Annotated in this window: 90 protein-coding genes, 4 tRNA genes and 1 pseudogene (1 of these 95 running past the window's edge); 39 read left to right on the top strand and 56 right to left on the bottom strand. The window is 41.2% G+C overall.

The window, feature by feature from the left end; all coding sequences use genetic code 11:
* The 3 genes from O6P32_RS08050 to O6P32_RS08040 all read right to left on the bottom strand — a co-directional run.
* Positions 1–1107, bottom strand: the 5' portion of a protein-coding gene (locus O6P32_RS08050; RefSeq protein WP_178265571.1) for a biotin/lipoyl-containing protein. 750 nt of this gene lie to the left of the window's left edge; 1107 of the gene's 1857 nt are visible here — the first part of the coding sequence; its start codon is at positions 1105–1107; the stop codon falls past the left edge of the window.
* A gap of 29 nt (positions 1108–1136) precedes the next feature.
* Positions 1137–1394 (bottom strand): OadG family protein, encoded by a 258-nt coding sequence (locus O6P32_RS08045; protein ID WP_178265572.1) that lies wholly within the window; start codon positions 1392–1394, stop codon positions 1137–1139.
* A 123-nt stretch (positions 1395–1517) separates the two neighbouring features.
* Positions 1518–2021, bottom strand: coding sequence for a nitroreductase family protein (locus tag O6P32_RS08040; RefSeq protein ID WP_269877836.1), 504 nt, complete (start codon positions 2019–2021; stop codon positions 1518–1520).
* Positions 2022–2087: 66 nt separating this feature from the next.
* Here O6P32_RS08040 and O6P32_RS08035 point away from each other — a divergent pair, with 66 nt between their 5' ends.
* Positions 2088–2741, top strand: a complete 654-nt coding sequence (locus O6P32_RS08035) for an HAD family hydrolase (protein WP_269877835.1) — start codon at positions 2088–2090, stop codon at positions 2739–2741.
* Positions 2742–2922: 181 nt separating this feature from the next.
* Here O6P32_RS08035 and O6P32_RS08030 read toward each other — a convergent pair whose 3' ends face one another.
* From O6P32_RS08030 to O6P32_RS08015, 4 genes are all read right to left on the bottom strand, one after another.
* Positions 2923–4047 carry a porin gene (locus O6P32_RS08030; protein ID WP_269877834.1) on the bottom strand — a complete coding sequence of 375 codons (1125 nt, stop codon included), beginning with the start codon at positions 4045–4047 and terminating at the stop codon, positions 2923–2925.
* 99 nt (positions 4048–4146) lie between these two features.
* A complete protein-coding gene (phnW, locus tag O6P32_RS08025) occupies positions 4147–5232 on the bottom strand; it encodes a 2-aminoethylphosphonate--pyruvate transaminase (RefSeq protein WP_178265575.1) in 1086 nt (361 codons plus the stop codon).
* 46 nt (positions 5233–5278) lie between these two features.
* A complete protein-coding gene (gene phnX / locus O6P32_RS08020; protein WP_178265576.1) occupies positions 5279–6073 on the bottom strand; it encodes a phosphonoacetaldehyde hydrolase in 795 nt (264 codons plus the stop codon).
* The gene (locus O6P32_RS08015) at positions 6070–7440 is read right to left on the bottom strand and encodes a DUF5690 family protein (RefSeq protein ID WP_178265577.1); all 1371 of its coding nucleotides are present in this window, start codon (positions 7438–7440) and stop codon (positions 6070–6072) included. The genes phnX and O6P32_RS08015 overlap by 4 nt, the downstream gene beginning before the upstream one ends.
* Before the next feature lie 210 nt (positions 7441–7650).
* On the opposite strand from O6P32_RS08015, the gene O6P32_RS08010 reads away from it, so the two are divergent.
* Entirely contained in the window at positions 7651–8538 is an 888-nt protein-coding gene (locus O6P32_RS08010) for a hypothetical protein (RefSeq protein WP_178265578.1), read from the top strand.
* Between the two features lie 119 nt (positions 8539–8657).
* Here O6P32_RS08010 and O6P32_RS08005 read toward each other — a convergent pair whose 3' ends face one another.
* From O6P32_RS08005 to O6P32_RS07995, 3 genes are all read right to left on the bottom strand, one after another.
* Complete coding sequence (locus O6P32_RS08005) at positions 8658–9113, bottom strand: GNAT family N-acetyltransferase (RefSeq protein WP_269877833.1); 456 nt, start codon at positions 9111–9113, stop codon at positions 8658–8660.
* Between the two features lie 330 nt (positions 9114–9443).
* Positions 9444–10229: a DUF6624 domain-containing protein gene (locus O6P32_RS08000; RefSeq protein ID WP_269877831.1), complete on the bottom strand. Its 786-nt coding sequence runs from the start codon at positions 10227–10229 to the stop codon at positions 9444–9446.
* 456 nt (positions 10230–10685) lie between these two features.
* Positions 10686–10770: transfer RNA gene (locus tag O6P32_RS07995), tRNA-Ser, on the bottom strand.
* Between the two features lie 153 nt (positions 10771–10923).
* Here O6P32_RS07995 and O6P32_RS07990 point away from each other — a divergent pair.
* Complete coding sequence (locus O6P32_RS07990; protein ID WP_269877830.1) at positions 10924–13434, top strand: endonuclease MutS2; 2511 nt, start codon at positions 10924–10926, stop codon at positions 13432–13434.
* A gap of 142 nt (positions 13435–13576) precedes the next feature.
* Here O6P32_RS07990 and O6P32_RS07985 read toward each other — a convergent pair whose 3' ends face one another.
* Positions 13577–15292 carry a bifunctional metallophosphatase/5'-nucleotidase gene (locus tag O6P32_RS07985; protein ID WP_269877829.1) on the bottom strand — a complete coding sequence of 572 codons (1716 nt, stop codon included), beginning with the start codon at positions 15290–15292 and terminating at the stop codon, positions 13577–13579.
* 202 nt (positions 15293–15494) lie between these two features.
* Here O6P32_RS07985 and O6P32_RS07980 point away from each other — a divergent pair, with 202 nt between their 5' ends.
* Together O6P32_RS07980 and O6P32_RS07975 are read left to right on the top strand one after the other, a co-directional pair.
* Positions 15495–17123 (top strand): sialidase family protein, encoded by a 1629-nt coding sequence (locus tag O6P32_RS07980; RefSeq protein WP_269877828.1) that lies wholly within the window; start codon positions 15495–15497, stop codon positions 17121–17123.
* A 5-nt stretch (positions 17124–17128) separates the two neighbouring features.
* The gene (locus O6P32_RS07975; RefSeq protein ID WP_269877827.1) at positions 17129–19264 is read left to right on the top strand and encodes a Tex family protein; all 2136 of its coding nucleotides are present in this window, start codon (positions 17129–17131) and stop codon (positions 19262–19264) included.
* A gap of 113 nt (positions 19265–19377) precedes the next feature.
* Here O6P32_RS07975 and O6P32_RS07970 read toward each other — a convergent pair whose 3' ends face one another.
* A complete protein-coding gene (locus tag O6P32_RS07970) occupies positions 19378–20187 on the bottom strand; it encodes an MBL fold metallo-hydrolase (protein ID WP_269877826.1) in 810 nt (269 codons plus the stop codon).
* Between the two features lie 17 nt (positions 20188–20204).
* Positions 20205–20879 (bottom strand): SGNH/GDSL hydrolase family protein, encoded by a 675-nt coding sequence (locus O6P32_RS07965; protein WP_269877825.1) that lies wholly within the window; start codon positions 20877–20879, stop codon positions 20205–20207.
* A 230-nt stretch (positions 20880–21109) separates the two neighbouring features.
* Between O6P32_RS07965 and nudC the strand changes: the two genes are divergently transcribed.
* On the top strand, positions 21110–21907 hold the full coding sequence (gene nudC / locus O6P32_RS07960; protein ID WP_269877824.1) for an NAD(+) diphosphatase: 798 nt from the start codon (positions 21110–21112) through the stop codon (positions 21905–21907).
* A gap of 103 nt (positions 21908–22010) precedes the next feature.
* On the opposite strand, the gene O6P32_RS07955 is transcribed toward nudC, so the two are convergent.
* The gene (locus O6P32_RS07955; RefSeq protein WP_178266125.1) at positions 22011–23030 is read right to left on the bottom strand and encodes a branched-chain amino acid aminotransferase; all 1020 of its coding nucleotides are present in this window, start codon (positions 23028–23030) and stop codon (positions 22011–22013) included.
* 186 nt (positions 23031–23216) lie between these two features.
* Positions 23217–24353 carry an OmpA family protein gene (locus O6P32_RS07950; protein ID WP_269877823.1) on the bottom strand — a complete coding sequence of 379 codons (1137 nt, stop codon included), beginning with the start codon at positions 24351–24353 and terminating at the stop codon, positions 23217–23219.
* A gap of 232 nt (positions 24354–24585) precedes the next feature.
* Here O6P32_RS07950 and mltG point away from each other — a divergent pair, with 232 nt between their 5' ends.
* Positions 24586–25611, top strand: a complete 1026-nt coding sequence (mltG, locus tag O6P32_RS07945; RefSeq protein ID WP_269877822.1) for an endolytic transglycosylase MltG — start codon at positions 24586–24588, stop codon at positions 25609–25611.
* A 290-nt stretch (positions 25612–25901) separates the two neighbouring features.
* On the opposite strand, the pseudogene O6P32_RS07940 reads toward mltG, so the two are convergent.
* From O6P32_RS07940 to O6P32_RS07895, 10 genes and pseudogenes are all read right to left on the bottom strand, one after another.
* A pseudogene (locus tag O6P32_RS07940) lies at positions 25902–27886 on the bottom strand (glucosamine-6-phosphate deaminase).
* Between the two features lie 106 nt (positions 27887–27992).
* Complete coding sequence (gene nagB / locus O6P32_RS07935) at positions 27993–28784, bottom strand: glucosamine-6-phosphate deaminase (protein WP_178266129.1); 792 nt, start codon at positions 28782–28784, stop codon at positions 27993–27995.
* Between the two features lie 208 nt (positions 28785–28992).
* Positions 28993–29775, bottom strand: coding sequence for a LytR/AlgR family response regulator transcription factor (locus O6P32_RS07930; RefSeq protein WP_269877893.1), 783 nt, complete (start codon positions 29773–29775; stop codon positions 28993–28995).
* Position 29776: 1 nt separating this feature from the next.
* On the bottom strand, positions 29777–30835 hold the full coding sequence (locus tag O6P32_RS07925) for a sensor histidine kinase (RefSeq protein ID WP_269877821.1): 1059 nt from the start codon (positions 30833–30835) through the stop codon (positions 29777–29779).
* Positions 30836–30850: 15 nt separating this feature from the next.
* Positions 30851–32173, bottom strand: coding sequence for a TolC family protein (locus O6P32_RS07920; protein ID WP_269877820.1), 1323 nt, complete (start codon positions 32171–32173; stop codon positions 30851–30853).
* 10 nt (positions 32174–32183) lie between these two features.
* A complete protein-coding gene (locus tag O6P32_RS07915) occupies positions 32184–35228 on the bottom strand; it encodes an efflux RND transporter permease subunit (RefSeq protein WP_269877819.1) in 3045 nt (1014 codons plus the stop codon).
* Between the two features lie 10 nt (positions 35229–35238).
* Positions 35239–36252, bottom strand: coding sequence for an efflux RND transporter periplasmic adaptor subunit (locus O6P32_RS07910; RefSeq protein ID WP_269877818.1), 1014 nt, complete (start codon positions 36250–36252; stop codon positions 35239–35241).
* A gap of 351 nt (positions 36253–36603) precedes the next feature.
* The gene (locus O6P32_RS07905) at positions 36604–37944 is read right to left on the bottom strand and encodes a PepSY-like domain-containing protein (protein WP_269877817.1); all 1341 of its coding nucleotides are present in this window, start codon (positions 37942–37944) and stop codon (positions 36604–36606) included.
* 364 nt (positions 37945–38308) lie between these two features.
* A tRNA-Thr gene (locus O6P32_RS07900) sits at positions 38309–38382 on the bottom strand.
* Positions 38383–38438: 56 nt separating this feature from the next.
* Positions 38439–38512 (bottom strand) — tRNA-Thr (locus tag O6P32_RS07895).
* Positions 38513–38936: 424 nt separating this feature from the next.
* Between O6P32_RS07895 and O6P32_RS07890 the strand changes: the two genes are divergently transcribed.
* From O6P32_RS07890 to O6P32_RS07850, 9 genes are all read left to right on the top strand, one after another.
* Positions 38937–39467 carry a DUF4199 domain-containing protein gene (locus O6P32_RS07890; protein ID WP_269877816.1) on the top strand — a complete coding sequence of 177 codons (531 nt, stop codon included), beginning with the start codon at positions 38937–38939 and terminating at the stop codon, positions 39465–39467.
* A gap of 11 nt (positions 39468–39478) precedes the next feature.
* On the top strand, positions 39479–40429 hold the full coding sequence (locus O6P32_RS07885; RefSeq protein ID WP_269877814.1) for a glycosyltransferase family 2 protein: 951 nt from the start codon (positions 39479–39481) through the stop codon (positions 40427–40429).
* A gap of 5 nt (positions 40430–40434) precedes the next feature.
* On the top strand, positions 40435–40983 hold the full coding sequence (locus tag O6P32_RS07880) for a DUF6452 family protein (RefSeq protein ID WP_178265670.1): 549 nt from the start codon (positions 40435–40437) through the stop codon (positions 40981–40983).
* Entirely contained in the window at positions 40934–41644 is a 711-nt protein-coding gene (locus O6P32_RS07875) for a DUF6048 family protein (protein WP_178265669.1), read from the top strand. Before O6P32_RS07880 ends, O6P32_RS07875 begins: the two co-directional genes overlap by 50 nt.
* Before the next feature lie 2 nt (positions 41645–41646).
* Positions 41647–42213, top strand: a complete 567-nt coding sequence (locus O6P32_RS07870) for a manganese efflux pump MntP (RefSeq protein ID WP_178265668.1) — start codon at positions 41647–41649, stop codon at positions 42211–42213.
* 19 nt (positions 42214–42232) lie between these two features.
* A complete protein-coding gene (locus O6P32_RS07865) occupies positions 42233–43243 on the top strand; it encodes an FAD:protein FMN transferase (protein ID WP_269877812.1) in 1011 nt (336 codons plus the stop codon).
* Positions 43244–43335: 92 nt separating this feature from the next.
* Entirely contained in the window at positions 43336–45684 is a 2349-nt protein-coding gene (locus O6P32_RS07860; protein WP_269877811.1) for a family 20 glycosylhydrolase, read from the top strand.
* Positions 45685–45838: 154 nt separating this feature from the next.
* Complete coding sequence (locus tag O6P32_RS07855; RefSeq protein WP_269877810.1) at positions 45839–47827, top strand: OPT family oligopeptide transporter; 1989 nt, start codon at positions 45839–45841, stop codon at positions 47825–47827.
* A 120-nt stretch (positions 47828–47947) separates the two neighbouring features.
* On the top strand, positions 47948–48496 hold the full coding sequence (locus O6P32_RS07850; RefSeq protein ID WP_269877808.1) for a 30S ribosomal protein S16: 549 nt from the start codon (positions 47948–47950) through the stop codon (positions 48494–48496).
* Between the two features lie 369 nt (positions 48497–48865).
* On the opposite strand, the gene O6P32_RS07845 is transcribed toward O6P32_RS07850, so the two are convergent.
* A complete protein-coding gene (locus O6P32_RS07845; protein ID WP_269877806.1) occupies positions 48866–49603 on the bottom strand; it encodes a hypothetical protein in 738 nt (245 codons plus the stop codon).
* Between the two features lie 335 nt (positions 49604–49938).
* Here O6P32_RS07845 and O6P32_RS07840 point away from each other — a divergent pair, with 335 nt between their 5' ends.
* Entirely contained in the window at positions 49939–52170 is a 2232-nt protein-coding gene (locus tag O6P32_RS07840) for a GH92 family glycosyl hydrolase (protein WP_269877805.1), read from the top strand.
* A gap of 84 nt (positions 52171–52254) precedes the next feature.
* On the opposite strand, the gene O6P32_RS07835 is transcribed toward O6P32_RS07840, so the two are convergent.
* Both O6P32_RS07835 and O6P32_RS07830 read right to left on the bottom strand, forming a co-directional pair.
* Positions 52255–52950 carry a LytR/AlgR family response regulator transcription factor gene (locus O6P32_RS07835; protein ID WP_269877804.1) on the bottom strand — a complete coding sequence of 232 codons (696 nt, stop codon included), beginning with the start codon at positions 52948–52950 and terminating at the stop codon, positions 52255–52257.
* A gap of 20 nt (positions 52951–52970) precedes the next feature.
* Positions 52971–53981, bottom strand: coding sequence for a sensor histidine kinase (locus tag O6P32_RS07830; protein ID WP_269877803.1), 1011 nt, complete (start codon positions 53979–53981; stop codon positions 52971–52973).
* A 170-nt stretch (positions 53982–54151) separates the two neighbouring features.
* Here O6P32_RS07830 and O6P32_RS07825 point away from each other — a divergent pair, with 170 nt between their 5' ends.
* From O6P32_RS07825 to O6P32_RS07815, 3 genes are read left to right on the top strand one after another with little or no spacing between them, the layout of a single operon-like run.
* Positions 54152–55273 (top strand): efflux RND transporter periplasmic adaptor subunit, encoded by a 1122-nt coding sequence (locus O6P32_RS07825; RefSeq protein ID WP_269877802.1) that lies wholly within the window; start codon positions 54152–54154, stop codon positions 55271–55273.
* A gap of 9 nt (positions 55274–55282) precedes the next feature.
* Positions 55283–58423, top strand: a complete 3141-nt coding sequence (locus O6P32_RS07820; protein WP_269877801.1) for an efflux RND transporter permease subunit — start codon at positions 55283–55285, stop codon at positions 58421–58423.
* Positions 58424–58447: 24 nt separating this feature from the next.
* Positions 58448–59815, top strand: a complete 1368-nt coding sequence (locus O6P32_RS07815) for an efflux transporter outer membrane subunit (RefSeq protein WP_269877800.1) — start codon at positions 58448–58450, stop codon at positions 59813–59815.
* 223 nt (positions 59816–60038) lie between these two features.
* Here O6P32_RS07815 and xseB read toward each other — a convergent pair whose 3' ends face one another.
* Genes xseB through O6P32_RS07800 form a run of 3 tightly spaced genes read right to left on the bottom strand, consistent with a single transcriptional unit; the run spans position 60039 to position 62906 of the window.
* Positions 60039–60245: an exodeoxyribonuclease VII small subunit gene (gene xseB / locus O6P32_RS07810; RefSeq protein WP_178265661.1), complete on the bottom strand. Its 207-nt coding sequence runs from the start codon at positions 60243–60245 to the stop codon at positions 60039–60041.
* 13 nt (positions 60246–60258) lie between these two features.
* The gene (xseA, locus tag O6P32_RS07805; protein WP_269877892.1) at positions 60259–61566 is read right to left on the bottom strand and encodes an exodeoxyribonuclease VII large subunit; all 1308 of its coding nucleotides are present in this window, start codon (positions 61564–61566) and stop codon (positions 60259–60261) included.
* Positions 61563–62906: a S8 family peptidase gene (locus O6P32_RS07800; protein WP_408636056.1), complete on the bottom strand. Its 1344-nt coding sequence runs from the start codon at positions 62904–62906 to the stop codon at positions 61563–61565. The genes xseA and O6P32_RS07800 overlap by 4 nt, the downstream gene beginning before the upstream one ends.
* 221 nt (positions 62907–63127) lie before the next feature.
* On the opposite strand from O6P32_RS07800, the gene O6P32_RS07795 reads away from it, so the two are divergent.
* The 4 genes from O6P32_RS07795 to O6P32_RS07780 all read left to right on the top strand — a co-directional run bounded on the left by O6P32_RS07795 (position 63128) and on the right by O6P32_RS07780 (position 68625).
* On the top strand, positions 63128–64498 hold the full coding sequence (locus tag O6P32_RS07795; protein ID WP_269877799.1) for an MATE family efflux transporter: 1371 nt from the start codon (positions 63128–63130) through the stop codon (positions 64496–64498).
* A gap of 140 nt (positions 64499–64638) precedes the next feature.
* The gene (gene rplU, locus O6P32_RS07790) at positions 64639–64956 is read left to right on the top strand and encodes a 50S ribosomal protein L21 (RefSeq protein WP_007566748.1); all 318 of its coding nucleotides are present in this window, start codon (positions 64639–64641) and stop codon (positions 64954–64956) included.
* 21 nt (positions 64957–64977) lie between these two features.
* Positions 64978–65241, top strand: a complete 264-nt coding sequence (rpmA, locus tag O6P32_RS07785; protein ID WP_178265658.1) for a 50S ribosomal protein L27 — start codon at positions 64978–64980, stop codon at positions 65239–65241.
* Between the two features lie 258 nt (positions 65242–65499).
* Entirely contained in the window at positions 65500–68625 is a 3126-nt protein-coding gene (locus O6P32_RS07780) for a GH92 family glycosyl hydrolase (protein ID WP_269877798.1), read from the top strand.
* Between the two features lie 226 nt (positions 68626–68851).
* Here the strand turns inward: O6P32_RS07780 and O6P32_RS07775 are convergent, their stop codons facing one another.
* From O6P32_RS07775 to nusB, 5 genes are all read right to left on the bottom strand, one after another.
* Complete coding sequence (locus O6P32_RS07775; protein WP_178265656.1) at positions 68852–69268, bottom strand: DUF5606 family protein; 417 nt, start codon at positions 69266–69268, stop codon at positions 68852–68854.
* 76 nt (positions 69269–69344) lie between these two features.
* Positions 69345–69938 carry a dephospho-CoA kinase gene (gene coaE, locus O6P32_RS07770; protein WP_178265655.1) on the bottom strand — a complete coding sequence of 198 codons (594 nt, stop codon included), beginning with the start codon at positions 69936–69938 and terminating at the stop codon, positions 69345–69347.
* On the bottom strand, positions 69935–70960 hold the full coding sequence (locus O6P32_RS07765) for a YbbR-like domain-containing protein (RefSeq protein ID WP_178265654.1): 1026 nt from the start codon (positions 70958–70960) through the stop codon (positions 69935–69937). The genes coaE and O6P32_RS07765 overlap by 4 nt, the downstream gene beginning before the upstream one ends.
* A 12-nt stretch (positions 70961–70972) precedes the next feature.
* On the bottom strand, positions 70973–71281 hold the full coding sequence (gene yajC / locus O6P32_RS07760; RefSeq protein ID WP_178265653.1) for a preprotein translocase subunit YajC: 309 nt from the start codon (positions 71279–71281) through the stop codon (positions 70973–70975).
* 43 nt (positions 71282–71324) lie between these two features.
* Positions 71325–72251 carry a transcription antitermination factor NusB gene (nusB, locus tag O6P32_RS07755; RefSeq protein WP_178265652.1) on the bottom strand — a complete coding sequence of 309 codons (927 nt, stop codon included), beginning with the start codon at positions 72249–72251 and terminating at the stop codon, positions 71325–71327.
* Between the two features lie 175 nt (positions 72252–72426).
* Here nusB and O6P32_RS07750 point away from each other — a divergent pair, with 175 nt between their 5' ends.
* The 4 genes from O6P32_RS07750 to O6P32_RS07735 all read left to right on the top strand — a co-directional run bounded on the left by O6P32_RS07750 (position 72427) and on the right by O6P32_RS07735 (position 74602).
* Positions 72427–72801 carry a DUF3276 family protein gene (locus tag O6P32_RS07750; protein ID WP_178265651.1) on the top strand — a complete coding sequence of 125 codons (375 nt, stop codon included), beginning with the start codon at positions 72427–72429 and terminating at the stop codon, positions 72799–72801.
* 175 nt (positions 72802–72976) lie between these two features.
* The gene (locus O6P32_RS07745) at positions 72977–73573 is read left to right on the top strand and encodes a 50S ribosomal protein L25/general stress protein Ctc (protein ID WP_178265650.1); all 597 of its coding nucleotides are present in this window, start codon (positions 72977–72979) and stop codon (positions 73571–73573) included.
* 36 nt (positions 73574–73609) lie between these two features.
* Positions 73610–74173: an aminoacyl-tRNA hydrolase gene (gene pth / locus O6P32_RS07740; protein ID WP_178265649.1), complete on the top strand. Its 564-nt coding sequence runs from the start codon at positions 73610–73612 to the stop codon at positions 74171–74173.
* A 9-nt stretch (positions 74174–74182) separates the two neighbouring features.
* Positions 74183–74602, top strand: coding sequence for an RNA-binding S4 domain-containing protein (locus tag O6P32_RS07735; RefSeq protein WP_178265648.1), 420 nt, complete (start codon positions 74183–74185; stop codon positions 74600–74602).
* Between the two features lie 81 nt (positions 74603–74683).
* Here the strand turns inward: O6P32_RS07735 and O6P32_RS07730 are convergent, their stop codons facing one another.
* From O6P32_RS07730 to O6P32_RS07720, 3 genes are all read right to left on the bottom strand, one after another.
* A complete protein-coding gene (locus tag O6P32_RS07730) occupies positions 74684–75085 on the bottom strand; it encodes a DUF6232 family protein (protein ID WP_178265647.1) in 402 nt (133 codons plus the stop codon).
* 10 nt (positions 75086–75095) lie between these two features.
* Positions 75096–75362 (bottom strand): hypothetical protein, encoded by a 267-nt coding sequence (locus O6P32_RS07725; protein WP_178265646.1) that lies wholly within the window; start codon positions 75360–75362, stop codon positions 75096–75098.
* Between the two features lie 119 nt (positions 75363–75481).
* Complete coding sequence (locus tag O6P32_RS07720; RefSeq protein ID WP_269877796.1) at positions 75482–77743, bottom strand: cation:proton antiporter; 2262 nt, start codon at positions 77741–77743, stop codon at positions 75482–75484.
* Between the two features lie 142 nt (positions 77744–77885).
* On the opposite strand from O6P32_RS07720, the gene lysS reads away from it, so the two are divergent.
* From lysS to O6P32_RS07700, 4 genes are all read left to right on the top strand, one after another.
* Entirely contained in the window at positions 77886–79616 is a 1731-nt protein-coding gene (gene lysS / locus O6P32_RS07715) for a lysine--tRNA ligase (protein WP_178265644.1), read from the top strand.
* A gap of 92 nt (positions 79617–79708) precedes the next feature.
* On the top strand, positions 79709–80704 hold the full coding sequence (locus O6P32_RS07710) for an NAD(P)H-dependent glycerol-3-phosphate dehydrogenase (RefSeq protein WP_178265643.1): 996 nt from the start codon (positions 79709–79711) through the stop codon (positions 80702–80704).
* Positions 80705–80716: 12 nt separating this feature from the next.
* Positions 80717–82066, top strand: a complete 1350-nt coding sequence (locus tag O6P32_RS07705; protein ID WP_178265642.1) for a glucose-6-phosphate isomerase — start codon at positions 80717–80719, stop codon at positions 82064–82066.
* Between the two features lie 106 nt (positions 82067–82172).
* Positions 82173–82904 (top strand): HAD-IA family hydrolase, encoded by a 732-nt coding sequence (locus O6P32_RS07700; protein WP_269877794.1) that lies wholly within the window; start codon positions 82173–82175, stop codon positions 82902–82904.
* Between the two features lie 237 nt (positions 82905–83141).
* Here O6P32_RS07700 and O6P32_RS07695 read toward each other — a convergent pair whose 3' ends face one another.
* The gene (locus O6P32_RS07695) at positions 83142–83894 is read right to left on the bottom strand and encodes a copper homeostasis protein CutC (protein ID WP_269877793.1); all 753 of its coding nucleotides are present in this window, start codon (positions 83892–83894) and stop codon (positions 83142–83144) included.
* A 71-nt stretch (positions 83895–83965) separates the two neighbouring features.
* Positions 83966–84037, bottom strand: a tRNA-Arg gene (locus tag O6P32_RS07690).
* Between the two features lie 225 nt (positions 84038–84262).
* Between O6P32_RS07690 and asnA the strand changes: the two genes are divergently transcribed.
* Positions 84263–85303, top strand: coding sequence for an aspartate--ammonia ligase (gene asnA, locus O6P32_RS07685; RefSeq protein WP_269877792.1), 1041 nt, complete (start codon positions 84263–84265; stop codon positions 85301–85303).
* Positions 85304–85357: 54 nt separating this feature from the next.
* Positions 85358–86020 (top strand): uracil-DNA glycosylase, encoded by a 663-nt coding sequence (locus O6P32_RS07680; RefSeq protein ID WP_269877791.1) that lies wholly within the window; start codon positions 85358–85360, stop codon positions 86018–86020.
* Between the two features lie 90 nt (positions 86021–86110).
* Here the strand turns inward: O6P32_RS07680 and O6P32_RS07675 are convergent, their stop codons facing one another.
* Positions 86111–88891, bottom strand: a complete 2781-nt coding sequence (locus O6P32_RS07675) for a putative LPS assembly protein LptD (RefSeq protein WP_405370846.1) — start codon at positions 88889–88891, stop codon at positions 86111–86113.
* A gap of 85 nt (positions 88892–88976) precedes the next feature.
* On the bottom strand, positions 88977–89513 hold the full coding sequence (locus O6P32_RS07670) for an HD domain-containing protein (RefSeq protein WP_178265636.1): 537 nt from the start codon (positions 89511–89513) through the stop codon (positions 88977–88979).
* Positions 89514–89573: 60 nt separating this feature from the next.
* On the opposite strand from O6P32_RS07670, the gene O6P32_RS07665 reads away from it, so the two are divergent.
* Positions 89574–90788, top strand: coding sequence for an exo-beta-N-acetylmuramidase NamZ family protein (locus O6P32_RS07665; protein ID WP_269877789.1), 1215 nt, complete (start codon positions 89574–89576; stop codon positions 90786–90788).
* A 172-nt stretch (positions 90789–90960) separates the two neighbouring features.
* Here O6P32_RS07665 and ffh read toward each other — a convergent pair whose 3' ends face one another.
* On the bottom strand, positions 90961–92286 hold the full coding sequence (ffh, locus tag O6P32_RS07660; protein ID WP_178265634.1) for a signal recognition particle protein: 1326 nt from the start codon (positions 92284–92286) through the stop codon (positions 90961–90963).
* A 65-nt stretch (positions 92287–92351) separates the two neighbouring features.
* A complete protein-coding gene (locus O6P32_RS07655; RefSeq protein ID WP_178265674.1) occupies positions 92352–93674 on the bottom strand; it encodes an MATE family efflux transporter in 1323 nt (440 codons plus the stop codon).
* Positions 93675–94019: 345 nt separating this feature from the next.
* On the opposite strand from O6P32_RS07655, the gene O6P32_RS07650 reads away from it, so the two are divergent.
* Positions 94020–95372: an OmpP1/FadL family transporter gene (locus O6P32_RS07650; RefSeq protein WP_269877787.1), complete on the top strand. Its 1353-nt coding sequence runs from the start codon at positions 94020–94022 to the stop codon at positions 95370–95372.
* Between the two features lie 89 nt (positions 95373–95461).
* Here O6P32_RS07650 and ettA read toward each other — a convergent pair whose 3' ends face one another.
* The 5 genes from ettA to O6P32_RS07625 form a co-directional block, all read right to left on the bottom strand.
* Positions 95462–97150: an energy-dependent translational throttle protein EttA gene (gene ettA, locus O6P32_RS07645; RefSeq protein WP_178265632.1), complete on the bottom strand. Its 1689-nt coding sequence runs from the start codon at positions 97148–97150 to the stop codon at positions 95462–95464.
* Positions 97151–97171: 21 nt separating this feature from the next.
* Positions 97172–98335, bottom strand: a complete 1164-nt coding sequence (locus O6P32_RS07640; protein ID WP_269877786.1) for an MFS transporter — start codon at positions 98333–98335, stop codon at positions 97172–97174.
* 83 nt (positions 98336–98418) lie between these two features.
* The gene (gene panB / locus O6P32_RS07635) at positions 98419–99240 is read right to left on the bottom strand and encodes a 3-methyl-2-oxobutanoate hydroxymethyltransferase (protein WP_178265631.1); all 822 of its coding nucleotides are present in this window, start codon (positions 99238–99240) and stop codon (positions 98419–98421) included.
* A 68-nt stretch (positions 99241–99308) separates the two neighbouring features.
* Positions 99309–100562: an Nramp family divalent metal transporter gene (locus O6P32_RS07630; protein WP_269877784.1), complete on the bottom strand. Its 1254-nt coding sequence runs from the start codon at positions 100560–100562 to the stop codon at positions 99309–99311.
* A gap of 179 nt (positions 100563–100741) precedes the next feature.
* Positions 100742–102004: a putative DNA modification/repair radical SAM protein gene (locus tag O6P32_RS07625; RefSeq protein ID WP_269877783.1), complete on the bottom strand. Its 1263-nt coding sequence runs from the start codon at positions 102002–102004 to the stop codon at positions 100742–100744.
* A 112-nt stretch (positions 102005–102116) separates the two neighbouring features.
* On the opposite strand from O6P32_RS07625, the gene O6P32_RS07620 reads away from it, so the two are divergent.
* The gene (locus tag O6P32_RS07620; RefSeq protein WP_269877782.1) at positions 102117–103016 is read left to right on the top strand and encodes a DMT family transporter; all 900 of its coding nucleotides are present in this window, start codon (positions 102117–102119) and stop codon (positions 103014–103016) included.
* A gap of 749 nt (positions 103017–103765) precedes the next feature.
* Here O6P32_RS07620 and O6P32_RS07615 read toward each other — a convergent pair.
* Positions 103766–105409 carry a fumarate hydratase gene (locus O6P32_RS07615; protein ID WP_178265627.1) on the bottom strand — a complete coding sequence of 548 codons (1644 nt, stop codon included), beginning with the start codon at positions 105407–105409 and terminating at the stop codon, positions 103766–103768.
* Between the two features lie 199 nt (positions 105410–105608).
* Here O6P32_RS07615 and nagA (O6P32_RS07610) point away from each other — a divergent pair, with 199 nt between their 5' ends.
* The gene (nagA, locus tag O6P32_RS07610; RefSeq protein ID WP_269877781.1) at positions 105609–106775 is read left to right on the top strand and encodes an N-acetylglucosamine-6-phosphate deacetylase; all 1167 of its coding nucleotides are present in this window, start codon (positions 105609–105611) and stop codon (positions 106773–106775) included.
* Between the two features lie 24 nt (positions 106776–106799).
* A complete protein-coding gene (nagA, locus tag O6P32_RS07605; protein ID WP_269877780.1) occupies positions 106800–107969 on the top strand; it encodes an N-acetylglucosamine-6-phosphate deacetylase in 1170 nt (389 codons plus the stop codon).
* A 106-nt stretch (positions 107970–108075) separates the two neighbouring features.
* On the opposite strand, the gene O6P32_RS07600 is transcribed toward nagA (O6P32_RS07605), so the two are convergent.
* The 5 genes from O6P32_RS07600 to O6P32_RS07580 all read right to left on the bottom strand — a co-directional run bounded on the left by O6P32_RS07600 (position 108076) and on the right by O6P32_RS07580 (position 114602).
* Complete coding sequence (locus O6P32_RS07600) at positions 108076–108282, bottom strand: Sec-independent protein translocase subunit TatA/TatB (RefSeq protein ID WP_269877778.1); 207 nt, start codon at positions 108280–108282, stop codon at positions 108076–108078.
* Between the two features lie 190 nt (positions 108283–108472).
* Positions 108473–109681: an ROK family transcriptional regulator gene (locus O6P32_RS07595; RefSeq protein ID WP_178265623.1), complete on the bottom strand. Its 1209-nt coding sequence runs from the start codon at positions 109679–109681 to the stop codon at positions 108473–108475.
* Between the two features lie 458 nt (positions 109682–110139).
* The gene (locus O6P32_RS07590) at positions 110140–111579 is read right to left on the bottom strand and encodes a sugar porter family MFS transporter (protein ID WP_269877777.1); all 1440 of its coding nucleotides are present in this window, start codon (positions 111577–111579) and stop codon (positions 110140–110142) included.
* A 14-nt stretch (positions 111580–111593) separates the two neighbouring features.
* Positions 111594–112706 carry a DUF4434 domain-containing protein gene (locus O6P32_RS07585; RefSeq protein ID WP_178265621.1) on the bottom strand — a complete coding sequence of 371 codons (1113 nt, stop codon included), beginning with the start codon at positions 112704–112706 and terminating at the stop codon, positions 111594–111596.
* A 24-nt stretch (positions 112707–112730) separates the two neighbouring features.
* Positions 112731–114602, bottom strand: a complete 1872-nt coding sequence (locus O6P32_RS07580) for an FAD-dependent oxidoreductase (protein WP_408636055.1) — start codon at positions 114600–114602, stop codon at positions 112731–112733.
* Positions 114603–115343: the final 741 nt, after the last annotated feature.

Raw genomic sequence — 115343 nt, 5'->3', positions numbered from 1 at the left:
CAGGTTCTTGACATACTGACTGAAAGGAGTTACCAGACACGGATAACCTACACGAGGCCATACATAAGCTACTTCATCGAACAGCTTGATGAGCAACTCGTCTTGTGTCATAAACGGCAGATTGCGTTTTGCCTTATATTTGTTGATAGATTCAAGATTGGTTTCCAGGTCGGCCATCAAACTTCCCATCATACCACCGGGCAATCCGGGAGCAATAAGCAACGAGTTCATCAAACGGTTCTTCGGACTGATGTAAAGTCCCAGGAAGTCGTCCATAAATTCCTGAATCATGGAACGGACTTTCATGTAAGCCTGCATATTGATTTCCGGAACCTTGAAACCGGCATCTTTCAACATAGCCTGTACACTGATGACATCGGCATGTCCTGTACCCCAGGACAGCGGTTCCATACCTACATCTACATAATCGCAACCGGCCTTACATACCTCAAGAATAGAAGCCATATTAAAGCCCGGACCTGCATGAGAGTGATACTGAATCACGATATCCTTTTTAATCTGCTTGATACCGGCTACTACTTTTCCCAGGAACACCGGACGACCGATTCCGGCCATATCCTTGATACAGATTTCATCGCAACCAGCCTCAATCAGCTTCTTGGCCATATCGAGGTAATATTCTACGGTATGTACAGGAGAATAAGTGATACAAAGACAGCATTGTGAAATCATTCCGGCATCGTGAGCATAGCCGATAGAAGGGATAATGTTGCGGACATCGTTCAATCCGCAGAAAGTACGGGTAATATCAGTACCCTGTGCTTTTTTGACTTTATAGAACAATTTGCGGACATCGGCTGGAACCGGACTCATACGTAATCCGTTCAGCGCACGGTCGAGCATGTGTGTCTGAATACCGGCTTCGTGAAAAGGTTTTGTCCACTCCCGGACAGCTTTATTCGGATTTTCACCAAACAGCAAATTAACTTGTTCGAAACCACCCCCGTTTGTTTCTACACGGGCAAAACACCCCATTTCAATAATGGCTGGGGCCACCTTTGTCAACTGGTCTACACGCGGTACATATTTTCCGGCACTCTGCCACATATCGCGAAAGACCAAACTAAATTTTACTTCTCTTTCCATGATAGATACATGTGTTTTTCTTTTCCTGATTAATGCAATTTTTCAATTTTGATGACCTGACCTTTTCCGGCAGTCAGAATATCTACAGCAGCCTTAATGGCATCCATAGTACCTGCATCCGAAGAGGCTCCTGATGTAGCAGGTTTCTTCTTGGGTTCTTCTTCGGGAGCCACTTTGTTGACTACCGTAATCAAGAACTGACTGATCCAGATCACAATAAGAAGAATTAAAAAGACTGTAGCCATACCAACTACCATCAGCATTAATCCTGTTCCAATGTTTTCCATGTTTGTATTAATTAATATATAACAACGCGCCCTTCAGTTTCACAGCAAACTGAAGGACGCGCCAAAAGTACGGAATTTTAATTATAATCTATAACTAAATCTCGTTAAAAATATAACAGAATATTATAGCATAATCTCTTCCAAGGTTTTACGTTTCTTTTCCGGTATGGCCTGTTCCGAAGGATAACCGATTGGAATCAGTGCTATCGGCTCGATATGGGATGGTAACTGCATGACCTTTCTACAGGTATCTACATCGAAGTTGCACACCCAGCAAGTTCCTAATCCCTGTTCTGCGGCAGCCAGACACAAATGCTCTATAGCTATAGACAAGTCAACATCAGCATGGTCTTTATTATCTACTTTACGATGCCACGACTGTGTATGGTCTGCACATGCTACAATAATGCAGGGAGCAGTCTGTATCCATTCGCGGGAATAAGCTGTTTTCAGAGCAGCCAGACGTTCCGGTTCGGTAATTATCGCAAACTTCCAGGGCTGATAATTGACAGCAGAAGGAGCCAGACGTACGCACTCCATGATGTAATCCAACTTGGAAGATTCAATTTCCTTTTGCTCGTAGCTGCGAACAGAATAGCGTGTTTTTACTAAATCGAGAAAATCCATATCAATAATAATTTGAGGTTATTGATGCAAATATCGTACCTTTGCAACAACTAAACAAGATAAGATATGAAGAAATTGGTTATTTTCGATTTGGACGGTACCTTGCTCAATACTATCGCCGACCTGGCTGCCGCTACTAATTATGCTCTACAAGCATGCGGATATCCCACACACGATACAGATGCTTATCGTTTCTTTGTAGGAAACGGCATCAACAAACTTTTCGAACGTGCTTTACCCGAAGGGACCCGGAGCAAAGAGAATGTACTGAAGATACGTTCGCTGTTCGTACCTTATTACAACGAACATAATGCCGATTTAAGTCGCCCTTATCCGGGCATTGAAAATTTACTGGAAACACTTCAAAAAAAAGGATATATGCTGGCTGTTGCCTCGAACAAATACCACGAAGCAACTCAGAAACTGATTAAACAATACTTTCCACGTATCAATTTCCTTGCAATATTGGGGCAGCGGGAAAACATTCCAGCTAAGCCGGACCCACAGGTTGTATACGAAATCATGGAAAAAGCAGGAGTTGAAAGAAATGAAGTTGTCTACATTGGCGACTCTTCGGTAGATATGCAGACCGGAGCCAATGCTGGGGTTACTACCATCGGCGTATGCTGGGGCTTCCGCCCACGCACCGAACTGGAGGCCTATAACCCAAGCCTCATCGCCGAACAGGCTGAAGATATTCTGCACTTTCTGGAGAAATAAAAAGAAAAACACAAAATATACAGATTCCGGTATACAGCTATTTGACTATAAAGGTTTACTAAATGTATCTGTTTTACCGACCTGAAAAATAACGGCGATATCATTTTCACAAACGATATCGCCGTTATTATAACCACCCTCTTATAGGGTGAATATATCTATAATAGAGTCAGAGGAGGCCTTAAAAGATATACTGTAAACGCAATTGAGTCAGAAAAAAATTCTTCTTATAAAATGCATTACAATGATCTCCTACCCAAACATAACTTCCATTCAATTTTACACCCAGATACTGATTCAAATAAAAATTAACTCCAAGAGACAAATCTTTCTCTTCTCCCCCTTTTATCTCACTGTTCTTATCATTTAAATTTGAATAATTAAAACGGGCAACCAACTCTATTGCCTGAGACGTAGACGGACGTCCAGGAATCCCATACATCATATCATAATCAAATCCTGTACCTTTTATCAGAAAACCTCCCTGTACATATCCTCCATGTGAACGATATGCCTTTTGTCCGTTTGTCCGATTCATTCTGTTATAAAAATACTCTGTCTGAATCATAAAGCGAGAGGTTGTGTAAAGAAATTCCAGTATTCCTTTCCATTGGGTATTCATATCCGGAATTTCAGCTTCCAACAATGGGATTTGAAACATCGAAGTAACTCCATCACTACTGATACTGCCTGCCGGAGAAGAGATTTGATTTACATCCTTTGTACGAAAAGAAAAAGCTCCTCCCAAATGTATCAAATGACAATCAGAGTTCTTTCTGCGCCATACCGCACGGGAAGTAGAAACAAAAGAGTTTTTCTGCTCACTCCCTAATTTATTGATATCATTGTTTGTGTATATACCTGTGGCCAGATAACAAGCATCTGTATAATAATGCCAGGTAGCTCCTAATTTTCTGCTATCTGTAAAAGCTAAAACAGAAGTTGCCGACTGATGGAAACGAAGATCTGCTGTACTGATCAACATATCCATAGAGAATGGCTCGTATGTATTTCCCAAAGACAATACGCTGTGCGGAAAATGATAATTAAACAGCAAATCTTTAATAGCTACCTTTCCACCCCCTAAGCCCACATCTGCCTTTAATTCATATTTTCCATACAGGGCCTTAAATCCAAGTCTGAAATCTTCAACACGATAATACCCCTGCACGTCTTCTTTTCCATAACCAGAAACTGTAGCATCAAGCAAAGCCCGCGAACGGAATTTTATCTCCATCTTATCTTGGGCATACACAGCCCATTCTCCAGCCAAAAGACAAATCAGACCAATCAACCATTTCTTCATATTCTATAATTCTCAGCAGCAAGTTGTGAAAGAGCCTCTTCTGCCGAACATACCCATCCGTAATCGGCAATGTTGAATCTGTCCACTAGGTATCAATAATCAGCAAAGAGTTTTTATAGCCTCTATTAAGCGGACAAAATCTTCAGGAAAGACATCACCGATATTTCCAATACGGAATGTATCTGCCTGGGAAATTTTACCCGGATAAATCACAAAACCTTTTGCTTTCAGTTTCTGATAGAAATCCTTAAAGTCGAAATCTGCTGTAGGGTAATAAAAAGAAGTGATAACCGGTGACTGATCTTCATCGGGAAGCAAAGTCTTGAATCCCAACGAACGCATTCCTTCTACTAAAATACGGTGATTCTCACTATAACGGGCATAACGTGCAGCCACTCCTCCTTCCGCTTTCAATTCTTTCATAGCCTGCATAAAAGCACGCACCACATGAGTAGGCGACGTAAAACGCCATTTTCCATGTCCTTTTTCCATCGTTTCCCACTGATCGTATAAATCGAGAGACAATGAACGTGCAACTCCCTTACACTGTTCCAGCAACGAACGGCGAGCCAGAATAAATCCAAAACCTGGAACCCCCTGTATACATTTATTGGCACTGCTAATCATGAAGTCAATTCCCAAGGTAGCCATATCTACAGGTACTCCACCGAAACTACTCATGGCATCTACAATCAGTACTTTACCATGTTTTTTTACAACCTTTGCAATGGCCTCCAATGGATTCAGCACACCGGTAGTAGTTTCACAGTGCACTACAGACACATGAGTCACATCCGGATTTTCAGTAAGGAATGCATCTACAGCCTGTGGATCTACAGCCTGAGTTTCTTCAAACTTCATTACCTGACAGTTCAAATGATAGTATTCGGCTATTACCCCCATTCGTTTTCCATAAGCTCCATTTGCAACCACCAGCAAACGGTCTTCCGGACGTACTACAGAGCCCAAGGTAGCTTCTACACAGAAACTTCCACTTCCCTGCATCAACACTGCAGTATATTCTTCCGGACGAGAACTTGCCAATTCTACCAATTCCTTACGAATCACTTCTACAATACCAACATTATAGTCTTCATCCCATGTACACCAATCGCTCATCATGGCTTCTTTTACTGTTTCACTTGTAGTCAGAGGTCCGGGTGTCAATAATAAATAAGGTCTCATATTCTGTATTATTTTTATGCTTAGACAATTATAAATTCTTTACTTTTTATTCGTTGGCCATACGAGTATTAATAGAATCGATTAATGCCGGAAGTTCTTCGATTGAATCGACCACATAATGTGCTCCAGCAGCATACATACGGTTTCTTACTTCCATCATACGACGTTTCAGTTCGTCTGCCGGCAGAGCCTTTACTTCTTCTTCTGTAAGCCCCATCTCGTTGCTTCCCAATACCACTCCGACAGTCCATACACCAGCATTCAATCCTTCTTTAATATCTGAAATCGTATCCCCATATTTCAATACAGAAAAACGAGAAGGAACAGCCAAATCACACATGTTCTTATAAATCATATAAGGATAAGGGCGTCCGGCCGGAAGACCATCGGAAGTTACATGATTATCTACACGATATCCTTTCTCTGCTGCAGCAGGTACTACTACATCCATCATCTCTTTGGTATATCCTGTAGTCGACCCAATTTTTATATCACGACTGCGTAATATATCTATCGTTTCAATGACTCCGGAAATCGGACCAGTGTATTCACGCAAAGTGGCAAACAGCAAACGCTGAAACTCTGCATAACGTCCATGTACATCATCTTCATTGTAATCACGTCCGAATTTCTTACGGAAAGCTTCAGATATACGTTCCATCTGAAACAAAGCCCGTACATGATCAATCTTGGTCAACCCCATCGGACGACGTGCCTCTTCTGCAGTGATAGTTATTCCTATTGCATTAAAACTTTCAATAAAAGCAGATACAGGTGCAAAACATCCATAATCGATAGCAGTACCTGCCCAATCCATAATTACGCATTCAATCTTCTTCATATCGCAGTAGTTGTTAAGTATATATTTTCTGTTTCAATATTTTCTTTAGTATCGGTATTCTTTTTCTTTCCTCCCTGAAGTTCAATTTTCTGCAAACGGTTTTTCCGGCGAATCATATAGATAAATGAGCCTATAAAAGCCAGACTACATGCAATGCCAATCCAAACACTCATGTGGTTATAAAATGACTGCCAATCGACATGAGAAACATAAAACTCCTTGAAAAGCAGCAGAACCAAAGTTCCCAGATAACCTACAAAATCGATAGTTATAATAAAGAATCCCACATTTCCCCTTATTTTAAAACAAGCTATAAAGCGCTCAAAGAAAATAGTCTGAAAACTCAGATAGGCCATGTCCAGACAAAGACTTTGTAAAAAGAGCCAAACGGTAGTAGGAAGACTAATTGAATGGAAGTTGGCACCTAAGAAAGCCAAGGTTCCCATTCCGGCTGTAGACAATACCAGCAGAATACAAAGTACTTTTAAGTGATCGTATGTAGTAGCCAGTAAAGCAAATGTTGCCAACAAAATCAAAGTAGCGAGTGAATCTATCTGTGCAAAAGCCCAGGAGGAGACTGTAGACACATCAATAATACACACAATGAAATCCTCCTTTATGTCTCTCTGAACAGTCAGCAACAGATTGGCAGCAAAAAGCATAATCAGCACCGGCATGAACTTACAGAACAACTCCCATCGCTGAGCTCCGTTCAATGTTACACGTACTGAACGGGAAGCAATATCAGCAGCTGTCGGCTTTGGGAAACGTGTCATCATCCATCCTGTCAGACAAAGCAGAGGGAAAGCTACAGCTCCAATCAAGGCAGGCATCCAAAACTCACTTACTCCAAGTTCATTCAGTGCATAAAGTCCCATAGATTTAGCCAACCCTGAACTTAACGCCATACTCACTCCCATAATACTGGCAAGAATATCGGAGGTTCGTCTGCCTTCCAGAAAGCTAAAAATAACTCCCCACATACAACCTAAAGACAATCCATTGAAAAACAGCGCAATAATATTATATGGTAAAGGAAGTAATCCAAATGCGACCAAAGACAATTCGGATAAAGCCGCCGAACCAATAATGAACTTCAATCTGCCTTCCGGTTTCAGTTCGGAAATATATTTTATTCCCAAAAGTTTGGCACAAACATACCCCAGCAACTGAATAATGCTCACTGCAATTTTATAATCCATACCGCATACATAAAGCCCTTCAAATTCAGCTGCAGTAAAAGGCTTACGCAAAGCATAGACCAGCGAGTAAGAAAGTAATGCTGTACCACCAGCCCAAAAGACGAACAACCAGTCCGGCATTGAAGAATTTTTATTTTCAAGTGATGTTGAAGTCGAGGTTTTCATTCTTTGTTTTATCTTATTTTTGATTACGCCACAAAAGTAGAAGTCCCTCAGTAAGAAAAAAATGAATAAAAAATGAATCATAAAGCAGTAACAATTCAGAAATATTCATGCAACAATTCCCTAATAATTTTGAAAAGCATAAGAAAGCAAACTGAAACAGTTTTGTAATATAAAAGCCGTATCTTTATTCCGTTTTTTATGCTACTACAAATGGAAGAGCTCAAGGAAATCTACGAAAGAATCACTTTCTTAAGACAAAAAGGGGTAAAAATGAAGGAAATGGCAGAACAGGCTGAAATATCTCCCAGCGTATTGTCTGCCGTTTACTCTACCGTACTTCCGGCTTACCTGAAAAATATTGAAAAAGGTGAAACACAAGATGAAGCACTGCAAAATGCTTTGATGTGGGTAAACAATGTATCGAAAAAGAAATTGCTCGGATCGCTTGCCAATCTGAAAAGTTCACTGTTTGCTATGGAAATCCCTTCCAAAATCTATACAGAGAACAATAAAAACCCATTCTTGAATATGCTGGAAAACAATATGAAGGAAACGGTAACCCGAATAACCAATTTCAGTGGTATTTATCTTAGCTACAGCATTTCATCAGGAAGCAGAAGTTTAAAAATAGAACCTTATATTATCGCTCCAGCAGAAAATGGCAATTATGTAGAAGTAGGACACAATAATGCGTACGGAGTAACCCATTGGGGAGCTGTGATGATGAACGGAATCAATCATCTTTATTTAGCTTTCAACGAAAATATGACTTCACAACTGGCTCTGTTCTACATTTGTCTGAAACTCCCGATGTACGATCGTCCTCCTTTCTTAAGAGGTGTTTATACATGTTTTGACTACAACTATAACCCTGTAGCACGACGTATTCTGTTTGTGAAATATTCCGACAGCATTGCCCGAGAAGAATTCATGAAGCTAAAAGGAGAACTGAAGGCATACGAAGTGCTCAACAAAAAAGAACAAGTGTATTATGACTATACCTGCCAACCGGAAGACATCATCCGAATGTGTAATATTCCTTCTCCTCAAATGAGTGAAGAGGATCTGATCATAGAAAAGAAAATACTTTCTATCTGATAATACAAATGACTACTCCTGAACACTATAAATATTATCTTCATTCAGGAATAGTCATTTTAGTATATGCTACTTATTTCTTAGAATGAAATATATCTCAGCATCTTATAAGAATACAACTATCCATTTTTACTAATTTTCAGGTAAATCATATCTTTTAATTGTTTGCCTTCCTCAAAAATCGGATGATCATAATTATCAGTAAAAAAATTGGGTATCCGATGTGAATATACAAATCCGCAATTCGTGTAGAAAGATATGGTTATAGGAGAGTCTCCGGTCCCGACAAGCATTGTATGGCATCGAATTTTATAATGTTCCAAAAGAAAGTGTATCAACTTTTTCCCATACCCTTGACGCTGAAACTGTGGATAGACCGCAATATTTTTGATTTCGTAGATACCTTTGCCTTCTTCAGTTATAACACATAAAGCTTTAACCTCATTGTTATCAGCCAGAACAAACATATCCCCGCGTTCCAAATAGCGATCAATCATAGACTCTTGCTCATCAGCAAGGAGTAGTAAATCGAGATATTGTTTTTTGTTGCAAAATACAGGATATATATTTATCATATTTCGTTTTTTATATAAATACCTATTGCAAAAGAAGAATATAGTATAACAGAAGTTGATTATACCACTTCTATGCCTAATAAAGCTATCAAAAAAGCAAACGAGAAACAGCGTCTACTATCTATACCCGCATGCACATCTATTTTCGGGAAAGTCATCATTTCAGAATATAATTCACCGACCATTATATCATTCGAAGACAAACGAGACTCTCTTTATTGACGTCTATGCCGTCAAGTTTCACAAGAAGAAACTTTCCAAAAAGCGACATGAGAAAAACATCACTGAAGCTGTGGGCGTCGTAGCCAATCTGAGGCTAATTTAAGAAGACTAATAAGAATTTTTCTTCTGCTTGAACGATTGAAACCAAGAATCAAAAATTGATTCATGTAGTTTTATATTGTTTTTGTAAAACTCTTTGCTCCAGCCGTTTTTAAGTCCGCAATCTTTCATATATTCACTCAAAGGCTCAAGCCCCATCTCCTTTCTGAGTGAATCGACTTTATTAATATCCTGTAGAGGGACCAGATAATGAACTCCATTCCTGATTATTCTCTGCGTCCCATAAATTTGTTTTTCTCCTTGATTCATAAGACACCTGTCAGTCAGAAAAGCATATTGCCAACCTTTAGCCGCACCCTTTAAGACTGCTTCTTTCAGTATAGGTAAATACTTATTCTGAATTAAGGAATCTTCTGAATGTTGAATACAAAGAAAAAGAGCCTCGTTCGCTTCATATCCAATATCATCGGGAGAAAGCCAACCGTATTGATCAATGATTTCAGTAACTCTAGCAGCATTTCTCCGGTCTATGCTATCCATTATTTTTCTTATTTTATCTGCATTCCGTTTCTTCCTCCAAGCATCCATCAACAACAGACGTATACTTTGATCTTCAATTCTTATCTCTTTTAATTCCTTTCCAATAGAATATAATTCTGCATCATACTCTTTTTCATAAGCATCAAGAATTCTGATGTAGGTCTTATTAAACGACATAGTATCTTGCTTATCCAGATAATAATGGCAGCTATCCACGATACTTGAAAAATTTTGCGCTTCAGATGTATTGCAGAACAGCAAAAACAAACAGATATAAAACAAATTCTTTAACATAACGTTTTGATACAAGAATAAATATAATATACAGAGGACAATAGCATGGTAATAAAATATAAATTTACAGTGACCAATTATCACATTTAAACAATTATCACTATGTTCCTAGCACCAAAATTACGGAAACTTATTTATGGCCGATAATTTTTGCAAGGAATTTACGTTGCAAAAAGAAAAAGATATGATTAAAGACAAGACATCATTCTTTCAGCAATTTCACTGTCAGCTATCGTAACCTATTGTTTCTTTGAAACATTGAAGTGAACTTTATCAATGAATTTACTTACATCAAGAATCGTTAAAAGACCTTCCCGATTTTTCAGTAACGATTTAGTAACGGAACTTTGTCTGAAGTGGGCATTTGAATGTCTTTCGGTTGCCCACCGGATAAATAGAAAAAGTCCCGTAAAATATTGATTTTACGGGACTTGTCTTTAACATCTTAAGTTTTAGCGGAGAGACAGGGATTCGAACCCCGGGTACCTCGCGGTACAACGGTTTTCAAGACCGCCGCAATCGACCACTCTGCCACCTCTCCAAAACTCTTTTTGAGAGTTGCTTTGTTTTTCAAAAGCGATGCAAAGGTACGCATTATTTTTAAACCTGCAAATATTTTGGAGCTTTTTTGATTATTTTTTTTCATTATCGTACCTTTGTACCCGAAAACAAGCATGATTTACCAAATAAAAGCATGATATACCCTCAGAATTTTGAGCAGAAAATAGGATTCGATCAAATCCGACAATTATTAAAAGGAAAGTGCCTGAGTACACTGGGTGAAGAACGGACAGAAGAAATGGCGTTCTCCGACGACTATAATGAAATCAACCGTCGTCTGGAACAGGTAACAGAGTTTATCCGTATCATTCAGGAAGAAGATGAATTTCCAGATCAGTATTTCTTCGATGTTCGCCCTTCCCTCAAACGCATACGCGTAGAAGGTATGTATATGGACGAACAGGAATTGTTCGACCTGCGCCGTTCCTTGGAAACTATCCGGGACATTGTACGTTTTCTTCAGCAAACCGATGAAGACGACGAAACATCCGGTGAAAACTCTCCTTATCCTGCACTCCACGAATTGGCCGGAGACATTATGGTCTTTCCGCAACTTATCACACGCATCAATAATATATTGGATAAGTTCGGAAAAATAAAAGACAACGCATCGGCAGAACTATTGCGTATCCGCCGCGAACTGTCTGCTACAACCAGCAGCATTTCACGAAGTCTGAACAGTATTCTCCGCTCTGCACAATCGGAGGGATATGTAGATAAGGATGTTACTCCCACCATGCGAGACGGCCGTCTGGTAATACCTGTAGCACCGGGCATGAAACGCAAAATACGAGGTATCGTACACGATGAATCGGCTACCGGAAAGACTGTCTTTATAGAACCGGCAGAAGTGGTGGAAGCCAACAACCGCATCCGCGAACTGGAGGGAGAAGAACGGCGGGAAATTATACGAATTCTCACCGAGTTTTCTTCCATCGTACGCCCACAGGTTCCGGCTTTGCTTGGCTCTTATGAGTTCTTGGCAGAAATCGACTTTATCCGGGCAAAGGCTTTATTCAGTATTGATATCAAAGCTTGCAAACCTTCTTTTGAAAACCGACAAGTAGTAGACTGGATGGAGGCGATACATCCATTGCTCCAAATGTCGCTTGCCAAGCATAATAAAAAGGTAGTTCCTCTGGATATCGAACTCACACCCAAACAGCGCATCCTGCTTATTTCCGGTCCGAACGCCGGAGGTAAATCAGTCTGTCTGAAAACAGTCGGTCTCCTGCAATATATGCTCCAGTGTGGTTTGCCTGTGTCAATGCACGAACGGAGCCATGCGGGTATATTCAGTCATATCTTTATTGATATCGGCGACGAGCAAAGTATCGAAGACGATTTGAGTACGTATTCTTCGCACCTTACCAACATGAAGAATATGATGAAATACTGCAACGGACAAAGTCTGATTCTGATTGATGAATTTGGTGGAGGTACAGAGCCACAAATCGGCGGCGCTATCGCAGAGGCTGTATTAAAGCGCTTCAATGCACGAGAGACATTCGGCGTCATTACCACTCACTACCAAAATCTGAAACATTTTGCAGAGGAACATGAAGGGGTAGTCAATGGAGCTATGCTATACGACAGACACGAAATGCGTGCCTTGTTCCAACTGCAGATTGGTAATCCGGGAAGTTCATTTGCTGTAGAAATTGCACGTAAAATCGGCTTACCGGAAGAGGTTATTGCCGATGCTTCGGAAATTGTAGGCAGTGAATATATACAGAGCGACAAGTATTTGCAGGACATTGTACGCGACAAACGTTACTGGGAAACCAAACGCCAGAATATCCGCAAGCGGGAAAAGCACATGGAAGATACCATTGCACGCTACGAACGCGAGATAGAAGAACTGGAACGGAGCCGGAAGGAAATCCTACGGAAAGCCAAAGAGGATGCCGAACGTTTGTTGCAGGAATCGAACGCAAAGATTGAAAATACCATCCGTACCATCAAAGAGGCACAAGCAGAAAAGGAACGTACTCGTCTGGCACGTCAGGAACTGGTAGACTTCCGTCAGCAGGTGGAAGAAATAGAAAAGGCTGCAATGGAGGAAAAAATTGCCCGCAAAATGGAAAAGTTGCGTGAAAAACAGGAACGAAAGAAGGATAAAAAAGCCAAGCAGCAGAATGCACCGGCTGCACAGCCTGTTGTTCCGAAGGTTCTCCCTATTGAAGTCGGTATGCATGTCCGCATCAAAGGACAAACCAGCGTAGGACAAGTGCTTGAGATAAACGGGAAAAATGCAGTGGTAATGTTTGGTCTGATGAAGACCAATGTAAAGACAGAACGTCTGGAACGCACGGAAGCTCCCAAACAATCGGCTTTGCAAACAAAAACTACATTTGTGAGCAGTGCAACTCAGGAACAGATGTACGAAAAGAAACTAAACTTCAAACAAGACATCGACGTACGGGGAATGCGGGGAGACGAAGCAATACAGGCAGTCACTTATTTCATAGACGATGCCATCCTGGTCGGTATGAGTCGTGTACGTATCCTGCATGGAACCGGAACCGGTATCTTACGTACGCTTATCCGTCAGTATCTGAGTACCGCACCGGGAGTAGCACACTTCCAGGACGAGCATGTGCAGTTTGGAGGAGCCGGCATTACAGTAGTCGACTTAAAATAAGCCATCGGATACTTTAAGAGTATAACCGACACGTGATATTACGTGACTTGTATCGAGAGGCAACGATACTTGTATCATCAGCAAACGTGACTTGTATCGTAAGCTCTCGATACAAGTCACGTTTTTTAGTGCATTCAGTCTTTTATCGGTCTTCCCCAAACAGCAAGCGATAATCTCTCTTAGCAGCCGGTTCTACCCATTTCTCCGGAATAAATTTCCATTGATTCAGCGGGCGAGGATCGAGTATTTTTACTTCTTCAATGCGTTTCATCAAGTAGTAACGAAGGTCTTTTTCTGTAGCAAACACAATACGTTTTGCCAAGTCTTGCTTAGGAATACCCGCTCCTTTGGTCAACAGGTCACCTCCTCCGTTGCCACGATAGGAATTGACTGCTACCTTGTACATTTTGTCCATGCGGAAAGGTGTTCCATCGGCCATGCTACGGATGTTGATTTTTTCTCCTTGCGGCTTGGTTACATCTACTGTATACAGAATACCTGCAGCCGAATCGAAGTTAAAACTTGGATTCTTGAAGCGTCCAAAACCTTTATCTTTCTCGTTCAGCAGCATCAGATGGTCGTCGGGCGATTTCATCTGATTCGTCCAAATGGCATACGACATTTCCAAGAAATCTTTTATTTCCTTTCCGGTCAGCGTCATGGTGTAAAGCATGTTCTCGTATTTATACAAATTGAACATATCACTCACATAAATATCACCTTCCTTAATCTCAGCCGCAAACGAAAGTGGTGCACAGAACGAGACATCTGCTCCTGTAATGTCGAGTTGCAACTGATGAATCAAATCGATAAAGGCAGAAGGGCCAAAATAGGCATCTTTTGTGGTAATTGTCTTATTGATGCGTCCTATTTTACGCGATACAAAATCGGCCGTAGCCTGATACTGCTTTTCGAATGTTTTCAAGAAAGCCTCATCGGGAGCATAACGGTCTACAGAAGCCAACTTGCCCTCAACAGATTTCCGTATTACCTTGCCGTCTTTTTTCACGACTTTTACCGTCACATCGGCTACAACCTTCGCCATATTAGCCGGATCGACCAACAATACAGAATCGCCTGCTTCATTAATAATCTTCTGACAAGTACGTACATGGTCATGTCCCATAAACACCACATCAAACCCCGGTACCCGACGGGCTACATCTCCCGAACCGTTTTCTACTACATTATCCAACTTATTTCCTTCCGGTCCGGCATGGAAAAGGCCAATCAAGACATCAGGCTTTTCTTTTTCCTGTATCCACTTTACCCACTTACGGGCAGATGTTTCCATATCTTCAAACCGTAACCCACTCCACAACTGCTCAGGCAACCATGAAGGAACAGCCGGAGTGATCATTCCCAGCACCACCACCTTTACCCCTTCTCTCTCAATCACCTTGTAAGGAGGAAGATAAGTCTTTCCGGTTTTCACATCCATAATATTTGCTCCCAGTACAGGGAATTTACACTGGCTCACCCATCGGTCGTACACGGCATGTCCGGCTTCAATGTCATGGTTTCCCATTGTAGCCACATCATAATGCATATAGTTCAACATATCTGCTACTACATGCACCGAAGTGGTATCTATATAATTATAATAATAGGCTACCGGTTGTCCTTGCAGAATATCTCCGTTATCCATCAGAATCAGACGGTTTCCATACGTCTTCCGCATCTCTCCTACCAATGCACTGACACGCGCCAGACTTCCCTGCACAGAATGGCGGCGAATGAAATCATAAGGATAATAACATCCATGTACATCACTGGTTTCTATAAGTTTCAATGTCACTTCTTTTTCGGATGATGCAGAAACAGGGGTATAATATCCAATACCTAAAAATGCCATCATACAGACAAAACAATTCTTTATTTTCATGGTCAATATAAAAATGATGATTTGCTAAAGTAAGTATTTTAATCCAAGCTGGCAACTGAAAAGAGTTTTAATGGTGTACCATATTTACAGTATCAGCCTTGCTAGTTTGAAATTTTCTTGATAAATTGCACTTTATTTATTATCCCAACCTGAAACAAACTTAAAAAAACAACCCATGAAAAAACTGTTAGTATTATTTTTCGGAATACTGGCTATCTCCGAAATGAAAGCAGAAGACACTCTTTATGTAAAAGAGCCTCAGATTCCTATTCTGATAGAAAGACAGGACAATGTACTTTTCTATATGCGTTTAGATGCAAAGGAAACACGTACCTTGAACAATATGGAGATTACTTTCGACAAAAACGTACCTCTCTCCGAAATTAAAGCGGTGAAACTGTATTATGCAGGAACAGACGCTTCACAAGACAGAGAACAAAAGCGTTTTGCTCCAGTAGAATATATTTCCAGCCATAAACCTGGACAGACCTTGAGCGCGAATCCTTCGTATTCTATTCTGAAGTCAACTGTATCGCCTAAGAAAAATACAGTAGTACTGGAAGGAGAACAAAAGCTTTTCCCTGGATACAATTTCTTCTGGGTAAGTATAGAGATGCAGCCTTCGGCTTCACTGCATACTAAAATTATGGCAGATATCAGTCAGGTAAAGGCAGATGGAAAAATTATCCCTTGCAAAAGCGTAGAACAAAAAGATGTAATACGCCGTTTGGGAGTTGGAGTCCGCCACGCCGGCGATGATGGTTCGGCTGCTTTCCGTATTCCCGGATTGGTTACAACAAACAAAGGCACATTGCTTGGGGTATACGATGTACGTTACAACAGCAGTGTCGATTTGCAAGAACATATCGATGTGGGATTAAGTAGAAGTACCGATGGCGGAAAGACCTGGGAAAAGATGCGTCTGCCTTTGTCCTTCGGAGAATATGGAGGTCTGCCTGCTGCACAAAACGGTGTGGGCGACCCGTCTATATTAGTCGATACAAAAACCAATACCATCTGGATTGTTGCAGCATGGACACACGGCATGGGTAATCAGCGTGCATGGTGGAGTTCACATCCGGGAATGGATCTGAATCATACTGCCCAATTGGTTATGGCTAAAAGTACAGACGATGGAAAAACATGGTCGAAACCTATCAATATCACAGAACAGGTAAAGAAACCGGAATGGTACTTTTTGCTACAAGGTCCGGGAAGAGGTATTACAATGGACGATGGTACCTTAGTCTTCCCTATTCAGTATATCGGTGAAGACCGTATTCCTAATGCCGGTATCATGTATAGCAAAGACCGGGGAGAGACATGGCACATCCATCAGCATGCACGTACCAATACTACAGAGGCACAAGTAGCAGAAGTAAGTCCCGGTACACTTATGCTGAACATGAGAGATAACCGTGGAGGAAGCAGAGCTGTTTATACGACTACCGACTTAGGAAAAACCTGGAAAGAGCATGAATCATCGCGTACGGCTCTGATAGAGCCGGTATGTATGGCAAGCCTCATCAGTGTAAAAGCTAAGGATAATGTATTGGGAAAAGATATTCTTATTTTCTCCAATCCAAACATGACCAACGCACGAAGAAATATAACCATCAAAATCAGCCTTGACGGAGGATATACCTGGAGTCCGGAACACCAACTGTTATTGGATGAAGGAGAGAACTGGGCATACTCTTGCCTGACAATGGTAGATAAAGAAACAATTGGTATTCTTTATGAAAGCAGTGTTGCACATATGACTTTCCAAAGTATTAAACTTAAAGATATTGTGAAAGAATAATATTAATGGAACAATTCAGCCAACTCATTGCAGCAGAACTGAAGCTGCCCATACACCGTATTGAAAATACATTAAAACTGCTGACTGGAGGGGCTACCATCCCCTTCATCAGCCGCTACCGCAAGGAAGCAACCGGAGGACTGGATGAAGTACAGATAAGCGATATCCATACTCGCTACGAAAAGCTCTGCGAACTGGCCAAACGAAAGGAAACTATCCTGTCGACTATTGAAGAACAGGGTAAACTGACTGATGATTTGCGCCGTCGTATTGCTGATTGCTGGGACAGTACCGAACTGGAAGACATCTATCTGCCTTATAAACCCAAGAGAAAAACCCGTGCCGAAGCCGCCCGACAAAAGGGACTGGAACCTCTGGCTATGCTGTTGATGATGCAACGGGAAAATAATCTCTCCGCACGGGTACGTACCTTTGTAAAAGGAGATGTAAAAGACGAAGAAGAAGCACTGAAAGGAGCTCGCGACATCATTGCCGAACAGGTAAACGAAGACGAACGGGCACGTAACCTGATGCGCAATCAGTTCAGTCGCCAGGCTGTCATTACAGCCAAGGTAGTAAAAGGTAAAGAGACAGAGGAAAGTGCAGCCAAATATCGCGATTACTTCGATTTCAGCGAACCGTTGAAACGTTGTACATCACACCGTCTGCTTGCTATTCGCCGGGGAGAATCGGAAGGTATTCTGAAGGTCAGCATTTCACCGGCGGACGAAGAAGAATGCAATACACGTCTGGAACGTCAATTCGTACGTGGCAACAATGAATGTGCCCGTCAGGTAGCAGAAGCTGTACGCGACGCATACAAGCGTCTGCTTAAACCCTCTATCGAAACAGAGTATGCCGCATTAAGTAAAGAAAAGGCAGATGAAGAAGCCATCCGTGTATTTGCCGGCAACCTGCGTCAACTGCTTTTGGCTCCTCCTTTAGGACAGAAACGAGTGATGGGAATCGACCCGGGATTCCGTACCGGATGCAAAATTGTATGTCTGGATGCACAGGGAGGCCTGCTTCATAACGAAGCCATCTACCCCCATCCACCTAAGTCGGAATACAGTCTGGCCGCCCGCAAACTGGTAAAACTGGTAGAACAATACAAGATAGAAGCCATTGCCATTGGTAACGGAACTGCCAGCCGGGAAACAGAACAGTTTGTCACCTCACAACGCTACGACCGGGAAGTACAAGTCTTTGTTGTAAGCGAAGACGGAGCTTCCATTTATTCGGCTTCCAAAACAGCACGGGAAGAATTCCCTGATTATGATGTAACTGTACGTGGCGCAGTCTCTATCGGCCGACGGCTGATTGACCCATTGGCTGAATTGGTCAAGATAGATGCCAAATCCATTGGTGTTGGACAATATCAGCACGATGTAGACCAGACACAACTCAAAGCAGCCTTAGACCAGACCGTAGAAAGTTGCGTAAACCTGGTAGGGGTTAATGTCAATACAGCCAGCAAGCATCTGCTCACGTATGTATCGGGATTGGGAGCTACCCTGGCACAAAACATTGTAGACTATCGCACAGAGAACGGTGCATTCCGTTCGCGCCGTGAGTTGATGAAAGTTCCTCGTATGGGAGCCAAAGCCTTCGAACAATGTGCAGGATTCTTACGCATCCCACAAGCAGAAAATCCGTTGGATAATTCTGCGGTTCATCCGGAAAGTTATGCAATTGTAGAACGGATGGCAAAAGACTTGCATTGTACAGTAGCTGATTTGATACGCGACAAAGGACTTCGCGAACGTATCCGGATAGAAGACTATGTAAGCGATACTGTAGGTATTCCTACACTGACCGACATCATGCAAGAACTCGATAAACCCGGACGAGACCCACGACAGAAAATACAGGTTTTCGAATTCGACAAGAACGTACGTACCATTGACGACTTGCAGGAAGGAATGGAGTTGCCGGGTATAGTCACCAATATCACGAACTTTGGCTGTTTTGTAGACATCGGCATCAAGGAAAACGGACTGGTACACATCTCTCAATTATCCGACCAGTTTGTAAGCGATCCGACATCGGTAGTCAGCATTCACCAGCATGTACGGGTAAAGGTACTAAGTATAGACCGAGAGCGTAAACGTATCCAGCTTACCATGAAAGGAATGAAGTAAATACTTTCTTTCAAAAATAAATAAGGGAGTAAAACAATATATCACATTTGCTTTACTCCCTTTCTTTATACCTTTCTGTTTCAGTCTATGCTTTTACAGCAAACGAAAAAAGGCTATAGTGTGATTTTCTCCAAATCGTCTGGCACATACACATTGCCCTTAAACTCTTGAGCAGCCTCCTGCGTATATTTTTCCTTACGCACAGACAAAGTCTTGTCTTCTGTATGATACAGCAACAAATTCTTCACTCCCAATTGTGCAGCCAGTCTTCCTGCATCCAAAGCTGTACTATGATGTTTCTCATAAGGCTTAAACTCATCTCTATCAGCATACAGACAAAAAGCCTCACAAAGCAACCAATCTGCATGCTCTACATAAGAACGGTTCTGTTCTTTATAAGGCTCATCCCCAAGACAGACCAATGATTTTCCTCCGGGAAGTTCAAGACGGAAGCCAAACTGCTTTTCTTTAGTAGACAAGATATCAAAACACTGCATACTTGCTCCTGCGACTTCCCAACGCTCACCGTCTTTTACCTCGCAGAAACGAACGTTCTTCTCTATACAAGCTACAATCTTAGCCGGAAGTGTCGCACGGCAAATCCACGACAGTACATCTATCACTTTATCGTGTCCATATACCCGAAACTCTCCCTCATACTTGCCCTTCTGCATTTGCTGAGCTATCATCCGGATAACCCATACTGCTCCCAAGATATGGTCGGTATGTGCGTGAGTAATGAACATATCTTTCACATCTGCCAGCGACAAACCTGCCTTCTCCATCTGAACCAAGATTCCATTTCCTCCTCCGGCATCTACCAACAATACCCTTTCGCCCATGCGAACGGCAAAACATGTATTATAACAGCGGGTGACAGCAGCATTCCCTGTACCCAACATAATCAATTCCATCGTATCCATACCCTTTATCGCAACAATTATTGAATTACTTTTTTCAAAGCTTTCTGAACAAGACCTTCCATCACCTTATACCCCTCTACGGTAGGATGTACCCCATCTTCCGAATATTTTAAAGGTAATCCATCGCGCTCATCTTTCATTGCCGAATGATAGTCGACAAAAGGAATACCCTGTGCATCGGCAAATTCCTTAAACTTCGCATTCAGTTTCTTTATATCTTCTGCTGGTTTCAGTTCCGGACGCCATCCAAACTGAAAAGCAGGCAAAGTAGAACATAGCACTACCTTAATTTGATTGGCCTGTGCCAACTGTACCATAGAGACTACATTATCGAACGTTTGCTCAAGAGTCATTGCATAATCATTACGAGCAATATCGTTTGTCCCTGCCAGAATCACAACGACCTGCGGATTCAATGCAATCACATCCTGACGGAAACGCATCAACATCTGTGCAGAAACCTGCCCGCTTATCCCTCTACCTACATATCCGTTCTGAGTAAAGAAATCCGGATCTGCAACCGGCCAACCGTCAGTAATTGAATTTCCCATAAAAACAGCCTTTACCGGTCCCTGCACCATTTTATTATCTTCTTGATATCTCTCCAAACCTGCCCAGTCTTGCAAAGGTTCCTGAGCCATCAATTGTAAACTACCAGCTAAGCACAATGCTGCTACCATTATAGATTTCATAATAAATACCATTTAATTATATTTAATTTTCGCTCTTCTATCGCTTCTACGATATAATCGTACAAATTAAATAATAACATTCTATTTTTCACCCAACTCCTTGCCGTAAATTCCGGATAAAAGGAGAAAACAAGCACTTTCCCATTATAATACATGAATAAAAAAAGGAAATCACCTCTACACATCACTGTATTTTTCTATAATTTTGGCCTCAATAAAAAAGCAAGATTATGGAAGATGCAACAAATAATGAAATCTGCGGTTGGTTTGTATTCAACAGCGGACAAGTACTGATAGAAAAGCATACAGACGGATATCACATCCCTTTTGGTGCGCAACCACCGGTACCCATTCCTATAGGAAGTACCGTACACAGCATTGGAACAATCAATAATCTTCCCGCCAAAACTTATCTCATCCATACTCCAGTAACAGGAGATGAATCCAGCCCGTGCATGATGAAAGACCTTCGAGCCTCTTTCGACGTACTTCCACTGAACGAATATAAAATGGCAGGAAAAGCATCACAAATACTGAACTGGGACAAGAACAGTCGCTACTGTCCGATGTGCGGAGTTCCTACCACACAAGTCTCTCCCATAGCCAAACGCTGTCCGGAATGCCGCCAGGAATTTTATCCGCGCATATCGCCTGCAGTCATTGTACTGATAAAAAAAGGAGATAGTATCCTTCTTGTACATGCCCGCAACTTCAGAGGCACATTCAAAGGTCTGGTTGCAGGTTTTCTTGAACCGGGAGAAACCCTGGAAGAATGTGTACATCGGGAAGTGATGGAAGAAACAGGACTCTGCATCCGTAATTTGAAATACTTTGGAAGCCAACCCTGGCCTTATCCAAGTGGCATTATGATAGGATATACCGCCGAATACGAAAGCGGAAATATTAAGCTGCAGGAAGAAGAGTTAAGTGCAGGAGCTTTCTATACCCGAGACAATCTGCCGGAAATTCCCAAGAAACTCAGCATCGCACGCCGGCTGATTGATGCGTGGATAGAAGGAAAAATATAAAGAAATACAAACTTTATAAAAATAGAAGAGGATAGAACACAAGAAACTTATTCTTGTTCATTCTATCCTCTTCTTATTATATTAGAAAGTCTTTACGTCAAAATCAATCCAATACAGTTACCCATCCGTAAGGATCAGCCTCATCACCATACTGAATAGCACGCAACTTGTTATATAGCTTTTCACTGATTGGACCTGGTTTACCATCTTTCGCAATAACATACGATTTATGATTTTCCAAATCATCGATACGTCCGATAGGGCTGATTACAGCTGCTGTACCACAAGCTCCAGCTTCTTCGAATGTTTCCAATTCTTCTTCTGGAATAGGACGACGTTCTACTTTCATTCCCATATCTTCTGCCAACTGCATCAGACTACGGTTTGTAATAGACGGAAGAATAGAGGTAGACAACGGAGTGACATAAGTATTATTTTTTATTCCGAAGAAATTGGCTGCACCACATTCATCGATATATTTCTTTTCCTTTGCATCCAAATAGAATTCGCTGGCATATCCGGCATCGTGAGCCATTTTGTTGGCACGCAAGCTGGCAGCATAGTTACCTCCTACCTTATAAGTACCTGTACCCAACGGAGCAGCACGGTCGAACTGACGGATGATTACATAAGGATTTGTAGCAAAACCACCTTTAAAATAAGGTCCTACCGGACTTACAAAAATTACAAACAAATATTCTGTAGCCGGACGTACACCCACCTGTGCTCCTGTACCAATGAGCAACGGACGGATATACAGAGAAGCCCCGCTTTCATAAGGAGGGATAAAACGTTCGTTAGCTTTTACCACCTTACGTACAGCCTCACAAAACAATTCTGTAGGCAATTCCGGCATCAAAATACCGTTACAAGTGCTTTGCAGACGTTCAGCATTTGCTTCCGGGCGGAAGATACGAATCTTACCGTCTTTTCCACGATAAGCCTTCAAACCTTCGAAGGCTTCCTGTCCATAGTGCAGACATGTAGCTGCCATGTGGATATTGATAGTTTCTTCAGAACAAAGTTCTAATTCTCCCCATTTTCCATCGCGGTAATAACAACGTACATTGTAATCTGTCCGTATATAACCAAATGACAGATTAGCCCAATCTATTTCTTTCATTGTGATATAATGTTTATTACTTTAATTACACTTTACAACTTAGCAAACAAAAGTACAGTTTATATCTACATCAACAAACTTTTTAGGTCTGTTTTTTTCCGAAAACAATCTATTGTACAAATAAAAAAATACTCTCCTCAAAAAGTGAGGAGAGTATTTCCCGAATTTAAACGATATATCTTTCTTTTATTCACCTACATTGAGTGTAGCAATACTTACTCTGTTCCATTTCGGACGAGAGAATACATCACCTACTCCCTGGCCTTCTGCGGTGATACGTGCTGCATCAATATTATATTTGTCTACCAACATATTCTTCACTGCATCCGCACGCTGCTGTGCTACGCGAGTATTTACTGCAGCCGGTCCTTCCGGAGAAGCATAACCTTTCACTGTCAAAGTAGCTTTCTCGTTCTTTTCCATATACGAAGCGATACGTTCGATAAGCAGATGCTGGTTTTCACTGATCACTACTTCATCCTGGCGGAAGGTGATAATAGCTTCCCATGCCGGTGAAACAGTATTCTTTTCCATAGACTCTACAGCCTTTCTGTTAGCCTCATCAAGTTGAGCCTGCAAATCGTTTGCTCTAGCCGATTCGGCAGCAAGCAATGCTTCTTTTTCCTGAGCTTCACGACGCAATTCATTTACTTTCGCATTCAAAGCATCCATTTCTGCTGGATCGCATACATTTGCCAATGTCATATAATGTTTGCCATTGCTGTTGCGGAAATGATAAGTTACTCCAGCCAGCAATTCAACACTGCTCTTGTTTACGTTCAACAAATAAGCACGATGCCCATCCATGCGATATACAAGAGAAGGTTTTACACTTAAAGTCCAAGCTTTTGATTCTCCCAAATTGAAGTTGAAGTTTAGACCGAACTTGCTGGCCATATAGCAATAATCCCAGTCACAATAACCGCGGTTCATCACATCAATACCCCATCCGATACCTCCGACAGCTTCTACTTCAAACAAACGAGGCTCGCCACGATAACCGGCAAACCAGTTATTCAAATTGAATTTACCCAATGCCATCAAACGAGCTCCATCGAAAGCAGTAGAACTTGCGGTTCTATTGATAGAGGTCATCGCTTCAAAAGACAAACCTAAAATAGGAGTTACCTGCTTACCAAATTCCAAACCAGTAGTAAAACGCATATCTTTAAAAAATGCGGAATGAGTAGTAGGAGTCACACCTCCGGCATTCCATCCAATGTACCAGTTATCTGTAAACTTCGTACCTTCATACACTTTCTGCGCATTTGCAGACATTGCCATTGCAACTGTAGCAATAGCCAATAAAATTTTCTGTTTCATAAAATCATAGTTTTAGTTTAATGTACCGTTCAAATCTCCTGTTCTGCTAAGATAACATAATAAACGATATTAATGTTCAATTAGGCAGAAAAAAACATTTTTTTTAACCATAAATAAAAGGAATGAGCTACCTTTGCAATCAATGAAAAAATTTCATCTTACTTTATACGACATTTTGATTTTAATGTATTTAGCATTAATCTTCCTAATAATTAATTAAATAACAAAACCAATGAAGAACAAGAAGACTATTTATGTCCTCCTTATCCTATTTTTTATATTGACGAGTACCATCATTGCCGGATACTGTTTATTATTCAACCATCCTTTCCAGATAGAAAAACGTACCTATCTCTACATAGACGAAGACGACAATATAGATTCTGTATACACAAAGATTGAGAACAGACTGCATGCATCTACCTTAAGAGGTTTTCATTTACTATCCTCTTTGTCGGGATATGCAGAACAAATACACCCTGGAGCCTACCAGATAGATGCCTCATATACTACCTGGAAAACGTTCCATCGCTTACAACATGGTATGCAGACTCCTGTCAGACTGACTATTCCAAGTGTGCGCACACTCGACAAATTGGTCAAAACCGTTTCCAGACAAATTATGGCAGACTCTGCCAGTCTTTCCGGCTTACTGAACGACAGCACATTCTGTGCACACTTAGGATACAATTCCAATACACTTCCGGCACTTTTCATTCCTGATACCTATGAAGTATATTGGACAATAACTCCGGAGCAGTTTGTAGAAAGAATGCAAAAAGAACATAAGAGATTCTGGAACGAAGAACGAATAAAAAAAGCACAACACATCGGATTTACACCGGTAGAAATAGTTACTTTAGCTTCTATCGTAGAGGAAGAAACCATAAAGAAAGCAGAGAAACCAATGGTGGCCGGACTCTACATCAACCGCCTCCACAAAGGTATGCCACTACAAGCTGACCCTACTGTAAAATTCGCTTTGCAGGATTTTACCTTGAAACGTATCCGACACAAACATCTTGAGTGCGACAGTCCGTACAATACATACAAATATCCGGGACTACCTCCCGGGCCCATCCGCATTCCTTCTATCGACGGAATAGAAAGTGTACTCAATTACACTCGCCATGATTATCTTTATATGTGTGCAAAAGAAGATTTTTCGGGTTATCATAATTTCGCTGAAAATATGACGAAGCATTTGCAAAATGCAGCACGCTATCAGAGAGAATTAAACAAACGGAATATTCACTAAAAACAAGCCTATATAACAATTCGTTTCAGATTTGATTTATATTTAATAAACACTTGTTTCAATCTTTAATCGGCGTCGTCGATTCTACAAACAACCACGTCGGCTGTAAAATCGACGGCGCCAACTGTACATATGACGACGTCGGACAAAAAACAATTCTTGTAACAAGCACCTCCGATAACATTCTCCACCACATCCACTCCTTCTCTACTGCAATAAAGGCATAAAAAAACTGCCGTTCCACCTGAAGCAGAACAGCAGTTTCTATTTGATTCAATCTTATTTTTTATTTACAGCGGCTTGTATTCCACAAAAGCTTCCATTGCTTCGTAGCATGCCAATCCCAAATCGTTGTACAGGTTTGCTGTACCACGGTTACGGTCTTCACTACGTTGCCAGAACAAACGTTCGTCGTTACCCAAGAATGGAGCACTTTCCATTTGCGACTGATGTTTCAAGATTGAATTACGTTTTGCACGCAATTCTTCCGGACTCAATGGAACGGCCATTTCAATGTTTTCGATTTCCCACTCTGCCCATGCACCACGGTACATCCAGATACGGCAATCGTTCAACCATTCTGCACCCGCTTTCTTTTCTTCATCAATTGCAGCAAATACAGCATCTGTACATACACGATGAGTTCCGTGCGGGTCAGCCAAGTCACCAGCTACATAAATCTGATGAGGTTTTACCTTACGCAGCAAATCCATCACAATTTCCACGTCGGCTTCGCTGATTGGGTTCTTTTCAATACGTCCGGTTTCATAGAAAGGAAGATCGAGGAAATGAACTCTTTCCAATGGAATCTGATTGTATGTAGAAGCTGTACGAGCTTCTCCACGACGAATCAATCCCTTAATGGTCAAGATATCACGCGTATCCATATCTCCTTCTTTCTTCTGGCTCAGGAACTGTTTGATTTCCGCATATTTGTTACGGATAGTTTCGTTCTGGTTGCCATCAAACAACTGGTTGAATCCATTGATGAAATGCATGAAACGAACCACTTCTTCATCACCTACGGCAATGTTTCCCGAAGTTTCATACGCTACATGTACTTCATGTCCCTGCTGTACCAGACGACGGAGCGTACCTCCCATAGAAATCACGTCATCATCTGGATGCGGAGAGAATACTACCACACGTTTCGGAAATGGTTTGGCACGTTCCGGACGATAAGTATCGTCTGCATTCGGCTTACCACCCGGCCATCCGGTAATAGTATGCTGCAAATCATTAAAGATCTTGATATTTACATTATAAGCAGAACCATAAAGTGCCAGTAATTCACTCAGACCGTGTTCGTTATAATCCTTGTTTGTAAGCTTCAGAATAGGCTTGTTAATCAACTGACACAACCATACAATGGCGCTGCGAATCAGTTTATCATTCCAATCGCAGTTGGTAACCAACCACGGACGTTGGATACGGGTAAGATGTGCGGCAGCTGTCAGATCAATACAAACCGAAGCATTCTGATGCATCTGCAAATACGATGCAGGCAAAGCATCCGAGATTTTATCTTCTACGGCCTTCTTAATGATATCTGCCTTTTCTTCTCCCCAAGCCAACAAATATACCTTACGGGCAGACATGATAGTCTTCACACCCATGGTAATGGAACAAGGAGGCAAATTGTCTATTCCTGTATTATGAATTGCTTCTGCACGAGATGTAGCATCAATCAGAATCAGACGAGTAGATGTGGCAGCAGTAGAGCCTGGCTCGTTCATGGCAATATTACCTTCACGGCCGATTCCCATAAGAACCATATCCAATCCACCAAATGTATTGATGCGCTGTTCATACAAGAGCAGTGCTCGATGACAGCATCCTGCGCAATGGAACCATCCATAGTAAAGATATTCTGTGCATCAATATCTACCTGCTTGGCAAACAGTTCATTCAACTGATTCATACTGCCATTCTTAGCTTCACTCAACGGATAATATTCAAACAAGTTGAACAACACCACATTGCGGAAACTTACACCTTCTTCTTTATGACGACGAACCAATTCAGCATACAATGGTCTCAATGAAGCTCCCGTTCCGGCAGCAATCGTGCAGAATTTGCCTTCACGCTGTCTTTCCTGAACTTTACGGATAATTTCATCGGCAATCGCTTTGGCTCCTTCTTCCATTGTTTCATAAATGTTGGTAGGAACTTTTTCAAAGCGAGTCAATACTGAACGGTCGATCATGTTCTCCGGCTTATAATATTTGGTTGAAACTCTGTTCAAAGAAATTTGTGAGCTGAGATTCGTTCTCATACATGATCCTCCTTACTGATTAATTAATAGGTTTATGAGTTTATAAGTCGATGAGTTTGTGAGTTTGCATTCGGATAACACGGCAAACCCACAAACCTATAAACGCTTACAAGTTGTTGCGTTCGATATCTTTAAAGTATTTGTAGGTACCAACTTTCAGTTCATCAGTAGCTGCTTCATCACATACAATGATACCGTGCTGATGCATCTGCAATGCACTGATAGTCCACATCTGTGTGATACCACCTTCTACTGCATGCTGCAATGCACGAGCTTTGTTGTGACCATTACAAAGAATCAACACTTCGCGAGCAGACAATACTGTACCTACACCTACTGTCAACGCAGTTTTAGGAACTTTGTTAATATCGTTTTCGAAGAAACGAGAGTTAGCAATAATAGTATCTGTAGTCAAAGTTTTTACACGAGTACGTGAAGTCAAAGAAGAACCCGGTTCGTTGAACGCAATGTGTCCGTCAGGACCAATACCACCCAAGAACAAGTCGATACCACCGAATGATTCGATTTGCTTTTCATAATTTGCACATTCAGCTTCCAAATCTTCTGCATTTCCATTCAGGATATGGATATTTTCCTTGCAGATATCAATATGATTGAAGAAGTTGTTGAACATGAATGAATGATAGCTTTCAGGATGAGATTCCGGCAGACCTACATATTCGTCCATGTTGAATGTTACCACATGTTTGAAAGATACCACACCTTTCTTATTCAGTTCAATAAGTGCTTTATACATACCCAGCGGAGATGAACCGGTAGGCAAGCCCAATACAAAAGGTTTTTCAGCTGTAGGATTAGCCTTGTTTATTTTCTGTGCTACATAATTGGCAGCCCATTGAGAAAGCGACTGATAATCAGGTTCAATAATTACTCTCATAGTTTCTTCAGGTTTTAAATATTGTAATAAAATTAATTTTTTACTCTTTACTATATGCAAAGATATTTTTAATTACAGACATAAACAACAAACCGTTCGGCTATTTCTCTGCTATTTGTTAAATTACCTAATATTGGGTAGATAACCATCTTCATATTCATAACCTGACATCTGCATGCTTTTTATCGCACACATCACGATACAATCGTCAAGTATTCAACCACATTTTCAGCGCTGTGACTTTTTCTCTACTCACTTGAATGGCATCATCAAAAGGAGGGTTTACTCTTATATTCAGTTTACTTCCATTATAAGGTTCAATAGTCTTGATTGATTCAGCCGATAAAATAAACTGACGGTTTACCCGAAAAAAACGGCGGCTATCCAATTGTTCTTCAAGCTTGCCAAGCGACAAATCAATCGCATGCCTTTTTCCCTCTTTTGTAACCGCAAAAGTAATCTTGCATTCCGAATAAAAATATGCAATATCTGCGACTTGTATGGTGTAAAAATGACGATTGCCGGTAATAAGGAAACGAGTTCGGAAACAGGACTCATCCCGTTTGGAAAGTAATGCAACCAGCTCTCTTACATTCATCTGGTCATTGAACTCTCTAATTGTTACCGGAGAAAGACGCTCAAATTTAGTAATAGCAGCCAACAAACGGTCTTCGTGTATTGGCTTAAGCAAATAATCAATACTGTTAACGGCAAAGGCCCGGACTGCATATTCGTCATAAGCAGTGGTAAATATAATCATACTACTGGGATGTGCCTGCTCCAAAAAGAGAAAAGAATTCCCATCAGTCAGTTGTATATCCAAGAACAACACATCCGGATGAGGATTCTCTGCAAACCATTTCACCGAATCTTCTACTGTACCGGGCAGCAATGTAATCTCCCACTCCGGCCGAAGAGTAGTCAACATATGATTCAATAATCTTGCAGCAGGATACTCATCTTCTATGATAGCCGCATGTACTTTTCTCAATTCATTCATACTCATTCACTATAGGGACTTTGACGATAAAACGATTATCCTTGTTTTCTACAATAATTTCTTTCTGACACACAAGCAAATTGCGCTGCAACAAATTATCCAGCCCTTTACCTGTACTGGCAACACCTTTTTTAGGATGTATTTCGTTGGATACAACCAGCCAGTCTGTATCATCAATCCTGTCTGCATAAATAGAAATGACCATTGGCTTAGCCGGTGATATCACATTATGCTTCACCACATTTTCTACCAAGAGCTGCAATGTCAGAGGAGGGATAGAACATTCGTATACATCAAGTGGCAATTCATTCTCCAACTCCAGACAATCCCCTAAACGTACCTGATGCAAGAATATAAATTTACGGATAAAGTCCAGCTCTTCACCGATAGAAACCAACTGCTTGTTCTGACAAGACAAGATATATCTATAAATATCGGATAAATTACGGGTAAACTCAACAGCCTTTTGCGGTGCATATTCAATTTCAGCAACCAGTGTATTCAGGCTATTGAATAAAAAATGAGGATTTAACTGGCTTTGCAAAGCCATATAGCGGGTCTTTATGGCACTTTCCTCCAAATCTTTTGTCCTCCTATACATCTCGACAATATTCTTATAGAACTGACTGACCATCATCTGTCCGGTAATAAATAATTCTACCAAAAAGACAATAGACAACAAACGCATCCCCTTGGCTGCCACAATAAACGGATGTGGACTACCCGTCAGCCATTTTATAGTAACCATCAAAAAATAATTCGTAACTAAAAGAAAGAAAGCTGAAACGATAAAGAATAAAATCAATAACTTACGATCTCGTATAAAAGAAGGATATGTACGAATCAGCCAATTGTCTATGTATTTAAGACTCAATCCAATGCCGTTGAATAGAATAATGGCAGATGCAAAAACTTCCGCTGTCATTAATTTCTCCTGATGATGAACAGGAATATCAGTATAGTGCACTAAAAAGAAAAGCGAAAAGCACCCCAATGCAGAAAACAGAAAGATGTTCCACAAAAAAGCAAATCTATTCTTTTTATCCTTCATCTTATTTATTTTTTATTAATACCCTATTCTTCCCATCGCCCTTTCAAATCCACTCTTAGCTATCTGTGCGTCTAATTTTGACTGTATGTAATTCACTTTAGCCTCCTGATGATAAAGTTGTGCATTAATTACTTCTACAATAGAGATATTTCCTTCCTTATATTTCTCCATAGCCAAGTATTCACTTTCGGCAGCCTTTTGCAGTGAACTCTCTGTAAAGATTACCTTTTCTATCGATTGTGAATATGTATAATAAGCCGTTTCTATTTCCAGCCGAAGATTATCTACCACTTTATGATGATTCTCCTGGGCTATATCAATTCCATATTTTCCAGCACGACGAGTACTTTTTCTTTTACCCCATTCAAAGATAGGAACACTTAGTTTAGCATACACCACATAGTTAGGATCCATATCAGACCGGAAATTATAACCCGGTGACATATAACTTCCATCAATTCCAACCGATACCCGTGGCAGAAACTGGGCATTGGCCATTTTCGCCTGTGCTTTCTGGATCTCGACTTTATTTAACGCAATTCTTAGTTCAGGCCGATGAGCCAATCCTAAATCTGTCGTTTCATTTCTATCATCCATTTCTCTTAAAGATATCACTGCAGAATCCGTTTGAAGTACACTGTCTGGAGCCACACCGGCAAAAGAATTCAGTGATAACCGAGCTACTTCTCTCCTGTTCTCTGCCTGCAACAAACGATAATTTGCATCATTCAGCTTTACTTCAGCCATAAGCAAATCACTACGGTCTGTATATTCCTCTTGTACCCGATGACGGACCACATCTACCAATAGTGATACAGACGACTTAAACTCTTCTGCTATCTTTACCATTTCTGTCTGCGCTACTGCATTCCAGTAATAAACATCGGCATTGTAAACAGTATTATTGGTAATACGTTGTTGCTCGTACTCAGCCAGTTCTTTCTCCTTCTTCGACTTGTCATACCCTGCACGGATAAATCCTCCTTGATACAACGGCTGCGCCAAAGTCAGCGAAGCTCCATACTTCATATCAGAACCTTGCCAAGAACGGGATATATTCATCTCCGGTATATCAACCTGCAGCTCCATCGGATTACCGGTATAGCTGAAGCTACCATCAGCAGATAATTTAGGAAGAAAATCTGCTTTCGCTGATTTCTCTTTCTCCTTCTGCAAGGATACAGTATATCCAGCAGCCTTAATATCCTGATTGTAGTCAATTACCCGATTACGATAAGCCTGCAAACAAGCACTTTGCTGAGCACACGCTGTTTGTACTCCAAATATAGCGAATAAAATAATTGCCCACTGACCGAAATAAAGAAATTTGATACTCATAGTCTTTATTTTAAATATTCTCTTTTTTTACTTGATAAAAAATAGCATACAATGCCGGAGTTACAAATAGGGTAAGTAAAGTAGCAAAAGACAGACCAAACACAATAGTAGCTGCCATTCCACCGAAAACTACATCAAAAAGCAGAGGAATACTTCCAAAAATAGTAGTAAGAGCAGCCATCAGCACAGGTCTTGTTCTCGACACCGTAGCCTCAATAATGGCATGATAAGGGTCAACACCCATACTCCTCTGTATATTGACTTCATCCAACAACACAATTACATTTTTGATAATCATACCCAACAGTCCAAGCCATCCCGCCATACAGAAGAATCCAAATTCGAAACCGGTACAGAGCAACCCCAAAACCATACCAATCAGAGACAACGGAAGAATCAAAAAGATTATGGCCGGCTGCTTGAAGTTACCAAACAAAGCTACGAGAATAATAATCAAGAAGACTATTGCCAAAGGAAAATATTTGGTAAGTGCTTCCATTGCCTCTTTCTGATCTTTATATTGAGAGTCCCAAAAGAAGGTATATCCTTCTGGCAATTGTATTTGCTCAACTTCTGCCTTTATTTCATTCAAGACCTCAGACATCGTATGCCCCGGTTTGACATCACACTGTGCAGCCATAGACAACTGACGATTATAGGTACGTACCAAAGGATACTCCCATCCCAGTTCTATATCATCTGTCAACTGAGCCAATGGAGCAGAACGTGTACCGTTCCATACCTGCAAATCCTCCAATGATTTTTGTGAAAAATCTTCTTCAAATGGAGTACAGAGCAAAACTGGAACTTTTTTGTTCTCATCACGGTAAACACCCACAGAAACTCCATCACACAAACTTTTCACAGCCATCATCATATCCGAACGCCCGATATTCAGTTTCCCAGCTTTTACAGGATCGTATTCAGCCTGTACATTCATTGCCATATTTCCCCATTCATTGCGAGGATTCAATGCTTTAGGATTATTACGCATGATACCAACAGCTATTTGGGTGAGCGAATCGAGTACCGCAGGATCATCTCCGCAAAAACGAGCTTCAATCAAAGCCTGGGGAATAGAATTCAGCTCGAAACGGTTCACACGTATCAACGCATCCGGAAATTTCAGAGGCAATGTTTCATTCAACATTTTCTGCAAGGCACGAGCCTTTTCGGGAGTTTCAGCTTCTACCAGACATTGAGCATAATTGGATTGTGGTCCGTAAGCAGCATTGGCAAGATAAAAACGGGGAGGAGTTTGTCCGACAAACGAAGAAACTTGCTTTACTTCTGAATTCTGCTTGAGATAAGCAACCATTTCTGTAACCTGCTTTTCCGTTTCTTCGATACGTACTCCCTCGGGCAACCACATATCGACAGAAAAATATTGTTTATTCAACAAAGGCATAAACTGTTGTGGAATAAAACGGAACCCCCAGACCGACAAGGCCAGCAAAACAACCATACATCCTACTACTCTATATTTTTTCCGGATTGTAGCAGCCAGCAATTTGCGGAAAAGAGTATAGATACGTCCCTGAAACAACTCTCCCTTCAATTCATCCGGACGAGGACGACGCACAAACTCTTGTACAAAAAAGACATTCTGCGTAACAGCAAATACCCAGCTCAACAACAATGAAACTGCAATCACAATAAACAATGAAGACAAAAGCTCTCCGGTAATATGAGGAGACAAATATACGGGAAGAAACGTCAGGACTGCAATCAAAGTTGCTCCCAACAAAGGCATGGATGTAGTAGAAACAGCAGCCAATATTGCATTTCGTTTACGCATTCCTTTCTGCATATTCACCAAAGCCGAATCGTATACCACAATGGCATTGTCTACCAGCATTCCCATAGCTATAATAATCGCAGCCAACGACATACGCTGCAGGGCTATCCCCGTAGCATTCATATAAACAAGTGTTCCGAAAATAGAAAAGATCAATCCGCTCCCTATCAGAAATCCGTTTTTAAAGCCGATAAAGAACAACAATACCGCGATAACCGTCAACACTGAAATAATCAGGTTCATTACAAAGCCATCGTTTGCCACAGCCGACTCGTATCCTTGATCATAGATTGACTCCAAATAAAATCCTTCCGGTAATCTGTCTTTTAAGTGACAGATAGTTTCCTTGACCAGCTCAGACATCTCTACTACATTTCCATCGGAAACGGTAGAAATTGCAATTCCTACTGCCGGAATATTATTTATAGCCATCTTACTTCTGGCCGGATGTACATAGCTTTCGGAAAAAGTAGCAATCTCTCCCAAGCGAAAGTAAGTTCCATCCTTCGAAACAACAGTAAGATTTTCTATTTCTTCCATACTAAAGAAACTCCCAACAGCCTCTACCCTCAAACGATGCGTATCGGTCTCTATGGCTCCGGCATCCACAATTTTATTTTGCTTATCGAAGGCCGAAATAATATCGTGTACCGTCAAGCCACTCTTCGACAGTAAAGTGGGATTAATAGTAACCTCAATTGTCCGGTTCTGTACTCCAAACAATTCCACCTTTGCCACATCCTTCACATCCAAAAGTTCATTTTTAATAATCTCAGCCTGTTCTTCCAGTTCCCGATAAGTATGACAGTCGCTACTTAATCCATAGAATACTCCCAATACATCACCAAAATCATCATTTACGACCGAAGGACCTGCCCCTGCCGGCAATTTACTTTGTACATCACTCACTTTTCTGCGCAACTTGTCCCACAACTGCTGCATTTCATCTGCACGGATTTCCTTTTTTACATACACCGTTATTTTGGACAGGCCGGCTCTGTTATCAGTCTTCAGATAATACAATTCGCCTAATGACTGAATAGATTCCTCCAGAATATCGGTCACCTGTTTCTGTACTTCCATAGGAGATGCTCCAGGATACGAAGTAGTTACCACAGCTTGTTTGATGGTAAACGGGGCATCCTCTAATTTCCCCATATTTACATAAGCTACAGAACCGCCTATCAGCACAAGCGCCATCAACAGCCACGACAAAGATTTGTTTTTCAGAAAAAACTTTGTAATATCTCTAACCATATCCCTCTAATTATAATTGTAAAAGTACCTCTTCATTCTCCGAAAGATAGGAAAGACGAGTTACTGCAACCTTATCTCCGACATTCAGTCCGGATAATATTTCTACCCTATTCCCCGACAGCATATTTCCTATCTCCACTTTTTGTTTCCTCACTCTGCTATCTTTTCCCAGTACCCAGACAAATGCTCCTTTATCTATAGTGTGACAAACAGCTGTCTGGGGAATGGCCACAAGTGAACATGAATGTAAACCTCCATCGGATTTGGGGAATCGTAAAGACAAAGTGCCAGCCATTCCACCAAACAGACTGTAATCTTTATTATCCAATATAACCGTATACAAATAAGAGATATTATTTTCCAAGGTACTTTGAGTCACATACGTTTCGATGGGATGAAACTTCTTTTCGCCCAAAGCTTTGAACTGCACAAAAGAAGAATCTTTCAGTCCGGCTGCACGAAGGCCAACCGCCATATCTTCCGGGATACAAGCCTCAGCCTTAATTCGTGAAAGATCGATAAAAGTAACGACCGGAAAAGAAGGACTAACCTCCTGATACTTGTCAATGTTTATTTTTTGTACATAGCCGTCAAAAGGAGCTGTCAGCCGGGTATCTTTCAGTTCATTCTCCGCAGTATTAAAATCAGCTTCAGCACGTTCATAATCAGCCTTGGCTTTCTCGTATGCAGCACCAGAAATATTCCCCTTCTCATACAGATTGGACACACGAATAAAATCTGCCTTCGTCTGATTGAACAAAGCTTCCGCCCGCTGCTTGCGAATTAAAAAATCGCGGTCGTCAATAGCGGCAATCAATTCTCCTTTCCTAAAAAACTGACCGTTCTGTACTTCAAAATTCACCACCGGACCTCCTACTCTAAACGAGAGTTCCGTAGTACGATAAGGAGACGAAAGAAAAGTGTAACTACGCTCATTTTCTTCTGCAACGGTCTGTACAGAAGCAAATTTGACCTCCTGTTTCTGAGAAGTCTCTTTCACCGTACCACCACAAGAGACCAGCATACATATTCCAACAAATAAACAAACAGTCCTCATCTTTAGATTCTCATTTAAACATTTATGTTTTTATATTTTGAATTACAAAAATAGAGAGGAGACAAGCGGTGTCAAACATTCATCATTCCCAAACGGTAAATACAGATTCCCAACCGTATAAAAAGACTTCCCAACCTACATGCCATATAGTCTGTTTATGCTCATCACAGTTTTCCCGCTAAAAAGACGACAACTGACAAAAAGCAAAAGGAACCAGGATTTATCATACAAAAATCCCCTTCCCACCATATCGGTATATGGTAAAAAGGGGATACATAACCCGGCAAATCAATAAGCTATAAGCCTATACTTATTTAATCAATATTGCTGTTTGATAACTCCTTGAGCATCCATAATCAATGTTTTTTCAATATGCCCTTTTTCTATTTCCACTTCGTATAATACTCCCAAAGCATTTTCGGTCACTTCAATGTCGTCTACATCTGCCTGCTGGTATCCTTCTTTTGTCAAAGTTTGTCTAATAGCTTCCGGCAATGCAGCATAACGCAATTCCCAAGTAGTCTTTATCCATTCGTTACGACCATTGAACTTTACTTCTTTTATGATATTATCATGGCGAATGTCTATCTCCAGATATCCGTCGTCATAATCTTTGTCCACAACTACCGCACCCGGATATTTCTGTGCCAGAAATTCAGTGATACCACCTTCTACAGCCACTCCTTCGCCGCCCACCGACGGACGTGATATAATACCAGTCTCATCTACATATACATCCACCTCATCTCTTCCACTTCTCATTTCGAAACAGAAATATACATATTCATTGCCAGACTTGTTTACCTCATAACGTTCTATTTCCTTAATATTGCTTACCTCATAACTCTCTTTCTGCAAAGCTTCTACAATATTGGCAGGCACCCATTCTGCATTATTGGCATCCATCGCATATAAATCCGTCTTGACAGAAAGCCAGTTCTGGGAAGCATCAAACAAGACTTCATGTTTACGTCCTTTTGCTATTACCTCCACTTCTGTTCTGCCATCCTCGTTTTCAATTTCCACTACCGTATAAGCCGTGAATTTCTGTTTCAACCAAGCTTCAATATTTCCGGCCGGTTTTTGGGGAAGATACTCATCGTAATCCTGATTATCATCAGCATCTATAATTTCTTTTACAAGTACCCCACCCTCTGTATAATAAAGATCTACATCTGTTTCTTTTCCTGCTTCTTTCTTGCTTACTTCAATCACATATAGTTTCTCAGTTCCTTCTCCACGCAACAGCACATCTACTTCATCATCAGTCATCCAACCCGAAGAAGCCTGTCCGTATGTACTTGCGCTAAAGGCTTCGTATACCTTCGGTGCCAGAGTTGACAATAAGGCAAAAGGTATTTCTGTTTCAGTCATCCCCCACTCTCCTCTCATCGTAAACCAAGCCGTATGATTACGCGCACGGGAGTCCGAACGAGCGCTGTCCCAATAAAAATGTGCTACGGCATAGTCATTCTTTATACTCCACGATACATCGGTCGCTCCAGGATAACGGGCGTCAAACTCCTGCAACACAGCGGCTGGAAGAGTCGAAGGATCGACGGTTCCCGGAGGAGCCTCCGGCATGTCATTTTTATTACAAGATGCCAGGCCCAACATCACAGCAAACAAAACAGTCCATAACGATAAAAAAGTCTTCATAATAATTTCATTTTAATGATTGATGAAATAAAAGTAGACTTCAAATCTGAAAAGAATCTGAAATGATTTCAAAATCTTTGAATATAACCGAAAATGAAAATGAAACTTCAAAAAGATATAACAATGCCAGCGTATAACCGACGTCGTTGATTGTACAGACGACGTCGTCGGACGGACAGACGACACCGTCGGCCGCGCAATCAACGACGACGGATACAGTTTGTTTCCTGCGTCGGAAAGTCTGCATACTTCTATCAAACTTTAAAGGAAATGCACGTACTCCGTTTTCTTTATTTAAGAAGTCCGGAGTACACATAGGGATATACGAAAAAAGCTCAAAATTCTTTATGAATTCTGAGCTTTGAGCCTCTTGTCGGATTCGAACCAACGACCCCGAGATTACAAATCACGTGCTCTGGCCAACTGAGCTAAAGAGGCAAACGAGTAAGTATTTTAAGCCATAAAGCAGTGCTTACTCCCATCTGCTTTATTTGAGCCTCTTGTCGGATTCGAACCAACGACCCCGAGATTACAAATCACGTGCTCTGGCCAACTGAGCTAAAGAGGCAGGCGGGTAAGCTTACCATATCGCGCCGCTACAACCAACTACCTTTGCTGCGATCAAGCCCTGGAGGATTCATCAGGAGCTGGCCGTATGGGACTTACCCATGTTTCAACCGTTCTTCATCATCGATGTTTCTCGATTGCGGGTGCAAAGGTAGGAAGATTTTTTGAATCTGCAATACTTTGACAAAAAAAACTGCAGAAAAAGATAATTTTTTATCATTCTGAAGGATGATTACCGTCTTCTGATGCCTTAAAATTCCCCAATATGCAGGGTTATAATATAAAACTAAAGAGATGAAAAGATGGTCTGATTGTGAAGCAGTGGCAAGAATTTGAATGCAAATACGATTTTTATCTTCTTTTATTACGATGCATAACAGTAAAAAGCGTAATTTTGCGAAAATAACTAATTGTGTATTGAAAGAATGACTAACAACCGACCCACTACTCTGCAAGAACATGCCATGCGTTTTGGAACCGTAATGGGAATATATTGGATTTTCAAATTCATTTTCCTTCCCATGGGCTTCAAAATTCCTTTTCTGCATCTATTGTTCGTTTTGCTCACCCTTTTGGTTCCTGTATTAGGATATATCTATGCACGTAAATACCGCATGAAATATTGCGACAATGAAATTAGTTTTCTGCGTGCATTTTCATTCACTTTACTGATGTATATGTTTGCTTCACTGCTCACTGCGGTAGCACATTATGTATATTTCCGTTTTTTTGACCAAGGTTTCATCATTGAAACTTATCGCACTCAGTTGGAATCAATACAGTCGGCAGGAATACAAGGGTTATCCGACAGCATCGAACCATTGATGCAAACTATCGATGCCATCGCTGCATTGACTCCTATCCAGTTGACAGCTCAACTTATTTCACAAAATATTTTTTATGGAACCATACTTGCTTTATTTACCGCTCTACTGGTAATGAGGCAGAAAAAATAATATCATAAACTATGGATATATCTGTTGTAGTACCTTTATATAATGAAGAAGAATCCTTGCCGGAACTGTATGCATGGATTGAACGTGTGATGAATGCCAACGGCTTCAGCTACGAAATCATTTTTGTAAACGATGGAAGTACAGACCATTCATGGCAAGTCATCGAAGAGCTCAGCAGCAAACACGACTGTGTAAGAGGTATTAAATTCCGCCGTAATTACGGTAAATCACCGGCCTTGTTCTGTGGCTTTGAACGGGCACAGGGAGATGTTGTCATCACCATGGATGCCGATTTACAGGATAGTCCGGATGAAATTCCCGAACTATACAGAATGATTACCCAAGACGGATACGATCTGGTTTCGGGATGGAAACAAAAACGATACGATCCGCTTTCAAAAACCATTCCTACCAAGTTATTCAATGCTACGGCACGTGCCGTATCGGGTATTCATAATCTGCACGACTTCAACTGTGGACTGAAAGCCTATCGACGTGAGGTGATCAAAAACATCGAAGTATACGGAGAGATGCATCGCTATATCCCTTATCTGGCAAAAAATGCCGGATTCAGCAAAATCGGGGAAAAGGTGGTACACCATCAGGCACGTAAATACGGAAAGACGAAATTCGGCCTGAACCGTTTTGTAAACGGATACTTAGACCTGCTTACTCTTTGGTTCTTGTCTAAGTTCGGAGTGAAGCCCATGCACATCTTCGGCTTTTTAGGTTCCATCATGTTCATTCTGGGATTCATTGCAGTAGGAGTAGTAGGAGCAGCCAAACTATATGATATGTATTGTGGCAATCCTTATCGTCTGGTTACGGAAAATCCTTATTTCTACCTGGCACTCACTACCATGATAATCGGGACCCAACTATTTTTGGCAGGATTCATTGGAGAACTGATAGCTCGCAATGCTCCGGAGAGAAACAATTATAAAATTGAAAAAGAACTGTAATCTACATGAAAAAGCTACCGTTCCTTTTATTCATCCTGTGGATAGCAGTCCTTTTCTTCCCTGCTTGCGAAGTAGAGAATTGCCCTCCCAACACGATGTCTTACATAAAGTTTTCTTTCGTCAACCAGCACGGCAAAGCCGTTCAATTGATTGATACGACAAGCATCATCGGTATGATTCATGCCGATGTAACGGTATACGATACATTGGACGACGGGACTATTAAAGAAGAAGTGGTATACGACTCGCTGATACATGACACATTAATCAACCGGGAAGTGGGGGCCAGCGGATTTGAAGTGCCTTTAAGCTATAGCGATAAGACTTCTTTTATACTTGCTTACATGCATGCCAAACCCGATACGATTCATATCTCTCACCGCAATATACCTTATGTAACGAATTTGGACTGTGGCACCATGATGTTCTACGAGATACAGCAAGCAACATCTACCCGCCATCAGCTCGATTCTATACAAATTATCAACCCGAACATAGATAACAATGAAAAAGAAAATATCAAGATATATTTCACTGTTACTGATACTGAATAGTATGCTTCTGCTGCCCTCTTACGCATGGGGACAAAAGAAAAGTAAGGAAGAACTGAAAGCCGACTACAAGGCTTCACCTTTTTATCAGGGAAGTTCTATCGGTATCGAAGTAGCCGGGTTGGCCAATCACTTGATAGGCGGCGATATCTTAAGTAGCGAAATTATCCTGCAAAGTAATCTGAAGAACCGCTTCTTCCCAACTGTAGAAATTGGCTATGGCGAAACCGATGTAATTCACGATACAAATGATATGCATTACAAAACATCTGCTCCTTTCTTCCGTATCGGTATGGATTATAACGCTTTTTATCTGAAGCCCTATTTGCCGGGATATTTATATGCCGGTCTGCGTTATGGAATGACATCCTTCACCTACGACATAAACGGCCCAACCATGAACGACCCCAATTACGGAGGAGTAATCCAGATTCCTTATGAATTTAAGGGAAACAAAAGCAATGCAAGCTGGATAGAAGCTGTTGTAGGAATAAAAGTAAAGATTTACAAGGGATTTTGTATGGGATGGGCTGTGCGATATAAAAGACGTATCAATGTAGCCAATGCCGAAAATTCTGAACCTTGGTACATTCCAGGCTTCGGAAAAAATGCAAGCAGCAGTTTTAATTTAACCTATAACTTAATATATAACTTGCCATTTTAATCATGAGTATATTAGAAATCTGGCTACTTGCTATCAGCTTAGCCATCGACTGTTTTACTGTATCTGTAACAAGCGGTATTATCTTACACCGGATACAGTGGGGAAATACTTTAAAAATGGCATTTTTCTTTGGATTGTTCCAAGCCTTAATGCCTCTGCTAGGATGGTTTGGAGCCAGCCGTTTCAACCATTTAATCGAAGCCTACGACCACTGGATTGCATTTGGTCTGCTTTGTTTCCTTGGAGTACGGATGATTCGGGCACATTTCCAGTCGGAGGAGACTTGTTGTTTCGATCCTACACGCTTGCGAGTAATCCTTACACTGGCTATTGCAACCAGTATTGATGCTCTTGCTGTCGGTATTTCATTCGCCTTTACCGGATTCAACACCATTCAAAGTCTGTCAGCCCCATTATTTATTATCGGACTGGCTTCTTTTCTTCTTTCCATTGTCGGAAATTTAATTGGTGTATTTTTCGGAAAACGATTCCATCTGCGAGTAGAAATATTCGGTGGACTTGTACTGATAGGTATCGGTGTGAAAATATTAATTGAACATCTTTTTTAAAACATAGAAAATCAGACTCATGGCAAACAAACAACTCAAATGGCAGCTTCCTTTTCTTATTCTGCTGATTGTAGGAACTGTACTTATCTTAAAAAAACAGGTACCTTATCAGACTGATCAAGGAATCGTATTTGGAACAATGTACAAGATTACCTATCAGTCGAAAGAGAACCTGAAAATGGAAATTGAAAGTAAACTTCAGAAAGTAGACAATTCACTGTCTCCATTTAATAAGAAGTCTGTTATCACTCATATCAACCACAACGAAGATTATAGTACAGACAGCATGTTCACTCACGTATTCCGTCTGGCTAAAACGATTTCCAAAGAGACTCATGGTGCATTCGACATCACTGTAGCTCCTTTAGTCAATGCCTGGGGATTCGGATTCAAAAATGCAAGCCACGTAGACAGCCTGACTATCGACAGCATCCGTCAGTTTATCGGCTTTGAAAAAGTAGACTTGGTTGACGGAAAAGTTGTAAAGAAAGATCCACGTATTATGCTCGACTGCAGTGCGATTGCCAAAGGATATGGAGTGGACTGTGTGGCCAGATTACTTGAAAGCAAAGGTATCAAAAACTACATGATCGACATTGGTGGTGAACTGGTGGTAAAAGGAAAGAATGCCCAACAGGAATCATGGCGCATTGGTATCAACAAACCGATAGACGATTCGCTTTCCGTTAATCAGGAATTGCAAACCATTATTGAAATCAATCAGGGAGGAATGGCTACTTCGGGTAACTATCGTAACTTTTACTACAAAGACGGAAAGAAATATGCACATACCATCGACCCTCGCACAGGTTATCCGGTACAGCATAATATACTTTCCTCTACCGTCATAGCCAAAGATTGTGCTACTGCCGATGCCTATGCCACTTCATTCATGGTATTAGGACTCGATTCAGCCAAAGCAATCTGTAATGCTCATCCTGAATTGGATGCCTATTTCATTTATGCAAAAGAAAATGGAAATACCGGTATCTATTTCACAGAAGGCATGAAGCAATATCTTCGTAATTAAATTCAGAAAAATCAGACTGTAGACAATATTGCTATATAATATAAAGTATCGACATATTTTTATCAATATCAAATTTTAAACCTCTATTATCCATGAAAAAAAACTTTTTAGCAACCCTGTGCATTGGTGCTTCATTAGGACTGCTGACTGCTTGTGGTAGTGCAACCGGTGAGGTAAAACCTTACAACGAGGGAATCAACATCATCCCAATGCCTCAGTCTTTAGTACAGCAAGACGGATTCTTCAAACTGTCTTCAGGAACAAAATTCGGTGTTACTTCACCCGAAGCTAAAACAATTGCCGAGTTCTTTGCTGCAAAAATGAGTCAGTCTACCGGCTATCAGATTACTGTAGCTGAACAAGGTAACATCACATTGACTCTTAATCCGGAGCTGGAAGTGAACGATGAAGGCTACACACTGGATGTCACTTCAAATTCAGTACAGATTGCTGCTAAAACAGCTCAAGGCCTGTTCTACGGAATGCAGAGTTTCATGCAATTACTTCCCGCAGAAATTGAAAGTGCTGAAAAGGTAGAAGGAATTGAGTGGAGAGCACAAGCTGTCAGCATCAAAGACGAACCCCGTTTTGAGTACCGTGGTATGATGCTTGATCCTTGCCGTCACTTTGTCAGTGTAGAACATATCAAAAAATACATTGATGTATTGTCTTTATTCAAAATCAACCGTATGCACTGGCATCTGACCGATGACCAGGGATGGCGTATTGAAATCAAGAAATACCCCAAACTCACAGAAATAGGTTCTAAGCGTATAGATGGAGAAGGTACTGAATACGGTGGTTATTATACACAAGAAGAAATTAAAGAAGTTGTAAAATATGCAGCAGACCGCTTTATCACAGTTGTTCCCGAGCTGGAAATGCCAGGACACGGCATGGCTGCTATTGCTGCTTATCCTGAACTCTCTTGTAAAGGCGAAAAAGGAAATCCACGTATCATTTGGGGAGTAGAAGATGTTGTATTCTGCCCGGGTAAAGAAAGTACATTCCAGTTCTTGCAAGACGTTATCGATGAAATGGTACCTCTTTTCCCAAGCGAATATTTCCACATCGGTGGTGACGAATGTCCTAAAGCTAATTGGAAAACTTGTCCTGCCTGCCAGAAACGTATTGCCACAGAAGGTCTGAAAGCTGACAAAGGTCACACTGCAGAAGAAAGATTGCAAAGCTACGTAATCCGCCGCATTGAGAAATATCTTGAAACCAAAGGAAAGAAGCTTATCGGTTGGGATGAAATCCTGGAAGGTGGTCTGGCTCCTTCGGCAACTGTAATGTCATGGAGAGGCGAAGAAGGCGGTATTGCTGCTGCACTGACAAATCACACTGTGATTATGACACCGGGTGGAAACGGTATGTATCTCGACCACTATCAAGGTGATTCAAAGATTGAACCGGTAACTATCGGTGGATACAGCACTTTGGAAAAAACTTACAGCTATAATCCAATGCCCGACACATTGGTTGCAATGGGAAAAGAAGAGTTTATTCTGGGTGTACAGGGAAATGTATGGTCTGAATACATTTACAGTGATGCAAAACGCGACTATATGACCTTCCCGCGTATTCTGGCTGTAGCAGAAATCGGATGGACTCCAGTAGACCGTAAAGACTTCAGCGACTTTTCACGCCGCATCAACAATGCTTGCGTACGCTTAGACCAATACGGTATCAATTACCATATTCCAATGCCGGAACAGCCGAATGGTTCTTGCAACACTGTAGCTTTCGTTGACAGCACATCTTTGGAATTTACAACGACTCGCCCAATGCAAATGGTCTACACACTCGACGGTAGTGAACCTACTGCACAGTCTACTGTATACACGGGTCCTATCTCTATCAGTGAAACAACTACACTGAAGATTGCTTCCGTAATGCCTTCTGGAAAAATGAGTACTGTACGTACTATTCAGGTAGAAAAACAAGCATTGGCTCCAGCTAAAGAAGTTGCCAAGACAGCTTCTGGACTGAACATGCAGATCTTCGACGGTATGTTCCTGAATATGCAGGATTTCGAAAAAGCAAACCTTCAGCCCAAAGCTACTAAAGTCATCAAGAAAACCCGTGAACTCACCAGTCAGGTACCTGCTCCGGAATCAATGCGTGGAGTAAAACAGTATGCAGCTATCGCTACCGGATACGTCAATATCCCTGAAGACGGTGTATACTATCTGTCATCTGACTTGGAAGAAGTATGGATTGACGGTAAGCTGATAATCAGCAACGGTGGTGAAACAAAACGTTTCTCTCGTCACGATACATCCATAGCACTGGCCAAAGGATTGCATGAAATTAAAGCTGTATTTCTGGGACATATAGTTGGAGGATGGCCTTCCAACTGGAATGACGGAAGCATCAGCCTGCGCAAAGCTGACCAAAAAGAATTCAAAGCTATCAGCGAAGACATGCTCTGCCACTAATTTTTGCCGGCTTATGCCGCAAATCAGATAAGAAAGAGAAACTTGGAAAGCCTTTTCCAAGTTTCTCTTTCTCTTTTATACCTATTTATCCGAATTTTATTACTTTTGGGCACTATTCATTGGCATTAAATCAAAAACAACAAATAAAAAACACATGAAAGAAGAAATTGAAAAACAAGCGGGTCTTCCAGACAATGCGTTCCGCCCGCTCAAACCGGGAGAAAAATATCATCCGTTGATGTCTCCCGAAAAAAATTATCCGGAAGTCAATCTGTGGTCTGTTCTATGGGGTATTCTGATGGCAATTCTGTTTTCAGCCGCCGCAGCCTATTTAGGTTTGAAAGTAGGACAAGTATTCGAAGCAGCCATTCCCATTGCCATTATCGCCGTGGGTGTATCCAGTGCAGCAAAGCGTAAAAATGCATTGGGGGAAAATGTCATCATCCAGTCCATCGGAGCCTGCTCCGGAGTCATTGTAGCCGGTGCTATCTTTACCCTGCCAGCACTATATATTCTTCAGGACAAATATCCGGAAATGACAGTCGATTTCTTCCAGATGTTCATCAGCTCATTGTTGGGCGGTATATTGGGTATTCTTTTCCTGATTCCTTTCCGCAAATACTTCGTCAGCGAAAAGCATGGCGAATATCCTTTCCCCGAAGCAACAGCAAGTACACAGGTACTCATCTCTGGTGAGAAAGGCGGAAGCCAGGCAAAACCTCTGCTTTTTGCGGGTCTGATTGGTGGATTGTACGACTTCATCGTAGCTACCTTCGGATGGTGGAACGAAAACTTCACCACCCGTGTATGCGGATGGGGTGAACTCCTTGCAGAGAAAGCCAAAGTTGTGGTAAAACTGAATACCGGAGCTGCCGTATTAGGACTTGGTTACATTGTCGGCTTGAAATATGCAGCCATTATCTGTGCCGGCTCACTGGCTGTATGGCTTATCATCGTACCGGGTATCTCTCTTATCTGGGGCGACCAGGTACTGAATGCATGGAATCCTTCTCTCACCGATACAGTAGGCAGCATGTCGCCTGAAGCCATCTTTGCCGAATATGCAAAAAGTATCGGTATCGGAGGCATTGCCATGGCAGGTATCATCGGTATCGTACGCTCATGGGGCATCATCAAGAGTGCAGTAGGACTGGCAGCCAAAGAAATGGGTGGTAAGAAAGCTGAAGCCAGCGTATCACGCACCCAGCGCGACCTTTCCATGAAAATCATTGCCATCGGTTCCATCATTACACTGGTACTGATTGCCTTATTCTTCTATTTCGATGTAATGCAGGGTAATCTGCTCCATACGGCAGTAGCTATTCTGTTGGTAGCTGGTATCTCTTTCCTGTTTACTACCGTAGCAGCCAATGCCATCGCCATCGTTGGTACCAACCCCGTATCGGGTATGACACTGATGACCCTTATTCTGGCTTCTGTCGTAATGGTGGCAGTCGGTCTGAAGGGTGCAACCGGTATGGTAGCTGCACTGGTGATGGGTGGAGTAGTTTGTACCGCTCTTTCTATGGCAGGTGGTTTCATTACCGACTTGAAGATAGGTTATTGGTTAGGAAGTACTCCAGCCAAACAGCAGACATGGAAATTCCTCGGTACACTGGTATCGGCTGCAACTGTAGGTGGAGTAATCATGATTTTGAACAAAACATACGGATTCTCTTCGGGTGCGCTTGCCGCTCCTCAGGCTAATGCCATGGCTGCCGTTATCGACCCGCTGATGAACGGAGTAGCAGCACCCTGGTTGCTTTATGGTATCGGTGCAGTGCTTGCATTGGTACTGACTTACTTCAAAGTTCCTGCCCTCGCCTTTGCATTGGGTATGTTCATTCCACTCGAACTGAACCTCCCTCTTATTGTAGGTGGTGCAGTCAACTGGTATGTTACTACCCGCAGCAAGGATGAAGCAGCCAACACCGCACGTGGTGAACGTGGAACTCTTCTTGCTTCCGGATTCATTGCCGGTGGAGCCTTGATGGGAGTAGTCAGTGCAGCAATGCGTTTCGGAGGCATCAATCTCGTAAACGAAGAATGGCTCGCCAATCCGTTGAGTCAGGTAGTATCTTTACTTGCTTATATCTGCCTCATCGTCTACCTGATAAAAGCCAGCATGAGTGCCAAGAAATAAAAATTACACAAAAAGAGCTGCAACGCTTTGTAAAACAAATAAAAAGCTTTATCTTTGCACCCGCCAATACGGGATATTGGCATAATTCAAATCATTCACTTAAAAATTTAACAAGTAAAAATGGCAACTAAAATCAGATTGCAGAGAAACGGACGCAAAGGTTATGCGTTTTATTCAATTGTTATTGCAGATGCAAGAGCACCACGTGATGGTAGATTTACTGAGAAAATTGGTACTTACAACCCAAATACCAATCCTGCCACAGTAGATTTGAATTTCGAACGTGCATACCACTGGGTAATGGTAGGTGCACAGCCTACAGACACTGTACGCAACATCTTGTCTCGTGAAGGTGTTTACATGAAGAAACACTTGATGGGTGGTGTAGCTAAAGGTGCATTCGACGAAGCTACTGCAGAAGCTCGTTTCAACGCTTGGAAAGAAAACAAGCAGAACGGTTTGGCTGCTTTGAAAGCTAAAGAAGAAGAAGCTAAGAAGGCTGACGCAAAAGCACGTATGGAAGCTGAAAAGAAAGTAAACGAAGAAATCGCTAAGAAAGTAGCTGAAAAGAAAGCTGCTGAAGCTGCTGCAAAAGCTGAAGCAGAAGCTGCTGCTAACGCAGAAGAAGCAACTGCTGAAGAAGCAACTGAAGCTCCTGCTGAAGCATAATCGATTCTTTTACTTCGAAAAAATTAAAAAGAGACTGTCTCAAATCATTTTGAGATGGTCTCTTTCTTTTTTATATCAATTCAGGCTATTGGGTAAAACAAAAATTTTCTCAGTCATCCGTAGAAAAGGTATTCATTATCAATAATATAAATCTATTATTCTATTCATTAGTTTAATTTGACGACGTCGGCTATACAAACAGCGTCGTTGAATGTATAGCCAACAACGCTGGTTCTACATTCAACGACGCTGATTAAAACTTCCAAAAGTTCTCTTCACTTTTTTATTCCTGCTACATTATATGTCTGTATTAAAAAGGCGATTTCATACTATTTGAATATAGCATTGGCTTCATAGTCAGCTATTAGATTATTGCTTTAATTTAAACTTCCATTTTCTAAGACATTGCTTGTATTTTCCATTCTTGGTCAAATCGTTTCTATTTACAACGTCCTTTTTAGGGACAGGTACATGCTTATTATTCTCCACTTCATATTCCGGCACATTAATTCTCGGTTCTGAACTTTCTTCTAATACCGCTTTTTTCTCTCCATCTATCCACTGTATACTAAAGCCATCAAAAATTGAAAATTGCGAATAGAGTGCATCGTACAGATAAGTTGGCTTTGTCACGATACCGCCATTTTTCTTTTTCTCTATATTAATATACTCCATATCATATTTATCTTCTTTTTTGCCACTATCATCTATACGAAATTCTCTGATCAATGCCGACAAGCGTATGGCATTTGCAGAGTCCTCCCCTTGTTCGAATGTCATATCTATTCCTGAAATATGATTGTGAAGTATTCCAAGTGGAAAAACGGATTTATCAAACGTTCTATCCTCTTTGTTTCTGTGATAAACACTATAATCCTTGATTTTATCTTTACCCTCCCCTTCTTCGTGGCAATAAAACTCCACACAAGTAGGATGCACTTTTACAAAAGAATCACTTTGATTCTTCTTTATCAGAAAATAGCCGCTTAATATATGTTCTGCCAATTCTTTGAATACACCAAGTAATTTCTTTTCTTTATCTTCGCAACTCAAATCCTTAATCTGAGAATACAGATTGAGAACATAATCGTTACTTCTTAAATTCATATTCAAATCCATTATATTTTAATTTATTGCATTAATAATCAAAAGATTACAAAAGCAAAGATAGACAGTTTTTCAATATACACAACTCCATTCTCGACTTTTATTATTTAGAAGCAACTCCAAAACCTTAGCTCATCTATTTTTCTACTGATATACAAATTCTTTGCAAAAACCGTCTGTCAGACCATAAAATCTCATATCTTTATACGCTGTAAACGGAATGATAAGGGCATACTTATAAGAAAAAGGGAAGACAGCCCAGACAATATTATCGTTACACAACTATTAATCAATACTATAGCATATTATTTACCTTTCATATAAAACTTAAAGAAATGAATAAAAAACCAATCGTACTGACGGTGTTAGCCACAGCATTATTCGCTGCGTGTGGAAGCAACTCCACTTCCGTACAGGAAGCGAATGAAGATCTTACGTGCTTTGTAGATCCGAAAATAGGAACAGGAGGCCACGGCCATGTGTTCTATGGAGCTAATGTTCCCTACGGATTTGTACAACTGGGACCAAGCAGCATCCCGCAATTGTGGGATTGGGTATCAGGATATCATGTATCCGACTCTACAGTGATAGGATTTCCACACACGCATCTTAGTGGAACAGGTATCGGCGACCTTCACGACATCAACGTTATGCCTGTGACAGGAGAAGTTACCTATGCCCGAGGAGATGAATCTTCATACGATACCGGATTATGGTCGTACTCCGACCGTTCGAAGGAAGTTGTCACTCCCGGATATTACAAGACACATCTTCTGAGATATGATATTGATGTGGAACTGACTGCTACCAAACGAGTAGGATTCCATAAATATACTTTCCCTGCAGACGAAAAGCCGGCTATCGTATTCGACATGGTGAACGGAGGATGCTGGGATGCACCGACCGAAGCCTTTATACAGGTGGTAAACGACAGCACTGTCAGCGGATACCGTTACTCTACAGGATGGTCCAGCGACCAGCGTGTCTTCTTTACGGCCGTATTCTCCAAGAAGTTTGAAAACGTAGAGTTTATTGCAGACAATGCAACAAAGAGTGGAAAAGAAGCTAAAGGCAAGAAGCTCTTTGCCCGGGTAAACTTTGCAGCCGGACAAGAAGAACCAATTTATTTGAAGGTAGCTCTCTCTCCTACTTCTGAAGCGAATGCACAGCTCAACATGCAGACTGAGTTGAGCGGATGGAACTTCGAAAAGACCATTGCAGATGCCAAAGAAGCATGGAACAATGAGTTGAATAAGGTGAAAGTGTACACAAACGACGAGGCTTCGAAGCGGATTTTCTATACAAGCCTTTATCACACTATGTTTGCTCCTTCTGTATTCTGTGATGTAAACGGTGATTACTACGGTGCCGACCATAACATGCACAAAGGAGAAGGATTTGTAAACTACACTACTTTCTCTTTGTGGGATACATACCGTGCCGCACAGCCTTTGATGACTCTGCTTCATCCGGAAAAAATGAGCGACATCATCAACACCATGATTCACATCTACCAGCAGCAAGGCAAACTGCCTGTATGGCACCTCATGGGATGTGAAACAGACTGTATGGTAGGAAATCCGGGAGTACCCGTAGTAGCAGATGCTATCTTGAAAGGTATAAAAGGATTCGACATGGAAGAGGCATACAAGGCACTGAAAGAATCGTCTATGTTGCCCGAACGTGGTATGGAGCATCGTATCAAATACGGATTTATCCCTGCCGACCTGATGAAAGAAGCCATTGCATACGACATGGAATATGCCATTGCCGACTGGTGTGTAGCACAGGCTGCATTAAAACTGAACAAGCAGGATGACTACAAGTATTTCCTGGAAAGAAGCAAGTCGTATAAGAATTATTTCGACCCGACAACCGGATTTATGAGAGGAAAAATGCTCAACGGTTCCATACGTACACCTTTCGATCCTTGTGCATCGACCCACAGAGACGATGACTACTGCGAAGGTAATGCATGGCAGTATACCTGGCTGGTTCCTCACGATGTGGAAGGGTTGGTAGGTTGCTTCGGAAGCAAAGAGGCCTTTGTCAACAAGTTGGATTCACTGTTCATCGTCGACAGCCACATGGGCGACAGTTCCTCTCCCGATATCAGCGGCCTCATCGGACAGTATGCACATGGAAACGAACCGGGACACCATACTACTTACTTCTACACACTGGTAGGTCAGCCGTGGAAGACTGCGGAACGGGTGAACGAAATTCTTCATACTATGTATACCGACAAACCCGACGGATTATCCGGCAATGAGGATGTAGGTCAGATGTCTGCATGGTATGTCCTTTCTTCAATGGGATTCTATCAGGTAGAACCGGCAGGAGGAAAATTCGTATTCGGTTATCCCCTCTTCGACAAAGTAGAAATCAATGTTCCTGAAGGTAAGTTTACTATCGAAAAGGAAAATAAAGGAAAAGAAAACAAGTATATCCAGCATGTCATTCTGAATGGTCAGGATTATAAGAAGGCCTGGATTGATTATGCAGATATCATGAAGGGAGGAAATCTCAAATTCGTGATGGGCGACCAGCCTGTAGCATGGTTCTGATACAAGAAACAGAACGATATACAATTTGCATAAATACAAACAAAGGCATTGGCAGAAAAAGCCAATGCCTTTATTGGTTATATACTATTTTCCCAGCACTTCTACTACCTGTCCGGCATACTGTGCACCTACAGGAAGTAATTCTGCCACACCGTTCAGTTCTACCTTCGTCCGGGTAAAAGAAACTACAGACGACACAGATACTACATACGAGCGATGAATACGCAAGAAGGTTTTATCAGGAAGAAGATCGGTTATAGCCTTCAGATTAGTACGGGTCAGCACATGACCTCCCGAGGAGCGGACTATCTTTACATAGTTTCCCAATGCTTCAATGTAAAGAATATCATTAAGAGGAATATTCACATTACTGTATTCCTGCTTTACCACCAAACATTCCGGTACAGACGAACGACGAAATTCGATACGACGCAACACCTTTTCGACAGCAATTTCAAAGCGTTCATAAGAAAATGGTTTATGCAGAAAGTCTACCGCATCGAGATTGAAACCTTCAAGTGCATACTCTGCATACGCAGTGGTAAAAATAAAGCAGCAACCCTCCGGTAATGTTCCGGCTATATCCAGTCCGCTGATGCTATCCATGTGAATATCCAGAAAAACAAGATCCGGATTGGTACGGCGTATTTCCTTCAAACCAATATGAGGCTCACTGAAAGTAGTCAGTTCCATTCCTCCTTTACGTTTACAAAACTGCTCTATAACCAGCAAAGCCATCGGCTCATCATCTATTGCCACACATTTCAGTACACCATTCATAAGGCTGTTTTTTTTAATAATCAGTCATTCATTTTTATTTCCAATCTCACTCGGTAGATTCCATCTGATTCACCCGTATGCAACTCGTAACGCCCGGGATAAAGCAGTTCCAGACGCTTACGGCAATTGGCGATACCAATTCCTCCACTTTCATTGTCCGGACAACGCATTACAGCATTCTCTGTTTTCAGAAGCAAACCATTCTGGCTCAATTTAATATAAATAGAAATCTTACAATCTTTTTCAGATGAAGCTCCATATTTAAACGCATTCTCTACAAAAGTAATCAGTATCATAGGTGGAATCTGTATTTGCATCTCATCTTCCTCTACCACAAGCTCTACATCCGTATGTCTGTTGAGACGAAGTTTCTGCAAATCTACGTATTGACGGATGTACTCTAATTCAGCCTCAGCCGGAATAAGTTCAGAGCCACTCTGAGCATACATATAGCGCAAAATACCTGAGAACTTTACAAAAGCAGACTCTGTTTTATCCGACCCCGAAAGTACCAATGCATAAAGAGTATTAAGGGTATTAAAAAGAAAATGAGGATTAATCTGTGCCTTGTAGAGAGCCAGTTCGGCCTTGTTTTTCTCCGCTTCCATTTCCTGTTTGGAAAGTATCTGACGGAACAGTTCATTGGTCAGTTCTATAGCTAAAGAAAAGCCCGTAACCACAAGGAAAAAAAACCAGATAGTCTGTCTTCGCATATTCATTCTGGCAGCCATTTTCTCCGAATCGGCTGAAATATGTTCCGACGGCATAGGGAAAAAAGTCAGCAGCTCTGTCATCAAAATCAAGACAGCAAGCAACAGAACTATACGTAAAAACTTCCGTTGCATAAAAAGTTTGGGTAAACAGGCTAGACGATACACAAAATAAAGTAAATACACATATGCTACAAGTGTAAAAAGAAAGGCCGTGTTATGAGTAATCCAGCGGTCGACCGGTAATAACATAATGGCCAGAGGAATGATTACCAGACAAAAAAGCAAATCGATGCAAAGAGGAATACGGTTTTTCTTCATACAAACAACTTTTACCTCAACAAAGATAATGCATTTCGTGCATGAATGTGCTATATAAGCAAGAACGTTCGTCACCACATCTGCCCAGTTAGTCACCACACACATTGTTTTCTATCCTGTTCTATATAAGTTTGTATTTATCATAGAAAAATCATTATAAACTTCTTAATATGAACACCAAGACACGCATTTATCTCATGACGTTATGTTGCCTGTCACTGCTCACAGGATGCGGCAACAAAGATCAGCACATCTCTGGAGAAAAATACAAGACACTCACTGTAACTACTACCAACCAAACCTTACAATCTACTTATCCAGCCACATTACGAGGAAGACAATCTGTTGAAGTACGTCCTCAGGTAAGTGGTACAATCACTCAGATATGCATAAAAGAGGGAGATGCCGTAAAACGTGGGCAGATACTTTTCATTATTGATCAGGTACCATACCGCGCAGCATTGGAAACAGCATTGGCCAATGTAAAAAGTGCAGAAGCCAAACTGCATACCGCCCGACTGACTGCTGACAGCAAAGAAGAACTGTTCCGTGAAAAAGTAGTCTCTGATTTCGATCGTCAAACAGCCCAGAACCAGCTCCGTGAAGCAGAAGCTGCGGTAGCACAGGCAAAGGCAGAAGAAACCAATGCCCGCAACAATCTGTCGTATACCGAAGTTAAAAGTCCGGTAGACGGAGTCGCAAGTATGATTCCTTACCGCGTAGGAGCTTTGGTAAACAGCAGTATTGCCGAACCACTTGTTACCGTCTCTGACGATCAGGAAATTTATGCATACTTTTCTATGGCAGAAAGCCAGATGCTGAACCTTATGCAGCAATATGGTTCTTTGGAAGAAGCCTGTCAACAGCTTCCTTCTGTGAGTCTGACAATGAGCAACGGAGCTATCTATCAGAATACCGGACGCATCGATGCCATAAGCGGTACAATAGACCAGGGTACAGGAGGCGTAATGCTACGTGCCACATTCCCCAACCCCAAACATTGGTTGCGTAACGGAGGAAGTGCAACTGTATCCGTCCCTACCGAACATAAAGACTGTATTATAATTCCTCAAAGCGCTACCTACGAATTACAGAATCGCACCTTTGTATGGAAAGTAGTGGAAGGAAAAACACAATCTACCCCCATCACCGTGTATAAGTATAATGACGGCAAGACATACATCGTACTCTCCGGTTTAAAGAAAGGAGACATCATCATTGCCGAAGGTGCCGGATTGATGCGTGAAGGCACTATAGTAGATACAACTTCAACAACCCAACCTGTAAAATAACCAATCACTATGAATATAAGAACATTTATCGACCGTCCTATCCTTGCCGGTGTTATTTCCGTACTTATCCTTATTTTGGGATTCATAGGCTTGTCTCAACTACCTATCGAACAGTTCCCGGAAATTGCACCTCCTACGGTCAGCGTATCTGCTACTTATACGGGAGCCAATGCCGAAACGGTACAGAAGAGTGTGGTAGTTCCACTCGAAGAAGCTCTGAACGGTGTAGAGAATATGATGTATATGACTTCCACTGCTTCCAACAACGGTTCAGCAAAGATTACCGTTTATTTCCGTCAGGGAACAGACCCGGACATGGCTACTGTCAACGTACAAAACCGTATTGCTACAGCTGAAGGATTGCTTCCAGCCGAAGTAACCAAAAGTGGTATCACCGTACGTAAGCGACAGACCAGTAACATCAAACAGCTGGCTGTATACAGTCCGGATGATTCGTTCGACGAAGCATTTCTGACGAACTATATGAAAATCAATATCGAGCCACGACTTTCACGTATTGCCGGTGTAGGTGAAGTGAATGTATTCGGTTACGAATACTCCATGCGTATCTGGCTCGATCCGGGCAAAATGCAAAAATACTCATTGGTTCCGGCAGATATATCAACTGTACTCGACGAACAAAACATAGAGGCTGCAACCGGTACACTGGGAGCAGAATCGCAAAACACTTTTCAGTATGTACTCAAATATCGTGGGCGCTACGAAAATGAAGTTGACTACGAAAATATGGTCATCAAGTCATTGCCCAACGGAGAAGTACTGCGGCTGAAAGATGTAGCCACCGTTGAATTGGGTACACGTGCCTACGACTACATTGGTGAAGTAAACGGACACCCGGGCTGTAACATCATGATTGCACAGACTTCCGGTTCGAATGCCAACGAAATCATCGAGGAAATAGACCGTACAATAGCCGAAATCTCCAAGACATTACCCAAGGGGATTAAGATTGTAGACCTTATGAGTACGAAAGACTTCCTCGATGCTTCTATCAAGAGTGTAATTAAAACACTTATCGAAGCCATCATACTGGTAGTACTTGTAGTATATGTCTTTTTGCAGAGCCTGCGCTCTACCTTCATTCCCGCATTATCTATCATTGTATCACTGGTAGGAACATTCGCCTTTCTTTCTATTGCAGGATTCAGTCTGAACATGCTGACTCTGTTCGCTCTTGTACTGGTAATCGGTACGGTAGTAGACGATGCCATTGTGGTGGTAGAAGCCGTCCAGGCCAAATTCGATGAAGGATATAAGTCGTCTTATCTTGCCACCGTTGATGCAATGGACGGTATTACTTCTGCTTTGGTTACTACTACCTTTGTCTTTATGGCTGTATTTATTCCGGTTAGTTTTATTAGCGGAACTACCGGAACATTCTATACGCAATTCGGATTAACCATGGCAGCGGCGGTAGCTATTTCCCTACTCAATGCACTTACTCTGAGTCCGGCTCTCTGTGCCCTGATTATGACTCCCCACCAAGATGCTGAAGGCGGAGAAAAGCTAAGTTTTTCTTCCCGCTTCCATATTGCTTTCGATACAGCCTTTCACCGCCTTGTCAACAAATACAAAGTGGGAGTAATCTTTATGCTCAAGCGTAAATGGCTGTCGGCTACACTACTGGTAATTGCATGTGCAGGTTTAGGTATCTTGATGTCGACTACCAAAACCGGTCTGGTTCCCAACGAAGATATGGGTACCGTATTTATCGATGTACGCACTTCACCGGGGAACAGTGTACAGGAAACACGTAAGGTAATGGTACAGGTAGACAGTTGCCTGCGAACCATTCCGCAAGTAGAATTATACTCCAATACGACCGGTAACTCCATGTTAAGTGGCCAAGGAGCCTGCAACGGTATGTTTACCATCCGTCTGAAAGACTGGAGCGAACGTCCGGATAAAGAAGATGCCATTGATGCCGTAATGGAAGAAATCAAGCGAAGTACTGCCTTTATATCCAGTGCCGAAATCATGCCTTTTACCCGCCCTATGATTCCCGGATATGGAGTAAACAGCGGATTCGAAGTTTACGTACAAGACCAGAAAGGCGGCAGTACAGAAGACCTGTTGAAATATACCCGTGATTTTCTTGATGAACTGAACAAACGTCCAGAGATAGGACGAGCGACCACTTCATTCGATACAAAATTCCCCCAGTATCTTGTGGAAGTAGATGCAGCCCGTTGTAAACGAAACGGTGTGTCACCTTCCGATGTACTGAGCACTCTTTCCGGATACATCGGAGGTAACTATGCATCCAACATGAACCGCTTTTCCAAACTATATCGTGTGATGGTACAAGCACCTCCCCAGTTCCGTCTCGATACCCAGTCGCTCAACAGCATTTTTGTACGCAACGACTCGGGAGAGATGAGTCCCATCAGTCAGTACCTGAAACTGACACGTGTGTATGGTTCGGAAATGCTGACACGTTTCAACCTGTTTTCTGCTATTCAGGTAAACGGAGCCGCAGCTACCGGTTACAGTTCCGGACAGGCAATTCAAGCCATACAGGAAGTAGCAGCACAGACACTTCCCACAGGATATGGTTTTGAATTTGGAGGTATGTCGCGCGAAGAGTCGAACACCGGAAATACAACGACACTGATTTTTGTCATCTGTGTAGTATTCATCTATCTCATTCTTTGTGCTCTCTACGAAAGTCTGTTTGTACCTCTTGCCGTTATTCTTTCCGTTCCTTTCGGACTGGCGGGCAGCTTCCTTTTTGCCAAAATGTTCGGACTGGAAAACAACATCTATCTTCAGACCGGATTGATTATGCTGATTGGTCTGCTTTCTAAAACAGCCATTCTGCTGACCGAATATGCATCGGAACGCCGGCGCCACGGTATGACAATCATGCAAGCTGCTGTATCTGCTGCTCAAGTTCGCCTCCGCCCCATTCTGATGACTTCACTTACCATGATTTTCGGTATGCTTCCTCTGATGTTTGCTACCGGAGTAGGTGCAAACGGTAATATCTCCATCGGGGTAGGAACTGTAGGAGGAATGCTTATCGGAACAATCGCACTGCTCTTCATCGTACCACCTTTATTCATGGTATTCCAGTTCCTGCAAGAAAAGCTGATGCCGGAACGGAAATTGCCGGAGAGAAAAGAATAATTTGATTTTAAAAGATTTACATGCATGAAAAGAAAAACAATCATCCTATTTCTGCTTGTCTCTACCCTAAGCAGTTGTCATATATACCGGAGCTATGAACGGCCTGAATCTGTCACTGTGTCCGACAGTCTTTTCCGAAATCCTACAGAAACAGCAGACACAGCTTCAATTGCTTCGCTCTCATGGAAAGAACTTTTCCAAGACAAACAGTTGCAAGCACTCATCGAAAAAGGGCTGGCTCATAATACCGATTTAAACATAGCACGGCTTAAAGTAAAAGAGGCAGAAGCTTTACTTATGACTTCACGCTTGTCGTACCTGCCTTCTGTCTCGCTAAACCCGGAAGGAGCATTGACCAGCCTTGATGGAAACAAGCCTTCTAAAACATATAATCTAGCCGTATCTGCCGAATGGGAAATAGATCTTTTCGGCAAGCTGCTCAATGCCAAGCGGGGAGCACAGGCTGCACTCGAACAGAGCGAAGCCTATAAACAGGCTGTGCAAACCCAACTGGTAGCTACTATTGCCAACAGCTACTATACATTACTCATGCTGGATGAACAGTTGAAAATCACCCAGCGTACTGCAGAGACATGGACAGAAAGCCTGCATGCCATGAAAGCATTGAAACGGGCCGGACAGGCAACCGAAATGGCTGTGGCACAAACAGAAGCTAACAAACTTTCTGTAGAAGCTTCCGTTTTATCTGTAAAGCAGCAAATCAACGAAATGGAAAATTCACTTTCTACCCTATTGGGTATGCCGGCGCAGCAAATAGAGCGTTCCACTCTCCAGTCGCAGGAATTCCCGGATACACTCTCTACGGGTGTTCCTCTCGAACTGTTAAGCCGCAGACCCGATATTCGCCAAAGTGAAAGCCAGTTGGCCGTAGCTTATTATGCCACCAATTCGGCCCGCTCGGCTTTCTATCCGAGTATAACCTTGAGTGGTTCTGCCGGATGGACCAATTCAGCAGGAAGCACCATTACCAATCCTGGACAATGGTTGCTTTCTGCAGTTGGTTCCTTGGTACAACCCTTGTTCAACAAAGGAAAAAACATTGCCAACCTGAAAATTGCCAAGGCACAACAGGAAGAAGCTCTGCTCAGTTTCCGTCAAAGTCTTCTTGATGCCGGTGCCGAGGTAAACGATGCGCTGGTACAATGGCAAACCGCACGCCAACGTATTCTTATCGACGAACAACAGTGTGTTTCACTCCGTTCGGCATTACGCAGTTCCGAACTGCTGATGCAACACAGTTCACAAAACTATCTGGAAGTTCTTACAGCACGCCAGACCTTGTTGCAGGCAGAACTGAATACAATTACAGACCGTTTCGATGAAATACAAGGTGTAATCAACTTATATCATGCCCTGGGAGGCGGATATTAAAATTCAGGAAGGAAGAGTATACGCCTTACCGAAAAATATAGAAATCAACCTTAACTTTACAGTAAGAAAGATAGTATCTTACAGATTATACCTTGTATCCGCCGACGTCGATTATACAGTTGACGTCGGCGAATATAAAATCGGCGTCGCCGGCTATATAGCCAACGGCGCCGGTTCACTTCCATTTCCGTCAACAAACAGTATGACAAACAGAAGCATCTGCTCAAGCTTCCGTTTCTTCTCCTTCTTCAAGCATTTTCTTTATTTCGGCATCTGCCTTATAAAGTTTATCACGACAGTATTTTATGAGTTTCTGGGCTTCTTTCAGATGTTCTCCCAGGCTGTCGATATCCAACTCGTTACTTTCTATCTGCGATACGATGGCTTCCAGCCGTTTCATCGCTTCACTGTATGTTTCTTTTTTTGCCATTGTATTCTGTTTTTTAATTTATTTTCTCTACTATACTTTCCACCTCCCCCGATGCCATACGCGTCACTACTTTATCTCCTGCTTTCAGTGTAGAAGCATCGGTCACTGCCTTACCGTCTTTCAATGTAATACTATACCCTTTTTTCAAAAGCAGTTCCGGCGATGCAGCCTGTGTCTTTTGCTCCATCAGTTCAATGCGATGAAGTTCCCGCTGCAAACGCGACATACAAGCTACTTCCATACGTTTTTCTACACGAAGCCGGTATTCTTCACGCAGCAAACGAGCCTGCCATGCTGCGGCCATACGCTTGGTAAAACGCTCCTGCCGGAAATGTTCCTGCTGCAGCCTCATCTGTACCTGGGCTGGAATACGAGATACCCACTGCGCCAGTCTCTTCTTTTCCTGTTCCAGACGTTGGGGAATTTCCCTGTAAAAATAATCGGTGTATGCTTCCAGCTGTTCTGCCGTGCGGCGCACACGGTCTATCAATAACTCGGCAGCCGCTGTTGGGGTTTTGACACGGGTGTGTGCAATAAGATCGAGCACCGTATCATCGCGTTCATGTCCAATACCAGTAATAAGCGGTAACGGAAACTGAGCACAATTAGCAGCCAAGGCATAAGTATCGAATCCGGATAAATCGGAAACAGCTCCTCCCCCACGGATAATGACAACTACATCCCAACAATCCTGCTGACTATAGATACGGTCGAGTGCCTGAATGATGGAAGCTTCAATCCGCTCTCCCTGCATGACAGCCGGGAAAAGATGAGGATAAAAAACAAAACCGAACGGATTGCTGGCAAGTTGATTGCAGAAGTCGCCGTAACCGGCAGCAGTTGCCGAAGAGATAACCGCAATACGTTGGGGCAACAAAGGCATTTCCAACTCTTTGTTTAAAGTAAGCACTCCTTCTTCGTCCAGCCTTTTCAATATCTCCTTGCGCCGGCGCATCATATCGCCCAATGTATAAGTGGGGTCAATATCGACTACGGTCAGCGAATAGCCGTAGAGTTCATGAAAGTCGACTGTCACTTTAACGAGTACTTTGATACCGGAAGTAAAAGCCTGTCCCGTTTCCCGTTCAAAATAAGGCTTAAGCCGGTAGTATACGTTACTCCAGATAATACCGCGTGCCTTTGCCACCAGTGCATTGCTCTTGCTGTCTTTCTGCACAAACTCCAGGTAGCAATGTCCTGAATAATTAGCACGCACCTCACTCAGTTCGGCCTGTACCCAGTACTCGTCGGGCAGACAGGCACGAATACTACGACGCACCAGCGCATTCAGTTCGACCAAAGAAAGCGGGTTACCATTCATCTGTTCCCCCTTTCCTTCTGAATCAGCTGATACGCTTTCCATATATCAGCTACTCCGTAACCGTAGATATTATCGGGGTGAGTATAACGGCTTCCCGAACGACGGACTACATCGATAATTTCCTTTACAGTAAGATCAGGAAATGCCTGCCATAAGCAAGTGACCAATCCACAGAAAATGGGAGCCGCAAAAGAAGTACCGCTTGCTCTGGATATTCCTCCATTTTCTCCCACTACAACCGCCCGTACTCCCAATGCCATGATATCCGGCTTGACTCTTCCGTCGGCTGTATTTCCTATGGAAGAAAAATCGGCATTCGTACGGTCATAATCCAATGCACCGACGGTTATCACATCTTCTGCATCGGCCGGAGGAGAAATCTTTTTCCATTTGCCCCCACCGGCATTGCCGGCACTGCATACCACAAGCAATCCTTTTCCAGCTGCTTTCTCTGCGGTAACCGACATAAACGAAGTTTTACCGTCTAAATCGCGGTAACGGTAATTCTCTTCCTTATCGTCAAATTCATAATATCCCAACGAAGTGTTGACTACATCCACTCCCACACTATCGGCAAACTCAATGGCGGCAGCCCAGTTGTCTTCTTCTATCGGCTGTTCGGTATCATTGTCTTCACTCCGAAGCAACCAATAAGAAGCTTTGGGAGCAGTTCCTACCATGACATTAGGCTTGTCTACAGCCAGACACGACAACACTTTCAGTCCGTGGCTATGCTCTTCGTAAATATCCGAATCGGGATTGACAAAATCGTGCACCCCCAGCAAGTTCAGATGACGGAACAGTTTAATGGCATCCACATTATAATAGCCCGCATCAATCACGGCAATCTGCATTCCTTCTCCGCGAAAACCGGCTGCATGCAGACTATCGCCATGATGCATACGAATCTGTGCTGCCGCATGCCCGTAATAATCATCGGTCTTGGTCACTTTATTGGTAATCATTTTCTTACGTTCTTTATTTCGGGGTATTGCCCCATCGGGCGCAATCCATACACGCTTCACTTTTTTCACAAAAGGAAGGGTCCGGATAGAGTCTAGCACTTCGTGACGAGACAACTCAACAACTACAGTATTATTCCATTTGCTGTGATTCAACACTTTTCCTCCCGAACGACGTATTTCCTCAATATAGGTACGGCACACAGGAAGGTCTGTAGAATCTACAGCCAAATGCTGTCTCATTCTCCGCTCAATGGCACGCGAAGAAAGAAACTCTTCCGGTCGGTCCAACGAATAAGCCGTACAATTTTTATCAGCCAGATAGACCCGATAACGACAAAGCACCTCTCCGCTGACAGTACTCCACGTCATCATCATCACAAAATTCAATAGAAAAAAATATATCTTCATACGCTTCTTTTTCTTTTCGGAGTGCAAAGATAGCGAAAGGTGAGTGCAGTGCCAAGTCAAAAGCTTGCTTTTGAGAAAAGGCTATGCTGAACTACACTCTATCTTAACTTCAAGAAAGATAAGGCAGGTTTCGCAAATGAGAAAAAATGAGTATCTTTGCAGGCTAATTTACGTAAAATAACGATTTTATGTCTCAGAAAGGAACTGCAACAGAACTAGGTACGCTCCCTATCGGCAAACTATTGGCACAATATGCCATTCCTGCCATTATCGCAATGACTGCTTCTTCTCTTTACAACATGGTAGACAGCATCTTTATCGGACATGGAGTAGGTCCGATGGCTATCTCCGGACTGGCTATCACTTTCCCTCTAATGAACTTGGCAGCCGCTTTCGGCTCGCTGGTTGGAGTAGGAGCTTCGACACTGATCTCTGTCAAATTAGGACAGAAAGACTATCACACCGCTCAGCAAATCTTGGGAAATGTAATCTCGCTGAACTTAATTATCGGTGTATTGTTCACCATTATCACTCTGGTTTTTCTTGACCCTATCCTGTATTTCTTTGGGGCAAGCGAAGCGACCATACCGTATGCAAGAGATTACATGGAAATTATCCTGATAGGTAATGTAATAACACATATGTATTTAGGATTGAATTCTGTACTCCGGTCTGCCGGACATCCGCAAAAAGCCATGATTGCCACCATCCTGACAGTTATTATCAATACCATACTCGATCCCTTGTTTATTTATACTTTCGGCATGGGAATACGTGGAGCTGCCGTAGCTACTATTCTGGCACAGATCATTTCCTTGTGCTGGCTTGTCAAGCTGTTTGCAAACAAAGAAGAACTGCTTCATATGAAGAGAGGTATCTACCGCCTGCGCAAAGTTCTGGTAGAAAATATCATCGGTATCGGACTGGCTCCTTTCTTCATGAACATAGCAGCCTGCTTCATCGTGATTCTGATTAATAAAGGCCTGAAACTATATGATGGCGACCTTGCCATTGGTGCTTTTGGTATTGTAAACCGCATCGTGTTTCTGTTTGTAATGATTGTCATGGGACTGAACCAGGGTATGCAACCCATTGCCGGATACAACTTTGGTGCCCAGCAGTATCACCGAGTAAACCATGTAATGAAACTGACCGTAATAGCTGCAACAATAGTAACTACTACAGGTTTCCTCGTAGGCGAACTGATTCCGGAACTGACTGTATCAGCTTTTACGACCGACCAGACTCTAATTGATTTATCGGCCAAAGGGCTCCGTATTACAGTGATGTTCTTCCCTATTATCGGCTTCCAGATGGTTACATCCAACTTCTTCCAAAGTATTGGCATGGCACGAAAAGCCATCATACTTTCACTCAGCCGACAAGTTCTGATTCTGATTCCTTGTCTCTTCATCCTTCCTCTGTTTTGGGGAAGTCTGGGTATATGGTACAGCATGCCTATCTCCGACATTATGGCCAGCCTGATTGCCGGCTTCATGCTATACAAGCAATTCAAGCATTTCAAACAAAAAGCAAAAGAAATAAATGGTGTAAATTAGCACGAACTTTTTCCCTTTAAATGCTTGGTTATATGAATTAAAACCCTTAACTTTGCAGCCGATTTAGTCCGTAAAGGTAAACAAGTAACCGAATGAGAGCGGTTCACCTTGCGGAGAAAACCCGTTTAATATTAAATAAAATGTACGTAATTGTAGAAATTAACGGTCAGCAGTTCAAAGCTGAAGAAGGCAAAAAACTGTTTGTACATCACATTCAGAATGCTGAAAACGGTGCAACTGTTGAATTTGACAAAGTTTTGTTGGTAGACAACAACGGTACTGTTACTGTAGGTGCTCCTACTGTAGAAGGTGCAAAAGTGGTATGCGAAGTAGTTTCTCACTTGGTAAAAGGTGACAAAGTATTGGTATTCCACAAGAAGAGAAGAAAAGGTTACAGAAAACTGAACGGTCACCGTCAGCAGTTTACTGAATTGACTATCAAACAAGTTATTGCTTAATCATTAAAAACGTAGAAAGAAATGGCACATAAGAAAGGTGTAGGTAGTTCTAAGAACGGCCGTGAGTCAGCTAGCAAAAGATTAGGCGTAAAGATATTCGGTGGTTCAGCTTGCAAAGCTGGTAACATCATTGTTCGTCAAAGAGGAACAGTTCACAACCCAGGTGAAAACGTAGGTATGGGTAGTGACCACACTCTTTACGCATTGGTAGACGGTACTGTATGTTTCAAGAAAGGTCGCGAAGACAAGAGCTTCGTATCTGTAGTTCCTTTCGCTGAAGCATAATAAGTCTCAGTATTTAGAAAAGAAATTGAAAAGGGTTGCATCTTGCGTTGCAACCCTTTTTTCATTCTGCCATAAAAACGAAATTTGTCCTATTCTCTATTTTTCTTTTCTTCCCTAGATAAATTACTCCAAGCATCCACTTTCCTTTTTATTTTCTATTTTTCCACTCTACAATAATATAATATAAGTATATCAGAAAAAAGTCTGACAGAATACCGTATTGTTTTTCGTTTATTTGTGTCATAAAATACAATAACCATGAACAAACAACTTGTCTCTCTATTTCTGCTGACAGCATGTTGCGCACAACCGATAAGCGCAGACAGAATCTGGACCATCGGAGAAAACGACAATCAGGCAAAAGGTTTTGCACTGGCTCCGAATGGATACAAAGACTATCTTGCAAATGACTTTGGCTACGAAGACCGTTATTTCTTAATCGGCCATTCGGATGCGAGCAAAGAGTTTCCTTACGTAATACCCGGTCCTTCGGATGGATGGGGAGGAACTGGCGGTACTTCTGGATGGCGTACACACGATACAACCATCCTTTTCGGTATCGAAAAAATAACCAATAACTCCACTCCATGGAAACTGACCATAGATGTGCTGGACAACGCTGTAGAGTTACCTCCTCTTCTGAAGGTTACCGTAAACGGAACTGCATGGAAATTCCAGTTACCGAAAGGAAAAAACAAGAACTCCATTACAGGCGATTTAAGCGGAACTGTAGAAAATCGTATAGAGATACCTATCGACCCTGCTTGTCTTCATGAAGGCGGAAATGAAATCCGTTTATCTGTACTGCAAGGTTCTTGGATTCTATTCGACCAAATCACATTGGATGGTCCTGCAGGTATACAGTTGATAAAACCCAAGAAAGCTTTTTTACGCGGAGTAGAAGCTGCCAACTATGAAATTGAACAAAACGGCAAGCGAATACAGCCTCTGCTGGTAGATGTAGAAGAATTGTCGGGACGCCCTACTCTTGAAGTTGAAGTAGACGGAAAGAAGGTATTTACCCAACAGATTGATACAGCTCGCTACGTGCTCGAAGTCCCTATGTCTTCTGTAGAAACCACACAAAAAAGTCAGTATGTGGTAAGAGCCGACGGACGAATCATCGGTAAAGGACAGATAGAAAGAAGCACCCAGCCATTACAGACATTGGCAGACTACGTAGACACACGCATTGGTACCGGACATTCGCGCTGGATGATTGCACCGGGGCCGTGGATGCCTTTCAGTATGGTAAAACTGAGCCCGGACAACCAGAATACCGGATGGCAGGCAGGATACCAGCCTACTTTTGAAAACATCGGATGTTTCAGCCATATTCACGAGTGGACTTTAGGTGGTTTGGGATTAATGCCTACAAATGGGAAGCTGGTTATACAAGAAGGCGAAGAAGGTAATCCAGACTCTGGTTATCGTTCACGCATAGATAAGCGTACCGAAAAAGCCGGAATCGGTTATTATGCGATCCACCTGGAAGATTATGATATTCAGGCAGAACTGACTGCGACTACCCGATGCGGATTCCAACGATACACTTTCCCGAAAGATAGAAAGGGAGCACGTGTGTTGGTAGACTTACATATCCCGACTGAATATGACTACTTGCTGAGGGAAGTAGAGTTGCGCAAAGTAAGCGACTACAGAATAGAAGGTGTAAGTCATCAACTATCCAAAAATGTATGGAGCAACGATGCTGATCAGGACTATAAACTACACTTTGTATTGGAATTCGACCAGCCTATTGCCGATATGGGAATCTGGGCAGATGGAGAAGTACGCCGCGATACTGTATTAAAAGCCAAAGACCTGAAAGATGCAGGGGTTTATCTGGAGTTTGATGTGACTAAACATCCGGTAGTACAAGTACGTTCGGGTATCTCATTGGTAAGCATCGAAAATGCATCACTCAATCTTGAAAAAGAAATTACTCGTCCGTTTGGATGGAACTTTGAAGCTGTACAACAAAATCAGAAAAAGGTATGGAACGAATTGTTCGACCGAGTACAGATTACAAGTACCGACCGTATGGAAAAGGTACGTTTCTATAATAATATGTATCGCGCACTGTGTAGCCGAAACATATGGAGTGACGTAAACGGAGAATGGGTTTCGACTGATAAAAAAGTACACCGCCTGTCAGACGAAAACGATGCAGCATTGGGATGTGATGCTTTCTGGAACACATTCTGGAATCTGAACCAGTTCTGGAACCTGGTAACACCGGAATGGAGCAAACGATGGGTAAACTCTCAGTTGGCTATGTACGATGCCAACGGATGGCTGGCAAAAGGACCTGCAGGTATGAACTACATTCCTGTCATGGTAGCCGAACATGAAATACCTCTTATAGTAGGAGCATACCAAATGGGAATACGCGACTTTGATACTGACAAGGCTTTGGAAGCTATGCTGAAAATGCAGCGTACTCCTTCACAGAAAGTATACGCTGGATACGCTGGAAACAGAGACCTGAAATCGTATCTAAAATACAAATATGTACCTTCCGACTTGGGAAGATTCTCTAATTCTTTGGAATATTCTTACGACGACTGGACTGTAGGACAGTTTGCCAAAGCTTTAAACAAGCAGGATATATATAAGGAATTCAACGAAAGAGGATACTGGTGGAAGAATACCATTGATACTCGCTCGGGATATGCTACATTGAAGGATAGCAAAGGAAAATGGGCTGCCAACTTCGACCCGTTCCGCTCGGGTGCCAATGAACACTATGTAGAAGGAAACGCCTGGCAGTTGACTTACTTTGTCCCTCAGGATATACGTGCATTGGCCGACTATATTGGCAAGAAGCGTTTCATTGAAAGATTGGAATGGGGATTCCAGGCAAGCGAACCTTGGCGATACAATGCCCCCAATGATCAGTATTGGGATTTCCCCGTTGTACAGGGTAACCAGCAGTCTATGCACTTTGCATTCTTGTTCAACTGGGTAGGTAAACCATGGCTGACACAGAAATGGAGTCGTTCTATTATCGACCGATATTATGGAGCAGGAGTTGCAAATGCATATTTAGGCGATGAAGACCAGGGACAGATGAGTGCATGGTTTATTATGGCTGCTATAGGCTTATTCCAGACTGATGGAGGATGTAGCGTAGATCCTATATACGAAATCGCCAGCCCGCTTTATGAAAAAACGGTTATCCGACTGGACAACCGATACGGAAGAGGAAAAGAATTCACTATCGAAGCTCGTAATGCTTCACGTCAGAACAAATATATACAGTCGGCTACACTGAATGGAAAGCCACTTCAAAATTTCTATTTCCCTGCATCTGAACTGCTGAAAGGAGGTACACTGATACTGGAAATGGGTGATAAACCAAATAAAAAATGGGGGCTGTAAAGCTCCCATTTTTTTATAGTAGTATCATATCACTGCTTCTTTATATTTTGATGACAGATATCACAAGATTTCTTTTGAGAAATATCAAGACTTATAATATATGATTTAAGCTGCATTCTGCTTTTGTTTCAAAACCTTTTCGGATATCAATAAAAAAGATTCCCGGTCAGACTGTAGTCAGTTTAACCGGGAATCTTTTATTGATTGTTTTAAAAAGCTAATTCTATTATTCTGCAGCTTCTTCTGCTTTTTCTACAAATTCAGTCACTCCGTTTGATACCAACAAATTATACCACTGAATAAGTTTCTTAATATCGCTGGTATGAACACGGTCACGATCATAAGTAGGTAAAACTTCAGCCATGAAAGCATTCAACTCTTCTACAGATGCTTTTTTATAATCGATAGCTGTAACAGCACCATTTTCTTTCTTCTTTACTGATTCCAATACATCTGCCAAAGGTACTTCATCATCGTCTGTGTACATAGCAATATCGCCTAAAGAAATCACTTTATCGCTGGCATACACAGGCATTCTTTTTCTAGCAGCATCTACTGTTTCTACAATCAGCATATTCTTTGCCTGAGAAACCAGTTTATATAATCCCGGTTTACCTGAAATAGCTAAAATAGTCTTCAACATACGAGTAATAATATTATTATTTGTTTTTAATTTTAGATAGCGGCAAAAATACAATTCACAGACGATATATACAACATTATCTTCCCTTTTCTGTAGTCAGTTTATCAATCACTTCCTGCAACTGAGGCCACAAAGGGCAGACTCCATCATTGATTATCACAAAGTCGGCACGTTTTCGCTTTTCCTCTTCTGAAAACTGAGCCGCCATCCTGCTGCGTATTTGTACCTCAGTAGCACCATCACGCTGCATAGCTCTTTGCAGACGAATCTCTTCGGGAGCATATACCATCAGTATCTTGTCGACACTCTTATCAAAGCCCGATTCATATAAAATAGCGCATTCCATAACAACAACCTCAGTACCCGAATGACGTAAAGCCCATTCTTGAAAATCTTGTTTCACTATCGGATGTACAATTGAATTAATTCGAGATGCATTCTCAGAGGAAGAAAAAAGATATTCTGCAAGTAAAGGTTTATTCAAGCGCCCTTCCACATAAACATTTGTTCCAAGCAATTCTACCAACTGTTTCTGAATAGAAGGATGTTCCATCATGAGTCTTTTCGCATTCGAATCAGTATCATAGACAGGAATACCTGTCTCAGCTAACAAATGGGATACATATGACTTTCCACTACCTATCCCTCCAGTTATTCCCAAACGAATCATTCTTTATCTCCTTCCTCCACTACAACCTGTTGTTCTATCAAATAATCTATATCCGAATTCTGTATCCGGATATGACTGACACTATTAGGAGCTTTTCTTATCATCAAAGGTAGCTTTTCTCCTTTGGCATTCTTGATATCTTCGTAAGTAACTCCTATAAAGAAGTCATCTGCCGTTACCGACTTAAAATTCTTCAATCCGACCTGAAAAGTAACCTTTACTTTAGAAGGAAAGGTACGCAACACCTTACCGGCAGGAAAGTTAATACCTATCACAGGAACTTCTACGGTTTTCTCCGAATACATATCTACATACACAGATATATCATTGTAATCGGGAATAAACTTCACTCCCTTGATACGACGAAGTTTTACACGCTGTGTTAAAGTATCACTCACAGATTCAAAACGCACATCTTGCGTATAAGCAGCTATCAACGTATCAAGCACTCCATCTGGCGCATAAGCAATAACCGAATCAGGATGAAAGCCGATATGAGAAATATAATATTGTCTCCCAGGAGTAATCTCTCCCCGAAGACGAACTGGTAACTTTCTAGCTTTACCTTTCGTATAGATAAAATCGAGTGTATCCGGACGAATAGAAAGCAGTTTAGTAGAAACATTAAGCTGGGCGGATATTCTTTTCGATAATTCCGACGTAGAAATACGTACGTGAGTACCGGCTTCCATATAATCAGAAAAATCAAAAGTTACAGGAAAGAATGTTCTCCCCAACATATAATTTAGCAGAACAGTTCCTCTATCTTCGACTTGAACACGAACTTCTTCGGGAAGATCAGAAGTTATCACTACTTCCTTAGGAACATTCTTCAACCGAAGAGGAACTTTAAACTCGGTCTGATATACATCATCTAAAGTCTGTAAAAGCCAAAAAGCAAAAGAGACCAATACAAAAAACAAAAAAACCAGAAACTCCCTGCTTTTAGAGCTAAGCAAGAAGTTTCTGATTCTTCGAAATCCAAACCGATAATATCTTTTTATGTTCTTTACATCGAACATATTAATAGATTTTTATTTGTTTGCCTGAGCCTGCGCATCTGCATAAATAGAGTTTTTATCTACTCTGATTTTCACACTTGGCGCAATTTCTACCACAACGGCGTTATCTTCAATTTCCTTAATTTTTCCATAAATACCACCAGCAGTAATAACAGACTGTCCTACTTCCAGATTTTTACGGAAGTTAGCAATTTCTTTCTGCTTCTTCTGCTGTGGACGAATCATGAAAAAATACATGATAGCAAAAATGGCTACCATCATAATAAGGAAGGAATAATCTCCTCCAGCTTGAGCCTGCAATAATACAGTTAAAAGGTTCATAGGTTTTTCTTAATAATTAGTTATTTAATAGCGCACAAATATATCAATTTTTTGTCAGCTTGTTTTCCTTTTTCAATTGATTAACTATTCCATCCAAAGTACCATTAATAAAGCCACCACTCTTTGGAGTGCTATATAACTTGGCTATTTCTACATATTCATTTAATGATACATTCACTGGAATATTAGGGAAACTCAATATTTCGGCCAAAGCAATCTGCATAATAACCACATCCATTAAAGCTACTCGATCCAAATCCCAGTTCTTAGAATTTTCACTAATCAAGTGACGATAATAATCTGCGTTCAAGATAGTACGACGGAACAATCGACGTGCAAAATCCTGATCTTCTTCATCTTTAAACTCAGGAAGAAGTTCCTGCTTTTCTCCGTTTTTAGGATCAAAACGTTTGATGGTCTTCAATACAAAAGTATCAACAATTTCCTTATCATCATTCCAATACAAACTCTGGTCTTCCAACACTTCATCCAATCTTGCATTGTTGAAAATAATACGTTTGTAAATCTTGCGCCATACTTCACGATCTTCTTCATACGAAGAGGTTTCACTCTCCATATACTCCTTATATATATCGCTCTGCATAATCTGCTCACACAGATTTTTAATAAAGTCACCCTCATTCTCCCAAGTTTTCTTTTGGGTAGAAGCAAACTCATTCAGCTGTTTGTTGACTTCAAGCTGAGCAATGAAGCGGTTTTCTACAAACTTGGTATTAGGACACAAATCCTCTTTGGTAGGAGCCAGTTTATTTTTCGCTGCATCCAGCCGTCTGCTGGCATACTTCGTAACCTCCACCATGAGAAGCAAGAGATAGTTATACAAATCATACGCTTTAGATAAACTGAAGAACAACTCTTTTTCTGCAGTATCTAAATTTTTACCACCGTTCTGATAATACGCATAAATTATCTGAACTATTTTCAGACGAATAAGAACTCTGTTAATCATACTATTTGTTCCATATATTTGAGAGTGCAAAAATAGATATTTTCCTTTATATCTGCATAAAGATAGAGAACTTTTTTATGCAAATCATCCATAGACTTTATTTTTATACTCGTTTCTTTGTATTTTTCAAAAAAATCATCAAATTTGAAGGCGTTTTTAATAAGAAATCAAGCTTATGGAAGATTTAAAAAAGAAAAATGGACTAAACGAAAATGATAAAGACATTGTTTTTTCAAAAGCAATAAAAGCAGGAAAACGAATCTATTACCTCGATGTCAAGAAAAACAGAAAAGACGAAATGTTTTTAGCTATTACTGAAAGTAAAAAAATAGTATCTGGAGAAGGGGAAGCATCTCAAATAAGCTTTGAGAAGCATAAGATTTTCCTTTATAAAGAAGATTTCGAGAAATTCATGAATGGCTTGCAGGAAACAATTCAATACATAGAACAAGGACAGGGGAATACTTCATCACTGGCACCTCATAAAAAAGAGGATGAAGAACATGAAACTGTAAACTCAGATGCAATAAAAATTGACATTGAGTTTTAAATAAACTCTATACACAAAGTATTTAATTTAGAAAAGATTAAAAACACTTGTCAAAGTAAAAGATTATTCTTACCTTTGCGCCGCTTTAAGTTCATCGTGTGATATACCACATCGTGTGATGGTGAATTAAGCAATAGATACACTTAATTTAGAGTAACACAAAAAATTAAAAACAATGAAATCAATTGAAATCAAAGGTTCTTTAAGAACTGAAACAGGTAAAAAAGCTACTCACAGCTTGCGTAAAGAAAATGGTGTACCATGTGCATTGTATGGTATCCAGAAAGACGAAAACGGCAAACCAGTTGCAACTCACTTCACTGTAACAGTAGAAGGTTTGCGTAAATTGGTATACACACCTCATATCTATGTAGTAGATTTGAACATTGATGGCAAAGTAGTAAATGCTATCATGAAAGATATCCAATTCCACCCTGTAACTGATGCTATTCTGCACGTTGATTTCTTGCAGATTGACGAAGCTAACCCAATCGTAATGGAAGTTCCTGTAAAATTGGAAGGTTTGGCTGAAGGTGTGAAAGCCGGTGGTAAATTGGCATTACAGATGCGTAAACTGAAAGTTAAAGCATTGTACAACGTAATTCCAGAACGTTTGGTTGTAGATGTAACAAGCTTAGGTTTGGGTAAGACTATCAAAGTTGGTGAATTGAACTACGAAGGTTTGCAGATTCTGAATGCAAAAGAAGCTGTAGTATGCGCAGTTAAATTGACTCGTGCTGCTCGTGGAGCTCAGGCTGCTGCAAATAAATAATCATTTTCAGTAACCTAAACCACAAAATCCCTTTCAATGAAATATTTGATTGTAGGACTGGGAAATATCGGTGAAGAATACCGAAATACCCGTCACAACATAGGATTTATGGTATTGGACGCCCTAGCTAAGGCGTCCAATATTGTTTTTAAGGACGGACGTTACGGAGCGACTTCTACCCTCTCCATAAAAGGAAGACAAATGCTCCTGCTCAAACCTTCCACATATATGAACCTAAGTGGAAATGCTGTAAGATATTGGATGCAACAAGAAAAAATTCCTTTGGAAAACGTATTAATTATTGTTGATGATTTAGCATTACCATTTGGAAGTTTACGTTTAAAAGGAAAAGGAAGCGATGCAGGTCATAACGGCTTAAAACATATAGCGGCGACATTAGGTACACAAAACTATGCCCGACTACGTTTTGGTATAGGCAATGATTTTCCAAAAGGAGGACAAATAGATTACGTATTGGGAAAATTTGGAGAAGAAGATATGAAACTCATGCCTGAACGTTTGGAAACTGCAGGAGAAATAATAAAAAGCTTCTGTCTGGCCGGATTAAACATCACCATGAATCAATACAATAATAAATAAACGAGCATTATGCCTGAAGCAAGAATAGATAAGTGGATGTGGGCTGCCCGAATCTTTAAAACCCGCACCATTGCAGCTGAAGCTTGCAAAAAAGGAAGAATCTATATTAATGGTGCCCAAGCAAAACCGGCTCGCATGATTAAACCTGGAGATACCATACAGGTAAAAAAACCGCCTATCACCTATTCATTCAAAGTTATACAAGCAATAGAAAAGCGTGTTGGAGCAAAGCTTGTTCCTGAAATTATGGAAAACGTAACAACTCCAGACCAGTACGAACTGCTAGAGATGAGTAAAATAAGTGGCTTTGTCAATCGTGCCAAAGGTACAGGAAGGCCCACCAAAAAAGACCGTCGAGATTTAGATGAGTTTTTCACTCCCGAATATATAGACGATTTTGACTTTGATTTTGATGATAACGAAGAATAAAGTCCAAATAAAAACAGAAAGAGACTAAATGTATTTCATTTAGCCTCTTTCTGTTTTTCCAGTTTATATTTTATCAGCTTTCTATTCTTTTTCTTTCTCTTCCTCAAGATTATTCTTTGAAGTCCAAATAGCCTTCCTGATTTCTTCCAATTCATAAGGATCGGTAGAGATCAATGGAATTGTCTCCCCCCAACCAATGCGAAGGCGCAAAGCATATTGAGTTTTCATCCGTATAGCCACTATAAGCATAATTAAGCCACACAGAAAGAAAAACAAAGCGACTCCCATGGATCCTCCCACCATCAAAAGGCCAAAGAAAAAAGATAATACTCCGAACGTAATAGGATATCTCCGATAATTAGCACGCTTTGAAACATAAACTGCATTTACGTCAGATAGCTTATAGCGCGAACTATTTAATATAAACTCTTTTGATGTAACTTTTACGCCATCTTTATCATAATATAAGTCCGCTCTTACCATGTTTTCTTAATTAGATTTTTCCTGCCATTAATTTTTTATTGTGTGAATTTGCAGCAATTGCAGCCCAAATAACACCAATAGGAATAGTAAGAATCAAGCCAAATCCAAAGGTCAAAAGTCCGACGATTAGATTTACAATAATCATTACAATAGCTCCTAATACTGTAGAATAAAACATACCCAATGGGCCAAAGAATAAAGATAAAGCAATTGCAATACCTACACTTTTAGGAGACTTTGTTACTACTACGTTTACATTTTGATTTTCAGTTGCCATAATACAGTCTGTTAAAGGTTAAACAAATCCGTTAATAAATATTACAATCGCAAAGGTATAAAACCTTTTTTAATATACAATTTTTTTTACATCTATTTTCCGTTTCAGTCCAAAGAACTTCATTTCACCTCAGCCATCACCAAACGTTGCAAATCACTCTTTTCTCCGACAATCCAAATAATATCCCCTACTTCCAAACGCCGATTGACATTCGGAGAACAAAGTTGCTTATCGTTTTCCGATTCTATCCCCACAACCATACAACGGTATTCGTTACGTATACCACTTTCTTTAATTGTATGACCTGCAATAGGCGAAACTTCAGGAATCTTAAACTGCTTCAACACCATTTCGTGCTGTTCAGCATCTTCATAGCCCAATGCATCAGAAACCTGCCCTACATAATGAGCAAAAACAGATAACTGTTCATCCGTACCGATAACCTGTAAAGTATCTCCTGGGAAAATACGAATTCTTCCTCCTGGAATATTTATCCGATGAGTTCCTCGAATAATCGATGCGACATGCACATTATATTTCTGCCCCAAGTCCAATTCCTGTAATGTCTTACCAGCCCACAAAGAATCAGCAGGTACAGAAAAATCTGATAAGTGCAAGTTTCTATCTAATAACCCACTTTCATATTCAGGACGTTTTTCTCCAATATATTCTTTATGAATATCTTTCGAACGCAAATTCTGTACGAAAGTACGCTCAAGACCAATAGATCTCTTTTTCAAGAAACGAGAGAAAACCATTCCAACCACCAACAAAACCGCAATACCTACCATCAAAGCAGCAGATGCTCTAAACAAGAATTCAATGATATATACCACAAAGCCTGTAGCAATTACTACCCGAAGCAATATTACAGCTATCAACGGAGCATGATTAAAGCGACTATCCGACCACAAAGCCTTAAATTCAATCGAACGATTTTTCTTCATGATCAAAGCACGCAAGAAAGGAGCAATTGCAGATATCGTCACCACAGCCCCTAATAAACGTCCCCAAAAATCACCTAAAGCCGAAACGATTAAAGGTACCACCAAATGCAAACACAATCCCATAATCGCCACAGACAACACCGAATAAATCAAAACAATACGCATGATTGCAACCAATAATTTCTTCCAGTTATTTTCATGCTGTACGGTCTGCGAACCAGTAGAATACCTCTCCAAAAAGGTCCGGACTCCTTCTGGCATTGTACGATCCACCCAATTATAGGCAGGAACAGCCAAACGTATCATATAAGGAGTAAGAAAAGTCGTAATAACCGATACTGCCACTACTATAGGATATAGAAAATGACTGGTTACATTCAAGCTAACCCCTAAAGAGGCAATAATAAATGCAAATTCACCGATCTGGGTTAAACTGAAACCACACTGCATGGCAGTTTTCAAAGACTGCCCGGAAAGCAACACTCCCATTGTTCCAAAGACAGCCTGTCCTAATAAGATCGCTAATACTATCACCACAATAGGTACAATATACTCGACCACCATATGAGGATCAACCATCATTCCCACCGATACAAAAAAGATAGCCCCAAACAAATCTTTGACAGGTGCCACTAATTTTTCTATATGCTCAGATTCTATTGTTTCAGCAAGAATAGAGCCCATTATAAAAGCCCCAAAAGCAGGTGAAAAACCCACCTTAGACGCAAATACAACCATTCCAAAGCAAAGAGCAAGTGCTACAATCAGCAAAGTTTCATCACTCATCAGCTGGCGAACTTTTTTCAAAAAGAGTGGTATCAAATAAATACCTACCACAAACCATAATATCAAAAAGAAAACCAACTTGACAAGACTACCTACCATTTCTCCCCCTTCAAAATTCTGGCTCACCGCCATTGTCGAAAGCATTACCATCAGTACGATAGCCAATATATCTTCCAAAATCAAGATACTCAACACTAATCCAGCAAACCTCTGTTGACGCAAACCTAAATCATCAAAAGCTTTATAAATAATGGTAGTAGACGACATGGCCAGCATTCCTCCCAAATAAATACAGTCCATACGTTTCCAGTCAAAAGCCCAGCCCACACAAATTCCTACAGCAATCATACACAAGATAATGGTACATGCAGAAATCACAACCGAACCTCCCATCTTCATCATTTTCTTAAAGCTGAATTCCAATCCCAATGCAAACAAGAGGAAGATAACTCCAATATCTGACCAAGTCTGAATATTGGCAGTATCCGTTACCGAAGGAGTCAGTGAAAAATGCGGACTGGCTATAAATCCAGCAACAATATACCCTAACACTAATGGCTGTTTCAGTTTTTTAAAAACAAGAGTCATCAAACCGGCACACATCAGAATCAGTGCCAGGTCACTAATCAATGGAGCTAAATGCGACATGATACACACAAATTATAATACCATACAAAAATAGCGAATTAATTTAATAATGAGTGTGCCATGGCAAAAAGTAGCCTTATTTAGAGGTACTTTGCAAAAACTTTTTTAATTTTGTAACCAAATTGAGTTAATATATCAACAAATGAACGTATTAGAACTAAGTGAACAGGAGATTATCAGACGTAACAGTCTGAATGAAATGAGAGCGATGGGCATCGATCCGTACCCTGCAGCAGAGTATGTAACCAATGCATTCTCTACCGATATAAAAGCAGAATTCAAAGAGGACGAAGCAGAACCTCGCAAGGTTTCGGTAGCAGGTCGTATCATGTCGCGCCGTGTAATGGGTAAGGCTTCTTTCATTGAGTTACAAGACTCTAAAGGTCGTATTCAGGTATATATCACCCGCGATGATATTTGTCCGGATGAAAACAAAGATTTATACAACGTAGTATTCAAGCGTCTGCTCGACTTAGGAGACTTCGTAGGTATTGAAGGATTTGTATTCCGCACACAGATGGGAGAAATTTCCATCCATGCTCAAAAGTTGACAGTATTATCAAAATCAATCAAACCACTTCCAATTGTAAAATACAAAGATGGAGTGGCATACGATAAATTCGAAGATCCGGAATTACGTTACCGTCAACGTTATGTAGACCTGGTTGTAAACGATGGTGTAAAAGATATCTTCTTGAAACGCAACAAAGTATACAACTCAATGCGCGAATACTTCAACTCTAAAGGTTATATTGAAGTAGAAACTCCTATCCTGCAGTCTATTGCCGGAGGAGCTGCAGCACGTCCGTTTATTACTCATCACAATGCATTGGATATTCCTTTGTATATGCGTATTGCCAGCGAATTGTACCTGAAGCGTCTGATCGTAGGTGGATTTGAAGGTGTATACGAAATCGGAAAGAACTTCCGAAACGAAGGTATGGACCGCACACACAATCCAGAGTTTACTTGTATGGAAATCTATGTAGCCTACAAAGACTACAACTGGATGATGACCTTTACAGAAAATATGATTGAGAAAATCTGTATGGACGTAAACGGTACCACAGAAGTACAGGTCGGCGAACATCTGATCAACTTCAAGGCTCCGTTCAAACGTGTTACCATGCTGGATTCTATCAAAGAATTTACCGGATATGATTTGACTGGCATGAGCGAAGAACAGATTCGTGAAGTATGTCAGAAACTGAATATGGAAATCGATGACACAATGGGTAAAGGCAAGTTGATTGATGAAATCTTCGGCGAATTCTGCGAAGGCAACTACATCCAGCCTACTTTCATCACCGATTATCCAATTGAAATGTCACCGCTGACCAAACGTCACCGCAACAATCCGGAACTGACCGAACGTTTTGAGCTGATGGTAAACGGAAAAGAATTGTGTAACGCATACTCTGAGTTGAACGACCCAATCGACCAGCTTGAACGCTTTGAAGAACAGATGCGCTTAAGCGAAAAGGGTGATGATGAAGCAATGATCATCGACAAAGACTTCGTACGTGCATTGGAATATGGTATGCCTCCTACTTCTGGTATGGGTATCGGTATGGACCGTCTGGTTATGCTTATGACAGGCCAAAGCACTATTCAGGAAGTATTGTTCTTCCCACAGATGCGTCCGGAAAAGGTAATTCCGAAAGATGCACCAGCTAAATTCATCGAATTGGGTATTGCAGAAGACTGGGTACCTGTTATTCAGAAAGCCGGATACAATCTTGTTTCCGACATGAAAGACGTAAATCCACAGAAATTACACCAAGACATTTGCGGTGTAAATAAGAAATACAAATTAGAACTGACTAATCCAACTGTGGACGAAGTAGCAAGCTGGATACAAAAGATTCAATAAATGAAAAAGAAGAATGAGGAATGAAGAGCCATGGAACAACTTTTACCTATTCTTCATTCTTCGTTCTTCATTCTTCATTATAACAATATAATATGAAATTACCCGGTAAAATAGCAATTATGGGGGGAGGAAGCTGGGCTACGGCAATTGCCAAAATCATACTTACCCAAGCTGAATCAATCAACTGGTATATGCGCCGAGACGACCGCATTGAAGAGTTCAAGCGCCTCGGACATAACCCAGCCTACCTGACGAGTGTGCGTTTTGATACCAAACGCATCAATTTCTCATCGGATATCAATAAAGTAGTTCGCGAATCGGATACACTGATATTTGTGACTCCTTCTCCATATCTGAAGACCCACCTCAAAAAGCTAAAAACTAAAATCAAGGATAAGTTCATTGTTACAGCCATTAAAGGTATCGTTCCTGACGAGAATCTGATTATCTCCGATTACTTTCACAAAGTATACGATGTACCTGAAGATAACATTGCTGTATTGGCAGGTCCTTGCCATGCAGAAGAGGTCGCATTAGAACGATTATCCTATCTCACTGTAGGGTGCAAAGACATAGAAAAGGCTAAACTCTTTGCACGACAACTTGCAGGACACTACATCAAAACTTCCGTCAATACAGATGTAACAGGTATCGAATATGCTTCTGTATTGAAAAATGTTTATGCCATAGCTGCCGGTATATGCAGTGGCTTAAAATACGGTGACAACTTCCAGGCAGTACTGGTTTCGAACGCCTTACAAGAAATGAACCGTTTTCTGGATACAGTTCACCCCATCAACCGCTGCACCAACGACTCGGCATATTTAGGCGACTTATTGGTCACTTCTTATTCCAACTTCAGCCGTAACCGAGTATTCGGTACCATGATTGGTAAAGGATATTCAGTAAAAAGCGCACAAATAGAAATGGAAATGATTGCCGAAGGATACTACGGCACTAAATGTATTAAGGAAATCAACAAGCACTTGCATGTTAATATGCCCATTGTAGATGCGGTATATAATATCCTGTATGAGCGAATCTCACCTATGATTGAAATTAAACTACTAACTGATTCATTCAGATAAACATAGATCGTTATGGAAAATATTAAACTGAACATCGAAAAAACGTTAGATTTCATATCTAAAGATAAGCTAACAACTTATGAGTCTAAAGTAAAGACTTATATGGATACATTGGAACAGGGAACCGGACTGGGTAACGATTTTCTGGGTTGGTTACATTTACCTTCTTCTATCACTCCAGAACATCTTGCCGACTTGAAAGCTACAGCACAAGTACTGCGCGACAACTGCGACGTAGTCGTAGTAGCTGGTATCGGAGGCAGTTACCTGGGAGCACGTGCGGTAATAGAAGCGATGTCGAACAGTTTTGCATGGCTGCAAGAAAAGAAAGCAGGCGAACCGACTATCCTTTTCGCAGGTCACAACATCGGCGAAGACTATCTGTTCGAACTGACCTCTTTCCTGAAAGACAAAAAATTTGGTGTAATCAATATTTCCAAATCAGGTACTACAACCGAAACCGCTTTGGCATTCCGTCTGCTTAAAAAACAGTGCGAAGAACAACGCGGAAAAGAAATGGCACGTAAAGTAATCGTAGCCGTAACAGACGCAAAGAAAGGAGCTGCCCGCATCACTGCTGATAAAGAAGGATACAAATCATTCATTATTCCAGATAATGTAGGTGGACGTTTCTCTGTTCTTACTCCGGTGGGTCTGCTTCCCATCGCTGTAGCAGGTCTCGATATCGAACAGCTGGTAGCCGGTGCACGCAAAATGGAAGAAGTTTGCGCAAACCCGAACATGGAAGAAAATCCGGCTGCTCTGTATGCAGCTACACGCAACGAACTTTATCAGAACGGAAAGAAGATAGAAATTCTGGTAAACTTCCAGCCTAAATTGCATTACTTCATGGAATGGTGGAAACAATTGTATGGAGAATCTGAAGGAAAAGACCACAAAGGTATCTATCCAAGCTCTGTAGACTTCTCAACAGACCTCCACTCTATGGGACAATGGATTCAAGAAGGAGAACGCACAATCTTCGAAACTGTGGTTTCGGTAGAAACTCCTAACCATGAACTGCACGTACCGGCAGATGATGAAAACCTCGACGGTTTGAACTTCCTGGCAGGAAAACGTGTTGATGAAGTAAACAAGATGGCTGAATTGGGAACACAGTTGGCACATGTAGACGGAGGTGTACCCAACTTGCGTGTCAGTGTTCCTGTACTGAACGAATACTACTTGGGACAACTGATCTACTTCTTCGAAAAAGCTTGCGGCATCAGCGGATATCTGCTTGAAATTAACCCGTTCAACCAGCCGGGAGTAGAAGCATACAAGAAAAATATGTTTGCACTGCTCAACAAACCTGGATACGAAGAAGCATCCAAAGCTATTCGGGCACGTTTAAACAAATAAAAGATTAATACATAGTAAAGAATGGAGATAGAGGAGAAATCTTTCATCACAAGATTCCTCAATCTTCATTCTTTATTTTTATCATCCAATCTACACTATTTACCAAATGTTTCAAGAAGCTATAAACCAGTATCTCCAAAAACATCAATACGAATCTATCAAGCTAAAAGCTGTTTTGTTTGATATGGACGGTGTGTTGTTCGACTCAATGAAGAACCATGCAGCCGCATGGCATGAGGCCATGAAGCAATACGGCATGCACCTGAGTTACGAAGAAGCCTATATGCACGAAGGAAGAACCGGAGCCTCCACTATCAACATTGTCAGTACCCGACAGAGAAACCGGGAAGCTACAGAAGAAGAAATCAAGGAAATCTACCATACAAAAAGTGAATTATTCAATGCACTTCCCAAAGCCGTACGAATGCCGGGAGCACTGGAAGTATTGAACAAAGTCAAAGGTTGCGGACTCATTCCAATGGTAGTAACCGGGTCCGGACAAACATCTTTATTAGACAGACTGAACCGTAACTTTCCGGATATATTCAAGGCAGAACTGATGGTGACTGCTTTCGACGTAAAATACGGAAAGCCCAATCCGGAACCTTATCTGATGGCACTGAAAAAAGCAGGAATCGCTCCAAACGAGGCCATCGTGGTAGAAAATGCCCCACTGGGAGTACGAGCTGGAGTGGCCGCAGGAATATTTACAGTGGCCGTCAATACAGGACCACTTCCCGACTCTGCATTACTGGATGAAGGCGCCAACTGTCTTTTCCACTCCATGCCGGAATTCAACGACAACTGGGAGACTCTATTCCACGCGTTTCAGGGCTGAAAAGCCCTTTTTTTTATGAAATAGCCCTTGCATAAGCAGGTATGCTCTATACCATCATGCAGAAACATATAAAAAGCACTACAACCGACGACGTCGGCTCTATAATCAACGCTGGCGATTCTACAGCCAACGATACCGATTATAGAGCCGACGTCGTCGATTATAAAATACGTACCATAACGATACGTAAATATCCTATTCCAAGACCCAATTACAGTATGTGTCCTATCAGTTTCGTTATTCTTTACCAATCAATGCCTGAATGGTGTGTCTTACCCGCTCTGCTGTTGTAACGGAGTGCATATACTCGTCTATCTCTCCATTACCTCCCATCGACAGAGCCGGATTTCTCAGTTTCATTTTACTCGCTTTGTTTTCACGGGCCGAAAAATGAAATTCTGCAGCTCCGGTTTTTTCAGCCAGCGACGCAATATTAGACTCATTCACCCCACATCCCGGCATAATTACAATACGACCGTCTGCCTGCTTTACCAAGTCAGCCAACAAGCCGGCTCCTTCCATTGCAGTTTTTTGCTGACCGGAAGTCAATATACGATCTACTTTCAATTCGATAAGCTGTTCCATTGCCTGAAACGGATCCTTCACATAATCGAAGGCACGGTGAAAAGTCACAGCCATTCCTTCCGAAACTTTCATCAGACGCTCTATAGCCGAAATATCCAATTCACCTTCCGGAGTAAGACATCCGAATACTACTCCATCCGCACCTAACTGTCGAGCCATCCGAATATCCTCTTCCATTATATCCAACTCCAACGGAGAGTATAGAAAATCTCCTCCACGAGGACGAATAATCACATGCAAACGGATGTCAATCATCTTTCTTGCTAACTTGATTTCACCATACGAAGGTGTAGTTCCTCCCTCTGGCATCGAAGCGCATAATTCCACACGATGTGCTCCCCCTTGCTGTGCAGCCAGACAACTGGCTGCAGAATTGGCACAGATTTCAAAAGTATATTGTTTCATAACCATGATTTTAAACGTCGCACAATAAAAAAAGAGACTTCTTAAAAAGTCTCTTTACCCCTTTTCTATTGTACGCCCGTGGGGAGTCGAACCCCAATCGATGGAACCGGAATCCATTATTCTATCCATTGAACTACGGGCGCATTATTTTAATGCGACGGCAAATGTACAATTTATTAATGTTTTCTCCTAATATTGACTCAAGAAATTCTTCCTTATCCTTCTCCTTCATCTCCTGAAATATAATCAAAAGTATACCTTCAAAAAGTAAAACGCAAACATTATGATATAATAATTTAAAAATAAATTGCATTTTAACAAAATAAACTTACCTTTGCAAACACAATAACTATTAAGAACAAATAATCATGAGCTATTTGATAAAACCAACCAACTATAAGCCTCTACTCGACATGAAACAAACCGAGTTAGGTATTAAACAGATAAAAGAATTTTTCCAGCAGAACCTTTCTTCCGAATTACGCTTGCGAAGAGTAACAGCACCACTTTTTGTATTGAAAGGAATGGGAATCAACGATGACTTAAGCGGAACAGAACGTCCTGTATCATTCCCCGTCAAAGAACTGGGAGACCAACAGGCGGAAGTGGTACATTCATTAGCCAAATGGAAACGACTGACACTGGCCGATTATCACATCGAGCCGGGATACGGTATCTATACGGATATGAATGCTATCCGTGCCGACGAAGAACTGGGAAATCTTCATTCGCTTTACGTAGACCAATGGGACTGGGAACAGGTTATCACTCCCGAGCAACGTAACATTGATTTTTTGAAAGATATCGTCAGACGTATCTATGCAGCCATGCGACGTACAGAGTATATGGTTTGTGAAGCATATCCTCAGATCACTCCTTTTATGGCTCCCGAAGTACATTTCATACATGCAGAAGAACTGTTACAGATGTATCCGGATAAGTCTGCCAAAGAGAGAGAAGACCTGATTACCAAACAATACGGCTCGGTATTTATCATCGGCATAGGTGGAAGCCTGAGCAACGGTAAACCGCATGACCTGCGTGCCCCCGACTACGACGACTGGTCTACCGTTGATACAAAAACAGGACTTCCGGGATTGAATGGTGACTTGCTGATATGGAATGAGGTACTGGGACGCGCCATCGAACTGTCTTCCATGGGTATCCGTGTGGATCAAATGGCTTTGACCAAACAACTCCAGATTGCCCATAAAGAAGAACGTGCCCAGCTTTATTTCCACAAGCGTTTACTGGAAGGCTCTCTTCCTCTTAGCATCGGAGGCGGTATCGGACAGTCACGCTTATGTATGCTATATCTCAAAAAGGCCCATATCGGTGAAATACAAGCCAGCATTTGGCCGGAAGAGATGCGGGAAGAATGCCAACGCTTGGGTATGAATCTCATTTAGTTGATAAATTCTCCCAAAATCACTACCTTTACCCGGACAAATAGAAAAACAACTATGAATGTACAAATAGAAGCTACATGGAAAGAGGTCTTGGCGCCAGAATTTGAGAAAGATTATTTCATTAAACTGACCGATTTTGTTCGCCATGAATACCAGACAACCGTAGTCTATCCTCCGGGAAAACTTATATTCAATGCATTTAATCTTTGCCCATATCCCAAGGTAAAGGTAGTGATAATAGGACAGGATCCTTACCACGGACCGGGACAGGCACACGGACTTTGCTTTTCGGTAAACGATGGCATAGCATTTCCTCCTTCTCTCCAGAACATCTTTAAAGAAATACAAGACGATTTGGGAACTCCGATACCGACAAGTGGAAATCTGACCCGCTGGGCAGAACAAGGGGTATTACTTCTGAATGCAACACTTACCGTACGCGCCCGTCAGGCCGGCTCTCACCAGCGCAAGGGATGGGAAGAGTTTACAGATGCTGCAATCCGGGCTTTGGCCGAAAACAGAGAACATCTGGTATTCATCTTATGGGGATCTTACGCACAGAAGAAAGGAGCTTTTATCGACCGTAACAAGCATTTGGTGCTGACTTCTGTTCACCCCTCTCCTCTGTCTGCTTACAATGGGTTCTTCGGGAACAAACATTTCAGCCGTACCAACGAATATCTTGTTCAGCACGGAGAACAGCCTATCCAATGGTAATTTCCACATCATATAAAAAGGATTCCGCCTTACACCCTGTTGATACAGTATGTAAGGCGGAATCCTTTTTATATCATTACCGAGAAATACTTAATACCAGGTAACAGCTTCACTTGAGTTACTACGCTGATCCCATTTCAATGCATCGGTCAGCATATTCGAATTGGCACGTATAGAGAAATTGTATGATGTATACGGACCAAATATCAAGCCACAACTCATGGTAAAACAGTGCAAGTCGCGGGTTATGTTCATCGTTGTATACGAAAGTTCCTTCTGCGTAAAATCATAACCAGTAGCATAGGTCATATTCCAACGGCTTCCCAGCTTCAAGTTACCCGATACATTCAAAGAATGAGTGAGCGAATAAGGGTAACGCATCGTCTTAATATTAATCTGCTTGCTACGGTCTTCACGAATGCTATAACTGTAACTTAAACTTACACTCCATGGAAGTTTGAAGGCCAGATAACCGTCAGGGTCAAGAGTAGCCTGTTCGGTCTTTCTCATATTAGAGCCATTATTGGTCTTTTCTTCGGTATCCTCTTCTTCATCTTCATCCTCCTCGTCACCATTCTTTTTCTTATCCTTCTCTTCCTCTCCCTTTCCGAACAGTTTCTTAAATGTATCATTGTTCAATGTATACGAGAATGAACCACTATACCCTTGGAAACGTCCGAAACGGCCATACGACCATTCTGTACGGTCGCTTTCTACCACATTTCCGTTTTCATCGAACTTATAAGCATAAGTGGCGAAGCTTGCATTCATATTAAAGGTATAATTCTTGGTCAGCTTCAAACGGACATTCATGCTTAAATCGCTCCAACGTTTCCGGGCAATATCATAAGACAAACTACCGCTCAACTGGTCTATCAAACTGATTTTCTTATAGCCGGTAGTATCTTTATCCGATTTCATCTTCATTTCGATGTTGTTATCCAACGAGAAACTGATGTTTTGCGATACACCTTTCATGGTAGGATAACTGTAAGCAGCTCCTTCGTACGGAGAATACTCCTGCATACGCACCTCACCGTTTTCATCGGTATAGGTATAACTGTCGTAATAACCAAACTTTGCCTTACTGAAGTCCGGGGTATAAGCATAGCTCACAGAAGGAGTGATGACATGACGGATCTGTATTTCCTTTTTCTTCATGAACAAAGGCTTATACATACCATACAACTTCGTATTCATAGACAAAGACAGATTATAATCGTACACACGATTAAATCCATTAATGGTATCTCGTACTACTTCACGCGTATCCTGATCATAGCTTTGCTTTACCTTTCTCAAATACCAGCGTTCGGTGTAATTGAATGAAGGCGTGATATTGATATACTTAAACAAGTTAAACGTTGCCTGTACAGGGATATAATGCTTCATACCATTATCCCACTTAGACAAAGGAGTCTTAAACAACAGATTATCTTTTGTATTCACACTGTTCGTCAACGATCCTGTATACTGCAGCGAAATTTTCTCATACCAGCGGTCACCCATCGAATTCTTTCTCTTAAACGGATAGATACGGTTCAAGGAGATATTCAAATCCGGAAGGGTCATTGTCAACGATGAATCCCGGGTATTCTGGGTAATATTGAAGGTACTCGAAATATTCAGACCAATCTCAGGAAAAGTTCTTGAGTAACTTACACTGGAGGCCTTGGTATTATTCGAATAACTGTTGGCATTATAAATTGAATTCAAGCTGGAACGGTCGTAACTACTGGTCGAAAAATTGACACTGGCAGAGAATGTACTGTTCGGGTTGGCCTTGGCATCCTGACGATGACTCCACTGAATACGGAAGTCTTTCGACACACTATAATCCGGCATATTCTTCTCTCCCAACTTGGTAACCAAATAGCTGGCATTGAAATAACCACTGTATTTATAGCGTTTATTATAGGTCGATGCAGCCGAAAGTCCCCAAGAACCTTTCGTAAAGATTTCTCCCAAAACCTTCAAATCCATCTGATCGCTGATAGCAAAATAGTATCCACCATCGCGCAAATAGAAACCACGACTCATTTCATCTCCATAAGTCGGCATGATAAATCCCGATGAATAACTACTGCTGAAAGGGAAAAATCCAAATGGGATGGCCAACGGAAGAGGTACATCCTCTACTACCAACTGAGCAGGACCAAAGACAACGTCTTTCTTGGGACGGACTTTCGCCATAGACAGTTTCAAATAAAAATGCGGATGTTCCTGATTGTCGCAAGTGGTATATTTACCATGACGCATGTAAATATCGTCATTGGGGCCTTTCTTGGCATCTTCACTGGTCACATAACCTTCACCCTGTTGCGTCACAATGCTGTTGATAAACCCTTTCTTCGTCTTGAAGTTATAACGCATGGTCTTAGACTCATACGGTGTTTCCCCATCCTTGAAAACAGGTGTTCCCTGTTCTACTCCTGTAGTATCGGCTACTCCTCGTGCATATACCGTACTGCTGTCCATGTTCATTGTAATCAGGGCAGAAGTCAGTTCTATATTCTGATAGTTTACCTTTCCATTTCCAAACAGGTGCGCAAACCCTCCTTTGGTAAAAACAATAGAATCGGATGCTTCGTAAATAACCGGAGCATCAATCGGCTGTTTCTTGGGCGTAGTATCCTTTGCCAGTGTATCCACTGCCAATGTATCCATTTGCAACGAATCAAAAAGCAAAGAGTCTTTTTGCAAAGATTTATCCACACGTATCCCTACCGCCTGTGAATCAAGAGATGTTTCTGTTTTTTCCTTTCGATGTTTTCTGCCCTTTACACGCTGAGCCTCAGCATAAAAAGCAAACAGAAAACCAGCCAGAAATAATGATATTAATAGATATGTTGTTTTTTTAAACGACGTCATTCATTCATTTTTTACGCAATGCGGTACAAAAGTAAACATTATCCTCTAAATAAATGCGAAACACGCTGTTTTTAATGTATTTTAGTTACAAAAACAGCTTACACCACTCATCAAAACGTTTGCCGCCTTCTTCTCCAAAACGAGCCACACTCTTCCGTGCCTTTTCTATTGATTTTTCCTTATCCAATTTAGTTTTTGAAAAGAACTTATCTGCAAAACATATAATTTGTTCTTCCAGGCTTACCGGCAACATCTCGCGATGTGGAATAGGCAACTCCTGTTCTATGATATTCTGCAAAGAGATTCCTGCTCCAGTATGACGTTCGCACACTAAAGCATGACGGGGAAAACCTTCGGCTGCCACCAACTCTGCTCCCAAATATCCATGACAAATATAAGGATGTGTTCCGTAACAACCGATACCCGAAGCATCTGTAAGAAAGATACCGATATCGTGTAACATGGCAGCTTCTTCAATAAAAGACAAGTCTAACTGCAATTCCGGATGATTACGAGCCATAGCCAGTGCCTTGTCTGCCACCGAACGGCTATGTACCAACAAAATATGTTTCAACTCATTATCAACCGGGTAGTATTTATCAATCAAAGCCAAAGGATTCATTTTTTCTTGGTTTAGTTTTTATTATCTTTGTACAAAACTACTAAAAATAATCGGTTTACCATGAAATATAAGCTGCTATTCATTAACCTGTTCTTCTTTCTTTGTCTTTCATGTACTCCGGCATGGGCCCAACTACGTTGCGGAGCCGACCGTACAGAGCTGACATTGCCTCTGCTGAGGGATAAACAAATTGCCTTGATTGTCAATCAGACTTCTATTACGACAAACGGTATCCATTTACTGGACACATTACTCCAATCGGGTATACATGTCACTAAAATATTTGCACCTGAACATGGATTCAGAGGAACAGCTGACGCGGGAGAAGTTATCAAGAACGGCACTGATCTGAAAACTGGCTTGCCTATTGTATCATTGTATGGAAAAAACAAGAAGCCACAACCCGAACAACTGAAAGGTATTGATGCCGTGGTATTCGACATTCAAGATGTTGGCGCCCGATTCTACACTTATATCAGTACATTATATTATGTGATGCAGGCTTGTGCAGAAAATGATAAAGAACTTGTAGTTCTCGACCGCCCCAATCCATGTGATTATGTAGATGGACCTGTACTGAAACCTGCCTATAAAAGTTTTGTAGGAATGCTTCCCATTCCGGTCTTGCATGGCTGCACAATGGGAGAAATGGCACAAATGATAAATGGAGAAAAATGGCTGGGCAACGGACTACACTGCAATCTGACTATCGTACCGGTAGAAGGATGGCAGCATGGAGAAGCATATTCACTACCCGTGAAACCTTCTCCCAATCTTCCCAACGATCAGGCTATTGCTCTCTACCCATCGCTCTGCCCGTTCGAAGGAACCTCTGTCAGTGTAGGAAGAGGAACTCTTCATCCTTTTCAGGTATTGGGTACACCCCTTCTTTCTCTCTCAGACTCCTGCTTTCGCTTCATGCCACGTGCATTGGAGGGGTTCGATAAGAATCCGCTACACAAAGACCAATATTGCTATGGCGACAACTTGCAACACATCGCTCCTCCCCAAGGATTATCGCTTCAATATGTAATAAACTGGTATCAGAAATACAAACAGCAACACAAAGAGAATGAATTCTTCACTCGCCCCCGTTGGTTCGACTTGCTGATGGGAACCGATCTGGTACGTAAAGGGATTATACAAGGAAAATCAGAAAACGAAATTCGAATTGCCTGGCAACAAGAATTAAAAGAATACTGCAGGAAACGGGCCTTGTATCTACTATATACAGATAATGAACACACATCCGTCACATTGATGGGAGTTAATTGACAGCCTCATCCCAAAAAGGTACCTGTAAAAACATTAATACAGATTTTCACTTTTCTGCTATACAAAACCATAAGATAACAAAGAAGCCGATATTATTCATACGAATAACATCGGCTTCTATATATTACACTATCCTTACAGCAGACAGTGCAAATCATGAAATAGAAAATGTTTATCTTTTTTTCATCTTCTGCATCATACCTGCCATTTTGCTACCAGTTACCATCTTCATCATCTTACGAGTAGAATCGAATTGCTTGAGCAAACGATTTACTTCCTGAATGCTGGTACCACTACCTTTGGCAATACGAGTACGACGGCTTCCGTTCAAAATTTCCGGATGGGTACGTTCTTCCGGAGTCATTGAGTAGATAATTGCTTCGATACTCTTGAATGCATTATCATCGATATCAATATCTTTAATAGCTTTTCCTACACCCGGAATCATGGATGCCAGTTCTTTCAGGTTACCCATCTTCTTGATCTGGTGAATCTGAGTAAGGAAGTCATTGAAGTCGAACTGATTCTTCTGGATCTTCTTCTGCAGGCGTTTTGCTTCTTCCTCATCGTATTGTTCCTGTGCACGTTCTACCAGTGAAACAATATCACCCATACCCAGGATACGGTCTGCCATACGTGCAGGGTGGAACTGGTCAACAGCATCCAGCTTTTCGCCAGTACCCACAAACTTGATAGGCTTGTTTACAACTGTACGGATAGACAAGGCAGCACCACCACGAGTATCACCATCAAGTTTGGTCAATACCACACCATTGAAATCGAGACGTTCGTTGAATTCACGTGCTGTATTTACGGCATCCTGACCGGTCATGGCATCTACCACAAACAAGGTTTCATCCGGATTGATGGCTTTCTTGATTGCTTCGATTTCGTTCATCATCTGCTCATCGATAGCCAGACGACCGGCAGTATCGACAATCACCAAGTCATAACCTTTTGCCTTTGCTTCCTGAATGGCATTCAGTGCAATCTGTACAGGATCTTTGCTGTCCAACTCGCTATATACAGGCACTTCAATCTGCTGTCCAAGTACCTTCAACTGTTCGATAGCAGCAGGACGATATACGTCGCAGGCTACCAGCAACGGCTTGCGGTTCTTCTTCGCCTTCAACATACGGGCCAACTTTCCTGAGAAAGTAGTCTTACCAGATCCCTGAAGACCAGACATCAAGATAATGGCCGGACGGTTTTTCAGTTCAATTTCGGCAGTTTCACCACCCATCAACTGAGTCAACTCGTCGTGTACGATTTTGACCATCAACTGGCTGGGTTTAACGGCTGTCAGCACGTTCTGTCCCAATGCCTTTTCTTTTACTGTATCTGTAAAGTTTTTTGCTACTTTATAGTTCACATCGGCATCCAACAATGCACGACGTACATCTTTCAAGGTTTCGGCTACATTGATTTCGGTAATCTTACCCTCACCTTTCAAAATCTTAAACGACCGTTCCAGTCTTTCACTTAAATTGTCGAACATATCTCTTATTTATCTTAATTTCTTCTTTTACAACGAGGTGCAAAATTACAAAAAAATCATTATACTCAAATCTTTTTATTCTGCCATTTTGCTTTTTTCAGATAAATGATGCTACCTGCCAGCATCAGAGTATAATAAATCAGCTCGGTAGTAAAGCAAACATCTACAGGAGCCTTCCATACCATTCCTACTACTACAATATACAAGGCATAAAACACCTGCACAAAGACTTCCAAAATCAAAGCGGCCTGTGTATTACCCGTACCGGATATTCCATTAAAATAGACATTAGCCATCGAAGATATCAACATAGCTCCGCAAACCACATACAAAGCCGACACCGATTCCCGCAGCAAAGCTTCTTCATTAGTATAGACCGACAAGATTACCTGCGGAAAGAGTACACAAAGCGCTACACATCCTATCATTATAAGGAATGACATCCTGGAAATCTTATGCAACAAACGGATAACTAAAGAAGCTCCACCCGAACCAATCAGATTACTTACCAATGTATTGGCTGTAGTAGAAAGAGCCTGTACCGGAATAAGTAATACAATGTATACGCTACGTACAATATTGGCAATAGCCAACTGACGTTGCCCCAAACGTTCGAGTGCCATGAAAAATACAAACCAGATGGCCATCGCTAAAAAATACTGTACCATCGTAAAGCAGGAAATACGTAAAATACGCATGACCATAGCCGGTTCAAAGCGGCCGAAACGATTTAAACCATATTTCTTACGATCTACCTTACAATAGGTATAAATAAAGAAAAACAGCATAGAAGAAGCTTCCGCTATAACAGAAGCCAAAGCCGCTCCACGTACTCCCATCTCCGGAAATCCCCAAGCACCAAAGACCAGTACATAATCTAAGAACACATTAATCACTGCCATTACAATGGCATTCATTGTCAAAACCTTGGTCTGAGTAATGCCGATATACAAGGCACGAAACATTACGTTGACAAAAGCAAACAAGAATCCCCATATACGCCAGGTAAAAAACTCGTATGTGGCATGAAAAATATCGTCCGAAGTAATCAGCATACGCACCAAAGGAGCTGCAGACAAATACATGACTCCCAATAATACCACTGCCATTACAAAACTAAAGACAGTTCCCTGCCACATCACCGGTCCAACAGAGCGGTAATTACCTTCACCATTGCGTCGGGCTATCAGAATCTGAGAACCTACACTAAAACCAAACGCGACTGTATAAATACAAATATACAGTAATCCTCCCATCGCAGCAGCTCCTAAGGCTACTTCACCTACATGGCCTAAGAAAGCCGTATCGGTTACATTTATCACGTTCTGTGCCAAAAGTCCGAGAAAAATCGGATAGGTCACATTCCAGATTTCTTTATTGGTATACATCATGTACAAATGATTTAAATGGCGGTAAGATTGCACAAAGATACGGTTTTTATGCGTATTTATCATCAAAAGGAACAAAAGAGATAGATTGATATAAGAGGCCTCATTCTTGAAAATCCGAAAATGTTCACCATACTCCATTGCCTTTAAATATTCAAACAATTTCTTTCTTATTTTGTCAAGCAATGTTTATCCATCCATTCCATCTCCTAGCGAGAACAACAAATTAATTTCAATAAAAACTATTTCAAATAATATTATCAAGCAGCATCATCTACACATAAATTTTGTTAATGTGCAATTTTATCCTATCTTTGCGCCGAATTTTTACTAAATACCTAACAAATGAGAAAAAAACTACTTATTAGCGCAGCTGCACTAATTGTTTCAATTCCAACTTTTGCAGGGGATTATCTGACAAATACGAATCAACATGCTGCCTTTCTGCGTATGGTAGCACGCGGTGCTTCTATCGATGTAGACGGAGTATACAGCAATCCAGCCGGCCTGGCTTTTCTTGAAAGAGACGGGTTCCACCTTTCTCTGACTGGACAGAGTGCCTATCAGACACGCGGTATTCATGCTAACTACACCACATTCAAAGGTATCAGCAATGGCAAGCCTGAACTGATGAATGCAAACGAATATTATGAAGGTACAGCATCAGCACCTTTCATACCTTCATTTCAGGGGTTATATAAAAAAGGAGACTGGACAATCTCTGCAGGATTTGCGATCACAGGTGGAGGTGGTAAAGCCTCATTCGATAACGGTCTTCCTATGTTCAACTCACTCGTAAAGGCAGGTATTTTCCAGCAATCTGTTGCTGCCGGTCAGCCTATTGGAGCAGAAATGGTTACAATCAACAGTGCTCTTGACGGTACACAATATATCTATGGTGCACAGTTGGGTATTTCCTATAAAATAAACGACTGGCTGTCTGCATACGTAGGAGGACGAATGAACTATGTGAAGAGTAGCTATGAAGGATACCTTAAAGCAAACCTTATCAAGGAACTTGGAGGAGCAGAGCTGATGACTATGGACTTGGACTGCCAGCAAAGCGGATGGGGTGTTACTCCGATATTGGGTATAGATGCTAAGCTTGGCAAACTGAATTTGGCAGCAAAATACGAATTCAAGACGAATCTGAATATAGAAAACAAAACAAATACGCTGAATGTTCCAGCCGGAATTCCTGATGAAGTAATCAAGCCTTATGCCGATGGTGAGCAAACTCCCAGTGATATTCCTTCATTCTTGAGTGTAGCAGCACAATACGAAATTCTGCCTACTCTACGTGCTTCTGTAGAGTATCACTTTTTCGATGACAAACATGCAGGTATGCTGAACAACCGCCAAAAAACTCTTAAGCACGGTACACATGAATACCTTGCCGGTGTAGAATGGGATGTTATCAAAAGACTTACCGTCAGCGGTGGTTTCCAAAAGACAAACTACGGATTGAGTGATGACTTCCAGACAGATACAAGCTTCTATTGCGACTCTTATTCTATCGGATTCGGTGCAAGAGTACACTTTACTCAATCACTCAACATGGATATAGCTTACTTCTGGACCAACTACAGTGACTATACTAAATCCACAGACGACTACAACGGAACAAAAGTTCCGGGAACCGATACTTACAGCCGTACCAACAAAGTATTCGGCTTAAGTTTGAACTATATGTTCTGATTCCAGACACACATCACAAACATCAATAAAAAAAGCTGTTCCCTCAAAAGGAACAGCTTTTTCCATATAATGAAACAAGATATTTATACTTAATCTTCCATCAGTTTACGGTAACGTACACGTTTAGGCTCTACATTACCCATACGTTTCATCTTATTTTCTTCATACTCTGTATACGAACCTTCGAAGAAGAACACTTCGCTGTTTCCTTCGAATGCAAGAATATGAGTACAAATACGGTCGAGGAACCAGCGGTCGTGACTGATGACTACTGCACATCCGGCAAAGTCTTCCAAACCTTCTTCCAGCGCACGCAGTGTATTCACGTCGATATCATTGGTCGGCTCGTCAAGCAACAACACGTTACCTTCTTCCTTCAAAGCCATAGCCAAGTGCAGACGATTACGTTCACCACCCGAAAGCATACCACAAAGTTTTTCCTGATCGGAACCAGAGAAGTTGAAACGGCTCAGATATGCGCGAGCATTTACATCACGGTTTCCCATGCGAATCAAATCGTTTCCACCACTGATAACCTGATATACAGTCTTGTTCGGGTCAATATCCTTATGCTGCTGGTCTACGTAAGCCACCTTTACAGTTTCACCCACTTCAAAGTTTCCTTTATCCGGAGTTTCAAGTCCCATAATCAAACGGAACAAAGTAGTCTTACCAGCACCGTTCGGACCAATTACTCCTACGATACCGTTAGGAGGAAGCATGAAGTTCAAGTCATCAAACAGCAACTTGTCTCCGTACGCTTTTGCCACATGTTGCGCTTCAATAACCTTATTACCCAGACGAGGACCGTTCGGGATGAAGATTTCCAGTTTTTCTTCCTTTTCCTTCACATCTTCATTCAGCAACTTATCGTATGAATTCAGACGAGCTTTACCCTTAGCCTGACGAGCTTTTGGAGCCATGCGCACCCATTCCAACTCACGTTCTAGAGTTTTACGACGCTTGCTTGCAGTCTTTTCTTCCATCTCCATACGTTTGGTCTTCTGCTCCAGCCAACTTGAGTAGTTCCCCTTCCATGGAATACCTTCCCCACGGTCGAGTTCCAGAATCCATCCAGCTACATGATCCAGAAAGTAACGGTCGTGTGTTACCGCAATTACCGTTCCTTCATACTGCTGCAAGTGCTGTTCCAGCCAGTCGATACTTTCAGCATCAAGGTGGTTGGTAGGCTCATCAAGCAACAAGATATCCGGTTTCTGCAACAACAAACGACACAAAGCCACACGACGGCGCTCTCCTCCGGAAAGGTTCTTCACCGACTGGTCTTCGGGCGGACAACGTAATGCATCCATTGCACGTTCCAGTTTGGAATCAAGGTTCCACGCATCAGTTGCATCGATAATATCTTGCAGCTCGGCCTGACGTGCAAACAAAGCATCCATCTTCTCCGGATCTTCATAATACTCCGGCAAACCAAACTTATTGTTTATTTCTTCATACTCAGCCAATGTATCTACAATAGGCTGTACTCCTTCCATCACTACCTCTTTGACGGTTTTTGTATCGTCCAAATGAGGCTCCTGTGCCAAATATCCTACCGAATATCCCGGAGAGAATACAACTTCTCCCTGATAGTTCTTATCCAATCCGGCAATAATCTTCATCAACGTAGATTTACCCGAACCGTTCAGACCGATGATACCGATTTTAGCACCATAGAAAAAAGAAAGGTAGATGTCTTTCAATACCTGCTTGTTATTTTGGAATGACTTGCTCACTCCAACCATTGAAAAGATAATTTTTTTATCGTCTGCCATATTCTTTTTATATTAAATTAGTCATTCTTTTTCGTCTATTCTCTTTACAAAATACCGATGCACATACCCTTCGTACAGCAAAGCTCCAGCCACACAAATACCCAAAGCCCACAAATGCACCTGTTCTACTCTACAGGCATCGGCACACATTCCAAGTAATACACCACCGGCAATACCAGCTTCCCATAGCAACTGATAAGTATGATATCCCGTGCCACGTTCGCAATGACGCGGTAAAAGAATCATCATCCTAAGGAACTGACCGATAGAGAATCCTGTACCGACACCGATAAGCAATGCTCCGGCATAATATGGAGAGTCACCACTTTTCATCCACCAGACAAGCAAACCGGCTGCTGTACACAACTGGCCGATTAGAATTTGTATACGCCCATTCAAAGGAGCTGTATAAATCTGTCTGATTAATAAATAAATCAGAAATCCCCCTCCTATGCAAAGATAAAAAAAAGTATCGGAAACCGTAACGAACAAGATTCCTAAAATAACAGGTACAGAGAGCATATTTATTCCCGGCACCAAAGTACGGAAAAGCAAAAAGCGGTCGAAAGAAAGCAGAGGAAGATTCAACGGTGCCCTGAAGCAAACCACTACCCATGAAACAAGAAGTGCTGCTATACCGCACAACGATGCTGAGACATACAATACGTACTGGAACATGAGCCAATGTCCGATTTCCAATCCCAACAGCACCCCTATCAGCATTCCTAAAATACTGCACCAGGCAAACACCCGATTGGCTGCATTCCTTTTATTGCTGGGAGTTACATCAATCACCAATGTAGCTCCTGTAGCCATGACAGCAATTCCCATCAGCATTCCCTGTAACAGACGAAAACCAACGACCATCCATTCTGCAGTGGCATAAGGATAGGCCAAAGTCAATATTCCCAGCAAAAGTATACTTCGAATCGCTACTCCTTTACGGCTAAAAGCATCGACCAGATAATTATTGAATGCCCCTGGCAAAAAAAGAGCAAGTCCGAAAACCGCCAGCATACAGCCCGACTGTATCTCCGAATATCCCCAATCGGACACCATCCACTGATGAAGAAGAGGAAAGAGAATATATACAGCCGTATAAAACAGAAAGTTTGCAACAATCAGCAGGCAAAAATTACGATTCCATAAAATAGCATTTGCAAACGGATTCAATGATTCTCCCATATAAAATAGGATTAAAAATATTCAGAGAATAACAAAAGACACCTACATCGCGACTTTCTGTCATTCTCTGAAAAGTTTATACATTAATATTGTTCTGATTCATTAGGGAAATCGCATGCTTTCACATCCGCCACATACTGCCCGATGGCATCAGTCATCACGGTATGCAAATCGGCATAGCGACGCAAGAAACGAGGACTGAACCCTTTCGTCATTCCTAACATATCGGCTACTACCAATACCTGACCATCTACAGCACCTCCTGCTCCGATACCAATTACCGGAATAGTCAGTTCGCTTGCCACACGGGCTGCCAATTCTGCCGGAATCTTTTCCAGTACCAAAGCAAAGCAACCGGCCTCTTCAAGCAAATGAGCATCACGTATCAGTTTTTCAGCTTCTTCTTCACCTTTGGCACGTACCCCGTAAGTACCATATTTATTAATAGACTGAGGCATCAGTCCCAGGTGTCCCATTACCGGCATACCTGCGCCGATAATCCGGCGGATGGTATCAATTACCTCTTCGCCTCCTTCCAGCTTCAACGCGTCAGCTCCGGTTTCCTTCATCATACGGATGGCATTACGTACACCGTCGAAAGGGTCGGCCTGATACGAACCAAAAGGCATGTCTACTACAACCAATGCACGCTTCACGCCACGCATTACCGATTTTCCATGATAAATCATCTGATCTACAGTGATAGGCAATGTAGTCACATTACCGGCCATTACATTGGATGCCGAATCACCCACTAATATCACATCAACTCCGGCTCCATCAACAATCTGTGCAATGGTATAGTCGTATGAGGTCAGCATTGATATTTTTTCTCCACGCTGTTTCATCTCAATAAGGCGATGTGTGGTTACTTTCCGCGCATCTCCCGAAAGATATCCTGCCATATATATTTCCTTTTAATAATTAAAAAACGGGGACAAAGTTAGCTGATTCTAATGAGTTTGACAACAAATCAACTGAACAATAGCATAATATTTAAGACAGAGACTACAATAGCTATTGTATATAAGACAAATGTACTCCAACGGGAATTAGCATATTGCCCCATCACACGCTTCGAAGAAGTCAGCCCCACCTGTAAAAAAACAGTAAACGGAAGCTGCATGCTCAGTATCATCTGAGAAATAATCAATCCCTGGAAAGGATTTTCTATAAACATGATGATAACCAGTGCTATTCCCAGTGAAAGAAGAACTCCCAGGCGGGAATGTATATCCTTAATGTGATAAGACTCTCCAAAGATACCAGCAAATATAGAGCCGGCCGCCATTCCGCTGGTAACGGTAGAAGAAATACCTGCCATCAGCAAGGCCAGTGCAAAGATGATACCGGCCTGATTTCCCAACAAAGGATCGAGCAAAGACTTTGCCTGCTGCAACTCCTCTACCGGAGTCTGATGTGCAAAGAAAGTAGTTGCCGCCAAAAGAATCATGGCACTATTAATAGCCCAGCCTACTCCCATAGAGAACAAAGTATCATAAAACTCATATTTCAGAAGTTTCCGGATAGAAGCCTCATCCTTCCGGTTGTATTCACGACTCTGCACCACTTCCGAATGCAAAAACAAGTTATGAGGCATCACAACAGCACCCAGCACGCTCATAATAATCAGCAGACTACCTTGCGGAATACTGGGTACCACCCACGAACGTGCTGCAAGTCCCCAGTCAATATCTACCAAAACCAACTCATATAAAAAAGACAAGCCAATGACAGACACAAAAGCAATAATTGCCCGCTCTATCCGCTTGTAAGAGTTCGTAAAAAGCATAATCACTACCAGTACCGTAGTCAGAACAGATCCCCAGATAATGGGAATATCGAATAGCATCTCCAGCGCAATGGCTCCTCCTAAGATTTCTGCCAGAGAAGTAGAAATAGATGCCAGTACCGCACTTCCCAATATAGGTCTCGCTACCCATTTGGGAGTATATCGGGTAGCAGCCTCACTCAGACAAAGTCCGGTCACAATTCCCAAATGGGCCACATTGTGCTGCAACACAATCAGCATGACAGTAGAGAGTGTCACTACCCACAACAGAGCATATCCATAGTCCGACCCTGCTGCAAAATTGGAAGCCCAGTTTCCCGGATCGATAAACCCTACCGTCACCAGCAATCCCGGACCTATATACTTAAAAAAGTCCAGACCACCCAAATACCGTTTGTGGTCTTTCCGTTTCAATTCTTTTATCAGATTCCACATAAGCCTTCAGTTTTCTATTTCAGTTTGGAAATATTCAATACACCCGGTTCTTTCTATAAAAGAAGATTCGAAGGTTTCATAAATTCACAGATTTAAGAAACAGCTTAACCGGCATTATTATTACAAGGTTCTATTAAATACTAAACAGAATACACGCACAAAGGTTCAAATAAACCTTATCAGTCGAAGGTAAAGTTAAAACTCAACTGACCATCGTCTTTTTTAGGTGACTTGGGCAACAGCAGACGCCGGATGGCAGCAGCACCCAACTCCTGTATTGTTTTTTCCGGCAGTTCATTGCAGGTGATGAAATATTTCGCCTTTTTCATCACTACTCCCATCTTTTTCAACTCATAAAAACCGATACGCGAGAAACGGCGGGACAATACTATGAATTTAGCCGACTTTACTCCGATACCGGGCACCCGTAGTAACATCTCGTAATCGGCAGTATTGACATTCACCGGAAAACATTCCGGATGCCTCAATGCCCAAGCCAGCTTCGGGTCTACTTCCAAATCCAAATCGGGATGCCCGTCGTCTACCAACTCGTCCACCTTAAACTGATAATAGCGCAACAGCCAGTCGGCCTGGTAAAGTCGGTTTTCACGAACCAAAGGCGGCTGCTTCAGTGCCGGCAAACGCTTGTCGTACGTGTTGACTGCCACATAGCCGGAATAATACACACGCTTCATGGTAGAGTTTCCATAAAGCGAAGACGACACTTTCAGAATATCCTTATCTGTTTCGGAAGTGGCACCCACAATCATCTGTGTACTCTGTCCGGCCGGTGCAAAGCGGGGAGCACGACGATAACGGCGACGTTCTTCAGCACTCTCCAACACCCCTTGCTGGATATACTGCATGGGAAGATATACACTCTGATGGTCTTTTTCCGGAGCCAGACGTTTCAGGTTTTCTTCCGTCGGAATCTCCAGATTCACACTCAGACGGTCAGCATAACGTCCCGCCTCAGCCACCAGTTCCCTACTCGCTCCCGGAATACTCTTCAGGTGGATATAACCATTGAAGCGATGCACTTCCCTCAAATCTTTAGCCACACGCACCAGCCGCTCCATGGTATAATCGGGATTACGCACCACACCGGAACTCAGAAACAGTCCTTCGATATAGTTGCGGCGGTAAAACTCCATCGTCAGCTCCACCAGTTCAGACACAGATAAAGTAGCACGCGGAATATCATTACTGATACGGTTAATGCAATACGCACAATCGTAAATACAATAATTGGTGAGCATCACCTTCAGCAAGGAAATACAGCGTCCGTCTTCCGAAAAGCTATGGCAGATTCCCCAGCCCCCTACGGTATTTCCTACTCCCCCCTTCGTATTACGGCGAACCGTACCACTGGAGGAACAAGACACATCGTATTTGGCCGATTCTGTCAGTATCTTCAGTTTTTGTATTACTTGCTCGTTCATATCTCGCCTTTTCTTCCGCTATGAAGTTTCAAAAATAATGAGACTTAGTCTCTTCTGCAAATCTTTCGGATTTTTATCGTAACTTTGCAGGCGTTTTATCAAGCGTACTTTTATGTGGTTATTATTAGCATTCTGCTCGGCAGCACTGCTGGGCTTCTACGATGTATTCAAGAAAAAATCATTGGCAGGCAATGCCGTACTCCCCGTACTGGGACTGAATACACTTTTTTCCAGTCTGATATTCCTTCCGTTTATCCTGCTTTCGTATCTGAAACCGGAAAGTCTGCAAGACACTATTTTCTTCGTACCCGAATCGGGATGGGAAGTGCATAAATTCATTATTCTGAAGTCGTGCATCGTATTGAGTTCATGGATTTTCGGCTATTTTGGAATGAAACATTTGCCGCTTACCCTTGTAGGTCCTATTAATGCGACCCGACCGGTTATGACACTGGTAGGTGCCATGCTGATTTTCGGCGAACGACTCAATGTATACCAGTGGATTGGTGTTATTATGGCCATCATATCCCTGTTCCTGCTCAGCCGCTCCGGGAAAAAAGAAGGTATCAACTTTACACACAACAAATGGATTTGGTTTATTGTTCTGGCAGCACTATTCGGTACAGCCAGCGGATTGTACGACAAGTACCTGATGAATCATTTCAACAACATGGTGGTACAGTCGTGGTACAATATCTATCAGTTGTTTATGATGGGAGGAGTCATTCTCTTTCTTTGGCTTCCCAAGCGTAAAACTACCACTCCTTTTCACTGGAGCTGGTGCATTCTGCTGATATCCGTTTTCCTGACCGCTGCCGACTTTGTATACTTTTATGCTCTGAGCATGGAAGATTCTATGATATCCATTGTATCGATGGTACGACGGGGAAGTGTAATTGTCTCCTTCTTGTTTGGAGCCATGATGTTCCACGAAAAGAATCTGAAAAGTAAAATCATCGATCTGGTGTTTGTACTGATTGGTATGTTCTTCCTGTATTTAGGAAGCAAATAAACTTACCTGTCATCAGATAACACAATGATGCAAAAAACATTCTTTTTCTGTCTTTATTAAAAGAATATACATTTTCAGCTAACGCGTATTTGATACAAAATCCTCCTTTACGCATAGAAAAGGAGGATTTTTTTATTTCAAAAAGCCCTTATATTCTGCTATAAAGCATATTTCAACCAACTCGTAACAGGTGTAAATGCGACTTGTATCGGTAGCTTACGGTACCTGTAACACCGACCAACGATACTTGTATCATCGGGCAACGGTATTAATAGTGTAATCCAATGATACAAACAACGTTTTTTATACCTCATTTTAAGCTCCAAAGTCTGTTTTTCTTTCCTTTTTTGCTTACACAATTTCAATAACATATCGGTTTTATTTTCTGTTCTTTTACAGAGAAAAGACAGCGTTCTACTTATTCATCGCCTTTTATTAAAAGAAACACCAGATGCAGCTATCTTTCTGAATTTCCACAAAGCCTTAAAACGGCTGTTTTTCCCATCACACTCGTACCGGAGCTCAAATATCGCCGTGTAGAGCCCTCTGTTTTGACATTTTGCCAAAGCTATACCTGCCGTTTTTTCTTCACTTGTCCGCTGACATTTTGTAAACAGATACTCCGCCACTTTCCTTCCCCTTTCTTCCTCATAAAAACAAGGCTGCCATCCTCCGTCTTCAACAGACAGAGAATGGCAGCCGATATCAATAACTGCTGTGCCCTACAGGACCAGACAGAAATATTTTACTTATTTGCAGTTACCCGCGCAACGAGGTTTGATTTGTTTGAAGAAATCGTTACCCTTGTTGTCTACCAGGATGAATGCAGGGAAGTCTTCTACTTCAATCTTCCAGATAGCTTCCATACCCAGTTCCGGATATTCTACACATTCGATGCTCTTGATGTTGTTCTGAGCCAGGATAGCAGCCGGACCACCGATAGAACCCAGATAGAAACCACCATGTTTCTTACAAGCATCGGTTACAGCCTGACTACGGTTACCCTTAGCCAACATAATCATAGAACCACCGTGACTCTGGAACAGGTCTACATACGGGTCCATACGTCCTGCAGTAGTCGGACCCATAGAACCACAAGCCATACCAGCAGGAGTCTTAGCCGGACCAGCATAGTAAATAGGATGATCTTTGATATACTGTGGCAAGTCTTCTCCACGATCCAGACGTTCTTTCAGCTTAGCGTGAGCAATATCACGGCCTACAATGATTGTTCCGTTCAATGACAAACGAGTTGCTACCGGATATTTGTCAAGTTCAGCCAGGATTTCCGGCATAGGACGATTCAGGTCAATCTTCACAGCATTACCTTCACCAGCCTGACGCAATTCTTCCGGAATCAGTTCACCCGGATTAGAATCAAGTTTTTCAATCCAGATACCGTCTTTGTTGATTTTACAACGGATGTTACGGTCTGCCGAGCAAGAAACGCCCAAACCTACCGGACAAGAAGCACCGTGACGAGGCAAGCGGATGATACGTACATCGTGTGCATAGTATTTACCACCAAACTGAGCACCCAAGCCAATGCGGTGAGCTTCTTCCAATACTTGTTTTTCCAATTCTACATCGCGGAATGCACGTCCGTATTCATTACCTGTAGTAGGCAAGTTATCGTAGAAACGGGTAGAAGCCAATTTTACAGTCAGCAAGTTCTTTTCAGCGGAAGTACCACCGATTACAAATGCAATGTGATAAGGAGGACAAGCAGCTGTACCCAGAGTTTTCATCTTTTCTACCAGGAACGGAACCAATGTAGCCGGATTCAAGATAGCTTTTGTTTCCTGATACAGGTAAGTTTTGTTGGCAGAGCCACCACCTTTTGTTACGCAAAGGAATTCATACTCCATACCCTGAGTAGCTTCGATATCAATCTGAGCCGGCAAGTTGCAACGAGTATTTACTTCTTCATACATAGTAAGCGGCGCATTCTGAGAATAGCGAAGGTTTTCTTCTGTATAAGTTTTGTATACACCTAAAGACAAAGCTTCTTCATCGCAATATCCAGTCCATACCTGCTGTCCTTTTTCGCCATGTATAATAGCTGTACCAGTATCCTGACAGAAAGGCAATACACCTTTTGCAGCTACTTCTGCATTGCGCAGGAATGTCAATGCTACATACTTGTCGTTATCGCTTGCTTCCGGATCGGTAAGGATTTTTGCAACCTGTTCGTTGTGCGAACGGCGCAACATAAACGAAACATCACGGAAAGCGGCATTAGCCATTGCTGTCAAACCTTCTTTTTCAATCTTCAAGATAGGTTTTCCTTCAAACTCGCTTACTGATACATAATCTTTGGTAAGCAAATAGTATTCAGTTGTATCTTTACCGTGTTCGAACATCGGCTGATACTTGAATTCAGGTGTTGCCATAATTATCTGTTATTAATTAAATGTTAGTTATCGTGGAAGCAAAGGTACAAAGTATTATCGAAATTTTTCCTTAATGAAGGATAAAATCTTTATGAATTATAAATCCGGCATGAAACAATTGCTTTTTTTCTTTCCAACGTCAATGAAATGGCTAACTTTGCAGGAAATTAATTTATCAACATAAGTATATAAAAAGTCCATGTTAACTCAAATTATTAATGCACGCATCCTTACTCCACAAGGATGGTTGAAAGACGGGTCCGTATTAATACGCGACAATAAAATTCTGGAAGTTACCAATTGCGACTTAGCTATCGTAGGCGCCAAACTTATCGATGCCAAGGGTATGTATATTGTTCCCGGAGGAGTAGAAATTCACGTACACGGCGGTGGAGGAAGAGACTTCATGGAAGGTACAGAAGATGCTTTCCGCGCTGCCATCAATGCTCACATGAAGCACGGTACCACAAGTATATTCCCGACCTTATCTTCGTCTACCATCCCCATGATCCGTGCAGCTGCTGCCACAACTGAAAAGTTGATGAAAGAGCCTAACAGCCCTGTGCTCGGACTCCATCTGGAAGGACATTACTTCAACATGAAGATGGCCGGAGGACAGATGCCTGAAAATATCAAGAATCCTGATCCTGAAGAATACATCCCACTATTGGAAGAAACCAACTGCATCAAACGCTGGGATGCCGCTCCGGAATTACCGGGTGCCATGGTGTTCGGTAAATACATCACATCCAAGGGTGTACTGGCAGCAGTAGGACATACACAAGCCGAATTTGAAGACATTTACACCGCTTATAATACCGGGTATACACATGCCACTCACTTCTACAATGCTATGCCGGGATTCCACAAACGCCGTGAATACAAATACGAAGGAACTGTGGAAAGTATCTACCTGATAGATGATATGACGGTAGAAGTGGTAGCAGATGGTATTCACGTACCTCCTACTATCTTGAAACTGGTTCATAAGATTAAAGGGGTAGAAAGAACTGCACTGATTACCGATGCGCTGGCTTGCGCTGCCAGTGACAGTCAGGAGGCATTCGACCCTAGAGTTATTATTGAAGATGGTGTATGTAAACTGGCCGACCGTTCGGCATTGGCCGGCAGTATCGCTACAATGGACCGTCTGATTCGTACCATGGTACAGAAAGCCGAAATTCCTCTGGAAGATGCAATCAGAATGGCTTCGGAAACACCGGCACGCATCATGGGGGTATTGGATAGAAAAGGTACACTGGAAAAAGGAAAGGATGCCGACATCATTGCTTTGGACGACAACCTGAACGTAAGAGCCGTATGGGCAATGGGAGAATTGGTAGAAGGTACCAATACTCTTTTTTAACAGAAACAAAAGGAGGATATAATTATGCTTACACAAATAATTAACGGACATATCCTTACCCCACAAGGATGGATGAAAGATGGTTCCGTACTTATCAACGATGGAAAGATTCTTGAAATTACCAACAGTGACCTGGCTGTCATCGGTGCTAAGGTAATTGATGTAAAAGGAATGTATATCGTACCAGGTTTTGTCGGTATGCATGTGCACGGAGGTGGAGGACATGATTTTACGGAAGCTACAGAAGAGGCCTTTACCTGTGCGGTAAATGCTCACCTGAAACATGGAGCTACTTCTATATTCCCTACGTTGTCTTCTTCCAGCTTCGAGACCCTTTCACAAGCAAGCCAAGTCTGCGAAAAACTTATGTCTCAATCCGGTTCAGTTATTCAGGGATTGCACATTGAAGGTCCTTATTTGAACAAGAAGATGGCTGGTGCACAATGGGAAGAATTTCTGAAAGAACCTAATCCGGATGAATATATTTCTCTATTGGAGAAAACACACTGTATCAAACGTTGGGATATCAGTCCTGAACTTCCTGGAGCACATGATTTCGCTCATTATACCTCATCCAGAGGTATTCTGACTGCTGCTACCCATACGGAAGCAGAATTTCAGGATATCAAAGAAGCTTTTGCCGCTGGATTTACTCATGCCGCTCATTTCTACAATGCAATGCCTGGTTTCCACAAACGTCGTGAATACAAATACGAAGGTACTGTAGAAAGTGTATATCTGATTGATGATATGAGCGTGGAAGTGATAGCTGATGGAATTCACCTGCCTGCTACGATCCTGAAACTGGTATACAAACTGAAAGGAGTAGAAAAGACTTGTCTGGTAACAGATGCATTGAAGTATGCAGCTTATGATGGTGAAATATCAAGTGACAGCCGTTATATCATTGAAAACGGAGTATGCAAGTTGAAAGATCATTCTTCACTGGCAGGTAGTCTGGCAACAATGGACACATTGGTACAAGTCATGGTAAAGAAAGCTAATATTCCATTGGCAGATGCAGTGAGAATGGCTTCTGAAACACCGGCACGTATCATCGGTATCTCTGATCAGAAAGGTAGTCTGCAAAAAGGTAAAGATGCTGACATCGTAATTCTGGATAAGGATATCAATGTGCGTTGTGTATTCTCTAAAGGCGAAATAGTAGACGGTACTTGTACTATTATTCACTAAACTGAATATTTTACTCAATAAAGACGGATACGGTGTATTTCTAAAAGGGAATAAGTAACTTTTTAGAAATACACCGTATCTGTCTTTATACAATATTTCACTCCGTCTATTCTTTTTCAGGTACTTTTTTCTCAGGATTTTCTTTAGTAATACTCTCTATATCATTCATACCATCACGAAAACTTTTTACACCCTTTCCAAAGCCTTTCATTAATTCCGGAATTTTCTTTCCTCCAAATAAAAGCAATATAATCAAGACTATAAAAATCAATTCCTGGGCACCAAACCCAATAAATAACAAAATCGTGCTCATATATATAAATTTAAGCTATAAGTATAGAGTATATTTTTAAATAATTAATAAACCTAATACAAAAATAGGATTTATTTTATAATACTACCCAGGATTTAAGCCTAAAATAGTTAATATTATATTGGGTCAGAAAAAATTTACCTGCTTGCCCAAATAGATTTTCCAGACAAACAGGTTATTCTATCGAAGACTACTGTTCAAACATGCTTCTGCGGGCCAACATACAAGCACCAACAACTCCTGCCTTATCTTGCAACTGCGACAACACAATAACTGAATCTCTATTTACCAAATTCAAAGAATACTTTCGTACAGCACTTTTAATAGGTTGTAAAATATAATCACCAGTCTGCGCCAAAGCTCCTCCAATAATTACCATTTCCGGATTCATCAGGTTAATCAAACCAGCCAGATAACGCCCCAACTTCTGACCAATTTCCTCTACCAATTCAATACAAAGCAAATCTTCTTTATTCGTAGCTTCTATAATATCTCTCAATGTCACTCCTACATTATCATTCAATACGGCTTCCGACAAAATAGACTGTTTGCCTTCACGTACACATTGCACCAGATTACGGTATAAAGCAGCACCCGATACCTCTGTCTCCAAACATCCCCGCTTTCCACAATGACAAAGAATTTCATTATCGAATACATTAAAATGTCCGAATTCTCCGGAAAATCCTGATTTTCCAGTATAAATACTACCGTTTACTATCAGTCCAGCTCCTAATCCCCAACCAATATTGATAAATATAACATTGCGTTCTCCTTTTACAATACCCTTAACAATTTCACCGTAAGTCATGGCACGGGTATCATTATCAATTGTTACTTTATAACCTATTTTTTCGGTCATTATTTCGGCCAAAGGACGTTCCTCAAAATTGAATAAACTAAAACTATATCCTAATTCGGGATTGACACGCCCTGAAATATTAATCCCCACATTCAAGATTTTTTCCTTATCAATATTGGACTGGGATATAAAGTCTACAATATAACTACACAATCTGTTTAAACCCTCTGGAGTATTTTCTGTTTCATAGGGAATTCCCATTCTTAAATCGACAAAATCTCCCATAAAGTTCATCAAGCCAATATTCAAACTAAATTTTTTGATATCAACCCCAACAAAATATCCAGCATCTGTAGTCAAGCCATATAGAGTGGGAGGACGTCCCTCACTTGCTTCCTGTTTACCATAGCTCATAAGATAGCCATCTTCACACATTTCCATAATAAACTTTGTAACAGTAGGTACACTCAGATCGAGTTCTTTAGACAAGTCGGGAATGGTAGACGAACGATTATACATATAATAAGTAATAATCCGCTTTTTAGTCTGCGCACTTTTTGAACCTCTCTCAATTTCTTTAAGCAGATTTTGTGTCATAACTATTTTATTTTACTATTTATTACAAAAATACGACTTTATTTTATAAATAAAGAATGTTTACAAAGTTAAAAATTAGAAATAAAAACAAAGGAGAGCATAGTTCTTTACTAAAAGGATGAATAAAGTTAAACAATTTAAAATACCATAAAGGCTTCATTCCTTTTCATCTACAATAATAGAATATTACATCCAAAGAATATTGCTTCATATAAATATCACAGTAAAAACAAACATTAAATAAAAATGGACAAAACCAATTAGGGATTCAGCACTATCCTACCCTCTCTTTACTAAAAAAGGCCATAAATAATCTTCGGAAATATCATATTCGGATTTGACAAACGGCAATCTAAAGCCATAAAGACAAACAGTTCAGCAAGAAGAATCCTGCCAAACTGTTTACCGTTTACCTTAACCCTTAAAACTAATCATTTATCAACAAATTCAATTATTCCTTATCGTTTCCTTTTAATTACTTCTTTTCTTTTTGATCCATTCTTCCAATATAATTCTATTTCTTCCAAAGACTTTCCAGCCGTTTCGGGCATCAATTTCCAAACAATAAGAATGTAAGGTATACACATTACAGCAAATAGAAAGAAAGTTCCACCCGGTGTCAGATAAGTCAAAAGCCATGGAGTTAACTGTCCGACTAAATATGTTCCGACCCACAAAGACAAACCAGCAATAGACATTGCTAAACCCCGTACACGGGTTGGATACATTTCGGATAAGAGCACAAAAATAACAGCACTGATCGATCCTGCACAGAAAAATACATATGCAAGAAAAAATACTAGCATAACTACACTGGACAATTGGAACCGTTCACTCAAAATAAAATAAAGACCAATCATTATTAAAGAGAGTATCATTCCTGATACGCCATAATAAATCAATTTTTTACGACCTATTTTATCTATTATAAGCAGTGCAAAAATACTGGTTAGGGTATTTACTAATCCTACAAGAACTTGATAGTACAGAGAATCTCCTCCCGACAAACCTGCATTTTCAAAAATAGAAGGCCCATAGTACAACACAGCATTTACTCCCATGAATTGTCCTAAAATAGCAATACACACGCCTATTATTACAGCTTTTAAAATGCCTGGCTGTGATAATACAGACCAGTCTGAATTTTTACTTTCGGTTTTTAATACAGATTCGGTCATTCCAATATGCTCTTCTACGGTCTGTACAGAGCGATAAATACGGAATAAAATTCCTTTTGCTTTTTCTTTTTTATGAGAGACTATCAGCCAGCGCGGACTCTCAGGTATAAAGAATATTACCAGCAAGAATAAAAGAGCAGGAACAGACTCCATACCTAACATTCCTCTCCAGACTTCGGATACCATAATGTATTGAAGTATCGGTGTTTCTAAAAGCGGATTGCTCTGAGAATAGAGTAAAAGATAATAATTGACAATATATGCACTTAAAAAACCTATTGTTACGGCGACCTGATACAATGATACAAGTCTGCCTCTATACTGTGTAGCGGCAACCTCTGATATATACAACGGAGAAACTATGGAAACAATACCTATTGCAACTCCTCCTAAAATTCTTGCCCAGACAAGGTGTACAAAGTCGGAAGCTATCGTACACCAGATTCCGGAGGCTGAAAACAGCAAAGCGGAAAGAATCATGACAAGCTTGCGCCCCCATTTGTCACTAAGAATACCAGCCATAGACACCCCGACAATGGAGCCTACAAGGGCACATCCTACATACCATCCTTGCTGCCAGTCATTTAATTTAAATTGTTCTGTTACTTGTCCTATTGTTCCAGAGATAACTGCTGTATCGTATCCGAATAATAAACCTCCAACAGCGGCAACCAAAGACAAAAAGAGCATGTAGCCCATATTTAATTCTAAACTACGCATAACTCTCTGATTATTTATTTTATATCAAAATATTCTTTATAACGATTGTATAAATGCCCGGCCTGAAGATAAGCCGACTGAGGACTCATGAAATGAGAGAACTCAAAAGTAATGGCTTTGTCATATCCGGCACGTTTGGCAGCTTCGAGTTTCATACGTAATTTATCAAACTTTATCGGGAAGAAGCGGATGGGCATATCACGGTCGAAAGATTCTGCATTCGTCCAACATTCCATACCATATTTATCGGCTAACTTCTTATTTACAGAGAAAAAAGCATCCAGTTCATCGTAATCAATATGTCCGTCTTGAAATGCACAAGCATCTACTACATCATGGATTCCATCGAATATTTCATTCCAGTCGCGCTCATGTTCTTGCACAGAGATAGATTCTTCACGGGTCAATTTACCTGTGCCCATTACTGCTTTTTTTCCATCAATCCAGGGGGATATAAATGTAGGCAAGCCATTGGAAACATCTTTACATTGTTTTCCCATCGTATGAAAAGCGTCTATAGCACCTTTGGTTTGACGGCTAATTTCACCACTGATATACCATCCTCCAAAGCTTTTATACTTTTCTCCATACATTTCCCAGGCTTCATCTATTACATATTTATTGTCTTCAATCTCCCAACTCAAGTCACCAGTATCCCAATACCTTCCAGAGTCATACAAGCCAAAATAAAACTTCATTCCATATTTCTCTGCAAGACGCAAATACATATCAACCAGATCTACTGAAGGCATATAGCATCCCTTCTTTAATAAGTATTTGGAAGGATAAGTGATGAATTTACGATATCCTGAACGAATGAGAATAACTGTATCAATTCCCATACTTTTCATATATTGAAAATCTAGGTCCCATTCAGCCTCTCCCCAGTTTTGATGAGGTATATCGTGTGAAATTTCATCCAGAAATGTTCCGGTTATAGGCAGACCATTCTTCTTGGGAACAATTAATGTGCTCGGCTTTCCCGCAACAAGGTTTCTTCCATTTATTTTATTCTTTTGGGAAGCAGTAGTATCTTTACAACTCTCAAAAAGAGTCGGAATTGCTAAAGCAGATGCACTAGCAAGCAATGATTTCTTTAAAAAGTCACGTCGGGTAGTATTTTTCATAATATCAACAATTTATATAGTAACCTATTGAATAAACTCTCCTTTTATATTCACAGCCTTTGAATGAAATGGATCTAGAATATGGTCAACAATCACAGCCATTTCCCCGCGTGTTATATCAACATTTGGATTCCATCTTTCTAACCCACAATCCAACCATATCTTTTCAAAATCAGAAGATAAGTCTTTTCCTTCTGATTTCGCTATATCCTGAACCAACCCCATAAGTTTTTCTACTGATACAGGTTTTAAAGACTTCAAATCAACCTTATTCTTTATTTTCGGATAAAAATTACAAAGATCTTCCAACTCAGCAGAAAGCAAAACGGAATCAGCTCTTAGCCATGTCTGATTAGACCATCCTACATTTTTTCCCTTACCTCTTAAGATTCCTGATGCACCAATTCTCTGATAAGATGCAAATCTTTTATCGGAAACCGGTACGTCTAAATAAGGCAGCAAATAACCTTTTGAATCTAAAATTATATCTTGTACGTCTCGTACTGAAACTTCGTCTATATCCTTATCCTGAGAAACAGCTAAGGCAGCTAAGGCACCGGCAGCTTGACCAATTTGAAGAACTACAGGTTGTAGACGAGTAGTTCCATTGACTATATTCGAAACTGATATTGATTTTTCAGCAACAATTAGGCCGTCAATATCCTTGGGTATCATCACTCCTAATGGTAAGCCATAGGAAGGTATTGGATGAAAATATAAATCGGGTAACTCTTCTCCTCCCCGATAACGGGTATGATGGTGATCAACAGGATAATCTCCTACTGCTATACAGGTGCGATAAAGAGGATATTGCTGGTCATAAGGATTCATTATATGATTCAAATTAAAACGTACCAGACCATGGATACGTCTGGATTCACGGTGATAAGGGATAAAAGGCAACTTATCAGATGTAGGATATTCATCATCAGCCAAACCTAATGTGTTATATCCCAATTCTTTCTGTAAGAAGTATATAAAACGTATTGTATGGTCTTTTGCAGCCTGAAGTGCTTCTTTACGTTCCTCTGGCAACATCTCCACCAGATTTATATAATAATCATTACCCTCTATGGGCCAGTTTATCATATATTTATTATTTGGCAGTTTACCATATGTGATCATTTTATCTTTAGACCATATTCTATCGGGCTCTTTTGGAGATTTACATAACTGATTTGCACAAGCGCATGCAAATTCTGTAGGAGAATAGCCTTTTGGCTCAGGGATAGTTACATCTACCCCATAATCTTTCAGAATAGCTACATAAGTCAAATCCTGTATGATCCCATTTGCATTATCGGGAGCAATGCTTTCGTTTGTTGAATCACGACTCTCCATCCCTATGTCATAGCCTACTCCACAAGATTTGGCTACATCTCCCAATTCTGTTGCATCGATTAAGACTTTAGAGACCACTATTTCCGTTGTTCCATCCGGCCTTAATAGTGTAACTTTCCAACAATTGTTTTCACGTTCTATATTCTTCCAAACTGTATCAAAATAAACATTCAAGTTTTTTTCCTGATTCACCATTTCACAAAAGACTTGATTACCTACCGAAGGCTCAAACAGCACATTACTAACCCATCCGGTTTTTAAAGAATCACGACTTCCATAATAAGCTATTAATCTTGATTGGAATTCTCCCCAAATTCCAGCAGGAAGATTATAGTTCCCATCAACAGCACTAACTCCTGCAGAAGTCAACATTCCCCCTAACCAAGAAGTCTCTTCTACTATTAAAGTATTTACTCCAGAGCGAGCAGATTGAAGTCCGGCAGCCACACCACTTGTACCTCCTCCTACAACTAAAACATCTACATTTAAGATAGGAGAATTTTCGGAACAAGATGAAATAAATAAGGAACAAAAGAATAAAGCTAAAGTTCTTATACCTTTTTTCATAGATTCATTAGACTAACTCATTATTTACCTAGGCAAATATATAAATTAATTTATTTATTTTCAAATATAAAAAGAAATTATTTTATTTATGCAGATGAAATAAAAAAATATATTTCATTATAGATAGCAAACATAATAATTACATTAATAAAGCTTATATTAAAATGATTGTCATGTGAACATAAAAAATATCCTCATTTCAATGTTCAACCAAATTTTCAACCGGGAAAATATTTCAGCAATTTAATAATACCATAAATATCCATCAAATAAATACTATCATTATAGAATTAACAAACTCTATCACAAAGTAATCTACTTTATAAAAGAAAAGATAGGGAATGATCACACCTTTGAAAATTTCGCTTTTCATAATAAATAAACTCTATCAAAAATTGAAACAAGGTATTTAAAATCAATGATAATAATGTTTATTAGTTTATGGTAAAAATATTTCCTCTAGACCATCTCTATACAAAAAGGAAGGAATACAAGTTTACTCTTTATATGATATCACCATCTATATTACAATAAGATTCATTTTTCATCTCAAATATCAAAACACCTATACGAAGAGAATAGATTAGAAATCTACAAGATATTTCAAGCCATTCTTAGGCTTTTTCATTCACGAATTAGCATATAGCTTAAAAATGCAAGAAACATAAAAGACAGCCTCGTAAAACCGAGGAGCAAGCCTTCAGAAGCAGAGGATGCATACACACATCA

Source organism: Phocaeicola acetigenes (assembly GCF_027529745.1).
Taxonomy (GTDB): domain Bacteria; phylum Bacteroidota; class Bacteroidia; order Bacteroidales; family Bacteroidaceae; genus Phocaeicola; species Phocaeicola acetigenes.
The sequence above is the reverse complement of the archived record's forward strand: the minus strand, read 5'-3'. Positions and strand labels throughout refer to the sequence as shown.

Coding starts and splice junctions, on each gene's coding strand:
- O6P32_RS08045 (WP_178265572.1), bottom strand. CDS start 1,394: ATGGAAAACATTGGAACAGGATTAATGCTGATGGTAGTTGGTATGGCT.
- O6P32_RS08040 (WP_269877836.1), bottom strand. CDS start 2,021: ATGGATTTTCTCGATTTAGTAAAAACACGCTATTCTGTTCGCAGCTAC.
- O6P32_RS08035 (WP_269877835.1), top strand. CDS start 2,088: ATGAAGAAATTGGTTATTTTCGATTTGGACGGTACCTTGCTCAATACT.
- O6P32_RS08030 (WP_269877834.1), bottom strand. CDS start 4,047: ATGAAGAAATGGTTGATTGGTCTGATTTGTCTTTTGGCTGGAGAATGG.
- phnW (WP_178265575.1), bottom strand. CDS start 5,232: ATGAGACCTTATTTATTATTGACACCCGGACCTCTGACTACAAGTGAA.
- phnX (WP_178265576.1), bottom strand. CDS start 6,073: ATGAAGAAGATTGAATGCGTAATTATGGATTGGGCAGGTACTGCTATC.
- O6P32_RS08015 (WP_178265577.1), bottom strand. CDS start 7,440: ATGAAAACCTCGACTTCAACATCACTTGAAAATAAAAATTCTTCAATG.
- O6P32_RS08010 (WP_178265578.1), top strand. CDS start 7,651: ATGGAAGAGCTCAAGGAAATCTACGAAAGAATCACTTTCTTAAGACAA.
- O6P32_RS08005 (WP_269877833.1), bottom strand. CDS start 9,113: ATGATAAATATATATCCTGTATTTTGCAACAAAAAACAATATCTCGAT.
- O6P32_RS08000 (WP_269877831.1), bottom strand. CDS start 10,229: ATGTTAAAGAATTTGTTTTATATCTGTTTGTTTTTGCTGTTCTGCAAT.
- O6P32_RS07990 (WP_269877830.1), top strand. CDS start 10,924: ATGATATACCCTCAGAATTTTGAGCAGAAAATAGGATTCGATCAAATC.
- O6P32_RS07985 (WP_269877829.1), bottom strand. CDS start 15,292: ATGATGGCATTTTTAGGTATTGGATATTATACCCCTGTTTCTGCATCA.
- O6P32_RS07980 (WP_269877828.1), top strand. CDS start 15,495: ATGAAAAAACTGTTAGTATTATTTTTCGGAATACTGGCTATCTCCGAA.
- O6P32_RS07975 (WP_269877827.1), top strand. CDS start 17,129: ATGGAACAATTCAGCCAACTCATTGCAGCAGAACTGAAGCTGCCCATA.
- O6P32_RS07970 (WP_269877826.1), bottom strand. CDS start 20,187: ATGGATACGATGGAATTGATTATGTTGGGTACAGGGAATGCTGCTGTC.
- O6P32_RS07965 (WP_269877825.1), bottom strand. CDS start 20,879: ATGAAATCTATAATGGTAGCAGCATTGTGCTTAGCTGGTAGTTTACAA.
- nudC (WP_269877824.1), top strand. CDS start 21,110: ATGGAAGATGCAACAAATAATGAAATCTGCGGTTGGTTTGTATTCAAC.
- O6P32_RS07955 (WP_178266125.1), bottom strand. CDS start 23,030: ATGAAAGAAATAGATTGGGCTAATCTGTCATTTGGTTATATACGGACA.
- O6P32_RS07950 (WP_269877823.1), bottom strand. CDS start 24,353: ATGAAACAGAAAATTTTATTGGCTATTGCTACAGTTGCAATGGCAATG.
- mltG (WP_269877822.1), top strand. CDS start 24,586: ATGAAGAACAAGAAGACTATTTATGTCCTCCTTATCCTATTTTTTATA.
- nagB (WP_178266129.1), bottom strand. CDS start 28,784: ATGAGAGTAATTATTGAACCTGATTATCAGTCGCTTTCTCAATGGGCT.
- O6P32_RS07925 (WP_269877821.1), bottom strand. CDS start 30,835: ATGAAGGATAAAAAGAATAGATTTGCTTTTTTGTGGAACATCTTTCTG.
- O6P32_RS07920 (WP_269877820.1), bottom strand. CDS start 32,173: ATGAGTATCAAATTTCTTTATTTCGGTCAGTGGGCAATTATTTTATTC.
- O6P32_RS07915 (WP_269877819.1), bottom strand. CDS start 35,228: ATGGTTAGAGATATTACAAAGTTTTTTCTGAAAAACAAATCTTTGTCG.
- O6P32_RS07910 (WP_269877818.1), bottom strand. CDS start 36,252: ATGCTGGTCTCTTGTGGTGGTACGGTGAAAGAGACTTCTCAGAAACAG.
- O6P32_RS07905 (WP_269877817.1), bottom strand. CDS start 37,944: ATGAAGACTTTTTTATCGTTATGGACTGTTTTGTTTGCTGTGATGTTG.
- O6P32_RS07890 (WP_269877816.1), top strand. CDS start 38,937: ATGACTAACAACCGACCCACTACTCTGCAAGAACATGCCATGCGTTTT.
- O6P32_RS07885 (WP_269877814.1), top strand. CDS start 39,479: ATGGATATATCTGTTGTAGTACCTTTATATAATGAAGAAGAATCCTTG.
- O6P32_RS07880 (WP_178265670.1), top strand. CDS start 40,435: ATGAAAAAGCTACCGTTCCTTTTATTCATCCTGTGGATAGCAGTCCTT.
- O6P32_RS07875 (WP_178265669.1), top strand. CDS start 40,934: ATGAAAAAGAAAATATCAAGATATATTTCACTGTTACTGATACTGAAT.
- O6P32_RS07870 (WP_178265668.1), top strand. CDS start 41,647: ATGAGTATATTAGAAATCTGGCTACTTGCTATCAGCTTAGCCATCGAC.
- O6P32_RS07865 (WP_269877812.1), top strand. CDS start 42,233: ATGGCAAACAAACAACTCAAATGGCAGCTTCCTTTTCTTATTCTGCTG.
- O6P32_RS07860 (WP_269877811.1), top strand. CDS start 43,336: ATGAAAAAAAACTTTTTAGCAACCCTGTGCATTGGTGCTTCATTAGGA.
- O6P32_RS07855 (WP_269877810.1), top strand. CDS start 45,839: ATGAAAGAAGAAATTGAAAAACAAGCGGGTCTTCCAGACAATGCGTTC.
- O6P32_RS07850 (WP_269877808.1), top strand. CDS start 47,948: ATGGCAACTAAAATCAGATTGCAGAGAAACGGACGCAAAGGTTATGCG.
- O6P32_RS07845 (WP_269877806.1), bottom strand. CDS start 49,603: ATGAATTTAAGAAGTAACGATTATGTTCTCAATCTGTATTCTCAGATT.
- O6P32_RS07840 (WP_269877805.1), top strand. CDS start 49,939: ATGAATAAAAAACCAATCGTACTGACGGTGTTAGCCACAGCATTATTC.
- O6P32_RS07835 (WP_269877804.1), bottom strand. CDS start 52,950: ATGAATGGTGTACTGAAATGTGTGGCAATAGATGATGAGCCGATGGCT.
- O6P32_RS07830 (WP_269877803.1), bottom strand. CDS start 53,981: ATGAAGAAAAACCGTATTCCTCTTTGCATCGATTTGCTTTTTTGTCTG.
- O6P32_RS07825 (WP_269877802.1), top strand. CDS start 54,152: ATGAACACCAAGACACGCATTTATCTCATGACGTTATGTTGCCTGTCA.
- O6P32_RS07820 (WP_269877801.1), top strand. CDS start 55,283: ATGAATATAAGAACATTTATCGACCGTCCTATCCTTGCCGGTGTTATT.
- O6P32_RS07815 (WP_269877800.1), top strand. CDS start 58,448: ATGAAAAGAAAAACAATCATCCTATTTCTGCTTGTCTCTACCCTAAGC.
- xseB (WP_178265661.1), bottom strand. CDS start 60,245: ATGGCAAAAAAAGAAACATACAGTGAAGCGATGAAACGGCTGGAAGCC.
- xseA (WP_269877892.1), bottom strand. CDS start 61,566: ATGAATGGTAACCCGCTTTCTTTGGTCGAACTGAATGCGCTGGTGCGT.
- O6P32_RS07800 (WP_408636056.1), bottom strand. CDS start 62,906: ATGATGATGACGTGGAGTACTGTCAGCGGAGAGGTGCTTTGTCGTTAT.
- O6P32_RS07795 (WP_269877799.1), top strand. CDS start 63,128: ATGTCTCAGAAAGGAACTGCAACAGAACTAGGTACGCTCCCTATCGGC.
- rplU (WP_007566748.1), top strand. CDS start 64,639: ATGTACGTAATTGTAGAAATTAACGGTCAGCAGTTCAAAGCTGAAGAA.
- rpmA (WP_178265658.1), top strand. CDS start 64,978: ATGGCACATAAGAAAGGTGTAGGTAGTTCTAAGAACGGCCGTGAGTCA.
- O6P32_RS07780 (WP_269877798.1), top strand. CDS start 65,500: ATGAACAAACAACTTGTCTCTCTATTTCTGCTGACAGCATGTTGCGCA.
- O6P32_RS07775 (WP_178265656.1), bottom strand. CDS start 69,268: ATGTTGAAGACTATTTTAGCTATTTCAGGTAAACCGGGATTATATAAA.
- coaE (WP_178265655.1), bottom strand. CDS start 69,938: ATGATTCGTTTGGGAATAACTGGAGGGATAGGTAGTGGAAAGTCATAT.
- O6P32_RS07765 (WP_178265654.1), bottom strand. CDS start 70,960: ATGTTCGATGTAAAGAACATAAAAAGATATTATCGGTTTGGATTTCGA.
- yajC (WP_178265653.1), bottom strand. CDS start 71,281: ATGAACCTTTTAACTGTATTATTGCAGGCTCAAGCTGGAGGAGATTAT.
- nusB (WP_178265652.1), bottom strand. CDS start 72,251: ATGATTAACAGAGTTCTTATTCGTCTGAAAATAGTTCAGATAATTTAT.
- O6P32_RS07750 (WP_178265651.1), top strand. CDS start 72,427: ATGGAAGATTTAAAAAAGAAAAATGGACTAAACGAAAATGATAAAGAC.
- O6P32_RS07745 (WP_178265650.1), top strand. CDS start 72,977: ATGAAATCAATTGAAATCAAAGGTTCTTTAAGAACTGAAACAGGTAAA.
- pth (WP_178265649.1), top strand. CDS start 73,610: ATGAAATATTTGATTGTAGGACTGGGAAATATCGGTGAAGAATACCGA.
- O6P32_RS07735 (WP_178265648.1), top strand. CDS start 74,183: ATGCCTGAAGCAAGAATAGATAAGTGGATGTGGGCTGCCCGAATCTTT.
- O6P32_RS07730 (WP_178265647.1), bottom strand. CDS start 75,085: ATGGTAAGAGCGGACTTATATTATGATAAAGATGGCGTAAAAGTTACA.
- O6P32_RS07725 (WP_178265646.1), bottom strand. CDS start 75,362: ATGGCAACTGAAAATCAAAATGTAAACGTAGTAGTAACAAAGTCTCCT.
- O6P32_RS07720 (WP_269877796.1), bottom strand. CDS start 77,743: ATGTCGCATTTAGCTCCATTGATTAGTGACCTGGCACTGATTCTGATG.
- lysS (WP_178265644.1), top strand. CDS start 77,886: ATGAACGTATTAGAACTAAGTGAACAGGAGATTATCAGACGTAACAGT.
- O6P32_RS07710 (WP_178265643.1), top strand. CDS start 79,709: ATGAAATTACCCGGTAAAATAGCAATTATGGGGGGAGGAAGCTGGGCT.
- O6P32_RS07705 (WP_178265642.1), top strand. CDS start 80,717: ATGGAAAATATTAAACTGAACATCGAAAAAACGTTAGATTTCATATCT.
- O6P32_RS07700 (WP_269877794.1), top strand. CDS start 82,173: ATGTTTCAAGAAGCTATAAACCAGTATCTCCAAAAACATCAATACGAA.
- O6P32_RS07695 (WP_269877793.1), bottom strand. CDS start 83,894: ATGAAACAATATACTTTTGAAATCTGTGCCAATTCTGCAGCCAGTTGT.
- asnA (WP_269877792.1), top strand. CDS start 84,263: ATGAGCTATTTGATAAAACCAACCAACTATAAGCCTCTACTCGACATG.
- O6P32_RS07680 (WP_269877791.1), top strand. CDS start 85,358: ATGAATGTACAAATAGAAGCTACATGGAAAGAGGTCTTGGCGCCAGAA.
- O6P32_RS07675 (WP_405370846.1), bottom strand. CDS start 88,891: ATGACGTCGTTTAAAAAAACAACATATCTATTAATATCATTATTTCTG.
- O6P32_RS07670 (WP_178265636.1), bottom strand. CDS start 89,513: ATGAATCCTTTGGCTTTGATTGATAAATACTACCCGGTTGATAATGAG.
- O6P32_RS07665 (WP_269877789.1), top strand. CDS start 89,574: ATGAAATATAAGCTGCTATTCATTAACCTGTTCTTCTTTCTTTGTCTT.
- ffh (WP_178265634.1), bottom strand. CDS start 92,286: ATGTTCGACAATTTAAGTGAAAGACTGGAACGGTCGTTTAAGATTTTG.
- O6P32_RS07655 (WP_178265674.1), bottom strand. CDS start 93,674: ATGTATACCAATAAAGAAATCTGGAATGTGACCTATCCGATTTTTCTC.
- O6P32_RS07650 (WP_269877787.1), top strand. CDS start 94,020: ATGAGAAAAAAACTACTTATTAGCGCAGCTGCACTAATTGTTTCAATT.
- ettA (WP_178265632.1), bottom strand. CDS start 97,150: ATGGCAGACGATAAAAAAATTATCTTTTCAATGGTTGGAGTGAGCAAG.
- O6P32_RS07640 (WP_269877786.1), bottom strand. CDS start 98,335: ATGGGAGAATCATTGAATCCGTTTGCAAATGCTATTTTATGGAATCGT.
- panB (WP_178265631.1), bottom strand. CDS start 99,240: ATGGCAGGATATCTTTCGGGAGATGCGCGGAAAGTAACCACACATCGC.
- O6P32_RS07630 (WP_269877784.1), bottom strand. CDS start 100,562: ATGTGGAATCTGATAAAAGAATTGAAACGGAAAGACCACAAACGGTAT.
- O6P32_RS07625 (WP_269877783.1), bottom strand. CDS start 102,004: ATGAACGAGCAAGTAATACAAAAACTGAAGATACTGACAGAATCGGCC.
- O6P32_RS07620 (WP_269877782.1), top strand. CDS start 102,117: ATGTGGTTATTATTAGCATTCTGCTCGGCAGCACTGCTGGGCTTCTAC.
- O6P32_RS07615 (WP_178265627.1), bottom strand. CDS start 105,409: ATGGCAACACCTGAATTCAAGTATCAGCCGATGTTCGAACACGGTAAA.
- nagA (WP_269877781.1), top strand. CDS start 105,609: ATGTTAACTCAAATTATTAATGCACGCATCCTTACTCCACAAGGATGG.
- nagA (WP_269877780.1), top strand. CDS start 106,800: ATGCTTACACAAATAATTAACGGACATATCCTTACCCCACAAGGATGG.
- O6P32_RS07600 (WP_269877778.1), bottom strand. CDS start 108,282: ATGAGCACGATTTTGTTATTTATTGGGTTTGGTGCCCAGGAATTGATT.
- O6P32_RS07595 (WP_178265623.1), bottom strand. CDS start 109,681: ATGACACAAAATCTGCTTAAAGAAATTGAGAGAGGTTCAAAAAGTGCG.
- O6P32_RS07590 (WP_269877777.1), bottom strand. CDS start 111,579: ATGCGTAGTTTAGAATTAAATATGGGCTACATGCTCTTTTTGTCTTTG.
- O6P32_RS07585 (WP_178265621.1), bottom strand. CDS start 112,706: ATGAAAAATACTACCCGACGTGACTTTTTAAAGAAATCATTGCTTGCT.